The sequence below is a fragment of the Halobaculum sp. P14 genome (genome assembly GCF_051195155.1).
GTDB lineage: Archaea > Halobacteriota > Halobacteria > Halobacteriales > Haloferacaceae > JBNTKA01.
This window is the reverse complement of the sequence record NZ_JBNTKB010000001.1, coordinates 831319-941069: the sequence shown is the minus strand read 5'-3', so window position 1 is coordinate 941069 and position 109751 is coordinate 831319. Positions and strand designations below refer to the sequence as shown.

The window sequence follows — 109751 nt, the reverse complement described above, 5'->3', positions numbered from 1 at the left end:
GTCTCAGCCTGCACGAAGTCGGAGGTGAGAAGCGTCGCGTCGCGCTCGGCGGCGAGGTCGCGGATGAGCGCGTCGATGTCGCCCTCGCCGGCGCCCTCCTGCTCTGCGACGCTCGGCCGTCGGCCGACGAACTCGGCCGTGACGACCCCTTCGGCGTCGTACTCCGCGATTCGCTGCAGTTCTGCGAGGCCGTCCCAGCCGGTGTCTCTGCCCGCGTTCGCCTGTGCTTCCAGTTCGCTCACGACCGCCTCCGGGACGTACACCGTCGCGTCCTCGTAGGTACCCGCTTCGATCCGGTCGGAGACGCGGCCATCGATGACCGCGCTCGTGTCCGGTACGACGTTCATACACCCAGTCGGGGGCGGAGCCGTTTAAGGGTACTTCCGTCCGGCCGCGAAAACCGTGAGACGAAACCGGGCTCGGCGGCCGCGGCAGTCACGTCGGCCGCGTCGACTGCGTCAGCCGCGCGGGCCGCGCCGGCTGTCGACACTCCGCGGGCGTCGACGCGGTCGGCGTCGCCGCCGACAGCCGAAGTTAAGCCGCCGGCGGCCCGCCGTTCACGCATGACAGACGCTGCGGACGACGCTGCCGACGTCGATGACGCGGACGCCGACGCTGACGCCGACGCTGACGCCGACGCTGACCGGCGCGACGAGGTGACGGCGCTCACCCGTCGCCTCGTGGAGACGCCGAGCCACGAAGACGAGGCCGCCGCCGGCGACGAAATCGAGTCGTGGCTCCGCGAGCACACCGACGCCGACGTGACCCGCGACCGCCACGGCAACGTCGTCGCGCGGCGCGGCGACCCGGACGCGCAGTCGGTGGCGCTCGTCGGGCACCACGACGTCGTCCCGCCGGGCGACCCGCAGGTCACCGACGACGGCGAGTACGTCGTCGAGGAGCGCGACGGCCGGCTGTACGGCCGCGGCACCGCGGACATGAAAGGCGCCGTCGCCGCGTCGATGCTGGCGTTCCGCGACGCCGACCTCCCGGGCGGCACCGGCGACGACGGCGGCGGCGCCGGCGACCCGGCGGTCGAACTGGTGTTCGCGTCGTTCGTTGGCGAGGAGGTCGGCGGCGTCGGCGCCCGCGGCGCCATCGAGGACGGCTTCGCGCCCGAATTCGCGGTCGTCGGCGAAGGGTCGACGAACTACTCGGCGGACGGCGTCACCGACGTCGTCGTCGCCCACAAGGGGCGGCGGGCGTCGACGCTCGTCGCGTCCGGGGCGAACGCGCACGCCAGCGAGCCGGAGAACGGCGTCAACGCCGTGTACCGCGCCTGCGACGCCGTCGACGTCGTCCGCGACCTCGCGTTCCCGGCGACGGACGTGTTCGGCGAGTCGCTGCGCGGCAGCGTCGCGGTCACCGAAATCGACGGCGGGTCGGCGTGGAACGTCGTCCCCGACGAGTGCGAGGTGACGGTGGACGAGCGCACCGTTCCCGGCGAGCGCGCGGACCTCGGCCGCGTTGAGGACGTCGACGGCGTGGAGTGGCGCGTCGACCAGGACCTGCCGCCGATGGCGTGCGACGACGACGAGTTCGCGGAGGCGGTGCTCGCCGCGGCCCGCGACGCCCAGGCCGGCGACCCGGCGCACGTCGTGAAGCCGCACGCCACCGACGCCGGCTGGCTCGCGGACGCCGGGACGACCTGCGTCGTCTGCGGCGCCTCCGAGCCCGGCGAGGCGCACACCGACACCGAGAGCGTCAGCATCGACGTGCTGGCGCGCTGTTACCGCATCTACCGCGGCGTCGCCGAGACCGCCACGGCGTTCCTCGACTGAGCCGCCCAGCGGTCAGCGCCGTAGCCGCCGCGTCGGCGTCGCTTCGAAGTGCTTAACAGCGCGCCGCCGGTACGGTCGACAACTCGCTGGTACGTGGGCCGCCAGTGGGCACCCGGTTCGTCCGGGACGAAATGTGGCCGGCCGGGGTTCCCGGCGCGGCTGAATCGCAAGCGCCCGCGGAGACAACCAATGGCACGAAGCTTCTACTCCCACATCAAGGAGGCTTGGCGGAACCCGGACGACGGGAAGCTCGCCGAGCTGCAGTGGCAGCGAAAACAGGAGTGGCGCGACGAGGGCGCCATCGTCCGCATCGACCGGCCGACGCGGCTGGACAAGGCGCGCGAACTCGGCTACAAGGCGAAGCAGGGCGTCGTTATGACGCGCGTGTCCGTCCGGAAGGGCGGGGCGCGCAAGCAGCGCTTCAAGGCCGGTCGCCGGTCGAAGCGCCAGGGCGTGAACCGGCTCGGCCGCCGGAAGTCCATCCAGCGCATCGGCGAGGAGCGCGTCTCGCGGAAGTACCCGAACCTCCGCGTGCTCGCCTCCTACCCGGTCGGGCAGGACGGCTCGCAGAAGTGGTTCGAAGTGGTGCTCATCGACCCCGAGCACCCCGCGATTCAGAGCGACGACGAGCTGAACTGGATCTGCGACGACAGCCAGAAGGGCCGCGCGTTCCGCGGCCTCACGAACGCCGGCTCGGACAACCGCGGCCTCAACAACCGCGGTAAGGGCGCCGAGAAGACGCGGCCGTCCGTGTCCGCCGGCGACCGCGGCGGCAAGTAGCCGCGCGGGAGCCGCCTTCGCGACCCCGTTTCTTTCGTTTTTCACGTCGCCGGCCAGCGCCGGCTGCGTCTCAGCGCGTCCTGCGAGAAGTCGTCGTCGCCTCGCCCTCCCCAGCCGGTTCGCGCGGCGCTCGCGTCGCTCCCGCCGCGCTCACCCCTCGCGCGAGGCCGGCGCGGACGGAGCCGCGCCGGCGCGCGCCACGGACGTCGTCGAAGCTGACGCGAACAGCCGAACCGGTCAGTAGTCGCCGAGCCGGGACTGGCCGTCGCCGTCGTCGCCGGCGGCACCGACGCCGGCGAGCGCGGCGGCCTGCCGGATGGTTTCCTGGAACGTCTCCTCCTGGCTGCGGTCGTACAGCGTCGCCGCGGGGTGGACGCAGACCAGGAGCCGGTGGGTCGTGTCGCCGACGCGGGCGTCGAAGACGTCGCCGGCTTCGGAGGTGACGGCGACCGACCGGTCGAGCAGGTGCTCGGACGGGACTTTGCCGAGCGTCACCACCAGCTCCGGGTCGAGCCGGCGGAGCTCCTCGGCGAGGTAGCCGCGGCAGTTCGACAGCTCCTCGGTCGTCGGGTCGCGGTTCTCCGGCGGCCGGCACCGGACGCAGTTCGTGATGCGGACGTCGCGGCGGGCGAGGCCGGCGTCGCGGAGCGCGTCGTCGAGGACGGTGCCGGAGCGGCCGACGAACGGCTCGCCCTGTTCGTCCTCGTTCGCGCCCGGGGCTTCACCGACGAACACGAGGTCGGCGTCGACCGGGCCGGTGCCGTTGACGATGCGGCTCCGCGAGTCGACGAGCGCCGGGCAGCGCTCGCAGTCGGCGACGCAGAGCTCCGCGTCGAGCGAGTCGCTCATACCGGGGACGCGTCCCGGGGGGAGTTACCGCTTTCCGTCCCGGGCGGCCGCCCGGCGGGTCGCCGTCGCCGCGGCTCAGCCGAGCAGGTCCCGGCCGCCGCGGGCGGCGAGTCGCGCGACGCGGAGCGGTTCGGGTCGGCGCTGCCCGGCCGGCGTCAGTTCGGCGACGACCCGCCGCGCCTCGTCGTCGCCGCAGCCGACCGCCCGCACCCACAGCGCGGCCGAGCCCTCGTCGCCGCCGTCGACGTCGTCATCGACGCTGACCCGGACGCGGGGCGGAAGCGCCTCGTACACACCGAGTCGGCGGCGGAGCGCGTCGCCGGAGAAGTGCTCGCGGAGCGCGGGCGCGAGTCCGGCGCTCGCCTCGAACGACACCGACAGCACCGGCCGGTCGACGGCCTCGTGGACGGCGGCGAGGTCGACGACGTTGAACCACGCCGGCGCGGCGCCGGCGACGAGCACGAACTGGACGTCTTCGCGGCCCAGTCGCTCGAAGCAGTCGACGACTGCGGCGGTGGCGTCGGTGCCGCCGACGGTGCAGCGAGAAAACGAGAGTCCGTCGAGCACGCGGTCGGCCCGGACGAGCGCGCCCGCGACCGCGGCGTCAGCGCCGGAGCCGTCGGCGGTCTCGGCGGATTCGTCGGCGCCGCTCGGTGCGGAGACGGAGACGCCGAGCGTCCGTGCGCCGGGTTTCACGTCAGCGCAGGGTCAGCGGTCGTCCGCGCCCTTGATGTCCTCTAGCTTGTCCAGGAGTTCGTCGTTCGACGCTCCGATTTCGAACTCGACGTCGCCGTCGTGTTCGGCTTCGCTGGCGTTCAGCGTGTCGCCGTCTTCCAGGTCCGAGTCGAGTTCTTGGTTCTCCTGCTCGGATTCATCGTAACTCCCAAAGCCCATACACGAGATACTTACCGGTTCCAACTGAAAAACCTGGGGGTGAATTTCGCCGGAACCCCCGCCGAATCAGCCGTAGACCCGGACCGCGTCCGGTGCCCCGCCGGAATCGGCGGCGCCCGCGCGGCCACCGGAGACTGCCGTCTGGGGCGGCTTTTTCCGCCCGCGGCCCGACCCGCCGCACATGGACGTCGTCACGGTCACAGCGGACGCCGAGGAGTTCACCTGCAACGCCTACTTCGTCGACGGCGACAGCCCCGCGCTGGTCGACGCCGGCGCGATGCCGGGCGTCGAGGACGTCGTGGCGGAGCACACGTCGTCGCTCGACCGGGTCGCGCTCACCCATCAGCACCACGACCACGTCGACGAACTCGACGCGGTGCTCGACGCCTTCGACGACCCGGAGCTCGCCGCATACGCCGAACACGCCCGCCGCGACCGCGCGCTGTCGGACGGCGACGAGGTCGTCCTCGGCGACGAGACCTTCGAGGTCGTGTACACGCCGGGCCACGCGACGGACCACGTCGCGTTCGTCGGCGACACCGCGCTGTTCTCGGGCGACGTCGTCGTCTACAACGACGGCGCGTTCGACGACGGCTCGTTCGGCCGCACCGACATGCCTGGGCAGAGCCGCGAACGGCTCATCGAGAGCCTCCGGACCCTGCTCGACCGACTCCCCGAGTCGGTGACGTCGATGTACGCCGGCCACGGCGACCCGTTCCACGCCACCGACGACGAGTCCGTCCACGACGTCGTCGAGCGCGCGCTCGAACGCGCCGAGCGGCGGGAACCGAAATACCCGGAGGAGTAGCCGGCGGCGTCGAGCGCGAATGCTCGCCGTGATGCAGAACGGACTGAGTTCGCGGCGCGCGAGACGGCGCCGCCGCTCTCCGGTCGTCGTCGACTGAAAAAGCGGGAGGCGTTATGCCGTCCGCGGTTCTTTCGCTTTCGGCCGGAGGTTCCCGTAGCCGCACTTCCGGCAGCGGTCGGCTCGCTGCGGGTTGCGGGCGTTACACCGCATGCAGATGAGCTTTTCCAGGTTGCGGCGTTCGGCCGCGTCGAAGCTTGCCATGTGTGGATACAGCGGACGGCCCCGTGTTAACGGTTGCGAGTCGCCGTCCCGGTTCCGCGACCGACGGTTCACCCGGAGGTGACGGTTCTACGGCCCGCAGAATCCGTGGTGTCGCGGCGGCCGTCGGTTCAGGCGCTGGCCTGCGCGAGCGCGTCCTCGATGTCGTCGCGCTGGGTCACGCCGACGAACCGCTCGACGACGCCGTCGTCGTTCTCGACGATGAGCGTCGGGAGCGAGCGGACGGAGTACTGGTTCGCGACGTCCTGGTTCTCCTCGACGTCGACCTTCTCGAAGCTGACGTCCGGGTAGTCGGCTTCGAGCTCCTCGAGGATCGGGTCCTGGGTCTTACACGGGCCGCACCAGTCCGCGTAGAAGTCTTTGAGTCGGACGGTCATTCCGACCGCGAATAGCCGCGGCCCGCGCATAAGGGTTACTCACTCGGCGCTCTCCGCCGCCGCTGCCCGGAGCGAAAGGCTTAGGCGGCCGACTCACGACGACACGGACATGAGCAGCGGCCAGAACAGCGGCGGGCTGATGTCCAGCGCGGGACTCGTCCGCTACTTCGACGCCGAGGACCGGAACGCCATCCGTATCGACCCGAAGACCGTCGTCACCGCCGGCGTCCTGTTCGGAATCCTCGTTCTCATCCTGAACTTCGCCATCTAACTCGGCCGGCGTGCCGGCTCGCAGTTCTCGCGGAACGACAGCTTTTCACGACAGCGACGCCCAAACCGGACCATGAAAGCCGGCGTTATCGCCGTGCAGGGCGACGTCTCCGAGCACGCCGACGCGATTCGACGCGCCGCGGCGAGCCACGGCGTCGACGCCGACGTCGTCGAGATACGCGACTCCGGCGTCGTCCCGGACTGCGACGCGCTGCTGCTGCCGGGCGGCGAGTCGACCACCATCTCGCGGCTGCTCCACGAGGAGGGAATCGACGAGGAAATCGTCGCGCACGTCCGTGACGGGAACCCGGTGCTTGCGACCTGCGCCGGGCTCATCGTCGCCTCCCGCGACGCGAAAGACGACCGCGTCAGAACGCTCGACCTCGTCGACGTCACCGTCGACCGGAACGCGTTCGGGCGGCAGGCAGACAGCTTCGAGGCGCCGCTCGACGTCGACGGGCTGGACGAGCCGTTCCCGGCGGTGTTCATCCGCGCGCCCGTCATCGACGACGTCGGCGCCGACGTCGACGTGCTCGCGACCTGGGACGACGACCCGGTCGCGGTGCGGCAGGGCCCGGTCGTCGCGACGTCGTTCCACCCGGAGCTCACCGACGACGACCGGATTCACGACCTCGCGTTCTTCCGGCAGGAGTACGCCGACGCGGACGCTGACACCGACGCCAACGCCGACGGCGTCGACGGGGAGGTGTCGGCGTGACCGACGACGACGCCGCCGCGACCGACCCGGAGCGGCTCGTCCCGGACGACGCCGTTCTCGACGAGCTGTTCGCGACCATCGAACAGCGGAAAGCCGACCTCCCTGACGACTCGTACACCGCGTCGCTGTTCACCCACGAGAAGGGCGAGGACGCCGCGCTCGAGAAGCTCGGCGAAGAGGCGACGGAGACGATTCTCGCCGCGAAGAACGGCGACTCAGACGCGCTCGCCGCGGAGTCCGCCGACCTCGTCTATCACCTGCTGGTCGTCCTCGCGATGAACGACGTCGACGTCGCGGACCTCCGGGCGGAGCTGCGGTCGCGGTTCTGACCGACGGGCCGACGCTGGTGTGCCTCGTTCGGAGCAGCCGGTAGTGCCGGAATGGACGCCTACTTACCGGGCCGCGGCCTACGGTGCAGTATGACAGAGGCGGACGTCGTCGTCGTGGACTACGGGCTCGGGAACCTCCGCAGCGTCACGCGCGGGCTCGAGCGCGCAGGCGCGAACACGACCATCACCGACGACCCGTCGGCGTTCGCGGCCGCCGACGGCGTCGTGCTCCCGGGCGTCGGGGCGTTTCGCGAAGGGATGGAGAACGCCGGCCCGTACCGCGACGCGCTCGTCGAACACGCCGAGGCGGGGCGGCCGCTGTTCGGCATCTGTCTCGGCATGCAGATGCTTCTCACGTCCAGCGAGGAGGCGACGCGCGCCGGTCAGGGCGACGTCGACGGCCTGGACCTCATCCCGGGGACGAACGTCCGGTTCACCGACGCGCCGAAGGTGCCGCACATGGGCTGGAACGAACTCGATGTCGAGCGCGAGCACCCCCTCGTCGACGGCGTCGACGGCGAGTACGCCTACTTCGTCCACTCGTACTACGCGGTCCCGGACGACGACGACGCGGTGGTCGCGTCCACCGAGTACGGGGAACGGTTTCCGGCTATCGTCGCCAACGACGACGGGAACGTGTTCGGTACGCAGTTCCACCCCGAGAAGTCCGGCGAGACCGGGCTCCGAATCCTCCAGAACTTCGTCGACTACTGCGCCGACCGCTGAACGACCTGTTACACCCGAGGGCTTAACCGCGCCGGCGTCGCACCGCGGAGCATGCAGGCCGTCACACTCGGGCCCGCCGGAACGTATTCGCACCGCGCAGCCACGGCTGTCGCCGACGACGTTCAGTTCCGCGAGTCAGTCACGGCCATCGTCGACGCCGTCGCGGACGGCTCGTTCGCCCGCGGCGTCGTCCCGGTCGAAAACAGCATCGAGGGGAGCGTCACCGAGAGCCTCGACGCGCTGACGGACACGGACGTCGCGGTCGTCCGGGAGCTCGTGACGCCGATTCGGCACGCGCTGCTCGCCCAGTCACAGGACTTCTCCGTGGTCGCGTCGCACTCGCAGGCGCTGGCGCAGTGCCGCGAGTTCCTCGAACGGGAGTACCCGGACCTGCAGCGCGAGGCGGTCGCCTCGACGGCGCGCGGCGTCGAACGCGCCCGCGAGGACCCGTCGGTCGCCGGAATCGGCCACCCGGCGAACGCGGAACCGGTCACCGCGGGCGACGGCGAGCCCGCCGGAGCGGACGTGACGCTGCAAGTAATCGCCGAGGACATCCAGGCGCAGTCGTCGAACGCGACGCGGTTCCTCGTCGTCGCCCCGGTCGACGAGCGGTCCGAAAGCGGCGGGAAGACGTCGCTCGTCGTCTACCCGAGCGCGAACTACCCGGGGCTGCTGCTGGAGATTCTGGAGGCGTTCGCCGACCGCGACATCAACCTCACCCGGATCGAGTCGCGGCCGAGCGGCAACCGCCTCGGCGACTACCTGTTCCACCTCGACATCGAAGCGGGGCTGTTCGAAGACCGGACGAAGGCGGCCGTCGACGAGGTCGAACGGCTCGCCGACGACGGCTGGGTGAAGGTACTCGGGTCGTACGACACCGAACACGTCGTGAACTGAGGGCGAACAGGCGGCACGCCGAACGGCCGAATCTACCCCGTTCTTTCCGCTCCGCGGCGGCTGTGCCGCACAACCGCTGACCGCCGCGGCCGACTCGTCACATGCGCCGTCTGGCCGCGGCTCCCTATTTGAACGTTCGCCGCGGAGAAACAGTCGTCTGCCCGGCGACAAGATTCATGCTGTTCGACGACGGACGTCCGGATATGCCGCGGAAGAACCCGTTCGAGGACCTCGACGAGATGTTCGACCGGATGAACAGCGAACTGCAGGAACTGGGTCGACAGTTCGACGGCGAGTTCGGCGCCGGCGTCGACGTCGACGTCGCGGAAACGGACGACGACGTCGTCGTCACCGCGGACCTCCCCGGGTTCGACGCCGACGACATCGAGGTGAGCGTCGCCGACCGCGAACTCAGCCTCTCGGCGGAACACGAACAGCGCCGCGAGGAGGAGCGCGACGAGGAGACGCACTACCACCTCCGGGAACGGTCGACACAGAGCGTCACGCGCCGCCTCCGGCTTCCCGCCGAGGTGAACGAGACGGAGGCGACCGCGGAGTTCGAAAACGGCGTGCTGACGGTCACGCTCCCGAAAGTCAGCGACGGCGCCGGCGGAACCAGCATCGACGTCGAGTAGCGACGTCCCGGACAGCGAACCGCCATTTATCAGAAAGTCGGTTATTTAGTATGCGCGGTAGTGGTGCTGAAATACCCTCGAGCGTGCTATCGGCTACCAACTGTTCATCTATATTTAATATCTGAGGGCGCCTCTGTGGGTCTCGGTGATACTGATGACTCACATTACTCCCTTCGACGACGTGAACCGGATGTTCGACCGCATGTCCCGGCAGTTCGACGGCATGGACTGGGGCGACGGCTTCGAGTCGATGCGCCGCGGGCACATCGACGTGGACGTCGCCGACTACGACGACGAACTCGTGGTGGTCGCGGACCTCCCCGGGTTCGACAAGTCCGACGTCGACCTGACGGTCCGCGAGGACGTCCTCACCATCCGGGCGGACCGGACGCTTGACCGCAGCAGCGGCACGTCCGAGGGGGGCGACAGCGATGCGTACGTGCGCCGCGAGCGCCGCAGCGAGTCGCTCCGACGCAGCATCCGCCTCCCGGCGTCCATCGACGAGGACGCGACGACCGCGACGTACACGAACGGCGTGCTGACCGTCACGCTCCCCAAACTCGACGTCGACGGGGACGCCCACCACATCGACATCAACTGAGACGGCCGCGACCGGCCCGGCGCGCGTGAGAACGCTCGTCTCGTCTCTCGCCTCGTCTCCGGTACCGTATCAGTACCCGGTGCGGTGCCGGTGAATCCGTATCGCTCGGCCGACCTGACGTGACCGCACGCTCTCGCTTCCGTCCCCCTCATTCCTCCGTCTCCTCCAACTCTCGTCTATTCCTGGCGGAGTGCGCTCCGACCCAGTCGGCGACCCCCGGCTAAATCGGTGCCTCGTGACCTACTCGGATGACACGATTGCGTCGACGACGCGGTCGACCGCCGCTCGCCACCCGTCGGGGAGCGCACCGCCGCGTTTCGGCGGGTCGACGTCGAGCGTCACGGCGTCGTACGTCACGGCCGGGAACGTCCGTGCGACGCGGTCCCCGACGAACGTCGCGTTCCGCCGCTTCGTGCTCACGCCGCCGCGCTGAAGGTCGTAGTACCGCGTGAACACCTGGACGATTCGGACATCGTCGCCGCCCCCGAGGTCGCCGTCGGCGAGGTTCCGGAACAGTTTCACCGTGTTGTTCGCCGGGTCGGCGCGCCGCCACTCCAGTTCGACGAGCACCAGCGACGAGTCCCCGCCTTCGTCCTCGTCCCCGTCTCCGCCTCGATTCCCGTCTCCGTGGACGCCGGCGACGTCGACCGGGGTTCCGCCGACGTCGTACTCGGTCCGCCAGTCGACGGCGGGCCGCGCGTCTGCGAGTCGCTCGCGGATCCGCGTCTGCACGCGCACCGCGGCGTCGCCCATGAGCTGCGGCTCGCGGCCGACCCCGAAAAACGCGTCGCTCCCGGCGGTCGCGCCGCCGCCCGAACCGGGTGAGCGTCCGCGGCGGACGCGGCCGGCTTACTCCTCGATGTCGATGGCCGGTCGCCCCGGCTCCGCTTTTCGCGCGACGTCGTCGTCGGCGTTCTCGGCGCGGAGCACCCGGACCGGCGCGTCGAACTCGCGTTCGACCAGCCACGCGGCCTCCTCCAGCGCCTCGTGTTCGCGTTCGGGCGGCAGCGCCGGCTGCAGCGCCTCACGTTCCGCCTGCAGGTCCTGGCCGTAGGAGGCGGCGTCGTCGCCCTGCTCGCGGATTTCCGGCTCCTGCATCAGCTCGGAGATGAGGTTGTCGGCGTCGCTCTCCATCGCGAGCTCCAGCGCGCGGTGCTTCCACTCGGGCGCGACGACGACGTCGATGCGTTCGGGGTCGTCGATGCCGGCGACGTCGATGATCTGCCGGACGTCCTCGCGGGTGTTCTCGACGAGGCGGCGGCGCTCGTCCGCCCCGGAGACGTCGGTCTGCGGTTCGGGCCACGCCGCGTCGACGACGAGGCCGTCGCCGCCGAGTTCGTCGTACAGCTCCTCGGAGAGATGCGGCGTCACCGGCGCCAGCAGCTTCACGGCCGTCTCCAGGCCGCGCTGCATCGTTTCGGCGTGGACGCCGTCGGCTCCGTCCGCCTCGCCGCCGGCGTACTCGCGGTAGTTCCGGAGCGTGTTCACCAGCCCCTGCGCCTCCCGCAGCGCCGTGTTGAACGTCAGGTCGTCGTAGTGCGACGTGGCGACGTCGACCGCGGCGTCCGTCTCGCTGCTGACGTAGTCGGCGACCGCGTCGGCGTCGCCGTCGGCCGCGTCCGGGTCGAACGACTCCACGGTCTCTTTCAGCCGAGCGAGGAACCGGTTCGTCGACCGGACGCCCTCCTCGGACCAGTCGAACGCCCGCTCCGGCTGGGCGGCCTCCATGATGAACAGCCGCGCCGTGTCCGCGCCGTACTCCTCGACGATGCGCTGGGGGGAGACGACGTTCCCTTTCGACTTCGACATCTTCTCGCCCTCCAACTGCACCATCCCCTGCGCGAGCAGGTTCGTGAACGGCTCGCGGTGCTCGAGCATGTCCATGTCGGCGACGACCTTCGTGATGAACCGGCTGTACAGCAGGTGCATCACGGCGTGTTCGATGCCGCCGACGTACTGGTCGACCGGCATCCAGTCGTTCGCGCGCTCGACGTCGAACGGCGCGTCCGCCAGGTCCGGCGAGACGTACCGCAGGAAGTACCACGACGAGTCGACGAACGTGTCCATCGTGTCCGTGTCGCGGACCGCGTCGCCGCCGCAGTCCGGGCACGTCGTCTGCTTCCACTCCTCGGCGGCGTCCAGCGGGTTCCCGGTCGTGTTGATGAACTCCGGCAGCTCCACCGGCAGGTCCTCGTCGGGCACCATCACGGGGCCGCAGTCGTCACAGTGCACCACCGGAATCGGGGTGCCCCAGTAGCGCTGCCGCGAGATGCCCCAGTCGCGGAGCCGGTACTGCGTGTGGAACTCGGCGGAGTCGATGTCGGCGGTCAGCGCTTCGCGGGCCGCCGCGGAGTCGAGGCCGTCGTACTCGCCGCTGTTGACGAGGACGCCGTCCTCCGTGTACGCCGCATCGCTCACGTCCGGCGCCTCGGGTTCCTCGTCGCCGTCGGACGGTTCCGGCGCGACGACCGGCCGGATGTCGACGCCCATCTTCTCGGCGAAGTCGTGGTCGCGGGTGTCGTGTGCGGGGACGCCCATCAGCGCGCCCGTCCCGACGTCCGACAGCACGAAGTCCGCGACGAACACCGGGACCTCCTCGCCGGTCGCCGGGTTCGTCGCGGTCAGCCCCGTCTCGACGCCGTTCGGCTCGTCGCCGTCCGGATCCGCTTCCTCCTCGACGAACTCCCGCACCGCGTCGTCCTCGTCGGCGAGCTCCTGCGAGATGGGGTGGTCCGGCGCCAGCGCGAAGAACGTCGCGCCGTAGATGGTGTCGAGCCGCGTCGTGAACGCCGTCACCGACCCGTAGCTCCGCTGCTCCTCACTCGCCTCCGAGGCGTCGGCCGCGTGGACCTCGAAGTCGACGTGCGAGCCCTCCTGCCGGCCGATCCAGTTGCGCTGCATCTGCCGGACGCTGTCGGGCCAGCCGTCCAGGTCGTCGATGTCGTCGAGCAGCTCGTCGGCGTACTCCGTGATCTTCAGGAACCACTGCTCCAGTTCGCGCTCCTCGACGGGCGTGTCACACCGCCAGCACAGCTCGTCGTCGCCTTCGACCTGCTCGTCCGCCAGCACCGTCTCGCAGGAGGGACACCAGTTCACGTCGGCGGACTCGCGCTCCACCAGCCCCTCGTCGTGGAAGCGGCTGAACAGCCACTGGTTCCACCGGTAGTACTCCGGGGTGCAGGTGGTGACTTCGCGGTCCCAGTCGTAGCCGAACCCCATCGACTCCATCTGCCCGCGCATCGTGTCGATGCAGTCGAGCGTCCAGTCGCGCGGGTTCGTGTCGCGCTCCTTCGCGGCGTTCTCGGCGGGCAGGCCGAACGCGTCCCACCCCATCGGGTGGAGCACGTCGTCGCCGGCCATCCGGCGGAACCGGGCGTACGCGTCGGTGATGGTGTAGTTCCGGACGTGGCCCATGTGGAGCTGGCCGGACGGGTACGGGTACATCCCAAGGACGTACGTCGGGTCCGACACGTCGTCCGGCGTGCGGTACGCGTCCGCGTCGTCCCACGCGGCCTGCCAGCGTCGCTCGACCGCCGCGTGGTCGTATCCCTCCTCGGACATTCTCTTGTGGACACGTCGTCCGCTTCGGCCCATATCCCTTTCCATCCGACTGAGCCGCCGCGTGCGGCGAGCGGCCCGGCCGGCTCAGTCGTGGAGGCCCAGCAGGTCGAACTCGTAGCCGTTGCCGCGCTCGTCGGCGTGCTCGTAGACGACGTGGGCCGCGGCGACGTCCTGAATCGCGAGGCCGGTCGAGTCGAACACGGTGATGCCGTCGTCGCTGGTGCGGCCGACGCGGTCGCCGACCACGATTTCGCCGATGGCGCCGTGGATGTCGTCGTCGGTCAGGACGCCCTCGGCGTACGGGACGTTGATTTCGCCGCTGTGGGTTGTCTGCTCGTGGTCGTCGATGACGATTTTCGCGTCGAGCAGCACGTCGTTCGCGAGTTCGTGTTTCCCGGCGGCGTCGGCGCCCATCGCGTTGATGTGGGTGTGGTCGCCGACCATGTCGCGGAGCACGACCGGGTCTTCGACGGGCGTCACCGTCGACAGGACGTCACAGCCCGCTGCCTCCGCGACGCTCCCGGCGCGGACGTCGAAGCGGTCTTCGAACGCCTCGATGAAGTCGGCGACGCGCTCCTCGTCGAGGTCGGAGACGACGACCTGTTCGATGTCGCGGACGGTCGCGATGGCTTCCAGTTGCGTGTACGACTGGACGCCGGCGCCGACGATGCCGAGCGTGGAGGCGTCCTCGACGGCGAGGTGGTCGGTGGCGACGGCGGCGGCGGCGCCCGTCCGCTTCATCGTCAGTTCCGTCCCGTCGAGGATGGCGAGCGGGAACGCGTTCTCCGGCTCCGAGTAGATCATCGTCCCCATGACGGTCGGCAGGTCGAAGTCGCGCTTGTTGTCCGTGTGGACGTTCACCCACTTCACGCCCGCGGCGTCCCAGTCGCCGGCGTCGAGGTACGCCGGCATCGACCGGAAGTCGCCGTTGTACTGCGGCAGGTCGATGTAGCTCTTCGGCGGCATCTGGGCGTCGCCGCGTTCGTACGCCGCGAACGCCGCCTCGACGGCCGGCACGAGCTCGGACATCTCGGCGTTCTCGTGGACGTCCCCGCTGTTGAGCAGCAGCGTCTTCATGCTCGCAATTCTTGCGCGACGCGGTTAGAACCCTCCGATAGCGGGCCGGCCCGGACGCCGACTCCACGCCACCCGTCTCTCCCGGCACCCCCGGCTCGCCCCGATTAAGTCGGCTTAACGTCGCTTATCGCGGCCGAAAGCCGCCGAAATCCCGGTTCCACGTCTCCACCCCTCTTTGCCGCCGCGGTCCGACGGGGGGATGCAATGACGCCAACCAAGCTCGTCGTAGTCGCCCTCGCGGCGCTGCTCGTCAGCACAGGCGCGGCCGCCGCGCTGCCGGGGAACGCCCCGGCGGACGCCGGCCAGCACGGAACCGACGCCGACGGCGCGGCCGCACAGGGCCCGCCGAGCGACCTTCCCGGCCCCGTCCCCGACTTCGTCGGCGACATCCACGACGCCATCCGGTCGTTCCTCGACGGCGACCTCCCGTCGCTCGGTGACGCCGTCTCAGGCCTCGCGGGCGGCGACGCGAACGGTGACGCGAGCGGCGACGGTGCCGACGGCTCCGCCGAGAGCGGGTCCGGCGACGCCGCGGGCAACGCGACCGCCTGAACCGCCCGGAACGCCGGTCCGATTCGGCTCGGGTGACGCCGGCCAGTGACTCGCAACCACCGGCGCCGCAGACGCCTCGTTTTCGCCGGCTTCGCAGACAGGAGCGACTGCTCGGAGAATCGGTGTTCGGCGTCGGTCGGCTGCGAGAAAAATCGGGTCGAGTCGCGGTCGGACGACGGTGCAGCGACGGAGCGGGAGTCCGGTGAGGTGGGCTGTGGCAGACGTGGTTACATCGCGCCGCCCATGCCACCCATACCGCCCATGCCGCCCATGCCGCCGCCGGGGGCGCCGCCTTCCTCGTCGTCGCCGGCCGTCGACAGATCGCCGGCGGAGATGATGTCGTCGATTTTGAGGACGAGGTTCGCGGCCTCGGTGGCGCTCGCGAGCGCCTGCTCTTTGGAGTGAGCCGGCTCGACGACGCCCGCCTCGAAGGTGTCCTCGACGTCGCCGCTGAACACGTTCAGGCCGGCGTTCGTCCGGCCGCTCTCGTGTGCGGCGCGCAGGTCGACGAGCGTGTCGATGGCGTCGAGCCCGGCGTTCTCGGCGAGCGTCCGGGGGACGACTTCCAGCGCGTCGGCGAACGCCTCGACGGCGAGCTGTTCGCGGCCGGTGACGGAGTCGGCGTAGCTGCGGAGCCGCGAGGCGAGTTCGACCTCGATGGCGCCGCCGCCGGGGACGACGCGGCCGTCCGAGACCGTGGTGGCGACGACGTCGAGCGCGTCGGTGACGCCGCGTTCGAGTTCGTCGACGACGTGCTCGGTGGAGCCGCGGAGCAGCAGCGTCACGCCGTGAGCCTCGTCGCCGCCTTCGACGTAGAACAGGTCGTCCTCGGAGTCACGGGAGACGGAGCCGTGTGCGAGGTCGGCGGCGGTCGCGGAGTCGAGGTCCGAGACGATGGAGCCGCCGAGGATGTTCTGGAGGAACTGGAGGTCGGACTTCTTGACGCGGCGGGCCGCCAGGATGCCTTCCTTCGCGAGGAAGTGCTGGGCCATGTCGTCGATGCCCTTCTGACAGAACACGACGTTCGCGCCGGTGTCTTTGATCTGCTGGACCTTCTGTTTCAGCTGCTCTTCCTCCTGGTCGAGGAACTGCTGGAGCTGGTCCGGCGAGTCGATGCTGACCTGCGCGTCGGCGTCCGTCTCCTCGACCTCGATGGGGTCGTTCAGCAGCAGGACGTTCGCGTCCTCGACGCTGGACGGCATGTCGTCGTGCAGCGGGTCCTTGTCGATGACGGCGCCCTGCAGCAGTTCGGACTCGCCGGCGGAGCGCCCGGTCTGCGTCTCGATTTTGACGTTCTCGAGGTCGACGACCGTGGAGCCGTCGTCGGCGTCGACGCTGACCTGCTTCACCGCGCGGTAGATGAGGTCGGCGAGGACGTCCTTTTCGAGTTCGGCGCCCTTCCCGGTCATGGAGGTCTCGGCGACCTTCTTCACGCGGGCTTCGTCGTTGGGGTCGACGCGCTCTGCGATGTCGTCGACCTCGGCGCGAGCCTCCTCGGAGGCCAGCCGGAAGCCCTTGATGACGGCCGACGGATGGATGTCCTGTTCGAGGAGGTCCTCGGCGTTCTTCAGGAGTTCGCCGGCGATCGCGACGGCGGTCGTGGTGCCGTCGCCGGCCTCGTCCTCCTGGGTTTCCGCGACCTCGATGATCATCTCGGCCGTCGGGTTGTCGATGTCCATCGTCGTCAGGATGGTGACGCCGTCGTTCGTGATGGTGACGTCGCCCATCGTGTCGACGAGCATCTTGTCCATCCCTTTCGGTCCGAGCGTCGACCGGACCGCGTCAGCGACGGCGCGCGCGGCCGAGATGTTGTACTCCTGTGCGTCCTTGTCCTTTACGCGCTGGGCGTCTTCCCCCATGATGACCATGGGCTGGCCCTGCATCCGTCGTTGACTCATGCTCAACCGGGAGTGTGGTTGTGATTCTACATAAAGCCTCGGGTACCGGGCGCAGCGCCGACCGGCCGACCCGGACCCGGATACACCGGAAATAGCGGCGACAGCCTCCGCTCCCCGTGTTAACTGCTACCACACGGACGGCGGCTCTCACACCGACACGCTGCCCGCAGCTACGCTTTAAGTAGCCGCGTTCGTCGCTCGCCCCGCCCGAACCGTCTCTGTCGCCGCCTCGCGGCCACGGGCAGCGTCGCTCGCCGGCATCCGGTCAGCCACGGATCGCTGGCGTCCAGTCAGCCACGAGACGGCCATCGCTCGTCGACGCAGCGTCACCGCGAAAAAGGGTTCGTCGGTCGTCGACGCCGGCGTTACTCGTCCAGCGTCGACGGCTCCGTCAGCAGCTCCGACTCCGCGTCCGCGGGCGGATACTCGGGCTCGTCCGACTCGTCGGCGTTCAGCTCTCGGCGTGCGAGGTGGTGTTCGAGCTGTTCCCGCTTCTTCGCACCCTGCCGTTCGCGCCCGCGCTTCGTGTCTGGCATTGACAACCGTGATAACGTCACCCACGGTTATGAACCTTTCCACGCCGTGCGACTCCGTCGAGGACCGGTCCCGGCGCGCCCGCGTTACACGTGCGTGCCGGCGCCTGCCCCGGGTTGTCGGCAGGCGCCCCGGCCGGACGGGCCCGTTAAGTGGCTCGACGCCGTGCGTACCCGTAATGACCGAACGGCCGTTCTGCGTCGAAGTCGGATGTGTCGAGCGACGGGGTGGCGCGTAGATGCCGAAGGAGTTCATCGAGGTACGCGGCGCCGAAGAGCACAACCTGAAGGACCTCGACGTCGACGTCCCGCGCGAGGAGTTCACCGTCGTCACCGGGCTGTCCGGCTCGGGGAAGTCGTCGCTGGCGTTCGAAACCATCTACGCGGAGGGGCAGCGCCGCTACATCGAGTCGCTGTCCGCGTACGCGCGGAACTTCCTCGGACAGATGGACAAGCCGCAGGTCGAGTCCGTCGAGGGGCTCTCCCCGGCCATCTCCATCGACCAGAAGAACGCCGCCAACAACCCCCGGTCGACGGTCGGCACCGTCACCGAACTGCACGACTACCTCCGCCTGCTGTACGCCCGCGTCGGCCACCCGCACTGCCCCGAGTGCGGCCGTGAAGTCGGCGAGCAGTCCGCCCAGCAGATGGTGCGCCGCGTCTTCGACCTCCCCGAAGGCACGAAGGCGATGATCGCCGCGCCGGTCGTCCGCGACCAGAAGGGCGCCTTCGAGGAGCTGTTCGAGCAGCTCCGCGCCGACGGCTACGGCCGCGTCGAAGTCGACGGCGAACAGCACGACCTCACCGCCGGCGTCCCCGACCTCGACGAGAACTACGACCACACCGTCGACGTCATCGTCGACCGCGTCGTCGTCCGCGAGGCGGACCGGTCTCGCATCACCGACTCCGTCGAGACCGCGCTCGACGAGGCCGACGGCGTCCTGAAACTCATCGTCCCAGACCCGCCCGAGGACGCCGACATCGGCACCGAGACGCGCTCCACCGGCGACCTCGCCGGCGCCGGCGACGACCGGCTCGTCGTGGAGTTCAGCGAGGAGCTCGCCTGCACGCACTGCGGCATCGACTTCTCCGAAATCGAGACGCGGAGCTTCTCGTTCAACTCCCCGCACGGCGCCTGCCCGGAGTGTGAAGGCATCGGGTCGACGAAGGAGGTCGACGAGGACCTCGTCGTCGTCGACGAGTCGAAGCCCATCAAGTCGGTGTTCGAGCCGTGGAGCTACAACCGGTCGTACTACCGGACCCGCCTCGACAACGTCGCCGAGCACTTCGGCGTCGACGTCGACACGCCGTTCGCGGAGCTCGAAGCGGACGTCCAGCGGCAGTTCCTCTACGGCACCGACGAGGACGTCGTGTTCGAACAGCAGACGAAAAACGGCGTCCGGCGCAAGACGCAGCCGTTCGAGGGCGTCATCCCGAACCTCGAACGCCGCCACGTCGAGACGGACTCCGACCGCACGCGCGAACACATCGAGGAGTACATGGCGGTCACGACCTGCCCGGCGTGCGACGGGACGCGGCTGAAGCCGCAGAGCCGCTCCGTGCTCGTCGACGGCACCGCCATCACCGACGTGAACCGGATGAGCATCGGCGACGCCCTCGACCACTTCGAGGGGCTGGAGTCGACGCTCACCGACCGCGAACGCACCATCGCCGAGGAGATTCTGAAGGAGATTCGCGCGCGACTCGGCTTCATGGAGGAGGTCGGGCTGGAGTACCTGACGCTCGACCGCGAAGCCTCGACGCTGTCGGGCGGCGAGAGCCAGCGAATCAGGCTCGCCACCCAGGTCGGCTCCGGCCTCGTCGGCGTCCTGTACGTGCTCGACGAGCCGTCCATCGGGCTGCACCAGCGCGACAACGACCGGCTGTTGAACACGCTCGAAGGGCTCCGCGACCTCGGGAACACGCTCATCGTCGTCGAGCACGACGAGGCGACGATGCGCCGCGCCGACAACATCATCGACATGGGGCCCGGCCCCGGCAAGCGCGGCGGCGAAGTGGTCGCGCAGGGCGACTTCGACGACATCGTCGCCAGCGACGACTCCGTCACCGGCGACTACCTCGCCGGCCGCAAACGGGTGCCGGTGCCGGACGAGCGCCGCGACCCCGACGGGAAACTCACCGTCCGCGGCGCCCGCCAGCACAACCTCAAAGACCTCGACGTGGACGTACCGCTCGGCACCTTCACCGCCATCACCGGCGTCTCCGGCTCCGGGAAGTCGACGCTGATGCACGACGTCCTCTACAAGGGGCTGGCGCGCCGCATGAACGACAACACCGAAGTCGACCCCGGCGACCACGACGACATCGAGGGCGTCGACGGCATCGAGGGCGTCCGGCTCATCGACCAGTCGCCCATCGGCCGGACGCCGCGGTCGAACCCGGCGACGTACACCAACGTCTTCGACCACGTCCGCGAACTGTTCGCGGAGACCAAACTGGCGAAACAGCGCGGCTACGAGAAGGGCCGATTCTCGTTCAACGTCAAGGGCGGCCGCTGTGAGGAGTGCGGCGGCCAGGGCACCGTGAAAATCGAGATGAACTTCCTCTCGGACGTCCACGTCCCCTGCGAGGAGTGCGGCGGCGCCCGCTACAACGACGAGACGCTCGACGTCACCTACAAGGGCAAAACCATCGCGGACGTGCTCGACATGAGCGTCGAGGAGGCGTACGACTTCTTCGAGAGCCACTCCGGGCTGCGCCGACGACTCGGTCTGCTGAAGGACGTCGGCCTCGACTACATGCAGCTCGGCCAGCCGTCCACGACGCTGTCCGGCGGCGAAGCCCAGCGCGTGAAGTTGGCCGAGGAACTCGGCAAGAAGGACGGCGGCGACACGCTGTACCTGCTCGACGAGCCGACGACCGGCCTCCACAAGGAGGACGAACGGAAGCTCATCGAGGTGCTCCACCGGCTCACCGACAAGGGGAACACCGTCGTCGTCATCGAACACGAACTCGACCTCGTGAAGAACGCCGACCGCGTCGTCGACCTCGGTCCGGAAGGCGGCGAGAACGGCGGCGAACTCGTCGCCGCAGGCACCCCCGAGGAGGTCGCCCGCGTCGACGACTCCTACACCGGGACCTACCTCCGCGACCACCTCCCGAAGGTCGACCTCGACGGGCCGCGCAGCGACCGGCGACTCCCCGCACGCGACTCCGGCGGCGACGAAGACGGCGCTGACGACCCCGAAGACGAAGCGGAGCCGGCACCGGCGTCCGACGACTGACCACCGGAAGCCGACGCCGACGAACGAACCGGAGCCGGCGAACGTTTACATACGAGTCCGCGGCCAGACGCGCCGATGACGTAGCGAGTCACCGGCCGAGGTGAAGCGGCTGTGCGGCACGGTCTCGGCCGCCGGTTCGGGTGTCGCCTGTTCGCCAATCACTGAACCACGAGACATATCTTCGCTCGCGTCCATCGTCCGGCAATGTACGACTTCGTCGTCGTCGGCGTCGGACCGGCCGGGGCTCGGTTCGCGCGCCGCGCCGCCGAGGCGCGGTACGACGTGCTCGCACTCGAGAAAGGCGAGGTCGGGACGCCGCTCGCGTGTTCCGGGCACGTCTCCACCGACGTCTGGGACTACGTGCCGGCCGACGCGAAAGAGCGGCTGCTGCAGAACCGCGTGTACGGCGCTGACTTCCACGTCGGCGGCCCCGACACCGACGGCTACCGGTTCTACAAGCGCGAGGAGGTGTCGAACGTCATCGACCGCGTCGAGCTCGACCGGACGCTCGCCGGCGCCGCGGTCGACGCCGGCGCCGACGTCCGCGAGGGTCACACCGTCACGGGCGTCGAAGAGCGCGCCGGCCACGTTCGCGTCACGGCCACCGTCGCCGGCGAGGAACGCGAGTTCGAGGGCCGGATGGTCGTCGGCGCGGACGGCCCGGTGTCGCGGGTCCGCCGCCAGCTCGACCTCCCGGAGCCGGACGAGAAACTGCACGGCGTGTTGGCGTTCGACGACACCGCCGACCACGGCGACCACGTCGACGTCCACATGACGGCGCCGCGGTTCTTCGCGTGGCGCATCCCGCGCGGTGACGCCGGCGTCGAGTACGGCCTCGCGGCGCCGCCCGGCCACGAGGTCCGCGACCTGTTCGACCGGCTCACCGACGCCTACGACGTCGACACCGACCGGTTCTGCTCCGGCGCGATTCCCATCGGGCCGCCGGCGGCGACGACCGCGACCCGCGGCTTCCTGCTCGGCGACGCCGCGGCGCAGACGAAGCCGTTCACCGGCGGCGGCATCCTCTACGGGATGCGCGCCGCGGACGTGGCCGCGGACGTCGTCGACCCCGAGGACCCGACGACGCTGCCGGCGTACGAGTCGGCGTGGCGCGACGAACTGGAACGCGAAATCCGGTTCGGCCACTGGATTCGACGCGCCTACTCGCTCCCCGAGCCGGTGCAGCGCGCCGGACTGTGGGCGCTCTCCGGCGAAATCGGGGTCCACATGGACGAGCCGAGCTCGTTCTTCTCCCGCGACCACCTGAAGAAACTGTTCTCGTAGCGCCTGGCAGCGCTCGGCCGGACGGCCAGCGGCGTGGCCGACACGCCGTTACTCGGGGTACGTCGGGAGCCGCGCGGAGCGCGCACTGCCGTCGACGAACGGGAGTTCGACGCGCTCGGCCGGGACGTCGTCGCCGTCGACGCGGACCGCGAGGTCGTCGCCGTCACAGCCGAAGTCGACGTACGCCAGCGCGACGGCTCCGTCGAGCGTCGACGAGTCCACCGCGCGCGTCACGTCTCCGACGGCGGCGTCGCCGTCGAAGACGGCCGCGCCGGCGTCGGGGCGCTCCTCCGGTCGAAGCCCGACGAGCCGCTGGCTCGGCCGTCCCTGGTTTTCGACCTTCGAGACGACTTCCTGCCCGACGAAACAGCCCTTCTCGAAGTCGACGGCGTTGCGGACGCCGGCGACGTTCGGGAGCCGGCCGCGGAGCTCGGTGTCGAACAGCGGCGTCCCGGCCTCCGCGGTGAGCGTCTCCCAGGTGTCGTAGCCGAACGGCGCGGCGTTCAGCCCGCGGGTGAGCAGGGTGTCGAAGATGCGTTCGGCTTCGTCGGCGGCGCAGATGACCTCGTACCCCTCCTCGCCGGTCGGCGCGTCGCTCGCGACGACGGTGACGCCGACGTCGTTCATGCGGCCGCGGACGAACGACAGCGCCGGCTCCGGCGACCCGGCGCCGTTCAGCACCGACGCGATCTTCTCGGTCGACGTCGGGCCGTGGACGCCGAACACGCCGAAGTCGGCGGATGCGTCGCGGAGTTCCACGTCGTCGATGAACACCTTCTCGGACCAGTCCTCGACGAGCGGCTCGACGCGGCTCGGCGGCGTGAACAGCAGCAGGCGCTCGCCGGCGTTGTAGACGTACATGTCGGTGTCGATGCCGCCCTGCGGGTCGAGCAGCAGCGCGTACGTCCCTTCGCCGTCGTCGGCCGGGACGCTGTTCGTCACCGCGTCGTCGACGAAGTCGACGCGGTCGGCGCCCTCGACGGCGACGACGCCGTACCCCATCTCGATGACGCCGACGCCGTTCCGGACCGCACGCGCGGCGCTGCCCGGGCGGCCGTAGTGCGAGACGACTTCTCGGCCGCCACGGTCCTCGAAGACGGCGCCGTGGTCCTCGTGCAGCCCAGCGACGAGACTCATACGTACTGATACGTCGCTGCCGGCAAAAGCGGTGCGTTCTCCGGCGGTCAGAGCCGCGGACTGCCGGTCGGGGGTCGGCTTACAGCCCGAGCCGCTCCCGGATGGCGTCGAGCAGCGACGGCTCTTCGTCCGGCGCCTCGCCGGGGGCCGGCACGACCCGGTCCGCCGGATAGATTCGGAGGCCGCCGTTGTCGGATTCGACGGTGATGAGCTGCTCCGACTTCAGCGTCGACAGCGCCGCCTCGATGTCGTCGATGCTGGCGTCGACGTGCGACCTGAGTTCGAGCACGGTGATTCCGTCCTCCGCTCTGCCGACGAGCGCGTCGAGAACCGCCACCTCGACGTCGTCCCTGTCGCGGAACTCCGCCCGCGCCTTCATACGTCGCCCGTTGGTCGGCGGCGGCTTACGTGTACCGGCGACCGACCGGGCGGAGCCGGTTTCGCCCGTCCGTCGAGCGTCAGACGCGAACGAACCCTTTTAGGCGAGAAGGCGGTTTGAACGACCAATGGGTCTCAGGTGCCTGCTCGGTCACAACTTCACGGAGCCGCAGACCGAGCGTGAACGGGAGGAACGAGGGGACGAGGTCATCATCACCATCACGGAGGTGAAAGAGTGCAAGCGCTGCGGGGAGACGCGCGTCGTCTCCGAGAACAAGGAGGTGACGGCCGTCGAGGACCTCATCGACGGGCCGGCCGACCCGGCTTCGGACCGGCCCGCCGAGTCGACGACCGCGGAGTCGACGTCCGCGGAGTCGACGTCGCAGTCGGTGGACGCGGAGCCGGCGACCGGCGGTGACACGCCGTCGCCGAGCGCGTCGTCCCGGCCGACGGGAACCGGCGTCGGGGGCGACGCGGCCGGCGACGACGCGGAGTTCATCGACGCTGACGCCGGAGCCGGAACGCCGGACGACGGCTCGCCTCGACCGGTAGAAGGCTCGGCGGGCGACGACTCGGCAGCCGCCGGCGACGAGGACGCCGAAGCGGCCGCCGACCGGGAGGATTCGGTCATCACCGACGCCGAGAGCGGCGACGAGTTCGACCACCCGGAAGTCGACGACGAGGCCGACGTCGACACCGACGTCGACGACGACGCCGAAATCCTCGACGGGGAGTCCGGCGCCGCGGACGCGGCGGCCGGCGGCGACCCCGACGCGGGTGCGGCGCCGGGGGAGCGACAGCACGGCGAGTGGCCGGACGCCGACGCGAACCGGAAGCAGGCCGCTGCGGAGGAGAGCGAGTCCGGGCCGCGCGCGTGGCCGGACGCGGACGCAACCCACCCCGCGGAGGCGGCAGAGGAGACCGACCAGCCCTCCGCGGGCGAATCGGCCGACGTGGAGTTCCTCGACGACGGCTCCGACGACGAGGACGACGCGGCGACGGAGGCGCGCTCGGGCGTCGTCTCGGGCGCGGACCACCCGGCGGACGGCGCCGAGGGCGTCGACGGCGAGGACGCGGAGTTCATCGACGCGGACGACGACTCGGCAGCCTGGCCGCAGCAGCGCGGCGAGGACGAAGGGTTCGACGCCGAGGTCAGCGACGGCAAGCCCGACGAGGGCGTTTCGGTCGACGGGAACCTGACGCCGCAGGTGGACTCGGACGTCGTCGACGACGAGGACGCGGAGTTCATCGAGGCCGGGCCGAGCGACGACGCGGCGACGGGCGCCGGCGCCACGGAGCCTGCGAGCTCTCAGCCCGCTTCCGGCCCGTCCGGCTCGTCCGGCGCGGGAAGCGGGACGCAGCCGTCCGACTCGGGGCCGGCCGACGCTCCGAGCGACCCCGGCGCCGCGGGCGGAGCGACCGACCGAACCGACACCGACCCGGTTCGGAACGGCGCGTCCGCGTCGTCTTCGGCGTCGTCCGCCACGTCGGGGCCGCCGAACGTCGAACTGTCCACCACCGCCGGCGAACCGGACGTCGAGTACGTCTGCCCGGAGTGCGGCAAGACCGAGCCGGTCGGCGCCTCGTCGATGCGCGCCGGCGACATCTGCCCCGACTGCAAGCGCGGCTACATCCAGGAGCGCGAACTGTAGCGCGCCGACGCGAAACCGGGGTTCGCGGACTCGCGGTGCGGCACCACTCCGTCGCCGACGGCGACGGTCCTGTTCTCGGAGTCACTCGGCCGGTCGTTGGGTCCGTCCGGTCGTTTAGTCGTTCGGTCGCTCAGTCGCTTCGTTTGCCTCGTCCGAGTGCGTCGACGGAATCGAGCGACGCGGACGAGGCGCAGACCCCCGCGGTTAAGTCGTCGCCGCCGGAACCGTGAGGCGATGACGGAGTTTCGGGTGGCGCTCGCCGGCGACGACGGGACGGTTCGCGCGGCGATCGAATCCGCCGGCGGCGCAGTCGTCGGCGACGCCGCTTCGGCGGACGCGCTGGTGACGTTCGGCGAGGAGGCGCTGGTGGAGGCGGCGCTGGCCGAGCCCGACGCGCCGGTGTTACCGGTGGCTGCCGGCGACGGCGCGCACTCGGTGTCGAAACTCGGCGTCGACTCGGCGCTCGCCGCGCTCGCCGCCGGCGAGGCGTGGACCGTCGACCACCCCGTCCTCGGCGTCGCCGTCGACGGCGACCGGTTCCGGGCCGTACTCGACGTGACCCTGCTCACTGCGGAGCCGGCGCGCATCTCCGAGTACGCCGTGGAGACGCGCGAGGAGCCGCTCGCGCAGTTCCGGTCGGACGGCGTCGTGGTGGCGACGCCGGCCGGGTCGAGCGGCTACGCGCGCGCCGCCGGCGGCCCCGTGTTGACGCCGGGAACCGGGCTGTCGGTGGTACCCATCGCGCCGTTCACGACGAAAACCGAGACGTGGGTGGTCGACGAGCCGCCGACGCTCACCGTCGAGCGCGACGAGGCCGCGGTGCAACTGCTCGTCGACGACGACGCGGAACGCCGCGTTCCGGCGGGCGTCCCGGTCGAACTCCGCGTCGACGACGCCGTCGAACTCCTCAGGGTGCCCCGGCACCGGGAGGGGTAGCAGTCGCCCGCACGTCGCTCGGGATTGGAAACCTTCTAATGAGTCGTCGTCCGAGTACCCTGTATGCAACCGCTTCCGCTGGAGTTCCTCGTCCCGCTCGGGGCGCTGGAGTCCGTCGCGGACCTCATCCCGTTCGTCATCTTCGCGCTCGTGTTGGCGAACTTCGCGACGCGGTTCCTCGCACAGCGTAGCTACGAGCGGCTGGCCGCCGAAGGCGACGGAGACGACGCCATGTCGCGGTACCTGCCGCACGAGGCGACGAACGTCCTGCTGGTGCTGTCGTCGTTCGCGTACATGGTCGTCCACCCGCACGGCGGCATGGTGCTGTCGGTGCTCGTCGTCGGCCTGTTCATCTCGGACGTCTTCGAGTACGAGTCCCGCTGCGTCGAGGCGCGGAACGACCTCGAACTCGAAAAGCCGAAGGGCTCCATCGCCGCGTCCGCGCTGGTGTTCCTGTACGCCGGCTTCCAGGCGCTGTTCTTCGTCGTGCAGCCGCTCTGGAGCGCCGTCGTCTAACCGCGTCGTCTCCCCGGCTCCGCGGGCCGCGCTCGCCCGCCGACTTCGACGGTTCGTCGCACGAACCGGCAACGGCGCCGTGAACCGCCGGCTTTTCGACGGCGCCGCACCTCCGTGCCGCCATGACAGACTCGGCGCTCGTCGTCGGCGGCACCCGGTTCATCGGCCGCCACGTCGTCGACGACCTCCGCGAGAACGGCTACGACGTCTCCATTTTCAACCGCGGGAACCACGACAACCCGTTCGCCGACGCCGACGACGTGACCCACGTCGAAGGCGACCGCACCGACGACACCGACCTGCGCGCCGCGAAACTGGCGGTCGAACCGGACGTCGTCGTGGACTGCGTCGCGTACAAGCCCGGCGACGTCGAGGCCGCGGTCGACGTGTTCGCCGACGTCGACGGCTACGTCTACATCTCCTCGGGGTCGGCGTACGGCGCCGAGGAAATCCCGAAGCGCGAGGGCGAAACGGCGCTGTGCGAGTGCACCCCCGAGCAGGCCACCGACGACTCCGGCGCGACGTACGGCCCGCGGAAAGCCGAAGGCGACCGGGTCGTCGCCGCGGCCGCCGCCGACGGCGTGAACGCCACGTCGGTCCGCCCCTGCATCGTCTACGGGCCGCACGACTACACCGAACGGCTCGACTACTGGATCGACCGGGTCCTGAACCACGACCGCGTCGTCGTCCCCGGCGACGGCCAGAACCTCTGGCACCGCGCGTACGTCGAAGACGTCGCCGCCGCGCTCCGCATCGTCGCCGAGCGCGGCGAGCCGGGCGAGGCGTACAACGTCGGCGACCGGACGCTGCTCACGCTCGAAGACACCGTCGACCGCATCGCCGACGTCGCCGACACGGACTGCGAGGTCGTCCACGCCTCCGACCGCGAACTCTCCGCCGCCGGCCTCGCCGCGGACGACTTCGTGCTCTACCGCGACTACCCGCACGTCCTCGACACCGACAAGCTCGCCGCGCTCGGCTGGGACTCCACGCCGCTCGACGACGCCATGCGGCGAACCGTCGACGAGCACCGGGCCTCGGACCGCGACGGCAGCGAACACGACCCCGGCCGCGACGCCGAAGAGCGCGTCCTCGGCGTGCTCGACACCGTCTGAACCGAACCCCGGGGCGGCGCGGCGGGACCTCCGCGGCGGCGCGGCGGCGCGGCTCCGTCCGCGCCGGACGCGCGAGGGGCGAACGAGGAGCGAAGCGACGAGTGAGTCGGCTGGGGAGGGCGAGGCTGCGACTCCGCGCCCGACCGCCGCGGTCGCAGCCGCGGCTGCCGTCGCCGTCACAGCCACAGCCGCAGCCGCAACTGTTACAGTAATAGCGACCGCCTCAGCAACGACTGTCGCAGTAGCAACTGCCTCAGCAGCAACTGCCACAGCTGCACGCCACAGCTGCAGCCGCCGGTCACGAACTCGTGGCGGCGGCAGTAGCGGCGAACAGCAGCGGCCGACTCACCGGGGACCACTGGGGCGGCGGCCTACACCGGGTCGAGGTCGTCCGGGTCGCAGTCCATCTCGGCGACCTCCGCCTCCAGCCACTCGCGGAACCACCGGACGCGCTTCAGCCGCTCGTGCGCGATGGACTCGGCGGTGTCCGACTCGATGCGGGCCGCGTGGTCCTTCCCGCGCTCCAGGACGCGCTGGACCATCTGCGCCGCGTCCATGTGCGTCCGCGCCTCGTACCCCATCCGGAGCAGCATCAGCGCCGTGCCGTTCGCGCCGATCTTGTCCAGCAGGTCCGCCTCGATGAGACACTGCGCCTCCAGCGACAGGTCCGTCAGCGACCCCTGATACGAGTGGTCCTCGACGACGCCGCACACCTCCTCGACGAACGACTCCGGGTAGTCGCCGTGCGTCGTCAGGTACTTCCGGGCGACGCGCGCGCCCTCCTCGGCGTGGACGTCCTGGTCTGCCTCCAGTTTCGCGACGTCGTGGAACACGGCGCCGACCCGGACGACGTCCGCGTCCGCGCCCTCCTTCGCCGCGATGCGGTCCGCGAGCCGAACGACGTTCAGGATGTGGTTGAAGCGGTACTCCGCCGAGTGCCACGGGTACCACCGCATCCGCCCGCCGTCCTCCTCGGACTCCACCGACGCCGCGAGGTACTCGCGGACGAAGTGTTTCATGTCCTCGAACGACTCGTCGTCCACCCGAGACCCCTTTATTTCGACGCCCACGGCCTCCACCTCCGTTGGCCGGCTCGAACAGGAGAGACGTAAGTTCTCATTACGGTACACGAGGCGGTTTTCGTTCTTAGTCGTTACGACAGCACAACTGGGCGTCCGTCGAGCGGCCGCCACGCACCGGAAATCACCCCGGAAACCGCCCGCGAACTGCTCGACTCCGGCGGCAACCGTCGCCGCCCGCGGCAGCGCTACTCGCTCAGGAGTTCGCTGACCGCGTCGCGGTCCGGCGACGTCATCGCGCCCTCCGCCGTGCAGGCGAGCGCGCCGGCGGCGACGGCCCGCTCGACGGCCCGCTCGTAGCCGGTCCCGGCGCCGAGCTCGGCGGCGAAGTAGCCCGCGAAGGCGTCGCCGGCGCCGGTGGTGTCGACGACGTCGACCGTCGGCGACGGGACGTGGAACGACGTTCCGGGGAGCTCGACGGAGACGCCGTCCGCTCCCTCGGTTTTCACGACCGCGCCGTCGAAGTCGGCGAGCGCGTCCGCGAGCGCCGCGAACTCGGACTCGTTCGGCGTCACCGCGTCGACCGCGGGGTGGCTGACCAGCGGCGCGGCGCCCGCTGCCGGCGCCGGGTCGACGACGACGCACCGCTCGCCGCCGGCGGCGTCCAGCGCGTCCAGCAGCGCGACGGCGGCGTCCACGGGCACCTCGTTCTGGAGCAGCACCGCGTCCGCCGCGGCGACGCGGTCGACGTGGCTCGCGACGTACGACTCGTCGAGGTCGTCGTTCGCGCCGGCGACGATGGCGATACGGTTCTCGCCGTCCGGCTCCACCCAGATGTAGGCCGCGCCGGTGACGTCGCCGCGCGTCTGCACGGCCGAGGCGTCGACGCCCTCGCCGCGGAGCGTCTCGCGGACGCCGAACGCCGACGCGTCGGCGCCGACCGCGCCGAACATCGCGGTCTCCGCGCCGGCGTGCGCCGCGGCGACCGCCTGATTCGCCCCCTTCCCGCCGAGCCGCGTCGTCTCCGCGTCGAAATCCGTCGGCGGCGACTCGACCGGCGTCGTCTCGCCGCGCTCCGGGAACCAGTCGTGTTCGTCGGCGAGCCGCTCGGCCTCCTCGCGGGAGACGCGCCGCATCCGGTCGACGTTGATGCTGCCGAAGACGGCGACGCTGGCGTCGAGCGACCCCGGCGAGTCGGCGCCGTCGCGGGTCATTCTTCGAGGTGGCGTTCGGCGGCGGCGCGCAGGTCGTCGCCGAGCGGCGTCGGGTCCCCGGCTTCGTCCAGCGCCACCTGCGTGGACTCGCCGGTCGCGACGCGCTCGCCGTCGACGCTGAGTTCGTACCGCAGCGACAGGCTGGTGGTGCCGACGTCGGTGACGTCGACGGCGACCGTCACCGGGTCGAGCCGCTGAACCGGCCGTTCGAAGTCGAGCGACAGCGACGCGAGCGCCGCGTTCGACGTCTCGATGCGCTCGCCGACCTCCTCGCGGAAGAAGTCGACGCGGGCGTGTTCGAGGTACGACGCGTAGACCGCGTTGTTGACGTGGCCCATCGGGTCGAGGTCGCGGTACCGGGTCTGCACGGTCGTCTCGAAGGTCATACCGGCCCATCGAAGGCCTCCGGCTTGTCGGTATTGCTTCCGGCACCACCCGGGTCGTCCCCTGCCTCGCGCCGTCTCCCTCACCTCGCGCTACCTCCGCCGCCTCCCGCCTCGCACCGACCAGCCTGACGCGCTGTGCGCCGCGGCGGGAAGACGGCGCGAACCGGAGTTTTGAAGCGCGCGGCGTCTCGACCCTGACGTATGAGCCTGGAGATGACCCACGAGTGCCCGGAGTGCGGCGAGGAACAGGGGTTCTGGCGCGTCGCCGCGATGACGATGCACCTCGGCGAGAAGACCAAGTGGCGCTGCAACGAGTGCGACTACGGCTTCGTCCGCATCAACGAAGGCGCCGACATCGACTCCTCCCGCGCCGACCTCTGACGCCGGCTTACCGCTCCGGCGACGCGTTTCTTCCGTCACCGACGACTGCTTTTCACTCACCGACGACTGGCTCTCACGTCACGCGGTCGACCGCCAGCCGACCGGCGACCATCACCGCCACCGCGTACGCGACGTAGCCGGTCCACCACCACCGCGGCAGCGCCGCTGGCTGCCACACGTACACGAGCACGACCAGCGGCGCGAACACGAGCGCCGCCACGGCGGCCAACGCGGCGAACCGGAGCCGTACCGCCTCGGCGTCGACGGCCATCGCTGAGTCTCCGTCCACGCACCCCACTCGGACGGGCTCGCCCGTGAGTATTCGGGTCGGAAGCCGAAGCCCGGTGAAGCCAAGCTACTTTGCCGGCCTGGCCGTACACGCCGGTATGGCAATCACGCTGTACGCGCTGGACGGCTGCCCGTGGTGCGAGAAGGTGCACGACGCGCTCGCGGACAACGACGTCGCGTACGACACAGTCTGGGTGGACGCGCTCCACTCCGACCGGAACGAGGTGAAGCGGGTGAGCGGACAGCGCGGCGTCCCGGTGCTGGTCGACGACGACCGCGGCGTCACGATGAACGAGTCCGCGAACATCCTCGAATACGTCGAGCGGACGCTCGCCTGAGATGACCGTTTACACCGGCCGCGGCGACGAAGGCCAGACGGACCTCCGCGACATGACGCGCGTCCCGAAGACGTCGCCGCGCATCGAAGCGTACGGAACCGTCGACGAGGCGAACGCGCTCATCGGCGCCATCCGGCCGTCCGGCTACGACGACGTGGACGACCGGCTCCGGGAGATACAGAACCACCTGCACGTGCTGCAGGCTGACTTCGCGAACCCGGAGCCGTCCGACGACGATCCGGTCGTCCGCCCGGAGCACACCGAGGCGCTCGAAGACTGGATCGACGAGATGGACGAGGAGCTCGACCCGCTCACGAACTTCGTCCTCCCGTCGGGCAGCGAGGCGGGCGCGAAACTCCACCACGCCCGCGCCGTCGTGCGGCGCGCGGAGCGACGCGCCGTCGCGCTCGCCGACCAGGAGGACGTGAACGGCGACGCCGTCGCGTACCTGAATCGGCTGTCGGACGCGCTGTTCACGGCCGGCCGCCTCGTCAACAAGCGCGACGGCGTCCCCGAGGACGAACCCACGTACTGACGCCACCGAACCGGTCACAAGGACTTTATCTGTCCTTCGCGTACCGACAGGTATGTCGAAGCACTTCGAGGACGCACGGTACTACCTCGGCCGAGCCGCAGACCACGCCAAGGAGGGCGTCAAAGAGGAGGTCCAGCCCATCGAAGAGCGCGTCCGCGAACTCGTCGGGAAGGAGAAAGAGCCGGAGCCCGACCGGCTCGAGAAGCTCCAGGCCGACCTGAAAGAGCTGTCAGAGCGCGCCGAAGGCGAGACGAAAGAGGCCGTTCAGGACGCCCGCGACCGCATCAAGGAGTACCGCGCGAAGAGGTAAGCCTTAAGCCCGGCACCCGGTTACGACGCACTGCCGGGTTGGTGGTCTAGTCCGGTTATGACGGCTCCTTCACACGGAGCAGGTCGGCGGTTCGAATCCGCCCCAACCCACTCTCCGATTCTCACATCGCCGAGCGGCGCACACAGGATGTGGTGCGTCGCCGAAAGCGGAGCCCAGTTCGGCTCTCGCGACGGTCGGTTGGGAGTCCGCGCTCCGGTTTTCTTCCCGGCGTCGCGGGCGTTGTGAGTTCCGCGTTCTGCGGGCAAATTTCCGGCTTCGACCGCCGCGCAGCCTTGCGGTTATCGGCGCTGAAACTTTGACCCGGTGCGTTATGGTGGGCGCCGCGAACCGCCGGGTATGGAACGGCGCGAGGACTTTTCGAGCGGGAGTGACGACCGAAACCGAACCGACGGCGGCGTCGAGGCTGCGAGCGGCAGCGCGCGAGGCGACGGGACGCGGGACGACGCCACGCAGGACGGCGTCATCACGGCCGACGCGCGGCGCGCGGTCGACGGGAGCGAACTGACCGACGACATCGGCATCAACGAGTCGGAGATCGCGTGGCGGAAGAGCTTCGTCGGCTTCGACGACGCCGACGAGCGCCGGCTCGCCGACCTCTCGGACGTGTTCGACGACGTCGCGGACGAACTCGTCGACGACTTCTACGACACCATCGCGGCGCACGACGACGCGCAGTCGTTCATCGACGACGGCAGCGACAAGTCCGTCGCGGCGCTCGAACGGACGCAGGCGGAGTACCTCCGCGGGCTCGGCCGCGGCGACTACGGCCAGCAGTACTTCGACGGACGGGCGCGCATCGGCAAGATTCACGACATGCTGGACCTCGGGCCGAAGTACTACATCGGCGCCTACGAGGTGTACTACCGCGGCCTGTTCGACGCGTTCGTCTCGGAGGCCACCGACGAGTTCGACCTCGACGCCGACGGCGACGGCGCGGCGGCGCTGGAGTCGGTGCGCGACCGGATGCTGTCGACGCTCCGGCTGTTGCTGCTCGACCAGGGCGTCGCGATGGACACGTACATCCAGTCGTACGCCGACCGGCTCGAAGCGGAGACGGAGCGCCGACGACGGCTCGCGGCCGAGGTTTCGACGGACGTCCAGCACCCGCTCTCGGAACTGGAGGACGCGGCCGACGAGGCGGCCGGCGCGGCGGAGGACATCACCGAGGCGGCGGACGAGCAGGCGACCCGGATGCACGAGGTGGAGTCGGAGGTGTCGTCGCTGTCGGCGAGCGTCGAGGAGGTGGCGGCGACCGCAGAGCAGGTCGCGGCGACCTCGGAGAACGCCGGCGACCTCGCTGACGACGGCGTCGACGCCGCCGGCGACGCGCTGTCGACGATGGACGACATCGAGTCCGCGACCGGCGAGGTCGCCGCGGACGTCCGCGGCCTGCGCGAACAGGTCGACGAGATCGACGAGGTCGTCACGGTCATCGACGAAATCGCGGACCAGACGAACCTGCTCGCGCTGAACGCGAACATCGAGGCGGCGCGGGCCGGCGAGGCGGGCGACGGCTTCGCGGTGGTCGCCGAGGAGGTGAAGCGGCTCGCCGAGGAGTCACAGGAGCGCGCCGCCGAAATCGAGGGGCTGGTGACGTCGATTCAGTCGCAGACCGGCGAGACCGTCGAGAGCCTGAACCGCACCGAACAGCGCATCGACGAGGGCGTGAGCCGCGTGGAGGCGGCGATGGAGAACCTCGACGACATCGCCGACGCGGTCCAGGAGTCCGTCGACGGGATTCAGGAGGTCGCCCGCGCCACCGAGTCGCAGGCCGGGTCGACCGAGGAGGTCGCATCGCTCGTCGAGCAGGCGACCGAGGAGGCCGAGGCGGTTCGCGAGAGCGTCGCCGACATCGCCGCCGCCACCGAGCGGCAGACCGACCAGCTCGGCCAGGTGAACGAAACAGTCCGGCGGCTGACAGACTGACGCGTCTCACCGGAGGAGCCGGGCAAAACCGTTGTGGCCGAGCCCCCGGAAAACCGGGCGTACGGTCAACTGAGGGCATTACAGGCGGAAGATATCACGCGTAGACGCGGCTCGGTGGCCGTTCGTCGGGCGGCTCGGCGTCCGGCTCGACGGAACCAACCTTCAAGACGCGGGGGGCTGTATCTCCACGACAGCGTTATGGATATCTCAAACATCGCCGTGCCGGAGTTCGTCGAGGTCGACGCGGATGAACGACTCGGGAAGGTCCGGTCGCTGTTCGACCGCGAGAACCCGAAGGGGATCATCGTGATGGAGGACGGCGAGTACGGCGGCGTCATCGGCGAGCGCGAACTCATCCGGTCGCGCGTCGAAGACGACACGAAGGCGGCGGCGCTGATGAAGCCGGCGCCGGAGGTGTCGCGGACGGAGGACGTCCGGGAGGTCGCGCGGGTCCTCGTCGAGGGCGGCGTGAAGGTCGCGCCGGTGTACGAGGGCGACCAGCTGTACGGCATCGTCACCGTCGACGCCATCCTCGAAGCGGTGCTCGACAGCCTCGACGCGCTCACGGTCGACGACATCTACACGGACGGCGTGGTTTCTATCGAGGAAGACGCCGGCGCGGGGCAGGCCATCAACCGCCTGCGCGAACACGGCATCTCCCGGCTCCCGGTGCTGAACGACGCCGGGAAGCTCGTCGGGATTCTGACGACGCACGACATCGTCGACTTCGTCGTCCGCGAGAGCGACCGGCAGGGCCGCGGCGACCGCCGCGGCGACATCGACCGGATGCTCGACCTCCCGGTGTACGACATGATGTCGAGCCCGGTCTACACGGCGACGCCGGACGAGTCCGTCGAGGACGCCGTCGCGCAGATGCTCGAACAGGACGTCAACGGCCTGGTCGTGACGCCCGCTGACGACGACAGCCACGCCGCCGGCGTCATCACGAAGACGGACGTGCTCCGCGCGCTCACCTACACCGAAGAGGAGTCGATGGACGTCCAGATTACGAACGTCGAACTGCTCGACACCATCTCCCGGCAGGACATCATGGAGTCCATCACGAAGGTCGCCGACAAGTACCAGGAGATGCAGGTGCTGCACGCGCACGTCCGGCTCCACGAGCACAAAGAGAAGCTCCGCGGCACCCCGCTCATCCAGTGTCAGATTCGGCTCCGGACGACCCACGGCCAGGTCGCCGGCTCCGGCGAGGGCTACGGCGCCGAACACGCCTTCCACGTCGCGCTCGACAAGCTCGAACGCAACGTCCTCGAAGTGAAAGGCGTCACCGCCGACGAGCGCTACCGCGGCCAGCTGCTCCGCAAACTCGGCGAACTGTAATCCGCGACGGCGTCGTCCCCGGTCTCCGTTTTTCTTCAGCCGCCGTCCGTCCGCGCCGGTTCTCCGTCGCCCGCGGCGGCCGCCGGTTCGGTCGCCGCCCGTTCGACGCGCCGAACGTCCTCCGCCGTCGGGTCCGGCGCCGGCAGCCGAAGCGGGTCGTCACCGGCGCGGCCGACGACGACCTCGGTCGTCCGCGACCGCAGGTACAGCGCCAGCAGCGCCGCAGCGACGAGCAGACAGGCCGCGCCGGCGACGCGGAGCGCGTCGTCGAGCAGCGCCAGCAGGCCGACGACGCCGGACGCCGCGGACGCGAGCCCGCCGACGCCGGTGCTGGATGCGCCGGACGCGGCCGTCGACGTGGACGCCATCGAGTCGAGCGACACGACGGAGCCGAAGCCGACGAGAATCAGCCCGCAGAGCAGCGCGTACGTCGCCGGCCGGAGCAGCCAGCCGCGGCCGGCCGCCGACAGCGACACGTCCGTGACGTTCGCGCGGTGGAGCGCGCGGAGGTTCGGCGCGTCGTCGCCGCCGGGCGTGTACGCGAGCAGCCGGTGGCTCGTCGCGACGAGCGTCCCGCCGTCGAGCAGCAGCGACGCGCGCCGCGTCTCCCCGCCGTACAGCAGCGCGTCGACCGGGTCGTGGGCGGCGTCGCCGTCGGCCGAGTCGCCGCCGACCGCGCCGGGAACGTCGGAGAACGGGTCGTCGGTCCGCGGACCGCCGGTGTCGACGCCGGAGCCGGCGTCGCCGCTAGCGCCCGTTCCGGTGTCGCTGAAAAAGCCGCCCGTTCCGTCGGCGTCGCGGTCCGTCGGTTCCGAGTCCGGCGCCGCCGATTTCGGCGGCGTCGACTCCCGGGGCGTCGCGGCTGGGGCGTCGCCGTCGGCGAACTGGTCGCCGCCGGCCGGGTCGCCGTCGTCACCCCGGGTCATCGGCTCAGTTCCCGGCGAGGCGCTCGGCGATGCGGTGGGCGCCTTCGGCGGCGGCGAGGTCCGGGTCGTCCGGCGTCGCGACCTCGACGTCGCGGTCGAGCTCCGCGCTGAGCCGGCGCTCGAACTCGTCGGCGAGCCCCGGGATGCAGGCCATGCCGCCGGTGAGCGCGATGCGGTGTTCGAGCGCGAGCTGGTACGGCTTCATGTAGTCGTTCGCGAGCTCCGGCAGGAACTCGTTCGCGACCTGGTCGACCGCGGCGTCGACGTACCAGTCGAGCGCGTCCATCACGGAGTCCTCGATGGTGAACTCGTGGCTGCCGCCGCCCGGCTGCTGGATGACGTCCGTGAACGGCTCGAACGCGTCGAAGTCGCCGTGCTGCTCTTTGTACTCGCGGGCCGTCGTGAGGTCGACGTGGACGCGGCCCTGCGTCTCCTCTTCGACGTTCGCGACGATGCGGCGGTCGACGTCGTTGCCGGTGACCGAGCCGGTCGAGAACGGGACGAGCTGGTCGCCGCGGCGGTACGCGCACGCCTCGAGGTTCGTCGAGCCCATGTTGACGGAGATGAACACCTCGTCGATGGCCTCGACGCCGTCGCCGAGCGCCGGGATGGCGCCGCAGAGCGACTCGGGGTACGACCGCATCTCGGCGGCGCCGATGCTGGACGACTCGATGACGTCCGTGAGGTTCTCCAGCCCGTCGTCGTTCTCCATCGTCGGGATGGCGTAGACGACGGCGGAGTCGTCGGGCACCGAGTTCGCCTCGATGAGTTCGGTGAAGAACCGGTCGGCGAGCTCGGCGCGGTCGTCGTCCTCGGGGAGGCCGGACCGCAGCATGTACTCGACGCGGTCGGGGTACTCCGCGGCGGCCTGCTCGCCGAACAGCGCCTTCTCGTCGCCGGTGATGGCGTCCTCGTAGGTGGCGAGGCAGGTGAGCGTCCGGACGGTCTCGACGTCGCCGTCGCGTTCGCCGGGGTAGCGCAGCACGGTCCGCGTGGAGCCGAGCTTCACGCCGACCGGAGTCGGTTCGTTCGCTTCGAAGTCGTCGCCTGAGTTAGATTCAGCTGCCATGGTTATCGGAGCGCGGCGAGGCGGGCGACGAACAGGAGGCTCGTCCGGTGGTGTCCGGCGCCGAGTCGTCCGTCGTCGGAGTCGTCGAACGCTTCGAGGTGCGCCGCGAGGGCGTCCTCGGCGTCGGCGCCGAGCCATTCGACTCGCCGGTACAGCGCGAGCGCGTCGCGGGCGCGTTCGCGCCCGCCGACGCCGACGAGGTAGTGCAGCCAGTCCAGCGCGAGCCGGGTCGCCGCCACGGAGTCCGGGAGACTCCGCAGGTACGGCCGGTCCGCGCCGTCGGCTGCCGCCTGGAGGACGAACGCGTCCTCCACTTGCGCCGCCCGCACGCGCGCTTCCGCGCCGCCGAGGAAGTCGTGCGGGGTCGCCCACCGCTCGCCCTCCTCGGTCCCGTGCGTCGGCGCCGCCGCTCCCGCCAGCGCCCGCAACTCCTCCGGGTCGTAATCGCTCGGTTTGAGCATCGTGTTCGTCCGCACTCCCTGTGCCGCTGCTCTCCGGTATCCGTATCCAACATAAATCCCTTCGTGCCCGAGTATCACCGGTGAAAACCGCGGTGGCGACGGTGGCGGCGGCGACGATGGCGGCGACGACGGTGACGACGGCGACGCGTGTCGGTGACGCCCGGTCGGCAAGCCGGGTCAGCGACGCGGGTCAGCGTCTGCGGTTCGCTGCCGGTCAGTAGCCGCGGGGTCGTACCGGTCAGTCGTCGCGCAGCGTGAACGTCACGCGCTCCCTGTCGCTTCCCTGCGTGGTGCGGCCGGTGACGTCGACGCGGCCGAGTTCGGCGGTCGACGCGACGTGGGTGCCGGCGCAGGCGGTCCGGTCGAACGGGTCGGACTCGTCGCCGATTTCGACGATGCGGAGCTCCGTGATGGACTCGGGGAGCAGGTCGATTCGGGTGCGCTCGGTGTCGAGTTCCGCCTCGGCGGCGTCGCGGTCCATCGTGTAGTGCCGCACCGCCAGCGCGTCGTCGACGAGGTCGTTCATGCGGGCCTCGACGTCGTCGAGGTCGTCGGCCGAGAACTTCGGGTACTCGGCGTCCAGCCGGGCGCGGTCGTCGTACAGCTGGTTGCCGACGGTCGGCGCGTCGAACTCGTCGAGCAGCACCGCCGAGAGCAGGTGCTGGGCGGTGTGGTACCGCATGTGGGCGCGCCGCCGCTCCCAGTCCAGTTCCGCCTCGACGACGTCGCCCTCGGCGGGAACGTCGCCGTCGACGGTGTGGTATATCGTGTCCTTCTTCTGGACGTCCGTGACGGTCGCCTCGCCGCCGTCGAACCGGAGCGCCCCGGTGTCGTTCGGCTGGCCGCCGCCGGCCGGGTAGAAGTGGGTGCGGTCGAGGACGACGCGGTCGTCGAGGACGCGCTCGACGGTCGCCTCGAACGACGCGACGGAGCTGTCTGCGAGATACAGCTGTTCGGTCATACGCGACGGAAGCCGGCCGCGGCGGATAACGGTTCGGCTCGCGGAGACTCGGGCCGGCGGCCGGCGGCAGCCGGCTCTTGCGACGCCGGCTGCGACGTCAGCCGGGGAGGAGGTCGCCGAGCGCGGCGCCGACTGCCATCGGGACGAAGGCGGCGAGGACGCCGCCGGCGGCGAGCATCGGGTCGCTCCAGTCGACGCGGCCCCAGACGGTCATGCCGGCGAGCGCGGCGAGGAAGGCGACGCCGAGCACGCCGACGAGCCGCCGCGGGACGACGCCGAACAGCGGGTCGCGGACGCGGACCTCCTGGATGTCGGCGACGTAGATGATGCCGACGACGAGCGCGACGGTGAACAGCGCGGTGGCGACGAACGCGAGCGGGTGGGCCGCGAGGAACTCGCCGACCTCCAGGGTGCCGCCTTCGACGAGCATCGGGATGCCGAAGACGACGCTGCCGAGCAGCGCCTCGGCCAGGTCGCCGCGGTCGAAGCCGTGAATCACCTTCCCGAAGACGCTCGGCGTCGACATGTCGCGGGCGGTCCGCATCGCGTCGCGGACCTGCACCCGCTCGTCGTGGTCGTCGACGACGGTTTCGAGCGCCTCCAGCTGCTCGATGAGGTCCTCGACGGTCGGCTCCTCGCCGCCCCCGTCGGCGCCGTCGTCGCTCCCGGAACTCATGGCCGTTCCTGCCCGCGGCGACGATAAAAGCGTTCGCGTCCGGCGGCCGGCCGGCCCGAGCCGTCACCGGCGGCCGATTCTGTCGGCGACGAAACGGACAGAACGACCGGGGCAACAAGGGATTTAAACCGGGGAGGCGGTTATAGCGGCGAAATGAGTAGCGGGACGACCCGTCCGGGGACACCCCGGGGGCCGGGTCTGCGTCCGGCAGCCCGAGCAGGCCGCCGTTCGCGGTCGACGTTCACGAACCGTTCAGCGGCCGAGGGAAGCCGATGAGCAGCCCTCGCGACGCGGAGCCGATAGACATCCTGCTCGTCGAGGACAACCCCGGCGACGTCCGGCTGACGAAGGAGGCGTTCGCGGACGCCAAACTCGCGAACGACCTCCACGTCGTCACCGACGGCGAGGCCGCCCTGAAGTTCCTGTTCCAGCGCGGCGAGCACGCGGACGCGCCGCGACCGAACCTGACGCTGCTCGACTTGAACCTCCCGAAGGTCGACGGACTGGACGTCCTCGAGGAGATGAACGACGACCCGGCGCTCCAGCGCATCCCGGTCGTCGTCCTCACCGGGTCGGAGGCCGAAGAGGACATCGTACAGAGCTACGAACACCACTCGAACGCCTACCTGACCAAGCCCATCGACCCGGACGAGTTCGTCGACCTCGTCAGGTCGTTCGAGGAGTTCTGGCTGACGCTCGTCGAACTCCCGCCCAGCCCGGACTGACATGCCCGACCAGACGCTCCCCCGAATCCTGCTCGTCGAGGACAACCCCGGCGACGCCCGGTACATCGAGGAGTTGCTGGCGGACGCCGCCGAGTTCACGGAGCGGCCGTTCGACCACGACGACCTGCTCGACGCCCGGCCGGCCGGCGCCGGCGACGGCGAGATGTTCGTCCACGAGACGCGGCTCGAAGACGGCGTCGACCGCTTCCGGACCGAGCCGTTCGACGTCGTGCTGCTCGACTTGAACCTCCCGGACAGCACCGGCATCGAGACGCTGCGGACGCTGCACCGCCGGACCGGCCCGGTGCCGGTCGTCGTGCTCACCGGCGTCAGCGACCACGAGGTCGGCGTCGAGGCGCTCCGCGAGGGCGCCGAGGAGTACCTCGTGAAAGACGAAATCAATCCGAACCTCCTCGCGCGAACCGTCTACCACGCCATCGAGCGGAAGGCGCACGAGCGGACCCTGAAGCGGTACGAGACGCTCATCGAGGAGTCGACCGACGTCAACGCCGTCATCGACCTCGACGGCACGGTGAGCTACGTCACGCCGTCGGTCGAACACGTCCTCGGCTACCCGCAGGACGCCCTCGTCGGGGAGAACACGTTCGAGTACGTCCACCCCGACGACCGGGCGGTGCTGCGCGCGGAGTTCTCGTCGCTCACCGACGACAGCACGTACCGGGCCTCCGCGGAGTTCCGGTTCAGACACGCGGACGGCTCCTGGGTCGACCTGGAGGCGCGCGGCCGGAACCTCCTCGACGAGCCGGCAATCGGCGGGCTCGTCGTCTACACCCACGACGTCACCGAGCGGAAGGCGTACGAGCGCCGACTCGAACTCCAGCGCGAGCGGCTCGCCGCGCTGAACCAGCTGAACGGTGTCGTCCACGGCGTCACCGAGGCGGTCATCGACCGGTCGACGAGACAGGAGATCGAACAGATCGTCTGTGAGCGGCTCGCCGAGTCGGCCTCCTACGAGTTCGCCTGGATCGCCGAGCACGACCGGACGACGCGGTCGGTGACGGTGCGCGCCGAAGCCGGCACCGGCGACTACCTCGACGAGGTCTCGCTGTCGATGGACCCGGACGACGAGACGGGGCAGGGGCCGACGCCCCGGGCGCTGCGGACCGGCGAGCTGCAGACGGTCCGCGACGCCGCAAGCGACGAGTCGTACGCGCCGTGGCGCGAGGCCGCAGACGAGTACGGATTCCGGTCGTCCGCCGCGATTCCCATCAGCCACGAGGACACCGTCTACGGCGTCCTGAACGTGTACGCCGACCGGGAGGACGCGTTCCGCGACGAGGAGCGGACCGTCCTCGGACACCTCGGCGAAATCGTCGGGCACGCCATCGCCGCCGCCGAGCGCAAGCAGGCGCTGATGAGCGACAGCACCGTCGAACTCGAGGTCCGGGTCCCCGACGTGTTCGACGCGCTCGGCGTCGAGGCGTCGTCGGCGGAGACGCTGACGTTCGAGCGGGCGGTCCCGGTCGACGACGACGAGTTCCTCATCTACGGCGTCGCCCCGGAGCACGCGACGTCGGTGCTCGAATCGCTCACCGAGCAGTCGGCGTACTGGACCGACTTCGACGTGGTGAGCGAGACGCTCGACGACGTCCGGTTCGAGCTCCGAACCGCCGACGAACCGGTGATGTCGCGGGTCGCCGAACACGGCGGCTCCGTCGAGCAGATGGTCATCGAAGACGGGACGCTCCGGATGGTCGTCCACCTCCCGCCCGACGTCGCCGTCCGCGCGGTCATCGAGACGATTCGGGACCGGTACCCGGAAGCGGAGCCGGTGGCGCGCCGACAGCTCACCGACCGGTCAGGCGAGAACCAGCAGCTGAAGGAGGCGTGGTCGGAGGAGCTGACCGACCGGCAGCGCACCGTCCTGGAGACCGCGTACTTCGCGGGCTACTTCGAGTGGCCGCGGCAGGCGAACGGCGAGGAGGTCGCGGAGTCGCTCGGAATCTCGTCGGCGACGTTCTCACAGCACCTCCGCGCGGCGGAGAACACGATTTTCGGCGGGCTGCTCTCCGACGGAGACGACCGGAACGACCGGAACGGACGGAACGCCCAGAACGGGTAGCGTCGCCGCCCGCCCACGGCGGCGACCTCGTCCCAACACCACTCGTGCGCTCTCGACGACCCATCCCGGCTCGTCCTCGCCCGTTTCGTCCGGTCCCCACCCGCGTCCACGGTGGTCGTCGTGCGCGGTCGCCACGGCGACCCGGCTGTGCGCCCGGTCCGGGCCGCCGTCGGCGCGCCGCGTGGAGCGTCGGCCGGACGGCGTGCATCCACAGCGTGTGTTCGGCCGGCGCGTCGGTTCGCTCGAGTCCGCGTCCCAACCGAACTCAAGCGACCTGTATCGATGCGGCGGCGCCACGTCCCGGTTGTCCCTAACACGTTTGGTCGGCCCTGCGTCAGCGTCGTTCCGCCACCGAAACACCTGTGGGGCGGGCGGGCGACGCGGCCAGTGTGACTCGACGCGTCCTGGTTCCCATCGACAGCTCCGAACAGTCCACCGCCGCCCTCGAACACGCGCTCGACGTCCACGGCGACGCCGAGTACGTCCTGGTGCACGTCGTCGACCCGAACCGCTGGATTTCCACGGGCGACGCCGAAGGCGACGTCTACTACTCGAAGGAGCTCGAAGAGTCCGCGAAGAACGCCGCGAAGGAACTCCTCGCGGACGCAGAAGCCGTGGTCCGAGAGCGCGGCGCCGCCGCCGAAACCGAGACGCTGTACGGCCCGCCCGCCCGGACCATCGTCGACTACATCGACGAGCACGATTTCGACGCCGTCGTCATGGGGAGCCACGGCCGCACCGGCATCGACCGGCTCCTGCTCGGCAGCGTCGCCGAGAAAGTCGTCCGCCGCTCGCCCGTCCCCGTCACCATCGTCCACTGAGCCGCGCAGTTCTTCCAGCCGCTCAGCGGCCGCGTTCGTCGTCCGTCGCCGCCCGCAGCAGCAGCGTGATTCCGTCGGGGTCGTCGACCGCGACCGCGTCGCCGCGTTCCCGGACCGCGGCGACGTCCGCGGCTTCGAACCGATTGCGCGCCGCCGCCACGGCGTCGCCGTCGGGGAGCACGAACTCGAACCAGTCGAGCCCGCGGCCCGTCGCCGGCGCCGTCCGGCCGTTCCACGTGTTCAGGCCGACGTGGTGGTGGTAGCCGTCCGCCGCGAGAAACAGCGCCGACGGCCCGAACGCCTGCCGCACCCGGAGGCCGAGCGCGTCGGCGTAGAACGCACGGGAGGCGTCCATTGACGACACTTCGAGGTGGACGTGGCCGACCGTCGTTCCGGGCGGCGCGGCCGACTCGCCCGCCGCGTCGGTGCGGAGCGAATCGAGGTCGAGCGGCAGCGTGTCCATCTCGACGCGGCCGTCGTCGGTCTCGGGCCACTCGCGGCGCGGCCGGTCGCGGTACAGTTCGACGCCGTTCCCCTCCGGGTCGCGGAGGTACAGCGCCTCGCTCACGCGGTGGTCGGAGGCGCCGGTGAGTTTCCACTCCGCCTCGACGCGGCCGAGCGCGTCGGCGAGCGCGCCCCGCGACGGGAACAGGAACGCGGCGTGAAACAGCCCGGTTTCGTCGCGGCCGCGCTCCGGCGCGTCGGGCGCCGCGGTCAGGACGACGAGCGGGTCGCCGCCGGCGCCGAGCACCGCGCGGTCGTCGCGGCGCTCCAGCACCGCGAGGCCGACGACGGACTCGTAAAACGACACCTGCCGGTCGAGGTTCTCGACGCGGAGCGCGACGCGGCCGACGCGGGCCGCGTCCGGAACGGCCGCCGTGGACGATTCGGTCACGTCGACCCCTTCGCGCGGCGACCCAAAAGCGGTGGCGCTGGCGGCCGGCGGAACCGGGAGTTACCGGTGATCGTCGGCGTCGGCGGTGCCGTCGGCCGCGTCGTCGACGCCGGCGCCGAGCGCGTGCCAGCTCAGCCGCGGGTTCCGGGCGGCGCTCGCCTGGTCGATGCGGCGCGCGGCGGTGTGGGTCGGCGCGGACTGCAGCGTCTCGTCGCTGTCGGCGACGGCGCCGTTGAACGCGGCGGCGAGGTCGTCGAGCGACTCGCGGCTCTCGATTTCGGTCGGCTCGGTCAGCATCGCCTCCGGCACCATCTCCGGCCACTTCGTCGTCGGCGGGTGGACGCCGTAGTCCAGCATCCCCTTCGCGACGTCGGCGGCGTCGCGGTCGCCGGCCGTCGCGGCGAACTCGTGGTGGAACGGGCCGTACGGGACGTCGAGGTCGACCTGCTCGGCGAGGTAGTTCGCGTTCAGCACCGCCTTCGCGGAGGCGTCGAGCAGCCCCTCGTCGCCGAGCCGGTGGATGTAGGCGTACGCCTTCACCAGCACCAGCCAGTTCCCGCCGAATCCGTGGACCTTCCCGACGCTGTGCTCCGGGTCGAACAGTTCGAACGCCGGAGTCCCGTCGTCGCCGTCGCTGTGGCCTTCGGCCGCGTCGCTGCTGCCGCCGGATTCGGTGTCGTCGGCCGCGTCGCTGTCGCTGCCGCCGTCGACGCGGCGGACCTGCGGCCGCGGGAGGAACGGGGCGAGGTCGTCGGTGACGCCGACCGGGCCGGCGCCGGGGCCGCCGCCGCCGTGCGGCGTCGCGAACGTCTTGTGGACGTTGTAGTGCATGATGTCGAAGCCCATGTCGCCGGGGCGGGCGCGGCCGAGCAGCGCGTTCAGGTTCGCGCCGTCGTAGTACAGCAGGCCGCCGGCGTCGTGGACGAGGTCCGCGATGGTCTCGATGTCGCGCTCGAACAGCCCGACCGTGTTCGGGTTCGTCAGCATCAGCGCCGCGGTGTCCTCGGAGACGGCGGCCTCCAGCGCCTCGACGTCGACGCGGCCGTCGTCGTCCGAGGGCAGTTCGACGACGTCGTAGCCGGCGAGCGCGGCCGTCGCGAAGTTGGTGCCGTGCGCTGACGACGGGATGATGACCTCGCTGCGGTCGTCGCCGCGGTGTTCGTGGTACGCCTTCGCGACGGCGATGCCGGTGAACTCGCCGGCGGCGCCCGCGGGCGGCTGGAGGGTCACGGCGTCCATCCCGCCGATGTCGGCGAGGTACTCCTGCAGCCCGTACAGCAGTTCGAGGTTCCCCTGCACCGACTCGGGGTCGCGGTCCGGGTGGACCGCCGCGTTCGGGTCCGCGGCGACGTCCTCCGTGAACGACGGATTGTACTTCATCGTGCAGGAGCCGAGCGGGTACGGCCCGGACTCGACGCCCCAGTTCATCTGCGAGAGCCGCGTGTAGTGCCGCGCGAGCTCCGGTTCGGACAGCGACGGCATCGTCAGCGAGTCGCGCGTCAGGTCGTCCGGCAGCACCGACTCCGCGCCCGGGTCGACCTCGGTGTCGTCCTTCTCCGCGAGCAGCGGCTCGTTCCGGTCGTCGCTGCCGTAGCGCGCCTGGTCGTGCTGCATCAGGCGACCACCTCGGCGAACGCGGCGACCAGCCCGTCCGTCTCGTCGGCGGTGAGGTCCGTGACGCACACCTGCAGCGTCTCCTCGTCGAGCGTGTGCACCGCGTAGCCGCGGTCGCGGAGGCCGTCCGCGGCCGTCGGCGCGTCGACCGGCGCGTCCGCGACGCCGACGGCGAACTCGCGGAAGTGGTGGCGGTCGTGCAGCGGCGCGGTGACGCCGTCGACGCCGTCGAGGTCGGCCGCGAGCGACGACGCGTTGCGGACGCAGTCCTCGGCGAGGCCGGCGAGGCCGTCGGCGCCGAGCATCGCGGCGTGCATCGCGGTGCGGAGCGCGACCCACGCCTGGTTCGTGCAGATGTTGGAGGTGGCGCGCTCCTTCCGGATGTGCTGTTCGCGGGTCTGCAGCGTCAGCGTGTACGCGCGGCGGCCGGCGGCGTCCTCGCTGGCGCCGACGAGCCGCCCCGGCACCTGCCGGAGGTAGTCCTCGCGGCACGCGAACAGGCCCAGCCCCATCCCGTAGCTCGCCGGGAGGCCGAGCGCGCCCGCCTCGCCGACGACGACGTCGGCGCCGACCGCCGCCGGCTCCCGGAGCAGGCCGAGCGCGACGACGTCGGTGCCGACGCAGAACAGCGCGTCGCTGTCGGCGGCGACGTCGCCGACGGCTTCGAGTTCCGGCTCGATGGCGCCGGTGACCGCCGGGTTCTCGGCGTAGACGAACGCGGTGTCGTCGTCGACGCGGTCGCCGAGCGCGTCGAGGTCGACGGTGCCGTCCCGGTACGGGTAGGTCTCGACTGCGAGGTCCGCGCCGTCGACGTAGTTGTCGAGCGTCGCGCGCTTGCCGTCGCGGAGCGCCTCCGGCACGAGCACGGTGTCGCCGGTGGCGTCGCGGACGCGGTCCGAAAGCAGCGCCGCCTCGGCGAGCGCCGACGCGGCGTCGTACATCGAGCAGTTCGCGACCGACAACCCGGTGAGTTCCACCAGCATCGACTGGTACTCGAACAGCGCCTGCAGGAACCCCTGCGTGATTTCGGGCTGGTACTGCGTGTAGCTCGTCAGGAACTCCGAGCGCGCCGAGAGGTCGTCGACCAGCGACGGCACGTAGTGGCTGTAGTGGCCGCGGCCGAGGAACTCCGTGAGGTCGTCGTTGCGGGCGAACGTCTCGCGCAGGTCGGCGCGGACCTCGCGCTCGCCGCGCCGCGGAATCCCGAACTCGCCGTCGAACGCCACCGACTCGGGGATGTCGAACAGGTCCGCCTCGCTGTCGGCGCCGACCGCCTCGAGCATCGCCGCGGTGTCGGCCGGCGAGTGCGGCGCGTACGGCGACCCCGCGTCGCGTCCGCTCATCGGCGCACCGCTCCTCCGCGCACGTCACGTCCGTGTCGTCCGAGGACCGAAACCCGTCCACGTCTGTTCATAGGTGTGGCTACGACGCGGGAACCAAGAGTCGTTCGTTCCCGGTTCAGCCGGCCGGCACCGGCCGTCTCGCGGCGGGACGAGTCGTCAGCGCGCCGACTGCCGACGGCTCCGGCGGGCGGGCGGGCCGCCTCACTCGATCTGGCCGCGGTAGTCGTCGGCGCCGAGCAGGTCGTCGAACTCCGCCTCGTCGCTCGGGTCGACTTCGAGCAGCCAGCCGTCGCCGAACGGCGCCTCGTTCACCAGTTCGGGCGCGTCGAACAGCTCGTCGTTGACGGCGACGACCTCGCCGGACACCGGCGCGTACAGGTCCGAGACTGCCTTGATGGACTCGACGACGCCGAACTCCTCTCCGGCCTCGATTTCGTCGCCCTCCGCGGGCAGCTCGACGAACACGACGTCGCCGAGTTCGTCCTGCGCGAAGTCCGTGATGCCGACGCGGTGGGGCGGCTCGGTGCTGACCCACTCGTGCGATTCGCGGTACCGGTTGCCGTCGGGAACGTCGAAACTCATCGGCGTGGGAGGTGGGTACTCCGGTTCGGTGCTAAAGTCCTGCCCTTCGCGTCGGCGGTGCGGTGGCGGTGGCGTCGGCAGTGCGGTGGCGTCGGCAGTGCGGTGGCGTCGGCGGTGCGTCAGTTGAACGGCGGCTGAACGACCTTCGCGCGCTTCTCCTTGCCGCGGACGACGACGTTGACGGTCGTCCCGGGGTCGGTGAAGTCGACGGGGAGGTAGCCGAGCGCGATGGGGCGGTCGAGCGACGGGCTCATCGTACCGCTGGTGACGACGCCGACGACGTGGCCGTCCTCGTCCGTGACGTCGTAGCCGTGCCGCGGGACGCCGCGGTCGAGCAGTTCGATGCCGACGAACCGCTCTTCGACGCCGGCGGCCCGCTGTTCGGCGAGCGCGTCGCGGCCGACGAACGACGTGTCGAGGTCGACCGCGAACCCGATGCCGGCCTCGAACGGCGTCCGCGGCTCGTCCTCCGGGTCGAAGTCCTGCCCGGACAGCAGGAACCCCTGCTCGATGCGGAGCGTGTCGCGCGCGCCGAGCCCGCACGGCGTGCACTCGTCGACGAACGCGCTCCACACCGCCTCCGCGTCGCCCCACGGCGCCAGCACCTCGAAGCCGTCCTCGCCGGTGTAGCCGGTCCGGGACACCCAGCAGTCGGCGCCCGCCACCGTCGCCTCGGTCGCCTCGAACGAGTCGAGCGACAGCACGTCCGCGTCCGCCTCGTCGTCGACGACGCCGGGCGCGTCGGGCCCCTGCACCGCGAACATCGCCCAGTCCTCCGTGACGTTCCGGACCTCCGCGTCGAGGCCGTCGGCGTCGCGGGCGTCGACCCAGCGCTCGTGCATCTGCTCGTCGTGGCCGGCGTTCGGAATGAACAGGTACGCCGCGGCGTCGGCGTTCGCGTCGCCTGCGTCGTCTGCGTCGGCCGCGTCCCGCGCTCCGCCGGCGTCGTCCGGTACGCGGTCGTCCGGCAGCCGGTAGACGACGGTGTCGTCGAGCAGCACGCCGTCCTCCCGGCAGATGCCGGCGTACTGGGCGTCGCCGGGGTCGAGTTCGGCGACGTCGTTCGTCGTGAGCCGCTGCAGCAGCGCGGTCGCGTCCGGGCCGACGACCTCGATTTCGCCCATGTGGGAGACGTCGAAGACGCCGGCCGCCTCGCGGACCGCGGCGTGTTCGGTCCTGATGGAGTCGAACTCCACCGGCATGTCCCACCCGCCGAACTCGGTGAACTTCGCACCGCGGTCGGCGTGGACATCGCGCAGCGGCGGCTTCCGTAAGGCCATGTCGGACGGTCAGACGGCGGGGAGTAATGTCTTGTTATCCCGACGGACCGGCGTGCGGACGCCGCGTCCGCCGGCGCCGCCCGTCTCGGCCCGGGTCAGTCGTTGAGCAGCGTCCGCTCGAACCGGTCGGCGGGCAGCCGCAGGTCGTCCAGCCCCGGGAGGTGCTTGACGTTGTAGACGACCTTCAGTTCGTCCGTCAGCGGCGCGCCGATGCAGGACAGCCGGAAGCCGCGGTCGAGCATCTCCTCGGAGAGGACGTGGTTCGCCGGCATGTCCAGTTCGCCCTCCACCACCGCCACGGCGCAGTTCGCGCAGGCGCCGCCGCGGCAGGCGTACGGCCACGCGAACCCGCGGTTCTCGGCGGCCTCCAGCAGCGACTCGGGCGGCTCCACGAGGAACTGGCCGTAGTCGTCCGGGTCGAGGTCGGCGTCCGCGGCGGCGTCGAACAGGTCGTCGTCGTCGAGGCTCCAGCCGCGGTCCGCGACCACGTCGTAGTTCAGGTACTCGACGCGCGCCGTCGTCTGCCGAGACGGCGCCCCCTCGTCCCCCGACCCGCTCCCCGACCCGCTGCCGGACTGCTGCCGGGCGGCGCCGGGTGACCGACCGTTCTCTCCGCCGCTAGCCTCGTCGCCGTCGGCGTCGCCGTCGGCGCCGCGGCTGCTCGGCCGCACGTCGACGTCCGCCCAGTCGCCCGACTGGAGCTCCTCGTACGCCGCCCGGACCGCCTGGAACTCCTCGGCCGACCCGCCGTGGTCCGGATGCGTCTCGAGCACCCGACGCCGATACGCGCGCTCGATTTCCTCGTCGTCGGCGTCCGCGTCGAGCCCGAGCACCTCGAACGGAGAATCCACGATGTGGCGACGGTTGGTGTTCGCCGGAGTAAACGCTGTCGCGTCTCGCCGTTTCCGCGTCGAGGCCGCGCTCGGAGCGAGCGGACAACCGGGTCGGCGGAAATCAGGTCTGCGGGAACCGAGTCGGCGGAAAATCGGGTCGGCCGTGGCGTCGGTCGGTCTGCGGCCGGGTCAGTTGTCGTCGACGTAGGCCGCCACGTCGAGCATCCGGTTCGAGAAGCCGTACTCGTTGTCGTACCACGTCAGAATCTTCGCGAGGCCGTCCTCGCCGACCGTGTTCGTGGAGTTCAGGTCGACGTACGACGAGAACGGCAGGCCGTTGATGTCGCGGGAGACGACCTCGTCGTCGGTGTATCCGAGGACGCCGGCGAGCGGGCCGTCGTCGGCGGCTTCGCGGAACGCGGCGTTGATCTCCTCGGCGGACGGCGACGATTCGAGGTCGACGACCAGTTCGGTGATGGAGCCGTTCGGCACCGGGACGCGCATCGCCATCCCGTCGAGTTTGCCCTGCAGCTGCGGCAGAATCTCGGTGGCGGCCTGCGCGGCGCCGGTGGACGTCGGCACGATGTTCTCGGCGGCGGCGCGGCCGCGGCGCGTCTTCCCCTTCGGGCCGTCGACGAGGTTCTGCGACCCGGTGTAGGCGTGCACCGTCGTGAGGAGGCCGTGCCGGATACCGAACTCCTCGTCGAGCACCTTCGCGATGGGCGTCACGGAGTTCGTGGTGCAGGAGGCGTTCGAGACGACGCCCTCGCCGTCGTACTCGTCGTGGTTGACGCCGTAGACGAGCTGTTTCACGTCCTTCTCTCCTTTCGGCGGCGCGGAGATGACGACGGTGTCGGCGCCGGCGTCGAGGTGCCGGGAGGCGTCGTCGTGGGTGCGGAACACGCCGGTGCATTCGAGCGCGACGTCGACGTCCAGGTCGTCCCACGGCAGGTCCGCCGGGTCCTGCTCGTCGAGGACGGGGACGGCGGTGCCGCCGATGGAGAGTTCGGCGGCGTCGGCGTCGTACGTCAAGCCGTCGAGCCGACCCATCACGGAGTCGTAGCTGGCGAGGTAGCGCATGTCCTCGCCCTCCATCACGTCGTTGATGCCGACGAGTTCGATTCGCGGGTCTTCGAGCACCGCGCGGAAGACGTTCCGGCCGATGCGGCCGAAGCCGTTCAGGCCCACTCGGACCGGGCTGTCGACGTCGTCGCCGGCGGCGAGGTAGGATTTACTCATAACCGAATGACTACTGCGGCCGGACTTAACTCTTGTAGGTCTCGCGGAGGCGCAGCGCCGGGACGACCGCGCGATGCCGCGGGGAGAAGGCTTATCGGTGCGAGCGGGATACGTCGAGGTATGCGGGACGACCCCAACGACCCGTTCGGCGATATCTTCGACGAAATCGAACGGATGATGAACGAGATGGCCGGCGGCACCGGCCCGAACAGCAGCCGAGGCGACGCCGGCTTCGGCGAGGAGACGCACGTCTCCGTCTACGAGGACGACGGGGTCGTCCGACTCGTCGCCGACCTCCCCGGCGTCGACAAAGACGGCATCGACCTGCAGTGCGACGGCACGACGCTCACCATCTCCGCTCACGGCGACACCCGGCGGTTCGACGAGCGGATTCAACTGCCGGTCCGCGTCGACGAACACTCCGCGTCCGCGTCGTTCAACAACGGCGTCCTCGAAGTGACGTTCGACGCCGACGAGCAGTCCGCCGACATCGACGTCGAATAAGCCGACGCCGCCCGACCGCCGCCCCGTTCTACCGGTGAGCGACTGGCCGCCGCCGGCGAACTGCGCCCGCTACCCCTCCGACGGGCGGTGCGGTCGTCCGCGCCGCGGGGACAGAGCCTTTATTCGTCCACTCACGAAGGGACGACCGTGCCGAAAGTCGAAGTCACGCTGCCCGACCAGATCGAGGGCGAAATCAACCGGCTCGTCGAACAGGGCGAGTTCCTCAACCGCGACCAGGCGCTCGAAGACCTGCTGACCCGCGGGGTGTCCGCCTACCAGACCACCGACGACTCCACCCAGGAGATGGACGAAACCATGTTCAACCAGATGACCGAAGACCAGCAGGACCCCGCGATGCAGGAGGACGACCAGTCCGACGACTACACCTTCTAACTCCGGAACCGACGACTTCCGCGTTTTCTCCGCCTCGCAGCCCGAGGCTCAGCCGTCCGTCGCGGTGCCGTTACCGCCGCGGTCGACGACGCTGTCGCCGCCTGCGGCGTTCGACGCGGCTCGCTTGACCAGCGCGGCGACGCGGCCGTCGAAGCCGTCGTCGTACTTCGCCGCGTCGTCGACGGTCGGCCGCGCGTTCGTCTCCGAAACGACGAGCCTGCCGTCGGTTTCGAGCAGGTCCACGCCGAGCAGGCCGCCGCCGACCGCCGCCGCCGCGCGTTCGGCGAGCGCCCGGTGGCGGTCCGGCAGGTCGGCGGCGACGGCTTCGGCGCCGCGGTGAACGTTGTGCTTCCAGCGGCCCGTCGCGAGCGCGTCGTCGGGGAGTCGGCGTTCGACCGCGCCGACGCAGCGGCCGTCGACGACCATGGCGCGGTAGTCGCGCGCGCCCGGCAGGTACTCCTGGAGCAGGTACGACTTGTCGCCGGTCGCGCGGTAGTCGTGCACCAGGTCGAGGTAGTCGGTGACGCCGAGCAGCGAGTCCGGGTCCGCGACTTTCGCGATGCCGGTGCCGCGCGTCGCCGAGTTCGGCTTCACGACGAGCGGGTAGCCGACGCGCTCCGCCGCGGCGAGCACGTCGTCTTCGTCAGCCGGATTCGACACCAGCGCGGTGTCGGGCGTGTCGACGCCGGCGGCCGACAGCGTCGCCAACACGCCGGCTTTGTTGCGGGAGGCGACGACGACGTCGCGGCCGTTCACCCACGGCACGTCGAGGTGCGCGTCCAGCACCGCTCCCTCCATCAGCCGCGACGGGTACACCCAGCCGACGTCGACCGGCGGGAACGGCGAGTCGTCCGCGTCGACCGGCACGACCCGCGCCGTCGGGTCGACGTGGACGACGTCGATGTCGTGCGGTGCGAGCCGCGCCGTCAGCCGGTCGAACGTCTCCGAACTGGTCGTGACGGCCAGCCGAAGCCGCGGCGGGTCTGCGCGCGTCATCGGTTCTCGTCGTCGCTGACGGGCGGCCGCGGCATAACCGCGGTGGTCGGCGGTCGCCGCGCCGGTGACGTCTCCTGGCCGGCTGGTTTGCGGGCGGCTCTCCGCCGTGGCTCCTCCACGGGCGGCCGCGTCTGCGACGGGAGCCACGGAAACGAGAGGTTTTACGGCGTGACCCGCTACAGCGGGTATGAGCGACGCAGCGCCCGAGCAGGGTGCGCGCATCCCGGTCGACTGTCCGGGCTGCGGCACCGAGACAGTTCACGAGGTACTGAAGCCCGGCGGTCACGCGACGGTGCAGTGTACGGAGTGCGGGCACACGCACAAGGTGACGGTTGAGAAGGCGCCGACCACCGACGTCGACGTCGTCGTCTCTCAGGACGGCGAGTCGTACCCGACGTCGCTGAGCGGCGACCCCGAAGAGCACGTCGAGGTCGGCGACGAGTTCATCGTCGACACCGACGAGGCCATCCAGCAGGTCCGCGTCACGGCCGTCGAACTCGGCGGCGACCAGCGCGTCGAGGAGTCGACGCTCGAAGACGCCGAGACCGTCTGGACCCGCGTCGTCGACAACGTCGGCGTGAACGTCACGGTCCACCCGAAAGACGGCCGCCACGACGACAGCGAGAGCCGCAAACTGTACGTCCCCGGGGACTTCGAGTTCGTCGTCGGAGAAACCGAGTCGTTCGGCGACGACGAGTTCGAAATCGAGGGCATCCAGGTCCGCGACGACGCCGAGGGCTACCGCCGCGAGAAGTTCGACCACGAGGGCGACATGGTGTTCGCGAAGGACGTCAAGCGCGTCTACGCCCGCGACGAAACCACGACCGCCTGGTCCGCCTGGTAACCACGACCCACGCGGCCCTCCGCGTTCTCCCGTACTTTTCACCGCGTCCTTGGCTCCCACTACGACGGCTCTGTTGAAATCCTCAACCCGTGACAGAGTGGGGGCTGATCGGTGAGTACAGCGGAGCGGTGTGTCGGTCGGCTGTGACATGGAAGAATCGATTCTATTGGAGAGTTGAACGTGGGCTAGTACCGTCTGACGAGGAGTATGATGAGCGGTGTGCCGATCACCGTCGGCCACAACCAGCGGGCAACCGGTGGCAGAAAGACGAAATTCACGGACGAGAAGGCAGTAACCGTCGCAATGTACCCCGCTCCCATTCGGGACAGATGTTCGTAGAGCCACGCCCGTGACTCTGGCTGACCGTCTCGAAACAGGCGAATATCGCGGACGCCGAATCCAACGCTGATGCCACCGAAGACCGCCATCACCGTGCCGAACGACTCTCCCTCCACGAGTCGTAGTCCACCGAGCGTGAGGAGGCCGATGCCGACGGCAACGAGTGTGATGGACGCTCCCCAGTCGAGACCAGTTGGTGCGTCAGCTGGTCGCTTCCGCGAGAGGACGCGGTAGCCCGAGAAGACGAAGTAGAAGCTGAACACGGCGACGAGCGCGAGAAACTGCCGTGCCGGCGTGGCGTCGTAGACGAAGAGGGCGAGAGCGGACGCCGCCACGAACGCCATCGAATACACGTATGCGCGACCGAAGCGACGATGCGTGAGACCGCCTTTCTTCGTGAGAAACGCTCCCGCCCCACCGAACAATGCGACGAACCCGGCTAGAATGTGGAGGCTGAGCGTCAGTGAGTCGAGCGTCTCGATGGCAGTCACGAATTACTCCCTCGCTAACAGGGCGTACCCGATAGTCACTGGGAGCGCGTAGACGATGTGGCCGCCGACACTCCATGCCTTCTCGGGCATCGTCAGGTCGGGAAACGTTGGCGCGTGCGGATAGCCGACGGCTTGGAGCCACAGGGGCATCAGCAGGACCGAAAGCAGTGCGGTGGTCACGATGCCGACGAGAACGGCCCATCCGAGTGCGCCACGAACTGTCGTCGCTCGTGACCGGATCGGCGACCACTGAACGGCTGCAACGACTAGGACTGCAAGGGCAACCCCGTGGAATTGATGAATGACCCACCCGAGCAGGAGGTTCGGGCCAGCCAAGCCATACATATTTGGAAGCGCAAGCTCAATGAGGGGTTCTGGATTGCCGTACTGCATCATCAGACCAAGGGGGATACTGCCGAAAAACCCGGTGAGAATGGCAGCGATCCATTGTTTCGGCGGAACACCTCGGATACGTGTGGTAAAGCCCTTTCCTCGTGTTGGGGGCTCCCCGCCACCTGTCCGTGGAGAGGGCTGGGTTGACATCTACGGTACCGATAGCATATCTTGTATAAAGCTCTGTGGGGGTACTAGCCACAATCCGTTCTAGCCCGCGTTCTAACTGCGGTCGACCGCAATCCTCCATACCAGCTATTTCACAGCCGATCGTATCGAACTAATAGGGTTTCAACAGAGCCATGACAACCCCACCGAACCTCCGCATGCAGATCACCCTGCGGGTCAGACGGCTCCATTGCCGGCCACAGCGACTTTTCCGCGGCGGTCCGTAGCCGCGGTGAGCCGATGGATTTCGCCGAGGCGCGCGAAAACATGGTCGACAGGCTGGCGCGCGGGAGCAGCGTGGACGACGACGTCGCCGAGGCGCTGCGGACGGTACCGCGCCACGAGTTCGTCCCGGACGACCGCCGCGAGGACGCCTACAAGGACCGGCCGCTCCCCATCGGAGGCGGACAGACGGTGAGCGCGCCGCACATGGTCGCCGAGATGTGCGCCGTGCTCGACCCCGAAGCGGGCGACGAGGTGCTGGAGGTCGGCACCGGGTCGGGCTATCACGCCGCCATCACCGCCGAACTGGTTGGCGACGACGGCGCCGTGTACACCGTGGAGTACGACGAAACGCTCGCGGCGGAAGCCCGGGAGACGCTGGACCGGCTCGGCTACGACGACGTCGCGGTGCGCTGCGGCGACGGCCGGGACGGCTGGCCCGAGAAGGCGCCGTTCGACCGTGCGTACCTCACCTGCGCCGTCCCGGAGTTCCCGCCGCCGATTCTCGACCAGCTCCGGACCGGTGGAGTCGCGCTCGCGCCGGTGGGGACGCTGCGGCAACAACTGGTTTTCGCCCGCGTCGACGACACCGGCGAAATCGCCGACTGCGAACACCACGGACCGGTCCAGTTCGTCCGCGTCCGCGGCGCCGACGGAGCCGACGAAGACGACGGGGCCGGCTGACTGAGCCAGCGACCGAACACCGGAATCGGCCGTGGGGTTGTGGTTCCGGTGACGCGGCCGCGGAGGCAGACGTTTTTAGCCGCCGCCTCGGTAGGCCGAGTCGATGCCGATGCGAGACCGGACCGGCCTCGACACCGAGGCGCTGCTGCTCCTGTGGGCGGCCCGGGAGACGGGCGTCCTGGACGCGCTGCTGTCGAGCGCCGGGACCGCAGCGGAGGTCGCCGCGGAGACAGACGTGACTCGTGAGGCGGCCGAGACCGCCGTGCAGGCGCTCGCGGATCTCGGATTCGTCGAACGAGTCCGCGACGGATACGAGCCGACGAACCGCGCAATCGGGCTGCTGGCGAAGCGGGACGTCCGCTCCGTCGGCGCGCTTCCGCACGCGCTCGACGAACTCGACCTGCTCGTCGACCTGCCCGAGACGATGGAGACCGGCGTCCCGCCGGAGCCCCCCGACGACTGGAGCGTGAACCGGCTCGGCGCGCACGCCGCCACCGACGACGCCGCGGTGCGGTCGGCGGTCACCGCCGCGGTCCACGCCGCCCCGGAGGCCGACCGGGTGCTCGACGTCTGCGGCGGCTCCGGCGTGTACGCGGCGGAGTTCGCCGACCGCGGCTACGACGTGACGATGCTCGACGACGCCGAAACCGTCGACCGGGTGGAGCCGATGCTTCGCAGCCGCGGCGTCCGGCTGCACCCGGGCCACCCGGCCGACCTCGACGGGCCGTACGGGCTCGCGTTCGCCGGCGGCATGCTCTCCCGCGTCGACCCCGCGGAAGCCAGGTCGGTCCTGTCCGGCGTCGCGGACGCGCTCGCGGACGACGGAACCGTCGTCCTCGTCGACACCGTCGCCGACGGCTCGGACGCGGCGGTCGCGGCGTCGGTCTGCGGACTCGCGGCCGGCCACGGCGGCGCCTCCGACTCCGACGAAATCCGGTCGTGGCTCCGCGACGCCGGATTCGCGGACGTCAGCGTCGACGCGGTACCGGGGACGGAGCGCCACGCCGCGGTCGGCCACAAACGCACGGTTGATTAGCGCGTAGCCCGGAGCCGACGTATGGACAGTCCCGACCCGGACGCGCTCCGGGAGGACATGCTCGACGCCGTCGAGCACTCGCTGGGCCGCGAACCGACCGACCGCGTCCGCGACGCGATGGCCGCCGTGCCGCGCGAGGCGTTCGTCGCGGAGACGCCGTACGTCAACAGCAGCGGCGAACAGCAGGGAACCCGGGTGCTCGCTCCGGAGACGGTCGTCCGGCTGTTCGAGGCGCTCGACGCCCGCGACGGCGACGACGCGCTGCTCGTCGGCGCCGGCGTCGGCTACACCGCGGCGCTGCTCGCCGAACTCGTCGGCGCCGAACACGTCCACGCCGTCGACATCTCGCGGGAACTCGTCTACGAGGCGCGCGAGAACCTCGGCGCCGCCGGCTACGACGCCGTCCTCGTCGACTGCCGCGACGGCGCCGACGGACTCCCCGCGTACGCGCCGTTCGACCGCGTCCTCGTCGAGGCCGCCGTCGTCGACCCGCCGCGGAGACTCCTCGGCCAGCTCGCCGACGGCGGCCGGCTCGTCGCCGCCCGCGGCCGCGGCGCCGAACAGGTCGTCACGGCGTTCGAACCGAGCGGAGACGGCGGCGCAGACGCCGTCTACGAGGGCGACGCCGTGTCGCTCCGCCCGCTGCTCGTCCCGGGCGAGGAGGTCGGCGCCGGCGTCCGAAACCGGACCGCCCGCGAGGACGCCGAGTTCGCACAGCAGGGCTACTTCGCGAAGACCGGCTGGGAGCACGAGTGGATCGACTGGGACGACCGGCTCACCGGCACCGACCGCTGACCGCGACGCGCGGACTCAGCCGGCGTCGTCGGCGACCACCAGGATTCGCGTGTTGCCGCGGCGGTCCGCGTACTGGCTCCCCGCGGGCGGCTTGATGCCGACCGCGAGCGTTCCTTCCTCCTGATTCGGGCCGAGCGTCGGCGCCACCTCCACGGTCGCCTCTCCGGCCGCGCCGGTCGTCGCGGTGGCGACGCCGTCGATGTCGGCGGTGCCGTCGCGAACGACGACCGTCGCCCCCTCGACCGGGTCGCCGTCGCTGCCGACGACGGTCAACGTCACCGACTGCTGGCCCGGCGTCGTGACGTCCGGCGACGGCCGCGCGTCCAGTTCGACGACGGCGAGCCCCTGAATCCCGGACACCATGTTCAGCATGACGCTCAGGCTCGCGACGCCGACGACCAGCGCGATGACCAGCCGCACCGGCAACCCCTCGATAGCGCGTTCGTCGCCGCGAAGCGATTCGAGCCACGTTGAGTCGAGCATGGCCCTGCTGGCCGCGGCTCCGCATTTGAACCTTCGCGCGAACGTTCAAGGCAGAAGCCGCGGGCACGGCCGCCGTGGACGTCATCGGACGAACCAGCCGGCGGGACGCACCGACCGCCAGCGGCGACGAACGCAGCGGCGGCGCCGCGGACGCCGTCTCCGGCCGCGACGAGCACGCGGGGCGGCTCGGCAGGCACGTGGCGCGCGACGGCAGCACCGGCGGCCGCGTCGGCATCGACCTCGACCGGACGCACGCCGCGCTCGTCGTCGGGAAACGCGGCGCCGGGAAGTCGTACACGCTCGGCGTCATCGCGGAGGAGGCCGCCGCCGCCCCCGGCGTCGCCCCGGTCGTCGTCGACCCGATGGGCGTGTTCGCCGGCCTCGCAGCCTGCGGCGGCGTCGTTCACCGGTCCCCGCGCGTCCGCGCCGACTCGGTGCCGCCGGCGTCGTGGCCGGAACTACTCGGATTCGAGCCGAGCCAGCCCGCGGGCAGCCTGGTCTGGCGGGCGTTCACCGAGGCGTCGACCGTGGCGTCGGCGCGGTCGTTCGTCGCGGACGCGGACGCGACACGTCCGACGCGGCGCGCGGCCGGGAACGCGCTCGAACTCGCGGCGTCGTGGGGCGCGTTCTCCCCGGACGGCCTCACGGCGAGCGACCTCGCGACCGGCGGCCCGACGGTGCTGGACTGCTCGGCGTTGCCGGCGGCGGCCGCGAACGCGGTGTGCCGCGGGGTCGCAGCGGGGCTGTACGAGGCGCGGGTGCGCGGCGCAGTCGACAGGCTTCCGTGGCTGTTCGTCGACGAGGCGCACGGCTTCTTCGACGCGGCCGCGGGGCCGGCGCTCCGGACGCTACTGACGCGCGGCCGCGCCCCCGGCGTGTCACTGGTGTGCGCGACCCAGCGCCCCGCGGCGCTCCCGGACGTCGCCGTCTCGCAGGCCGACCTGGTGTTCGCCCACCGGCTCACCTCGGCGGCCGACGTCGACGCCCTCGCCGCGGCGCGTCCGACGTACCTCGGCGGCGACGTCGCCGACCGACTCCCGCGCGGCGTCGGCGACGCGCTCGTCGTCGACGACGCCGACGAGTCCACCGCAGTCGTCCGGATTCGGGAGCGCCACACGCCCCACGGCGGCGCCGACGCGAGCGCGCGGACGGCGGCGGCGACGCTCCGCGAACGCACCGAGTCGCCGGCGACCGAAACCGAAACGGAGGAGTGGCCGCGCTCGGAGCGGTGAGTCATGGACGACCGCGTCACCGGCATCGGACTCGTCGCGGCGGGCGGCGCCGTCGGCGCGGCGCTCCGATACGGCGTCGGCCTCGCGGTCGCCGGCCCGGCCGGAACGCTCCTCGTGAACGTCGCCGGCAGCCTCCTGCTCGGCGTGCTCGTCTCGCGGACGCTCCCGAAGCGCGTCCAGCTGTTCGCGGCGACCGGGCTCTGCTCGTCGTTCACGACGTACAGCACGTTCGCCGTCGACGCCGTGTCGTTCGGCAGCGCCCCGGAGGCGGCGGCCTACGTGGCGGCGACGTACGTGTTCGGCGTCGCGGCCGCGACGGCGGGGCTCGCCGTCGGAGGCGGACGATGACGGTGGCGCCCGGCGGCGTCGCGGCGGCGCTCCTGGTTGCGGTCGGCGGCGCGGTCGGCGCGGCCGCCCGTCACCTCGTCGGTCTCGCGGTTCCGGGACGCCGAGCGACCGCCGCGGTCAACGTCGCCGGGAGCGTCCTCCTCGGCGCCGTCGGCGGCGCCGTCGCGGGCGGCGCGTCGCCGACGCTGTCGCTGCTCGTCGGAGCCGGGTTCTGCGGCGCCTTCACGACGTACTCGTCGTTCGCCGTGGAGCTTCAGCGCCTGCTCGCGGAGCGAAACTGGCGGAGCGCGGCCGCGTTCGGCGTCGGCGTCCTGGTCGCCGCCCTCCTCGGCGCAGCTGCCGGATACGCCGCGGTTTCCTGAGCCGGACCGCCGGATGGAAGAAGGCGAAATCGACAGCCTCGACCGCCGCGGTTCGGAGCGCGAGAATCGGCGGGGAACGCTTAATAGCAGTCGATATTGCCGGGACCGTATGAACGACGACGTCACGCGCTGGCCGACCGCGCTGCTCGCGGAGGTGTACGCCGAACTGACCGGCGCGACCGTTGAGGTGGACGACAGTGAAGCCGACGGCGTCATCCCGACCATCACGGGGGTCGACGACCGCGGCCAGTACGTGCTCGTCAAATTCCGGGTACCGCAGTCGCTTTCGACCGCCGACACGGACTCCGCGATGGTGCAGCGCACCGACCTCGTCAACGAGACCCGCGACCGTGCCCGCGTCCACATCGACGAGTCGTGAACCGACGGCCGCGACGAACGCCCGGCGCTGGCTATCGGCGACCGCTACTCCAAGTGGGCATCCAGCGACTCGTCCGACTCGTCTGAATCGTCCGGCTCGACCGAGTCGTCAGCCGGTTCGGGGCCGCGCGCCACCCACGCCTTCTCCAGCAGCGACTCCGCGTCCGCGTCGGCGTGCGGCAGGTACAGGACGCCGGTGAACTCGGCCGAGTCGACCGGGGCGCCCGTCTCGGCGTGGACGTGCCGGACCGCGTCGGCGCGGACGCTCAGCGTCGCCGCGGAGTAGGCGTCGTCGCCGGGGTGCGGATACGCGACCAGCCACTCGCCGTCGGTCGGTCGCGCGAGCGCGCGGAACGACTCCGTTTCCCCGTCGGTCCACGTGACTCTGACTTCGTGTTCTGTCATGTCCCTGTGGACGCCGCCGCTGGCCGAAAACACCGTTGGTCGACGCCGCTGTCCACGAACCACCGGTCGTGGACGGCGGTCAAAATCAGCGTCACCGCTGGGGAACGTTGGTCCGTGAGAAAGTCTCTGACCGGAGACACAGGTCGCTACGCTCTCTGTCGGCGAGGTCCGTGAGAAAGCGCCCGGAGCGGGATTTGAACCCGCGTCACGACCGTGACAGGGTCGTATGATGGGCCACTACACCATCCGGGCTCCGTCTTGCTGCACTCATTCGTACTGGAGGGTCGTAATTAAGGCTTGTTATCCATCCCGCCCGTGTCCCGCGATACCGTGCGGCCAGTGGCTGAGAAATTGGCCGGAAGTGAACCGGCGGGGCGCTGCGGAGACCGTCGTTCAACTTCGCGGCTGCGCCCTCGGCTCTCGACGACGAACGGATTGGGTCACTCAGCGGGTCAGTGGAGCGGGAAACGCGGCTCTGCGGCGTTCAGCCGATAGCTCCGGCCGTTCGTGCGCCCGTAACATTGAAGCGGACCGGCTGAGTATGCACGGGTGTCTCACTCGTGGGGATGACTAGCCATGTCTCTCCGGCCCGCTTAACAAGGGTTAAGTGTCGGGGTCAGGTATAGCGCCGTAGTATCTCGTGAAGACTTCTCTCCAGCGGCCACGGCCGAACGACAGCACTACTCAGCCATGGTAAACGTAAGTGAACACGACCTTGTTCCGGACCACACGCTCCTCGACGACCCGTCGGACGTCGAGGAGGTGCTCGAGGAGTACAACGTCAAGAAAACGGACCTCCCGAAGATCAAGCGGAAGGACCCCGCGCTCCCGAAGGAGGCGGAACCGGGCGACGTCGTCCGAATCGAGCGTGACTCGCGCACCACCGACCGAGCGACCGTGTATCGGCTGGTGGTAGAATGAATCGGGAACGACGCCGCTCCGTCTCGCGGGAGTACTTCTCGGAGGAACGGCTCGCAGAACACCACTTCCGGTCGTTCAACAACTTCCTCGACCGGGGGATGCAGCAGGTCGTCGACGAGAAGGAGCGCATCGAGACCGACATCGGCGACAAGGAGGGCCAGGAGCCGGTGTACGTCGAACTCGGCGACGTCCGCATCACGACGCCGCGCGTCCGCGAGGCGGACGGCTCCGAGGAGCTGCTGTACCCGCAGGAGGCGCGGCTCCGCAACATCACGTACGCGGCTCCGGTCTTCATGGAGATGAAGATCATCCGCGGCGGCGAGGAGGAGCCCGAAACGGTCGTCGACCAGACCGAGACGAAGGTCGGCCGGATGCCGATCATGGTCGGCTCGAACCGCTGTAACATCTCGGAGTTCTCCGACGAGGACCTCGTCGAAATCGGTGAGGACCCGGTCGACCCCGGCGGCTACTTCATCGTCAACGGCTCCGAGCGCGTCCTGATGACCTCGGAGGACCTGGCGCCGAACAAGATTCTCGCCGAGTACGACTCGAAGTACGGCGACGAGATCCAGGTCGCCAAGACGTTCAGTCAGCGCCGCGGCTACCGCGCGCTCGTGCTGTGTGAACGGAACCGCGAAGGGCTGCTCGAAGTGAGCTTCCCGTCCGTCTCCGGCTCCGTGAACTTCGTGACGCTCGTCCGCGCGCTCGGCCTCGAATCCGACGAGGAGATCGTCCACCGCGTCTCCGACGACCCGGAGATCGTGAAGTTCATGCTCGAAAACCTGGAGGAGGCCGACGTCCAGACCGAAGAGGAGGCCATCGAGACGCTCGGCGAGCGCGTCGCCTCCGGGCAGGGGAAGAACTACCAGCTGAAGCGGGCGAACTACGTCATCGACCGGTACCTGCTGCCGCACCTCCACGAGGAGGGCGTCGAAGACGAGGAGACCCGTATCAACAAGGCGTACTACCTCTGCCGGATGGCGGAGGCGTGCTTCGAACTCGCGCTCGGGCGGCGCGACTCCGACGACAAGGACCACTACGCCAACAAGCGCCTGAAGGTGTCCGGCGACCTCATGAAGGACCTGTTCCGGACGGCGCTCAACAAGCTGTCGCGCGACGTGAAGTACCAGCTCGAACGCGCGAACATGCGGAACCGGCAGCTCACCGTCAGCACCGTCGTCCGCTCGGACGTGCTGACCGAGCGGCTCGAACACCCCATCGCCACCGGGAACTGGGTCGGCGGCCGCTCGGGCGTCTCCCAGCTCGTCGACCGGACGGACTACATGGGCGTGCTGTCGCACCTGCGGCGGCTCCGGTCGCCGCTCAGCCGGTCGCAGCCGCACTTCGAGGCGCGTGACCTGCACGCGACCCAGTGGGGCCGCATCTGCCCGTCCGAGACGCCGGAGGGGCCGAACTGCGGGCTCGTGAAGAACTTCGCGCAGGCGATGGAGCTGTCGCAGAACGTCGAGGACGAACAGGGACTGAAACGAGAACTCGCGTCCATGGGTGTCGAGGGCATCCCCGGCATCGAGGGCGTAGACCGCGCATCCGCGGACGACTGACATGGCAAGCCAACAGCGAGAAGCGAAAGTGTACGTCAACGGGAGCCTGGTCGGGACCCACCCGGACCCGAACCAGCTCGCAGCACAGATTCGGGAGGCGCGCCGCCGCGGCGACGTCTCCGACATGGTGAACGTCTCGGTGAAAGAGCGCACCGGCGAAGTCATCGTGAACGCCGACGCCGGCCGCGCGCGCCGGCCGCTCATCGTGGTCGAGGACGGCGAGCCGCTGCTCGACGACGAGACCATCGACGCGCTCGAACGCGACGAAATCGAGTTCGAGGACCTCGTCGACCACGGCCTCGTCGAGTTCATCGACGCCGAAGAGGAGGAGGACATCCTCGTCGCGACCGACGAGGAGGACATCACGGAGAACACGACCCACCTCGAAATCGACCCGCAGCTCATCTTCGGCATCGGCGCCGGGATGATTCCGTACCCGGAGCACAACGCGTCGCCGCGGATTACGATGGGTGCGGGGATGATGAAGCAGTCGCTCGGGCTGCCGGCGGCGAACTACCGGATTCGGCCGGACACCCGCCAGCACCTGATGCACTACCCGCAGCTGTCGATGGTGAAAACCCAGACGACCGAGCAGATCGGGTTCGACGAGCGGCCGGCGGCGCAGAACTTCGTCGTCGCCGTCATGTCCTACGAGGGGTTCAACATCGAGGACGCGCTCGTCATGAACGAGGGCAGCGTCGACCGCGCGATGGCGCGCTCGCACTTCTTCCGGACGTACGAGGGCGAAGAGCGGCGCTACCCCGGCGGCCAGGAGGACCGGTTCGAGACGCCGAGCCAGGACGTCCGGGGCGCCCGCGGCGAGGACGCGTACACGCACCTCGACGAGGACGGCCTCGTGAACCCGGAGACGCAGGTCGACGAGAACTCGGTGCTGCTCGGGAAGACCAGTCCGCCGCGGTTCCTCGAAGAGCAGGACGACATGGGCGGGCTGTCCCCGCAGAAGCGCCGTGAGACGTCCGTGACGATGCGGTCCGGTGAGGACGGCGTCGTCGACACCGTGACGCTGATGGAGGGCGAGGACGGCTCGAAGCTCTCGAAGGTGTCCGTGCGCGACGAACGCATCCCGGAGCTCGGCGACAAGTTCGCGTCGCGGCACGGCCAGAAGGGCGTCGTCGGCCACCTCGCGCCGCAGGAGGACATGCCGTTCACGGAGGACGGCGTCGTCCCCGACCTGGTCATCAATCCGCACGCGCTGCCGTCGCGGATGACGGTCGGCCACGTCCTGGAGATGCTCGGCGGCAAGGTCGGCTCGCTGGAGGGCCGCCGCGTCGACGGCACCGCGTTCCAGGGCGAAGACGAAGAGGAGCTCCGGTCGTCGCTGGAGGAGCACGGCTACAAATCCTCCGGGAAGGAGGTCATGTACTCCGGCGTCACCGGCGAACGCATCGAGGCGGAGATCTTCGTCGGCACCATCTTCTACCACAAGCTGTACCACATGGTGTCGAACAAGCTCCACGCCCGCTCGCGCGGCCCCGTGCAGGTGCTGACGCGGCAGCCGACCGAGGGGCGCGCCCGTGAGGGCGGCCTGCGCGTCGGCGAGATGGAGCGCGAAGTGCTCATCGGACACGGCGCCGCGATGGCGCTGAAAGAACGGCTGCTCGACAGCTCCGACAAGGAGAGCGTCTACATCTCGGAGGACACCGGGATGGTCGCCGTCGAGGACGTCGAGCAGCGCCGCGTCTACGACCCCATCACCGGGGACGAGGACAACATCCACGAGATCGAGATCAGTTACGCCTTCAAGCTCCTGCTGGACGAGATGAAGGCGCTCGGGATTCGACCCACGCTCCAGCTGGAGGACGCAGTCTAACAATGTCAGGTTCACCGAAGGAGATCGGCGGCATCAGTTTCGGGCTGATGGACCCGGAGACGTACCGCGACATGTCCGCGACGAAAGTCATCACGGCGGACACGTACGACGACGACGGCTACCCGATAGACATGGGGCTGATGGACCCGCGGCTCGGCGTCATCGACCCGGGACTGGAGTGTCGCACCTGCGGCAAACACTCCGGGTCGTGTAACGGCCACTTCGGCCACATCGAGCTCGCGGCGCCCGTCATCCACGTCGGCTTCACGAAGCTCATCCGGCGGCTGCTCCGGTCGACGTGCCGGGAGTGCGGCCGGCTCGCGCTCACCGACGAGGAGAAAGACGAGTACCGCGAGAAGATGCAGCGCACCAAGGACCTCGGCGGGGACCCGACCGACGTCCTGAAAGCCGCCGTCCGGGAGGCCCGGAAGGCGTCGACGTGCCCGTACTGCGGCGAGCCGCAGGCGGACATCAAACACGAGAAGCCGACGACGTACTACGAGGTCCAGGACGTCCTGTCGGGCGACTACTCCGAACGCATCGCGTCGGCGATGCAGCCCGACGAGGACGAGGAGGACGACGAGGGCATGTCGCCGCAGGAGCTCGCCGACGAGACCGGCATCGAGCTGTCGCGCATCAACAACATCCTCTCCGGCGAGTTCCGGCCGCGCAAGGAGAGCCGGAAGGCGCTCGAGAAGGCGCTCGGCGTCGACCTCACCGAGGAGGACATGAACAAGCTGATGCCGTCGGACATCCGCGACTGGTTCGAGGACATCCCGGACGAGGACCTCGACGCGCTCGGCATCGACCCGGAGGGGTCGCGGCCAGAGTGGATGATTCTGACCGTGCTGCCGGTGCCGCCGGTGACGACGCGGCCGTCGATCACGCTCGACAACGGTCAGCGCAGCGAGGACGACCTGACGCACAAGCTGGTCGACATCATCCGCATCAACCAGCGGTTCATGGAGAACCGCGAGGCCGGCGCGCCGCAGCTCATCATCGAGGACCTGTGGGAGCTGCTGCAGTACCACGTCACGACGTTCGTCGACAACGAGATCTCCGGGACGCCGCCGGCTCGCCACCGCTCCGGCCGGCCGCTCAAGACGCTCAGCCAGCGCCTGAAAGGCAAGGAGGGGCGGTTCCGCGGCTCGCTGTCCGGGAAGCGCGTGAACTTCTCCGCGCGGACCGTCATCAGCCCGGACCCGACGCTGTCGCTCAACGAGGTCGGCGTCCCCGACCGGGTCGCAAAGGAGATGACGCAGACGATGAACGTCTCCGAGCGCAACCTGGACGAGGCGCGGCGGTACGTCTCGAACGGCCCCGAGGGCCACCCGGGCGCGAACTACGTGAAGCGACCCGACGGCCGCCGCCTGAAGGTCACCGAGAAGAACTGCGAGGAGCTCGCCGAGAAAGTCGAGGCCGGCTGGGAAGTGAACCGCCACCTCGTCGACGGCGACATCGTGATCTTCAACCGGCAGCCGTCGCTCCACCGGATGTCCATCATGGCCCACGAAGTGGTCGTGATGCCGTACAAGACGTTCCGGCTGAACACCGTCGTCTGCCCGCCGTACAACGCCGACTTCGACGGCGACGAGATGAACATGCACGCGCTGCAGAACGAGGAGGCCCGCGCGGAAGCGCGCGTCCTCATGCGCGTCCAAGAGCAGATTCTCAGCCCGCGGTTCGGCGAGAACATCATCGGCGCGATCCAAGACCACATCTCCGGGACGTACCTGCTCACCCACCAGAACCCCGAGTTCACGGAGACGCAGGCGCTCGACCTGCTGCGCGCGACGTCCGTCGACGAGCTTCCGGAGCCGGACGGCACCAACGAGGCCGGCGACGAGGTCTGGACGGGCCGCACAGTGTTCTCCGAGCTGCTGCCAGACGACCTGAGCCTCGAGTTCACGTCGTCCACCGGCGACGAAGTCGTCATCGAGGAGGGGCAGCTCGTCGAGGGCACGGTCGACGAGGACGCCGTCGGCGCGTTCGGCGGCGAGGTCGTCGACACGCTGACGAAGGTGTACTCGGAGACCCGCGCCCGCGTGTTCATCAACGAGGTGGCGTCGCTGGCGATGCGCGCCATCATGCACTTCGGGTTCAGCCTCGGCATCGACGACGAGTCGATTCCGCCGGAGGCGAACGAGCAGGTGGACGAGGCCATCGGCTCCGCGTACGAGCGCGTCCAGGAGCTCATCGAGACGTACGAGGCCGGCGACCTGGAGTCGCTGCCGGGCCGCACCGTCGACGAGACCCTGGAGATGAAGATCATGCAGACGCTCGGGAAGGCGCGTGACTCCGCCGGCGAAATCGCGGAGGACCACTTCGCCGACGACAACCCGGCGGTCATCATGGCGCGTTCGGGCGCCCGCGGCTCGATGCTGAACCTCACGCAGATGGCCGGCTGCGTCGGTCAGCAGGCGGTTCGGGGCGAACGCATCAACCGCGGCTACGAGGACCGGACGCTCGCGCACTACGAGCCCGACGACCTCTCCGCGGAGGCGCACGGCTTCGTCGAGAACTCCTACCGGAGCGGCCTGACGCCCGAGGAGTTCTTCTTCCACGCGATGGGCGGCCGCGAAGGCCTGGTCGACACTGCGGTCCGGACGTCGAAGTCCGGCTACCTGCAGCGCCGTCTCATCAACGCGCTCTCCGAACTGGAAGCGCAGTACGACGGCACCGTCCGGGACACCTCCGGCAACATCGTCCAGTTCGAGTTCGGTGAGGACGGCACGTCGCCCGTGAAGGTGTCCTCCACGGAGGACGACCCCATCGACGTCGAACAGATCACCGACCGCATCGTCGAGTCCGAGTTCGGCTCCGAGGAGGAGAAACAGCGGTTCCTCGGCCGGAAGGAGCCGCCGACGAACCTCTCGGAGTACGCCGGGCCGGGGCTCGACAAGGCCGGCGGCGTGGGGGTGGAGTCCGATGACTGACTCCGTCGACGAGTTCGTCGAGTCGCACACGCACGTCACCGAAGACATCGCGCTGGTCGTCGAGGACACGGAGCTGCCGCGGCGACTGAAAGACCGCGTGTACGACACCATCGACGAGCGCGGCGGCGTGACCGCCGAGCAGGCGAACGAGATCGCGCAGGCGGTCGAGTCGCGCTACCTCGACACCCGCGTCGACCCGCTGGAGCCGGTCGGAACCGTCTCCGCACAGAGCATCGGTGAGCCGGGGACGCAGATGACGATGAACACGTTCCACTACGCGGGCGTCGCGGAGATGGACGTGACCCAGGGGCTGCCGCGGCTCATCGAGCTCGTGGACGCCCGGAAGACGCCGGACACCCCGATCATGATCGTCCGGCTGGACGACGAGTACGCGACCGACCGCGAGAAGGCCCACCAGGTCGTCTGGAAGCTGGAGGCGACGAAGATTCTGGCGCTCGGCGACGTGTCGACGAACGTCGCCGACATGGTGGTCTCCGTCGACCTGAACGAGGAGACGCTGCTGGAGCGGTGGCCGACGCACGACAGCGCCACCGAGGTCGCCGGCATCGTCGCCGACACTATCGAGGACGCCCTCGGCGTCAAGACGCGGCAGTCCGGCACCGACATCGAGTTCGGGCCGGAGGAGCCGAGCTACCGCGAGCTGCTCCAGCTCGTCGAGCAGCTCCGCGAAATCGTGTTCAAGGGCATCGAGGAGGTCACGCGCGTCGTCATCCGGAAGGAGGAGGTCGACGGCGGCGACGAGGAGTTCGTCCTGTACACCGAAGGGTCGGCGTTCTCCGACGCGCTCGAAATCGAGGGCGTCGACGCCTCCCGGACGACGTGTAACAACATCCACGAGATTCACCGGACGCTCGGCATCGAGGCCGCCCGGGAAACCATCATCAACGAGACGATGGAGACGCTCGAAGAGCAGGGGCTCGACGACGTCAACATTCGGCACCTGATGCTGGTGTCGGACATCATGACGAACCGCGGCACCGTCGAGTCCATCGGTCGGCACGGCATCTCCGGGTCGAAGGAGTCCGTGCTGGCGCGCGCCGCCTTCGAGGTGACGGTGAACCACCTGCTCGACGCCGCCATCCACGGCGAGGAGGACGACCTGAACGGGGTCATCGAGAACGTCATCGTCGGGAAGCCCGTCTCCATCGGGACCGGCGACGTCAACCTCCGGATGGGGTCGAAACCCGACTCCTCGAAGCCGGCCGACGACTAGATGCGCGTCGAGATCTCCGACGAGGCGCGCCGCTACATCGGCGTCTTCGACGAACTGACGGACGTGACGCCGCTGGACTGTCTCGTCCAGGACGACCACGACCGCGTCGTCTTCCTCGTCCCGGCGGGCGAGATGAGCGACGCGGTCGGCCCCGGCGGCCGCACGGTCGACCGCGTCGAGTCGGAGCTCGGCGTCGACGTCGACCTGGTGGAGGACGCGCCGACGCCGGAGGCGTTCGTCGCGAACGCGCTGTCGCCAGCGGCGGTCCGCGGCGTCACGATATCGGAGCAGAACGACACCGTGGCGTACGTCGAGGTCGCCGAGGCCGACCGCGGCGTCGCCATCGGGACCGGCGGCCGCAACATCGAGGCGGCGCGCGAACTGGCGCGGCGGCACTTCGACATCGACGACGTCCAGCTCGCCTGAGCCGCGACGCGGCCATCGATTCCGGTTCCGCCGGCGTCCCGGCGCTCGGGGCACGGACGCTTCTCCGCCGCTCTCTGATTCTCCGCCGAACAGCCGCGTTTGCGGCGCCGACGGCTCCGCCGGCAACGACGGCTTCTGCGCGCCGCATTCGGACCGAAACCGGTTCTGCCGCCGTGACTCGAACCGCGAGACGCGACGAGAACGCGGTAGAGCCACCGCTAACCGAATCTGAGCGCGTCTCGCCGTGAGCGAAAGGGAACCCTTACGTACCTCCGTCGTGAACGTCGGTTCACTATGGCGAACGGCAAGTACGCCGCGCGGAAGCTCAAGAAGGACCGCCAGAAACGCCGGTGGTCCGACTCGGAGTACGCGCGACGCGAACGCGGTCTCGGCGAGAAGTCCGACCCGCTCGAGGGCGCCCCGCAGGGGCGCGGCATCGTCCTCGAGAAGGTCGGTATCGAAGCGAAGCAGCCGAACTCGGCGATTCGGAAGTGCGTCCGGGTTCAGCTCATCAAGAACGGGAAGCAGGTCACGGCGTTCTGTCCCGGTGACGGCGCCATCTCGTTCATCGACGAACACGACGAGGTCACCATCGCCGGTATCGGCGGCGCGAAGGGCCGCGCGATGGGCGACCTGTCCGGCGTGAACTACAAGGTCGAGAAGGTGAACGGCGTCTCGATGATCGAACTCGTCCGCGGGAACGCGGAGAAACCCGTCCGATAATGAGCGAGGAAGACGCACCCGAGCCTGACGCGCCCGCCGACTCCGAGCAGGCCGAGGACAACGCCCAGCTGTTCGGGACGTGGGACGTCACGGACATCGAGTACGACGACCCGTCGACGCGCCGCTACATGAACGTGACACCCATCGCGCACACGATGGGTCGGCACGCATCCAAGCAGTTCAAGAAGTCCGAAATCTCGCTCGTCGAGCGGCTCATCAACCGCCTGATGCAGACCGACGAGAACACCGGGAAGAAACAGCAGGCGACCCGCATCGTCCGGGACGCCCTCGACATCATCCACGAACGCACCGACGAGAACCCGGTGCAGACGCTCGTGACCGCCGTCGAGAACGCGGCGCCGCGCGAGGAGACCGTCCGCCTGAAGTACGGCGGCATCTCGGTCCCGAAGGCGGTCGACGTCGCGCCCCAGCGCCGCGTCGACCAGGGCCTGAAGTTCATCGCCGACGGCGTGCAGGGCGCCACGTACAAGACGAAGAACGCGGCCGCCGACGCGCTCGCCGACCAGCTCATCGGCGCCGCCAACTACGACGTCCAGACGTACGCCATCTCCCAGAAAGAGGAGAAGGAGCGCGTCGCCGCCGCGGCCCGCTAACGCCGCGAACCAGCCGCTCTGCGGTTCTCCCACTTCTCGTTTTCTCTCCGTTCCACGGCTCGCGAGCCGCGGCTACAGCCGTCAGCGAGGACCGCTCGAAAGTACCGTCGTCCTCGCTGTCGGCGTCCTCCCGGGCACCGTGCGGTGACGAGTCCTGCTCACCGTAGATATTTGCCGGTTCGAAAGAACGGCCCGTTCGATGCCCTCCAGATTCGAAGACGCCCTGTGGAGCGAGCCGTCCGGTCGGCTCCACGGACTGGTACTGTTCGCTGGCTCGGCCGTCTTCACGAGCATCTACGTGTACTACGACGTGCTTCACGGCGTTCCGTCCAGTAGCTCGCTCGTGATGGCTATCGGGTTCGCGCTGTCCGGGACCGCCGAGTCACTCCAGGTAGCGGACCGACGCGTCACGGTCGGACTGCGTCTCGCTGCGATGCTGGTGGTGCTCGGGCTGCTCGCCGTGAGCGCCTTCGCTCCCGAGGCCGTTCTCGGCGCTCGGTAGCGTCGCGTCTGACCCGCGCGGCTGCTCGCCGACGGGTTCAGGTCGACAGCGCCGAGAAAACGGGGCCCCGAACGGAGACGGACGCACGTGGGTCCCGGAAAACACTTACCGCGACGACGCACAGCGAACCGCGTGAACGCCCGCGCCCTCCTCGCGCTCTGCGCGCTCGCCCTCCTCGTCTCGCTCGGCGGCTGTTCGGCGGCCGGGTCGCTGGACATGACCGCCGTGAACGACACGCAGTTGGCCGAGCAGGCCAGCCGCGACCTGCCGCGCGTCGACGACGAATCCGGCGAAGACCCCGGCGCCGACTACCGCGCCGTCGTGCAGGGAGCCGTCAGGAACGGCTCCGCCACCCAGAACGGGACGTCCCCGATGGTCGACACCGAGGGGCTGCCGTTCGCCGTCGACGGCGCGTACTACGACCTCTCCGTGGAGCCGGTCGGGAACCACTCCGAGCTGCTGGTGGACGTGAAAATCGACTACAACGGCACGACCGACGGCCCCGCGGTCGCCTACGAGGACCTGTCGCCGGCGGACAAGGCGCTGCTGGACACGCTGTTGCAAGCGGAGCACGAAGACCAGGGCGAGGGGTACGACTTCGGCGCCGGCGCGCGCTACACCGACGCCGAGGCGAACGCGTCCGTGCTGCTCGCCGGCGACTACGCGGCGGTCCGCTACCGCGGCGAACGCTACCCCATCGCGGTCGACTCCCGGCCGGTGACGGTGACGACGTACCGCTACACCGCCGAGCAGGTCGCGCCGAACGCCGAGGCGTACGCCCAGTCGCTCCGGGAGACCTACCAGTTCACGCTCTCCGGACTCTCTACCGAGGAGCGGAAGGTCGTCGACGAGGCGATACGAGGCACGTACTACGCGGAGTCGACCGACGACTCGGCGTTCCAGTCGGTGCTCCAGCGGTTCCGGAGCCACGACGCCGTCCGGAGCGACGAGTACAGCGGCTCGTGGGTGGTGCGGTACGACGGCGACCTGTACTGGGCGGAGCTGCACTACGGCGGCTTCACGCAGACCTGACGGGGACGAACGGTTCGGCCCGGAATGCGGACCGGGTCGATGCCGGCCGTGCGGGCCGGGATGGACCGATGCGGACCGGCTCGGCTCTTACTGCCCGTACCCTTCGAACTGCTCGATGGCCGTTTCCAGTTCCTCGTCCGGGAGTTCGACCGGGTCGCCGCCGGCGGCCTTCGACTGCAGGTAGAGCTGCGCGAGGCTCTCGACGTGCTCGGTGTGTTCCACCGCGGTTTCGATGTCGTCGGCGACGACGACGAGCCCGTGGTTCTCGATGAAACACGCCGTCGCGTCGGCCGCCTCCATCGCGGCGACGACGTTCGCGGCGAGCTCCTCGGTGCCGTACGGCGCGTACTCGGCGACCGGGACGCGCTTGCCGACGGCGACGATCATGTAGTGAATCGGCGGCAGCGGCTCGTGCAGCACCGCCATCGTCGTCGACCACTGCGAGTGGGTGTGGACGATTGCGCCAGGGTCGTCGGCGTGGCCGCGGTAGATGTGGCGGTGCATCGGCACCTCGCTGGACGGCTTCATGCGCCCGGCGACGCGCTCGCCGTCGAGGTCGACGACCGGGACGTCCTCGGCGTCGAAGGCGTCGTAGGCGACGCCGGTCGGCGTCACGGCGAACCGGTCGCCGCGGCGGATGCTGAGGTTCCCGGTGCGGCCGGGCGTGAGGCCGGCGAGTTCTGGGGCGTGCGCGACCACCGCGTCGCGTTCGGCGTCGAGTGTCACAGTACCAGCTCCGTTAGCTCCCCGAACCCCTGAATGATGTGGTCCGGCCGCTCGCGCCCTGTCAGGTCGTCGGCGTCGTCCGGGCCGTTGAACAGCGCCGTCGTCAGCCCGACCGCGTTGCCGCCGACGACGTCGGACTCGACGGAGTCGCCGACCATCAGCGTCTCGCTGGCGCGCCGGTCGAGCCGCGCGAGCGGCAGCGTGAACATCGCCGAACTCGGCTTCTCCCGCCCGGTCTCCTCGGACGTGAGCAGCAGGTCGACGTGTGCTTCGATGCCGAGCCGGTGGAGCTTCTTCAGCTGGATGCGGGTCGTGAGGTTGCTGACGACGGCGACGTCGACGCCGGCGTCCGAGAGCGCGGCGAGCGCGTCGACGACGCCGTCGAACAGCGTCATCTCGTCGACGTACGCCTCCCAGTACGCCTCGCCGAGTTCGAGGGCGTGCTTCGACCGGTGAGTGCCGGCGTGGATGTCGATGGCGCGCTTGAAGTAGAGGAACCGCTCGTGGGCGGACGCGGTGCCGGCGAGCTCCCGCTTCACTTCGCTGCGCCCCTCCTGGTACAGCGACTCGAACTCGTCGCGGGTCAGGTCGTACCCCTGGTCGCGAATCGTCTCGAAGGCCGCCTCCTTCCCCGCCGCGTTGCACGGGGCGTACGGGTAGAGCGTGTCGTCGAGGTCGACGAACACGGCGTCGAACGTCATGGGCGTCGTATCCCGCCGCCCCGGTAAACCGCTGTCGGCGTCGCGGCACTGAAACCAGTTTCAGGGAACGCCTTTCCGGCAGTCGACTCCACGGCCACCATGGTCGAGGACGGCGACGGCGACGGCGACGGGGACAGCGGCGGCGGCGCGGCAGGCCGACGGCTCGTCCGGCGGTTCTACCTGTTTCAGGCGACCCGGTCGGTCGGCTTTGTCTCGCCGGTGTTCGCGCTGTTCGTGCTGCGCGACCTCACGTTCGTCCAGTACGGCGCGCTGTCGTCGCTGTACGCCGCGCTCGTCGTGGCGAGCGAGGTGCCGACGGGCTACGTCGGGGACCGCTGGGGGCGACGCGCGAGCATGGCCGGCGGCGTCGGCTGCACCGCGCTGTCGCTCGCCGGGTTCGTCGTCGCCGACTCGTTCGCGGGCTACGCCGCGCTGTACGCCGTCTGGGCGTTCGCGGCGACGTTCAACTCCGGGAGCAGCGACGCGTGGCTGTACGAGACGCTCGACGAGCACCTCGACGGCTCAGAGTTCACCCGGGTTCGCGGCCGCGCCGGCGCCGTGGAGCGCTGGACGTCGGTGGCGACGATGCTCGTCGGCGGCGTCCTGTACGGCGTCGACCCGCGGCTCCCGTTCGCGGCGTCCGTCGCGCTGTCGCTGCCCGGATTCGCCGTGCTGTGGACGCTTCCCGACAGCCGCGGCGACGCGGCGGCCGCGTCGGGCGACCGTCCGTCCGCGTTGGAGGCGCTCGGCGTCGCCCGGAGCTCGTTCGCTGAACCGGGGCTGCGCGGCGCCGTGCCGTACGTCGCGCTGCTGCTCGCCGCTGTCGCCGCCGCCGGGAGCTACGTGCAGCCCATCGGCGTCGACCTGTTCCGCGAACTGCTGCCGGCGTCGCTGTCGGCGGTGCCGGAGCCGTCGCTGCTCGGCGCCATGTACGCGGCGTTCACCGGCGTCGCGGCCGTCGCCGCCGGGTCCGCCGGCGCCGTCGAGCGTCGACTCGGGGTGCGCGGCGCCCTGCTCGTCGTCCCCGCCGTGCCGGCCGTCCTGATGCTGCTGCCGCCTGTCGCGCTCGCCGCGGCGCTCCCGATGTTCGTCGCGCGGACCGCCGCCAGCCCGGTCGTCGTCCCCATCGCGTACGGCTACGTGAACGACCGGGTCGCCGCCGGCGACGCCCGCGACGGCGACAGCACCGGGTCGGCCGGCGCCGACGCGGCGCGGGCGACGACGCTGTCGGCCGTGTCGATGGTGCAGGGCGCGGTGCGGACGCCGCTCGCGTTCGTCGCCGGCGTCGTCGCGGGCGCGTACGGGCCGACGGCTGCCCCGGCGCTGCTCGGCGGCGTGGTGCTCGTCGCCGTCGCGGCCGCCGCCATGTGGAACCCTGTCGCCGGCGACGGGGCCGCGTCGTAGCGACTGATAATCGGAGGCGAGCCACTAAGAGGGTACGCCGGCCGGAGTCGGCTATCATGAACTCGGTCACGGGCCTGCTCGGTCTCGTCGTCGCGGTCGCGGCGCTCGGCGCGCCGTTCCTCAGAACCGACGCCGGCCGCCGGGCGTTCGGACTGCTCGCCGGCACCGTCGACGCCGCCGAGGACCGCGACGTCCACCCGGACCGCGCGATGGTCGCCGCGACGTACGCCGGATTCACGGCGGGCTACGTCGGCCTGGTCGTGCTCGCGAGCGACCTCGCCGGCGACTCCGGGCTGTACGGCCGGACGCTGATGCTGCTGTTGCCGTTCGCGTTCTGCGTCGCCGCGGCGACGACCTGGCTGCCCTCCCTCGGCGTCGACTGGCGACCCGTCGGGCGACGCACCGAGGCGACGGTCGCGTGGACCGGGTTCGTCGCCGTCGTCACGGTCGCCACCACCGGCGGCTGGCTGCTCGTCGGCTGAACCGGCTGTCCGCCGTCCCTCGGCGAGACTTTCAGTCGGGTGCTGCCGAACTCCTCCTCGTTCGACACCTGTGCTGAAATAGCGAGAAAATATTCGTGCTTATTGTTTCACGGGTCTGCTACTCAGTGACCGATTCGAGCAAATGACGGTCGATTCTCCAAGCTACTCCTGCACTTAGTGCAGCCATAGCTGCCCCGAGTGTTGCGAGCGCAGAGTAGCCGCTCAGTGCAAGTGGAACTCCGAAACCGAGGAGGCTGTACTGAACCGCCATCCGTTTGTTCCCATCACGATAGGCGGATTGGCTCGTCCAGAGGGAGAGGACGCCAGCGAGTATACCGAATAGGAAACTCGTCTGAACACCGACACCTCCGACTACGGTTAGCGGAATCTGAGAAATTATCGCAGCCCCAACCAAGCTACCAATGACGATGATCCCAAAACGCTGAATTGGTAGCCTCCCTATCACCATCTTCCTGTTATCTCTACCCCCATTTCAATAAGCTTCCCGGAGAGGAACGGAAGGACGTTGCGTAGTTCCGCCGCACACGCCCATTCACACCAGAATATGTCGCGGATACGGACCTTCAACAGAGCCCCGACAGCCACGCGTTCGGCTGGCGACGGTGTGCCGCCTAGTCCGCCGCGGGCGCGCTTCCCGAGTCGACGGCGTACAGCCGCGTCACGTCGACGAGCGCCTTCCGGTAGTCGGACTCCGACGGGTCGGCGGCGAGCGACCGGAACTGCCGTTTGAACGCGGCGAGGTCGACCGCGGGGGCGTCGTCTGCGGCGGCGTGTGCGAGGTCGTACAGCCGGTGGTCGCGGCCGACGAGGTCGTGCCGTTCACACATCGCGAGCGCGAACGCCGCGTTCACGGCCGTGATGTCCGGGTCGGCGGCGCCGGTGAGCAGCCGCGACTCCGGGTGCGGGTGGTCGCGCGGCCGGTCGGCGACGGCGGCGGCGAGCTGCGACTCGAAGAACGTCACGAGCTTCTCCGCGGGCGCGACCGAGAGCGTGATGTCGTCGGCGTAGATGTCCTTGCAGTGGTTCGCGATCTGGTAGCACTGCGCGATTTTCCGGCGCTCCACCGACGTCCCCGAGAGCGCGAGGAACAGCGCCTCCTCCGTCGGCTGGGTGTGTGACGGGTGGGACTCCTCGTGGCGCGCCATGTGCGCGAGTTCGTGCAGCGCGAGTTCGCGCGCCATCGCCGACGTGGCGGCCTTCCGGGAGATGTTGAGGACGTGCCGGTCGTCGTAGTGGCCCGCCCAGGTCCGCTCGTCGGGGTCGTCGCGCACGCGGACGGTGACGGGTCGAGAGAGGTCGTACTCCGTTTCCAGCAGCGACGCCGCCCCGAGGAACGGGTCCGGGGGGACGCCGCCGCGAACGCGGACATCCATGCGTACCGTTACCACGGCGTCGGCGGGCTTGACTCTTGTGCCGAAGTGGCACGCGTGGGTCGGTGTCACAGTGTGCGAACTCCGCGAATCCGGCGCTTTCGGCGGCGGCAAAGCACTACCCTTTTGACCGGTCGTCCAGTAGCGGCCGGTAATGGGTCGACGCAAGAAAATCGTACAGGAATGTGAGAAGCTGATGGACAATCCGGAGCAGATCCGGAACATCGCCATCGCGGCTCACGTGGACCACGGGAAGACGACGCTGTCCGACAACCTGCTCGCAGGCGCCGGCATGATCTCCGAGGAGACCGCCGGGGAGCAGCTCGCCATGGACACCGAAGAAGACGAGCAGGAGCGCGGGATCACCATCGACGCGGCGAACGTGTCGATGACTCACGAGTACGAGGACACCAACCACCTCATTAACCTCATCGACACGCCGGGCCACGTCGACTTCGGCGGCGACGTGACGCGGGCGATGCGCGCCGTCGACGGTGCGCTCGTCGTCGTCGACGCCGTCGAGGGCGCGATGCCGCAGACGGAGACGGTGCTCCGGCAGGCGCTCCGCGAGGGCGTGAAGCCGGCGCTGTTCATCAACAAGGTCGACCGGCTCATCAACGAGCTGCAGGAAGGCCCCCAGGAGATGCAGCAGCGGCTCATGGACGTCATCGGCGACGTCAACGAGCTCATCCGCGGGATGACCGAGGAGATGGAGGACATCGACGAGGACTGGACGGTGTCCGTCGAGGACGGCACCGTCGCGTTCGGCTCCGCGCTGTACAAGTGGGGCGTCTCGATGCCGTCGATGGAGGCCACCGGCATCTCCTTCGGCGACATCATCGACATGGAGCAGAACGACGAGCGGCAGGAGCTCCACGAGCGGACGCCGCTGTCGGACGTCGTGCTCGACATGGTCGCCGAGCACTTCCCGAACCCGCTGAAGGCGCAGCCGTTCCGCGTCCCGCGCATCTGGCGCGGCGACGACGAATCCGAGGTCGCAGAGGACATGCGGACCGTCAACCGCGAGGGCGACGTCGTCTTCATGTGCACCGACATCGGGATGGACCCGCACGCCGGCGAAATCGCGACCGGCCGCGTCTTCTCCGGCACCCTCGAGAAGGGCCAGGAGCTGTACGTCTCCGGCACCGCCGGCAAGAACCGGCTGCAGTCCGTCGGGATCTTCATGGGCGGCGAACGCGAGGAGGTGGACCGCGGCGTCCCCGCCGGCAACATCGCCGCCGTCACCGGCCTGAAGGACGCGATCGCCGGCTCCACGGTCTCCGACGTCGAGATGACGCCGTTCGAGTCCATCGAGCACATCTCCGAGCCGGTCATCACGAAGTCCGTCGAGGCGCAGAACATGGACGACCTGCCGAAGCTCATCCAGACGCTCCAGCAGGTCGCCAAGGAGGACCCGACGATACGCGTCGAGATTAACGAGGACACCGGCGAGCACCTCATCTCCGGGCAGGGCGAACTGCACCTCGAAGTCATCACGCAGCGCATCCAGAAGAACCAGGGCATCCCGGTCAACACCGGTGAGCCCATCGTCGTGTTCCGCGAGCAGCCCCAGGAGTCCAGCCGCGAGGTCGAAGGGGTCTCGCCGAACCGCCACAACAAGTTCTACATCACCGTCGAGCCGCTCGCGCAGGACATCGTCGACGACATCCAGCTCGGCGAAATCTCGATGGACATGCCCGAACTGGAGCGCCGCGAGGCGCTGCAGGACGCCGGCATGGACAAGGACACCTCCCAGAACGTCGAGCACATCCACGGCACCAACATCCTCATCGACGACACGAAGGGGATTCAGCACCTGAACGAGACGATGGAGCTCGTCATCGAGGGGCTGGACGAGGCGCTCGACGACGGCCCGCTCGCCGCCGAGCCGGTGCAGGGAGCGCTGCTTCGCCTGCACGACGCGCGGCTGCACGAGGACACCATCCACCGCGGCCCGGCGCAGGTCATCCCCGCCGTCCGCGACGCGGTCCACCGCGCGCTCATCGACGGGAAGGTGCGGCTGCTCGAACCGATTCAGAACGTCCGCATCGACGTCCCGAACGAGTACATGGGCGACGCCTCCGGCGAGATTCAGGGCCGCCGCGGCCGCGTCGACGACATGTACCAGGAGGGCGACCTCATGGTCATCGAGGGCATCGCGCCCGTCGAGGAGATGATCGGCTTCTCCAGCGACATCCGCTCGGCCACCGAGGGCCGCGCCTCCTGGAACACGGAGAACGCCGGCTTCCGCGTCATGGCCGACAACCTCCAGCGCGAGCAGATCATGGAGATCCGCGAGCGGAAAGGAATGAAGCTCGAACTCCCGCAGTCCATCGACTACATCTAAACGCTCGCCGCTGCCGCCCGACACGGCCGTCGCGTCGGGCGACGCCGCGTCGTCGCTCTCTTCTTCTTCTTTCCTTATTCCCGGTTCGACCGCACCGGTCACCGGTCGACAGCCCGGCCGCCGGCTCTCCGTGGCGGACGGAACCGGCCGGCTGCCCGCGGTCGCACGCCGCCGAGTATCGGCAATCGTCGCCATGGTGGAAGGCTTATCACGCCCCCCGACCCACTGAGAAGACATGCCAGGTGGCACGACTTTCGGTCGACGCGACGGCTGCGAACGACGGCGTCAGCCCCGCTCGTCGACAACAGCGACACTGTCGGCCACCACGACGCGCGGACCGCCGACTCGGTCTGGGACCGACGCCCCGTCAACTGCGGCGGCAACCGAGGTGAGCCGGTAGATGCCGTCGGGGTCCGGGGACGCCGGCGAGGACCGGCAGGACGCGCCGACGGAGACGGCGGTTACCGAGTCTGCTGCGGCTGAGTCGGAGGCTGAGTCGGCGGCTGAGTCGGCGGCTGAGTCGGCGGCTGAGTCGGCGGCTGCGGAGGCGCAGACCGACGGCGGCGCGACGACGCAGACGCACACGATTCGGCTGGAACTGGTCGACGAGCCGGGCGAGTTGCTGGCGGCGCTCCAGCCCATCGCGGAGAACGGCGGGAATCTGCTGTCGGTGTTCCACGAACGCGGCAACCTGACGCCGCGCGGCCACATCCCGGTGGAGGTGGACCTGAAGTGTCCGCCGGAGCAGTTCGAGTCGATTCTGGCGGGGCTCCGCGACCGCGGCGTCAACGTCACCCGCGCGGGCGCCGAGGAGTACGGCGCGGAGGTGACGGTGGTGCTCGTCGGCCACCTCATCGACACGGACCTGTCCGACACGCTCCAGCGGCTCACGGACTGCACGGACGCGACCGTGGCTGACCTCGAACTGTCAGCGCCCGCGGGCGCGAACTCGGAGGAGCCGTCGAGCGCGCTCATCCGGCTGCGCGCCCGCGAGAACCGGACCGCTGAGGTGCTCGAATCCGTCCGGTCGGTCGCCGACGACAAGGCGCTGAACGTCATCGAGCCGATGGAGGGGGAAGCGTGAAACTCTCGATTCTCGGCGCCGGCGCGGTCGGCCGGTCGGTCGCCGACCTCGCGTCGTCGTACGGCCACGAGGTGACGGCGCTCGCGGACTCGTCGGCGGCGGCGGTCGACGCCGCCGGCGTCGACGTCGACGCGGCGCTCACCCGGAAACGGGACGGCGACGCGCTCGGCGACGCCGACCCGGCCGACGCGCTCACCGCCGACTACGACGTGCTCGTGGAGGCGACGCCGACGACGCTCGGCGACGCCGAACCGGGCTTTTCGCACCTCCGGACGGCGCTCGAACGGGACCGCGACGTCGTGCTCGCGAACAAGGGGCCGGTCGCCGAGCGGTACGCCGACGTCCGGGCACTCGAAGCCGACTCGGCCGGCGACGTCCTGTTCGAGGCGACGGTCGGCGGCGCCATCCCGGTGTGCGCGACCGTCTCCGACCTCGGGCCGTCGCGGGTGTCCGCGGTCCGCGGCGTCCTCAACGGCACCGCGAACTTCGTGCTCTCGCGGATGGCGGCCGAAGGGCTCGACTACGACCACGTGCTCGCGGAGGCGCAGGACCTCGGCGTCGCCGAGGCGGACCCGTCGTTCGACGTCGAGGGCACCGACGCCGCGCTGAAGTGCGTCATCCTCGCGAACGTCCTCCGTGAGGCGGACTGCGGAACCGTCGACGAACTCCGCGACCGGGCGGTGTCGCTCGCGGACGCCGCGGTCCGCGGCATCCGCGACATCCCGGGGACGGCGCTCGACCTCGCGGCCGACGACGGCCGGACGGTCCGGCTCATCGGCGAAGCCACCCGCGACGGCGTCCGCGTCGGCCCGCGGCTCGTCCCGGAGAACGGGACGCTCGCGGTGTCCGGCACCCGGAACATCGTGGAGGTCGAGTCGGAGCACGCCGGCAAACTGGCGATTTCGGGCCGCGGCGCCGGCGGCGAGGAGACGGCGAGCGCCGTGCTGGCGGACGTCGGCCGACTCGAATAGGTCGGCGGGGGCCACGGGAAGGGCGTGACGGCGACGGTGCGACCCCGGCGTGCCACTCCGAATCACGTGACGGTGACGCACGAAAACCGCCGTACGAGGCCGTGGGGCCCGTACAGCGTATCGAAATGGTTTTAGGGCGTTCGGACGAAACAATCCTCACAGAGCGCCTCAGCGCGTGATTCCACAATGAGCGACAAACCCCACCAGAACCTGGCCATCATCGGCCACGTCGACCACGGGAAATCCACGCTCGTGGGCCGCCTCCTCTTCGAGACAGGGAGCGTCCCCGAGCACGTAATCGAGCAGTACCGAGAGGAAGCCGAAGAGAAGGGCAAGGGCGGCTTCGAGTTCGCCTACGTCATGGACAACCTCGCCGAGGAGCGCGAGCGCGGCGTCACCATCGACATCGCCCACCAGGAGTTCGACACCGACGACTACTACTTCACCATCGTCGACTGCCCGGGCCACCGTGACTTCGTGAAGAACATGATCACGGGCGCCTCGCAGGCCGACAACGCGGTGCTCGTCGTCGCGGCAGACGACGGCGTCGCGCCGCAGACCCGCGAGCACGTGTTCCTCGCGCGGACGCTGGGCATCAACGAGCTCATCGTCGCCATCAACAAGATGGACGTCGTCGACTACTCGGAGGACACCTACAAGGAGGTCGTCTCCGAGGTCAAAGACCTGCTCAAGCAGGTCCGCTTCGGGACCGAGGACGCCTCGTTCATCCCGATCTCCGCCTTCGAGGGCGACAACATCGCCGACCGCTCGGACAACACGTCCTGGTACGACGGCGACATCCTCCTCGATGCGCTGAACAACCTGCCGGAGTCGGAGCCGCCGACGGACGCCCCGCTGCGGCTCCCGATTCAGGACGTCTACACCATCTCGGGCATCGGGACCGTCCCGGTCGGCCGCATCGAGACCGGCGAGATGTCCCCCGGTGACAACGTCTCCTTCCAGCCGTCCGACGTCGGCGGCGAAGTGAAGACCATCGAGATGCACCACGAGGAAGTCGACTACGCGGGCCCCGGCGACAACGTCGGGTTCAACGTCCGCGGCGTCGGCAAAGACGACATCCGCCGCGGCGACGTCTGCGGCCCGGCCGACGACCCGCCGACGGTCGCCGAGACGTTCCAGGCGCAGGTCGTCGTCATGCAGCACCCGTCGGTCATCACGGCCGGCTACACCCCGGTGTTCCACGCGCACACGGCGCAGGTCGCGTGTACCATCGAGTCCCTCGACCAGAAACTCGACCCGTCCTCGGGCGAGGTCGACGAGGAGAACCCGGACTTCATCAAGTCCGGCGACGCCGCCATCGTGACGGTGCGGCCGCAGAAGCCGCTCAGCATCGAGCCGTCCAGCGAAATCCCGGAACTCGGCTCCTTCGCCATCCGCGACATGGGTCAGACCATCGCCGCCGGCAAGGTGCTGTCCGTGGACGAACGGTAAATGCCCGGGCAGCAAGCGCGCGTCCGACTCGCGGGCACGAGCCCCGACGACCTGGACGACATCTGCGACGACGTCCGCGAAATCGCGGACAAGACCGGCGTCGCGCTGTCGGGTCCGATTCCGCTCCCCACGAAGACGCTGGAAGTCCCGGCCCGAAAGTCGCCTGACGGCGAAGGGACGGCGACCTGGGAGCACTGGGAGATGCGCGTCCACAAGCGGCTCATCGACATCGACGCCGACGAACGCGCGCTCCGCCAGCTCATGCGCATCCAGGTGCCGAACGACGTCAGCATCGAAATCGTCCTCGAGGACTGAGGCGCTGCGGCGCACCTCGCGCCACACACCGTTTTCTCCTATCTTCACGCCGCCCAGCGACCGCGCCAAACCGTGCGACGGAGTCCCGACCGACGCGGCGAAACGGAACCCTCAAGTGTCGCCCCCGGCTTCTCAACAACGCGGGCTCGTAGATCAGCGGTAGATCGCTTCCTTCGCAAGGAAGAGGCCCTGGGTTCAAATCCCAGCGAGTCCACTCCGATTCTTCGTCATTCCGAAGGAACAGGACCAGGCTTGGCTCTGTCTGCCTGAGCCGTCACTAGCGGGCTGATTTCGAGCCGACCCCGGTTCAGGCGTCGCCGTTCCGGGGTATGTTTTCTGTTGACAGAGTCTTTGCCGGCACCGTCCGCACCCCGCGAGATTTTTCGCTGCGGATGCCGTTCGGGAGCTGTCTCGTCCATCCACGGGCTCCGAGAATGGCGACACCACCGAAGGATTAGCCGGTGGTATACCCTAGTTATTAGTCGCTGGCTCGGTCAGTGTCCTCCGGACATGCCGTTCAGCGACCACCTGCTCGACACCGCCGAGGACTGCTGGGACGCACAGAAACGCCACCCGTTCGTCCGGGAACTCGCGGACGGCAGCCTCGACGAGGCGGCGTTCCGGACGTGGCTCGAACAGGACTACCGCTACCTCCTCGATTACGCCCGGACGTTCGGCGTGCTGGGCGCGAAGGCGGACGACGAGGGGACGATGGCGCACTGCTTCGACGTGGCGCGGTCCATCGTCGAGGAGGAACTGGACCTGCACCGGTCGTTCGCCGCGGACTTCGGGCTCACCGAGGCGGACCTCGCGGCGGTGGAGAAGTCGCCGACGTGCGTCGCCTACACGAACTTCCTGCTCCGCACGGCGCGGGAGCGCCCGCTCGCCGTCGGCGCCGCCGCAATCTACCCGTGCGGGCAGGGGTATCTCGACGTCGCCGAACACATGGCGGAACTGGCCGGGGGCGACGTCGACAGCGCGGTCGGCGCCGGAGACGTCGACCACCGGTACGCGCCGTTCATCGAGAAGTACACGAGCGACGAGTTCCGCGACGCCGTCGCGTGGATGCGCGAGCTCGTCGACCGGTGCGCCGAGGACGCGCCGGGGCTGCGCGACGAGATGGAGGCGGCGTTCCGGCGGAGCGCCCGGCTCGAACACGCCTTCTGGGAGATGGCGTACGCGTCGGAGTCGTGGCCCGTCGACGAGGCGGTCGGCGGCGCGGACGAGGCGGCGACCGAGGTGGCCTGAATGGTCGGGGGCGCGTTCGCGCTCGGCGTCACTGTGCTGACGCTCGCTGCGGTCACCGCGGCCGGTCTGCTGTACTCGCGCGGCCGAATCGGGTCGGTCGAGGACTACGTGTCCGCGCGGAACTCCGCCGGAGCGGGATCGACGGCGGCGACGCTCGTCGCCTCCGGAATGGGTGCGTGGATCCTGTTCAGCCCAGCCGAGGCGGGCGCGGCGTTCGGCGGACTGGCCGCCGTCGTCGGCTACGCCGTCGGCAGCGCCGTCCCGTTGCTGCTGTTCGTCTCCGTCGGCCCGCGGCTCCGTGAACACCTGCCCGGCGGACACTCGCTCACCGAGTACGTCTACGCGCGCTACGGCGCACGGATGTACGGATACGTCCTCGTGATTACCGCGTTCTACCTGTTCGTGTTCCTCGCCGCCGAGATGACCGCGGTGGTGAACGCGCTCTCGGTGGTCGCCGACGTGCCAGCCTGGCTCACCGCCGGCATCGTCGGCGCGTTCGTCCTGGTGTACACGGGCTACGGGGGGCTCGTCGCCAGCATCTTCACCGACACCCTCCAGACGCTCGTCGTCCTGCCGCTGCTCGCGGTGAGCGTCGCGGCGGTCGTCGTCGGTCTGGGTGGCGCCACCGGCCTTCACGGCGCCGTCGTCGCGACGAACCCGGACCTGCTCGACCCGACGTTCCTGCCGGGTGTCGCCTTCGGCGCGTACGTCGTCATCGCGGTCGCTGGCGCGAACGTGTTCAATCAGGGGCAGTGGCAACGCGTGTTCGCCGCCGAGAGCGACGCGGCGGTCCGCCGCGGATTCGTGCTCGCCGCCGTCGCCGTGGTGCCGATGGTGCTGCTCGCCGGCCTGTTCGGCGTCGTGGCCGCCGGCCTCGGCCTGCTGGACGCTGCCGCCCCGAGCGTCGCGTTCTTCGTCGTCGTCGCCGCCGCACTCCCCGAGTGGGCTACGCTCGGCGTCGTGGTGCTGGTCGTGCTGCTCGTCACCAGCACCGCGGACACGCTGTGTAACGCGCTCGCCAGCGTCGTCACCGTCGACCTCTCGCGGCTGCTCGACGACCCGAGCGCCGGGACGCTCCAGCGCGCCGCGCGCGGCCTCACCGTCGTCGTCGCGGTCGGCGCGGTTGCGGTTAGTGCGCGCGGCTACAGCGTCCTCGAACTGTTCCTCCTCGCCGACCTGCTCGGCGCCGCGACGTTCATTCCGTTCCTCCACGGGCTCTACTCGGGGCGCGCCACCGAGTCCGGGGCGCTGTCCGGCAGCGTCGCCGGCCTCGCCGTCGGCCTGGCGTACTTCCCGACGCTCCACGGCGTCGCGACCTCGGTTCCGGTCGTCGGCCCGCTGCTCCCCGGCGCCTCGTTCGTCCACGCCTTCGGCGGCGCCGCCGGGGTTTCCGCCGCCGTATCGCTGGTAGCCGCGCTGACCGCCGACGACCGCTTCGACCTCGAAACGCTCGAGGCCGACGTCCGGTCCCTCGACGATCCGGTCACCGACGGCGGGTCGGTCCGCGTCGCAGCCGGCGACCCTGGCCGTCGAGCGGACGGCGGTTCGGAGGTGGACCGATGACCCTCGGCGCTGCGGCGTTCGCGCTGCTCGTCTGGGGGAGCCTCGGGGCCGTCGTCGCGGTGTTCGCGCTCCTGCTCCGGGCGGTGGGCCGCGAGCGACGCGGCGGCGGGGAGACCGGAGACGAGTCCGAGGTGACTGCAGCGGCAGACGTCGACGCGGGGGCGGAGCCGTGACCGACCGACCCTCGGCGAGCGACCGGGCTGCAGCGGCCGACCCGGAGGCGCGGGACGTTGCGCTCACGGTCGCGGGGTCCGACAGCGGCGGCGGCGCCGGCGTCCAGGCGGACCTGAAGACGATGGCGGCGCTCGGCGTGTTCGGCACCTCGGCGGTGACGAGCGTCACGGCCCAGAACACGTGCGGCGTCGACGCCGTCGACGACGTCTCGACGGACGTGGTCGCGGCGCAGATTCGCGCCGTCACCGACGACTTCGCCGTCGGCGCCGCGAAAACCGGGATGCTGAGTTCGGCCGACATCATCGAGACGGTCGCGTCGGCGCTCGACGGCGCCGCGTTCCCGCTGGTGGTCGACACGGTGATGGTCGCCCAGAGCGGCGACCGACTGCTCGCCGCCGACGCGGAAGCGAGTCTCCGCGACGACCTGCTGCCGCTCGCGGCGCTCGCCACGCCGAACCTCCCCGAGGCGGCGGCGCTCGCCGAAATGACGGTCGACGACGAGGACGACATGCGCGCCGCCGCGGCGCGCATCGCCGGCGACGACGGGGAGACCGGTCCGGCCGCCGTGCTCGTCACCGGCGGGCACCTCGGGGACGGCGACGCGGTGGACGTGCTGTACGCCGACGGCGACACCCGCGTCTTCCGGAACCGTCGATTCGACACGGACGCGACCCACGGGAGCGGCTGTACGCTCTCGTCGGCCATCACCGCCGGCCTCGCCCGCGGCGACGACCTGCCGGCGGCCGTCGCGCGCGCCGAGGCGTTCGTCGCCCGCGCCGTCCGCTACGGCCTCGACGTCGGCGACGGCCCCGGCCCGGTTCACCACCTCGCAGCGGCCCGTAACGACGCCGCCGGGACCGACGCGGTCCGCGCGGTCGACGAGGTCGTGCGCGCGCTCGAGGACGCCGGCGTCGACGCGCTCGTTCCCGAGGTCGGGCTGAACGTCGCCGTCGCGACGCCGTACGCGGTGGGGACCGACGACGTCGCGGCGGTCGACGGCCGCATCCACCGGACCGTCGACGGCGTCGCCGCCGCGGGGCCGGCGCGGCTCGGCGCGTCGAGCCACGTCGCCCGGCTGCTGCTCGCCGTCCGCGAGTACGACCCGGCCGTCACGGCGGCGGCCAACGTCCGCCTCGACGACGACGTCGCGGCCGCGGTCACGGAGCGGTTCGACGCGGTCGAGGTCGACCGGACCGCCGAGCCGGACGCGTCGCCGACGGAGCGGCGCGACGGCGGGACGATGTCGTGGACGGTCGACCGGGCGATGACCGGCCGCGACGACGCGCCGGACGCCGTCTTCGACCGCGGCGCCGTCGGGAAAGAGCCGATGTGCCGCGTGTTCGCCGAGACCCCGGCGGCGCTCCACGACCGACTCGTCGACCTCGGCGGCCGGCTGTGAGTCCGCCGGCGGCGACGCCGGCATCTGAACACTTTTGTCAGTGTCCGTCAATGGTCCGCTGAAATGGTAGGGCAGGCGCTCATCGTGGACGACTCGGCGTTTCAGCGGACGCTGCTCCGCGACATTCTCTCGGCGGAGTTCGAGGTGGTCGGAGAGGCGGAGAACGGCGCGGAGGCGGTCGAACTGTTCGAGGCGGAGCAGCCCGGGCTCGTCACGATGGACATCGTGATGCCGGAGATGACGGGCATCGAGGCGACCGCGGAGATCAAATCGCAAGACCCCGAGGCGACGGTCGTGATGTGCACCAGCGTCGACCAGGAGGAGAAGATGAAACGCGCGGTGCGCGCCGGCGCCGACGGCTACGTCACCAAGCCGCTCGACGAAGCGAAGGTCACCGCCGAACTGGAGTCGGTGCTGGACTCGTACTGAGCCGACCCGGAGCGTTCGAGCCGGTTCTCGTTCGGCCGCCGCGTTCACCGAGTGTCCCGCCGTCCGTCACTTTCACTTTCACTCCGCTAGGCCGACGTACAAGTCACTGCACGGGAACGTAGAGGTATGAGCGCGACCGTCACTCCCGACCGCGTGGCCGTTGAGAGCCCGACCCGAGCGAGCATCGACGTCACCGACGCGAGCGCCGGCGAAATCCGGGCGTTCGCGCGGCGTAACGACTGCGCGGTGCACTTCGAGCGCCGCGCCGGCCGGACGTTCCTCGTCGCCGTCGCGGAACCGTAACGAACCCGGGTGGACCGGCCGCCGGCTGCCGATTCGGTCCGGGTACTCCGATTCGGGTACTCGGCTTGGTTACTCCGGCCCGGCTACTCCTCCCCGGCTACTCCGGGATGGTTTCCGGCGCTTCGTGGGTCGCGTCCTCGGGGTCTTCGACGACCTCCATGCCGCGGTTGTTCACCGCGTACGGGTCCAGTCCGACCTCCTCCATGAACTGCTTGTAGAGCCGCTCGGCCGTCTCGCCGTCCTTCTGCTTGTCCGACGCGCGGTCACAGAGCTTCACGAGGTCCTCCGGGACGTCGTTGGTGTGGACGATCCAGTGGTTGATGAGGTCCGACAGCCGCCGGATGGGCGACGTGAAGTGGCCGTAGATGTCGAAGTTCAGCGCGTGGTGGCCGCCGAACGGGTCGTTCATGTACTTCGCGCGCGGCATCACCTTCAGCACGGCCCGCTGAATCTTGTTGAGCGCGCGCCCCGGCGCCTCCTCCAGCGCGGCGTTGACGGCCTTCCGCGGGTCGTCCCACGACGACCCCGGGATGGAGACGCCTTCGGTCTCCTGGATTTCGCGGAGCGCGTCGTTCCACTGGTCCGGCGTCGGCTGCGGGTGGACGCGGTACATCGCCTCGACGCCGCGGTTCCACATCAGTTCGTGCGTCACGGCCTTGTTCGCCTTCAGCATGCACTCCTCGATGATGGTGTGCGCGCGGTCCCGGCTCGGATTCAACACGAGCGAACCGTCCGCCTTGCGCTGTTCGTGCATCTGGTCGGCGAGGTCGTACGCCAGCGACGCCTCCTCGTGCAGCGGCAGCGACTCGTCGTCGAGCCGGTTTTCGCACTCGGAGTAGGTGAGCCGCTCGTCGGAGTTGATGACGGACTTGTAGATGTCGAGCTCCTCGAACCCGAGGTTCTCCTTGTCGAGCCGCATCTCGACGGTGTGCGCCAGCCGGTCCTCGTTCGGGACGAGCGAACACACCGTCTCGGCGAGCGTCGGCGGCAGCATGTGGATGGTGTACCCCGGCAGGTACACCGTGTTGCCGCGCTGTACCGCCTCCGCCCACATCTCCGAGTCCGGGTGGACGTAGTGGGACACGTCGGCGATGTGGACCCAGAGGTGGTACTCGTCATCGGTCTCCCGGATGGAGATGGCGTCGTCGAAGTCCTGTGCGTCCGCCGGGTCGGTCGTCCACGTCGTCAGGTCGCGGAGGTCTTCGCGCTCGTCGACCTCGTCTCGAATCTCCTGCTGGACGTCCTCGGTGCGGGCCTCCGCCTCCCGCCGAACCGCCGGCGGGAACTCGTCTCGAATCTCGAACTCCTCGAACAGCTCCTCGCGTTTGTCCTCGAGGTGCCGGGCGAGTTCCTCGGTGATCTTCACGGGACCCTGCGCTTCCGCGGTTCCCGCCTCGGCTTGATCGCTCATACCGGGTACTAGCGGGAGAGACAAAAAGGCGTATCGGGGCGGCGGCGCCGAAACGGCGGAATCCCGCGCTCGTTCGGGCGTCGCTCCGGCGTCAGTCGTCGCTCTCGTGTTGCTCCGGCGTCAGTTTGGGTCCGGCGTCGGTCGGGGGTCAGTTCCGCCGCCGGTCTCCGGCGTCCGAGTCGTCGTCGGCGGAGCCGTCGCGGGCGGCGGCCGCGTCGAGATACGCGTCCACGAACTCCGCCTGGGAGGCCGCGTCGCCGGCGGCGTCGGCGGCGTCGACCAGCAGCGCCTCCAGGTCGCCGCGCGGCTGGTGGCACAGCTCGCGGTGGCACGCCTTGCAGAGATACTCGAACTCCTTGCCGGCACGCTCCCACCGGTCGCCCTCCTTGTCGTACTCGCGGGCGTCGTCGCGGGCGACAGACTCCCCGCAGGCGATGCAGACCACCGACTCCCCGTCCTGTCCGCGGGAGCCAAGCATGCGCGACGCTGCGGCGGCCGACGACTTAGCAGTTTCCGTGACCAGCCTCCACCACCCTCCCGCCCAATCGCCCCCACCGCCGGCGCCGGGCGACCCCCGTGGCTACGCCGTAGCCAACTGTCGCGGTCGACGGCTGAGTCAGCCGTCTTCGCGGAGCCCGGGCGTCGGCGGGACGCCGCGTTTGTGCTCGGAGGAGCGGTGGAGTTCGGCGAGTCGCTCGACGGTGTCGCGGTCGGCGTCACAGCGGTCGGCGGCCGCCGCCGGCGTGCAGCCGTCGTCGACGAGCGCGCGCAACACCGGGTCGATGACGTCGTACGTCGCGCCGAGTTCGTCCGCGTCGGTCTGCCCCTCCCAGAGCTCCGCGCTCGGCGTCTTCTCGGCGAACCGGTCGAGCCCGAGGTGGCGCGCGAGGTCGAACACCTCGGTCTTGTACAGGTCGCCGAGCGGCCGGACGTCGACGCCGCCGTCGCCGTACTTCGTGAAGTAGCCGAGCAGCCACTCCGAGCGGTTGTCGGGGCCGCAGACCAGCAGGTCGCGCTCGTTCGCGACGGCGTACTCCAGCACCATCCGGATGCGCGCCCGGACGTTACCGACGGTCAGCGTGTCGAGGTCGCCGGGGAGCGCCGCCGTCACCGACTCGACGCTGTCGGCGATGTGCGCGTCCACGTGGTCGACGCCGTAGTCCGCACAGAGGTCGCGGGCGTCGCGGGTGTTCTCGGGGTCGCTCGGCTCGCCGGGGAGCGTCGCGCCGACGACGCGGTCGGCGCCGACGGCCTCGACTGCGAGGTGGAGCGCGACGGCGGAGTCGAGCCCGCCGCTGACGCCGACGACGTAGCCGTCCGCGCCGGCGTCGCCGAGCCGCGCTTCGAGAAACGCCTCGACTCGCGGCGCCGCGTCCGCAGGGTCGATTCGAGTCACGGTCGACGGTTCGGCCGCCGCCGAGAAAACCGTCGGGGTGCGCGGCGACCCCGGCGTTCAGCCGGGGTCGGTGCCGGCGGAGCCGTCGGCGTCGCCGGCGGACGCGCTGTCGGCTGCGCCGTCATCGGCGTGGCTTTCGGCCGTGTCGTCGCCAGCGTGGTTGTCGACCGCGTCGTTTTCGGCGTCGCGGTCCGGTTCGCCGTCCGGGGCGGTGCGGCGGATGACGTCGACGTGCTCTGCGACGAGCGCCCGGCAGCACTCCGGGACCAGGTCGCGCCACGGCTCGCCGGCGCGGATGCGTCGCCGAATCTCGGTGCCGGAGTAGCGGTCGGGCGCGTGCATCGCCTGCTCGACGACCCGCACGTCGGTGTGCGCCCGGACGATGCGCCGAACCGCGGGGTTGCCGGAGACGACGACGTCGGCCTCCGTCAGGTCGCGCAGCCGAGTCGCCCACGACCGGTGCCCCGGCGCGCCCCGCGCTTCGTCCGGCACCGCGACCACCGGGAGTTCCGGGTGGCACGACCGGAGGAGGTCGCGTCGCTCCCGCTCGGACAGCGGATTCTGCGGCGTCCGGGACCGCTCCGGGCTCCCGAGCGCGACGACGACGTCGTCGTAGCGGTCCGCCGTCCACTGGACGGCGCGGTGATGCCCCTCGTGGAACGGCTGGAACCGCCCGAGGAACGCGGCGCGAGTCACGGCTCCGGGGTCGGACGGCTGCGACAAGTGTGTTCGGTTCCCGACGGAGTCCGGGGCCAGTTCGGACCGCTCGTACTCGGCCCGGGTCGAGTGGCGGCTCCGGGCGGTGTCGCGGCGGAGCGGACGATTTATCCTTCGGACGCGCGGAGCGTGCGTATGGAAGTGAAGTCCCGTCACCACCTTCGCAGCGACGCCGTCTCGGAGATCCGCGAGACGCTCGCGGACCGACTCGGCGTCGACCTGGACGGCGACAGCTTCGAGCTGGTCGAACTCGCCGACTCGCCGTTCGACCTCGTGCTCGTCGACGGCGACCCGGACGTCCTCTACTACGAGGACGAGCCGTTCGTCACGGTCCGCGGCGCGAACGCCCACCCGCCCGAGCGCGGCGTCGTCACCGTCGACGCCGGCGCGGTGTCGTTCGTCTCCGACGGCGCCGACGTCATGCGGCCCGGCATCACCGAAGCCGACGACTCCATCGACGAAGGCGACCTCGTCGTCGTCGCCGAGGAGACGCACGGGAAAGCGCTCGGCGTCGGCCGCGCGCTCGTCGACGGCGAGGAGATGACCGGCGACTCCGGGAAGGTCGTGACGTCGCTCCACCACGTCGGCGACGACCTCTACGAGTTCTCCGTCTGACCGGCGCTACTCCGCGCCGGCCCCGTTCTCGCCGGCTTCACCTGCGCCGGATTCGTCGGCGTCGCCGTCGTCGCGGCCGTCGCGGTCGGCGCTGTCGTCGCCGTCGTCGCCGTCCTCGTCGTACTGCTCCACCACGATTTCCTGGCCGCGTTTCGCCTCCTCGTACGTCTCCCGGAGGTCCGCGACCGGCGTCTCGGTGGCGTCGACGCGGAGGTCGTCGTAGTACGGGTCGAACTCGCGGTCCTCGGTGGTCCTGACTTTGAGCGCGGCGGACTGCACCGGGAGTTCCTCGCGTTTGTCTCCGCCCTCCTCGTGGCCGGCTTCGAGCGCGTCGACGAGCCGTTCGGCGAGCGGGGCGTCGCCGAAGGCGTCCGACTCGTAGGCGTTCGCGACGGCGTCGACGACGGCTTCGCCGGTGAGCAGGTTCCCGGCGACCGTGTAGTTCTCGCCGCTGACGTGCCCGAACCAGCCCTGACACTCCTCGCCGGAGAACGTGAACGTTCCGTCGGCGTCGACGCCGTGTAACTGGCGCTGCTCGGCGCCGTCGTCGGCGTGCAACAGCGCCTCCAGCGCGTCCTCGACGGCCAGCCCGTCGTCGATGTACTCGATGCCCTTCCGCCCGAGGTCGACGTTGACGAGCGACTGCGTCGCCACCGCCCCGTTCTCCGACGCGAACGGGCACAGCGTCCCGACCCCCGGCAGCCGCGTCGTGACCGCCACGCCGAACCGCGTGTGCCGGTCCCCGTCGTCGTCGGTGTACTCCTCGCGGACACAGATGCTGAACGTCACGCCCCGAACGAGGGGCGGCGACCCGCAAAAACTCGGGGGTCCCGGCACGACGGCGCCGCGACTCGCTCGGCTGTCCGCCGACGGTCGCCGGGGTCCGCGCGCGGTGCGTCGCCGGACGCCGTCGGTGCGTCCGCGGCGAACACTGAACACTGAAGAACGGGGGCGCGCAAGTGTTGCCCGTAGATGATTCCGCCTATCGCGAGCCGGTTCGTCGCGGGGGAGACGTCGGCGTCGGCGTTCGAACACGCCCGCGCGGCGAACGACGACGGGGTGTCCGTCATCTTGAATCTGCTCGGTGAGCACTACGACGACCGCGCGGACGCCGACGCCGACGCGGCCGCCTACGAGCAGCTCGTCGCCGACATCGCCGACACGGACCTCGACGCCTGCGTCTCCGTGAAGCCCTCCCAGCTCGGCCTCGACGTCGGCGACGACGCGTTCAGGGCGAACTTCCGCCGGGTCGTCGAGGCGGGCCGGGAGCACGGCGTGTTCGTCTGGTGTGACATGGAGGACGCGACGACGACCGACGTGACGCTCGACGCCTTCGAGACGCTCGTCCGGGAGTTCGACGGCGGCGTCGGCCAGTGCGTCCAGGCGAACCTCCGGCGCACCCGCGACGACCTCGACCGGCTCGTCGACGTCCCCGGGAAAATCCGGCTGGTGAAGGGCGCCTACGAGGAGGACAGCGACGTCGCCTACACCGACAAGGCCGACGTGAACGAGGCGTTCCGGGACGACCTCGAACTCCTGTTCCGCGAGCGCGACGGCGGCGTCGCGGTCGGCAGCCACGACCCGGCGATGATCAGCTACGCGAAGGAGCTGCACGACGAGTACGGCACCGGCTTCGAGGTGCAGATGCTGATGGGCGTCCGCCCGGACGCCCAGCGCGAACTCGCCGCCGAGGGCTACGACGTCTGGCAGTACGCGCCGTACGGCGACAAGTGGCTGTCGTACTTCTACCGCCGCGTCCGCGAACGCAAGGAGAACGCGCTGTTCGCGCTCCGCGCCATCGCCGGCGTCTGAGCGGCCGACTCCGCGTCGCCGTCCTCGGCATCGTCGCCGTCGCTGTCAGCGTCGCTGTCGCCGTCGTCGATGCCGCTGCCCCATCCTCATCGGCTGTTCAGTTCCGCGCCGGTCCGTTGCGTGTGGAAGCGCTGATAACCCCTGGGGTCTCATATGTACTGAGAACCGAATGTCCACCTGGAAGCGCGATTTCGCGAGCGGGCTGGTGGTGGTGGTCCCGATACTCGTCATCCTCTTCGTCGCGAACTGGCTGTACGAGCAGCTCCTGAAGATTCCGTTCATCCCCCGCATCACCTACGAAAATCCGCCGTGGTGGCTCGCGCCGTGGATGGAGTTCCTGCAGGTGTTCCTCGCGGTCATCGTGTTCGTCCTGCTGGTGCTGTCCGTCGGCTACCTGATGCGGACGACGTCCGGCCGGTTCCTGGAGAGCTTCGTCGACGACACGGTGAACCGCGTCCCGGGGCTGCGCGTCGTCTACAACGCCTCGAAGCTCGCCGTCGAGACGGCGCTCACCGGCACCGGCGAACTCCAGAAGCCCGTGAAACTGGAGACGTGGCCGGGGATGCGGATGACGGCGTTCAAGACCGGGAAGACGACCGACGACGGCCGCGTCGTCGTGTTCATGCCGACCGCGCCGAACATCACCACCGGGTTCGTCATCGAGGTCGACCCGGAGAACGTCACCGAGACCGACGAACGCGTCGAGGAGGCGCTCACCCGCATCCTCTCGGCCGGCTTCGGCGAGGGCAGCGACAACGGCCCGGTCGACGTCTCCGACATCGCCGACTCCGCGGGCGCCGAGCGCGGCACCGCCGACGGCGACGCCGCAGACGGCGACGGTGTCGGCGGCGATGGCGACGCCGACGCGGACCGGTAGCCGGGCCGGAACGAATCGGTGAAGTGGGGCGGCCGCGCCGAAGGAGGTATGGCCGACGACGAGTTCGACCCGCTGGACGAGCGGGCGATGGAACTGCTCGAAGCGTTCATCGACCGGCACGGCTTCCTCTCGTGGCTGAATCTCGAAGTGGTCGAGGTGGACAGCGGCCGCGTCGTCCTGACGGTGCCGTACGACGACAAGCTCGTGAACCCCGGGTCGCCCATCGGCTCGATTCACGGCGGCATCGCGGCGACGCTCATCGACACCGCGTCCGGGTTCGCGCTCCGGTCGACGTTCGACGACCCGTCGACCGGGTCGCTCGCGACCACCGACCTGAACGTCACGTATCTCCGGCCGGCCACCGCCGACCTCCGCGTCGAGGCCGAGGTGCTCCGCACCGGCGGCACGATGGGCTACACCGACACCATCGTCTCCAGCGTCGCGCCGGACGGCGAGGAGAAAACCGTCGCCACCGGCCGCACGTCGTTCCGGCTGTTCCCCGACCGGTAGGCCGGCCGCCGCTCGGCGCTCGACTGGCTGGTGCGCCGGGGCGGGCGGCCCTTTTTTGCCGGCGCGCGTCGAACCGCCGGTCGAATGAGTCGAGAGGAGCGTGTCGCGTACGAGCCGGTGAGCGTGAAGGCGGTGCTGTCGGAGATGAAAGACACCGCGGAGCTGCTCATCGACCTGTCGTACTCGGCGGTGCTCCACGGCAGCGACGACCTCGCCGCGGAGGTGCTCGAACTCGAATCCCGGATGGACGTGCTGCAGCTGCAGGCGCGGATGAGCGTCATGATGGCGGCGCGGAGCCCCGAGGACGCCGAGGAGCTCGCGCCGGTGCTCGGCGTCATCGGCGCCGCAGAGAAGATTTCGAACGCCGCCGGCGACATCGCGAAGATCGTCCTGGAGGACATCGGCCTGCCGAACGCGATGCGGGCGGCGCTCCCGGAGGCGGTGGAGACGCTGGTCCGCGCGACGCTCGACGGCGACTCGCCGTACGTCGGCGAGACGCTGCAGGAGATCAACATGGAGACCGAGACGGGCGTCCGCGTCATCGCGGTGCGACGCGACCGCGCGTCCGGCAAGGAGTCGTGGATCACGAACCCGGGGCCGGACACGACGCTGCGGGCCGGCGACTCGCTGCTGCTGCGCGGCGTCGAAGACGGCCTTCGGACGGTGTACGAGGCGGCGACCGGCGAGCCGTACGAGCCGCCGTCGCCGCCGGAGGCCGCCATCGACGACCTCGAACGCGCCGTCGACTCCATCGTCCTCATGAAGAACATGAGCGAACTCGCCGTCGACCTCGCGTACGGCGCCGTCCTGTTCAACAGCGAGGGCGTCGCCGAGGAGGTCGTCGAACTGGAGGCCGAGGTCGACGCGCTGCAGTCGCGGTTCGAGGCGTGGACGCTGCGCGCCGCGGGCCGCGTCGACGACCCGGTGCAGCTCCGCGGGCTCGTCCACCTCGCCTCCGCGACCGAAGTCATCAGCGACGCGGCGCTCGAAATCAGCGAGGGCGTGCTGCGCGGCCTCGACGCCCACCCGGTGGTCGCGGAGGCCGTCGAGGAGTCCGACGAAATCATCGTCCGGCTCACCGTCCGGCCCGGGTCGCGGCTCGCGGACGCGACGCTCGCCGAGCGGACCGTGAAAACCGAGACCGGGATGCGCGTCATCGCGGTGCGCCGCCCGGGCGACGACGAGCGGGAGGGCGAGTGGGTCGTCTCGCCGAGCGCGGAGACCGAGCTGCACGCCGGCGACGTCATCATCGCGAAGGGGACGCGCGCCGGCGCCGAGCGGCTGGCGACGCTCGCCGGCACCGATCGGGAGTTCGAACAGTAGCGACGCGGCGCCGAGGCGCGCTGCTGCCGGCGGCTTACTGCGTGCGGCGGTCCTCCCGGACGAGGCCGACGGCCGAGCGGAGCGCGAGCAGCGTCGTCACGAGCAGCGCCGTCGTCGCGGCGAGCACGAACGCGAGCAGCAGGAAGTAGCCCTCCGCGCCGAGTACCGGGTAGTCGCGGGTGCCGACGAACGGGCCGAGCAGTTCGAACACCCGGACGAGGTACGTCGCCGCGGCGAGCAGGACGCCGGTGGCGACGCCGACGGCGACGTTCCGGCGGAGCGACAGGGCGTCGGCGAGGCCGTCTGCGGGCGGACGCTCCGGGCGCTCGTCGGTCGCCGCGCGGTCGGCGCCGTGGTCGTCTCGGCTCACGGGCCCTCTTGCCGGCGCACCGTGAAATCCCCGTCGAAGCGACCCTCGTGACAGCGAACCTACTAGTACTGCGAAATTAACCGGTTCCGCGGCAGAAATATCCGGTTCAGTTATGTGTTCGCGGCCGAACCAGCGCACCCGGCCATGCCAGCAAGTGACACGGACGGTGTCGACGACCGAGACAGCGAGGAGCCGCCCCGGAGCCCCGAGTCGTCCGTTCGGCTCCTCTACGTGGAGAGCGACGACGAGTTCGCCGCGCTCGTCGCCACGTACCTCGGTCGGTACCGGCCGCGCGTCACGGTCGACCGGGTGAGGACCCCCGAAGCGGCGATGGCTGCGCTCCGCGACGACGGCGACAGCGACAACGGCGACGTCGACGACGACGGCGGAGACGACGCCGACGGCGGCGTCGACTGCGTGGTGACGGACCACCGGCCGCCGGCGCTCGACGGCGTCGCGCTCTGCCGGCGCGTCCACCGCGTCGACGAGTCGCTGCCGGTCCTGCTCCTCACCGGGGAGCCGACCGGCTCCGTCGACGAGCCGGCCGCTCAGGCCGGTGCGTCGGCCGTCCTCTACAAGCGCGCCGGGCTGGGAACGCTGGACCGACTCGCGGACCGCGTCGTCGACGCGGCGGCCGCCGATAGCGACGCGGCGCCGGTCACCGGCGAGCAGGTCACCGGCGACGACGCGACCGTCGGCAGGCGCGACAGCGATGAACGCGGCGACTCCGGCGGAGCGGACGCGGGCGCCGTGGACCCGACGCACGTCACGGAGGCCGACAGCGACGCCGCCCCGGGGAGCGAGTAGCGCGCCGAGAACCGCGCACGCGGGAGCCGGCGGCGGAGCGGCGACCGCGACCGCGGGTTAGCCCGTCGGCTCGAACTCCTTCCCGCGGAGCAGGAAGTAGCCGACGCCGACGAGTCCGACGGCGGACGCGACGCCGAAGGCGAGCGCCGGCCGGACGCCGTACAGCCACCCGCCGATGACGCCGCTCGGGATGACGACGACGTTTCTGAGCAGGTAGTACGCGCCGGTGACGCGGCCGCCGCTCCCCGCCTCGGCGGGGCCGACGATGAGCGCCTTGTGCGCCGGCAGCCCGGCGAACCGGAGCCCGGAGAACGCGAACAGCACCGTGAGCACCGCCGGCGCCGACAACTTGACCGCGCCGACCAGCGGGAGCGCGGCGTCGACGCCGTCGGTCGGCGCGGAGATGAGCAGCGCCGGGAAGACGGCGTAGACGGCGAAGCCGAACGCGACGACCGGCTTCAGGCCGACGCGCTCGCTGAGCCGCGCGACCGGCGCCATCGTGACCAGCGCCACCGCCATCTCCACGGCGAGCAGCACGCCGAGGAACGACGCCGGCGGGAGCCGCCCGACCACGGGCAGCGTGACGCCGACGCCGAAGTAGTTGACGACGACGAGCGAGAAGAACGCGTAGACGGCGCCGTTGGCGAACCGGACGAGCGTGTCGGCGACGAGCAGCGGCCGGAGCGGCTCGGGCAGCCGACGGAGGTCCTCGCGGAGCGTCTCGACGCCGGCGAAGGACTTCCCGATGCTGTCGCCGCTGGCGTCGTACAGGACGTGCTGGGCGACGGTGCCGACGAGTCCGGCGCCGGCCGCCACGAGCAGCAGCACGCGGAAGCCCGCCTCGAAGGCGTAGGCGGCCAGCACCGCGGCGGCGAGCAGCGGGCCGAGCAGGAACGCCGTCCGACGGAACGTCTCCGTGGCGGCGAACCCGGCGGCGAGCCGCGACGGCTCCACGGACTGTTTCACGACCGCGAACGTCGCGCCGAGCCCGAACGACTTCCACGCCTGCGAGAGAAACAGGCCGGCGAACAGCAGCACAACGGCGAGCGACGTCGGGCCGACGGCGACGCCCTGCAGGTCGCCGGCGGCGTACCAGACGAGGAAGCCGAGCGTCGACGCCAGCCCGAACAGCGTGAGCGCCGACCGCGAGCCGATGCGGTCGGAGACGGCGCCGCCCGGATACGGAAACACCGCGGAGATGAGGTCGCCGACGCTCTTGAACAGGCCGACGGCGAGGCTGCCGGCGCCGAGCGCCTCCAGGTACACCGGCATGTACCGGCCGGTCGTCTGGAAGCCGAGGCTGAACGCGAACATCGCGAGCGACAACACCAGCACGTCGCCGGGGAGCGCGGCGAACCGACGGAACGGTTCGAGCGGCGACGGCCGGCCGCTGCTCGAAGAGTCGTCGCCGCCGGTCGCCGCGCCGTCCGTCATCGTCGTCTCGGTTCGTCGGCACCTACAAAAGGCCTCGGGTGGCCCGGGCAGTCGCGGCCGCGGAGGCGGTCCGGCTGCTCGACGGCCACGGTCGATGACTCGTCCCGCAGTCCTGGGCCGCCGCGGCCAGCCAGGACGGCGCGCTCCAACCGCGGCGGACGGCCGGCGACGCAAGAATCACCGGCGTCTCGGAGCCGCTGCGGAAGGCGGCGGAACCTGAAGGACTTTATCTTCGGCGTCGTATCCGGTCGTATGGGTCTGTTCGACCGGCTGCGCGGAGACGACAATCCGCGGGTCGCGTTCGTCGGTATCGACGGCGTGCCGTATTCGTTGCTCTCGGAGCACCCCGAGGAGTTCCCGAACTTCGCCGCGCTCGCCGAGGAGGGGGCGAGCGGCGAAATCGACTCCATCGTCCCCCCGGAGTCGTCGGCGTGCTGGCCGGCGCTCACCACCGGCGTCAACCCCGGCGAAACCGGGGTGTACGGCTTTCAGGACCGCGAAGTCGGGTCGTACGACACGTACGTCCCGATGGGTCGGGACGTGCAGGCGACGCGGGTCTGGGACCGGGTCACCGAAGAGGGGCTGGACGCCACCGTCCTGAACGTCCCGGTGACGTTCCCGCCGCAGCGGAACGTCCAGCGGATGGTGTCCGGGTTCCTCTCGCCGAGCGTGGAGAAGGCGGCGTACCCCGACGAGCTCCGCGAGTACCTCGAATCCATCGACTACCTGCTCGACGCGAACCCGAAACTCGGCCACAAAGACGACAAGTCCGAGTTCCTCGAACACGCGCACAAGACGCTCGACCGGCGGTACGAGGCGTTCAGCCACTACGTCGAGGAGGACGACTGGGACCTGTTCTTCGGCGTGTTCATGACGACCGACCGCGTCAACCACTTCCTGTACAAAGACTACGCCGAAGACGGCGAGTACCGCGAGGAGTTCATCGACTTCTACCGCTCGGTCGACGAGTACATCGGGAAGCTCCGCGAGCAGCTCGCCGACGACGTGACGCTCGTCGTCGCCTCCGACCACGGCTTCACGTCGCTCGACTACGAGGTCGAGTTCAACGCGTGGCTGCAGGAGGAAGGCTGGCTGTCGTTCGAGGACGACGACCACGAGAAGCTCGACGACATCGCCGAGGAGACGCGGGCGTACTCGCTGATTCCGGGCCGCTTCTACCTCAACCTCGAGGGCCGCGAGCCGCGCGGAAGCGTCCCGCAGGAGGAGTACGAGTCGACGCGGGACGAACTGAAGGCGGCGCTCGAACGGCTCGAAGGGCCGAACGGCGAACCAGTCGCCGACCGCGTCGTCGAAAAGGAGGAGGCGTTCCGCGGCGAACACGACGACATCGCGCCCGACCTCGTCGTCATCCCGAACGACGGCTTCGACCTGAAATCGAAGTTCAAGCCGCACGACGACGGCGTCTTCTCCGCCGGGCCGCGCAACGGGATGCACAGCTTCGACGACGCGACGCTGTACGTCGACGACCCCGAGGCGACCGTCACCGACGCGGACCTGCTTGACATCTCGCCGACCATCCTCGAACTCATGGGCATCGACTACGCCCGCACCGAGTTCGACGGCGCGTCGCTGCTGTAACCGCCGGGTCGTCGACCGGCGCCGTTCTCTCGGCTCCGTCGCCGTCCGACGGGGCTACCCGAAGTTCTCGACTTTCGTCTCGCCGTCGAAGCCGGCGTCCGTCAGCGCCGCGGTCGCGTCGTCGACGAACTCGGCGAAGCCGTAGACGAACGCGGTTTCGCCGTCGACCCCGGTGACCGCGTCGGTGACGGCGTCGTCGACGTCGTCGGCGGTGACGACCACCGAGCCGCCGCGGTCGCGGACACGGTCGAGCCGGTCGGTGTGAGCGGGCGCGTCCGACTGGTACACCACGGCGGCTTCGTTGCCGGCGTCGAGCGCGGCCTCCGCGATCGCGACCGCCGGCCCGATGCCTGGGCCGCCGGCGAGCACCACGGCGCGCGGTTCGCCCTCGTAGTAGTCCTCGCCGAACGGCCCCGAGACGTCGACGGTGTCGCCGGGTTCGAGGTCGGCGAGGGAGGCCGCGAACTCCCCGCCGTCCAGCCCGACGGTCGTCTCGAACGAGCCGTCCGTGTCCGGCGACGACACCGTGTAGAAGCGCGACTCCGATTCGCCGCCGACGTCGGCGGTGAGCCGGACGAACTGCCCGGGCTTGGCGTCGAACTCGTCGGGCGAGTCGAACGTCACTGCGACCGTGTCGGGGCCGACCGATTCGACCGACTGAACCGTGACCGTAGCGTCCATGCCGCGTCGTTGGCGGGGCGGGTACGGGAAGGTGTCGGAACCGGCCGGTCCATCGGCCAGCGACTCGGGGCCGGTTGACCCGTCTCGGCTCGGCCCGGCGAACCAGCGTCGCTGCGTCTCTCCACGTCGGCGCGTGCCTCGCCCGCCCGCGCTTTGGACAACAGTCGTCCCGGACGTCGACAGCCGTCGTTATCTCCGTTCCGAACGGCCGAAACACCGACTTTCGACTACGAACGGTCACTTATACTCCGAAGCAACTGTCTTTATTTGTCATTTATCGACATTCTTGCGGTATTTTCGTTCAAACAGTAACACTGCGGTGGCTCCCCCTTTCAGAAGGCTTTTCCTCCGACCGTGGAAAGAGCCGACTAGTATGCCAGCGGACTTCAACTGGGCCATCGGCGGGGAAGCCGGCGATGGCATCGACTCGACCGGGAAGATCTTCGCGCAGGCGCTCTCCCGAGCGGGTCGACACGTGTTCACCTCGAAGGACTTCGCGTCTCGGATCCGCGGCGGCTACACAGCCTACAAGGTCCGGACGGCCGTGGACCGTGTCGACTCGGTCGTCGACCGCCTCGACGTGCTGATCGCACTGACGCCGCGGACCATCGAGGAGAACCTCGACGAGCTCCACGACGACTCCGTCATCATCTACGACGGCGAACGTACCACGATGCAGGACGTGGAGATTCCGGGCGAAATCACGGGGCTCAACGTCCCGCTGAAGCGGCTCGCCGAGGACGCCGGCGGCGCCATCATGGCGAACGTCGTCGCGCTCGGCGCGGCCTGCGAGGTGTCGGACTTCCCCGTGGAGAACCTCGACTCCGCGCTGAAAAAGCGGTTCGGCGACAAGGGGCAGGCGCTCGTCGACAACAACAAGGAGGCCGCACGGAACGGCATCGAGTACGTCCAAGAGGAGTACGCCGACGAGGAGTTCCCGTACGAACTGGAGACGACCGACGCCGACTACGTCCTGTTGAACGGCGACGAAGCCATCGGGATGGGCGCCATCGCCGCCGGCTGTAAGTTCTACGCCGGCTACCCGATCACGCCCGCGACCGACGTGATGACGTACCTGAAGGGCCGCATCGAGGAGTTCGGCGGCCACGTCGTGCAGGCGGAGGACGAACTCGCCGCTATCAACCTCGCGCTCGGCGGCGCCCGCGCCGGCGCCCGCGCGATGACCGCGACGTCCGGCCCCGGCATCGACCTGATGACGGAGACGTTCGGGCTGGTCGCGACCTCGGAGACGCCGCTGGTCATCTGCGACGTGATGCGCTCGGGGCCGTCCACCGGGATGCCGACGAAACAGGAGCAGGGCGACCTCAACATGCTGCTGTACGGCGGCCACGGCGAGATTCCGCGGTTCGTGCTCGCGCCGACCACGGTCGCGGAGTGCTTCTGGAAGACCGTCGAGGCGTTCAACCTCGCCGAGAAGTACCAGACGCCGGTGTTCCTGGCGTCCGACCTCGCGATGGCGGTCACCGAACAGACGTTCGAGCCGGACGCGTTCGACATGGACGACGTCGAAATCGACCGCGGGAACGTCGTCGACGCGGAGGGCGTCGCCGAACACCAGACCGACAAGGGGCAGTTCAAGCCGCACGAGCTCACCGACGACGGCGTCAGTCCGCGGGCGTTCCCGGGGACGACCGGCGGCGCGCACATGTCCACCGGTCTCGAACACGACGAGCTCGGCCGCCGCACCGAGGACACCGACATGCGCATCGAGCAGGTCGACAAGCGGAACCGGAAGGTCGAGACGGCGAAGGAGCGCGAGGACTTCTCGCCGCGCGAGTTCGGGAACCCGGACTCCGACACGCTCGTCGTCACGTGGGGGTCGAACGAGGGGACGCTCGTCGAGGCGCTCGACTTCCTCGAGGAGGACGGCATCGACGTCCGCGTGCTGTCGTGTCCGTACATCTTCCCGCGGCCCGACCTCACCGAGGAGTTCGAGGCCGCAGACGACGTCATCGTCGTGGAGTGTAACGCGAACGGGCAGTTCGCGGACGTGCTCGAACACGACACGCTCCAGCGCGTGAAGCGGGTGAACAAGTACAACGGCGTGCAGTTCAAGGCGGACGAGCTCGCAGCCGACATCAAGGAGACTCTGGAGGCGTAACAATGAGTTCACAGGTCAAATTCACGGACTTCAAGTCCGACAAGCAGCCGACGTGGTGCCCCGGATGTGGGGACTTCGGGACGATGAACGGGATGATGAAGGCGCTCGCCGAAACCGGGAACGACCCGGACAACACGTTCGTCGTCGCCGGCATCGGCTGCTCCGGCAAGATTGGGACGTACATGCACAGCTACGCCATCCACGGCGTCCACGGCCGCGCGCTGCCGGTCGGCGCGGGCGTCAAGATGGCGAACCCGGACCTCGAAGTGATGGTCGCCGGCGGCGACGGCGACGGCTACTCCATCGGCGCGGGCCACTTCGTCCACGCCGTCCGGCGGAACGTCGACATGAGCTACGTCGTCATGGACAACCGCATCTACGGGCTCACGAAGGGGCAGGCGTCCCCGACGAGCCGCGAGGACTTCGAGACGGCGACGACGCCGGAAGGCCCGAAGCAGCCGCCGGTCAATCCGCTGGCGCTGGCGCTCGCGTCCGGCGCGACGTTCATCGCGCAGTCGTTCAGCAGCGACGCGCTCCGCCACCAGGAGATCGTGCAGAAAGCCATCGAACACGACGGCTTCGGCTTCGTGAACGTGTTCTCGCCGTGCGTCACGTTCAACGACGTCGACACCTACGACTACTTCCGCGACTCGCTGGTCGACCTGAAGGAGACGGACTACGACCCGACCGACCGCGACGCCGCGAAGGACAAAGTGATGGACGCCGACAAGGAGTACATGGGCGTCCTCTACCAGGACGAAGAGTCCGTGCCGTACGAGGAGAGCCACGGCCTCGACGACGACATGAGCGACATCGACGAGGACGGCGCCCCCGAGGGCGCCATGGACCTGGTCCGCGAGTTCTACTGACGACCGCTCCCGACCCGGCTCTTCTCCTCCCCTCTTTCTCCTTCCTTCTCCGCTCTCTTCCGGCCGACCCGCGGTCTCTCGCTTCGGAGCCGCGAGCGGCGGCGTCGACGCCGCGTCTCTCCGGGCCGACTGCTCACCGCTCTCTGACGACGACGAACTCGGCGAGGTCGCGGAGGTAGCCGCGGGCGTCGGAGTCGTCGAGCCCGGTGGTTTCGAGCGCTTCGAGCGCCATGTCCGCCTGGTCGTGCGCGCGCTGGTTCGCCTCCTCGGGCGTCAGGTCGGTCACCTGTAGCAGCGACGGCCGGTCGACGGCTTCGTCCTGCCCGGTCGGCTTCCCCAGTTCGGCGGGGTCGGCGACGGCGTCGAGGACGTCGTCGCGAATCTGGAAGGCGACGCCGACGCGCTCGGCGTACTCGCCGAACGACTCGACGGCGAACGGGTCGGCGTCGGCCGCCACCGCGCCGAGTTCGGCGGCCGCCCGGAACAGCGCCCCGGTCTTCCGGCGCGCCAGCTCCATGTACTCGGCTTCGTTCGTCGGCCGCGCCACCAGCTCCGTGGCTTCGCCTTCGCCGAGCTCCACCATCGATTCGGCGACGACCTGCATGGCGCGTTCGTCCGACGAGAACAGCGCGAACGCCTCGCCGAGCAGGCCGTCGGAGGCGATGATGGCGGGGCCGTAGCCGAACTCGGCCCAGGCGCTCGGGGTGCCGCGGCGGACCGCCGAGCGGTCGATGATGTCGTCGACGACGAGCGACGCGTTGTGGACGAGTTCGACGCCGACGGCGAAGTCGACCGCGTCCTCCGTGTCGCCGCCCGCGGCTTCGCAGGTGAGCAGCGTCACGGTCGGGCGGACGCGCTTCCCGCCGGCGAGTGCGACGTGGCCGAGCTCCTCGGCGAGCCGGTCCGGCTCGACCGCCTCGGTCACCTCCGTCAGGCGGTCGTTCACCATCGCAACCCGGCGCTCCAGGTACTCCATTACACCCGCGTCGGGCCGGGGGACGCAAGAGCGTACCGGATGCGAGTTACGCGCCGGCGCGTCCGCTCACTCGAACTGCTCGATGAGCGCCGGCACGACGTCGAACAGGTCGCCGACGACGCCGTAGTCCGCGATGTCGAAAATCGGGGCGTTCGGGTCGGTGTTGATGGCGATGATGGTGTCGGCGCCCTTCATGCCGGCGACGTGCTGGACGGCGCCGGAGATGCCGATGGCGAGGTAGACGTCGGGCGTCACCTGCTTGCCGGACTGGCCGACCTGCCGGTTCTTCGGGAGCCAGCCGTTGTCGACGATGGGGCGGGACGAGGACAGCGTCGCGCCGGTGACGTCGACGAGTTCGCGGATGAGGTCGAGGTTCTCCTCCTCTTCGATGCCGCGGCCGATGGAGACGAGGAACTCCGCGTCGGCGATGTCGACGTCGCCGGCGCCGACCTCCTCGAAGCCGGTGACGGTCGTCCGGACCGCGTCGTCGTCGACGGCGACGTCGAACGGCTCGACGTCGACGTCGGCGGCGGTCTCGGCTGCGCCCCACTCGCCGCCACGGACCGTGACGGCGAACTGGTCGGCGTCGACTTCGACCGTCGTCTCGACTTTCGAGCCGTACATCTCGCGGGTGGCTTCCAGCCGGTCGCCGTACGCGAGGTCGACGGCGTCGGTGACGAGCGGTAGGTCGAGCGCGTTCGCGACCGCCGGCGCGTAGTCGAGGCCGTTCACGGAGTTCGGCAGCAGCAGCGCCGCCGGGTCGAGTTCCTCGTGCAGCGCCTCGACGACCTGCGCGTAGACGTCGTGGTTGAACTCCTCGCCCTCCGCGACCGTGTGGACCGTGTCGACGCCGTCGAGCCGGAGCATCTCCGCGAAGCCGTCGACGTCGCCGGAGATGACGGCGACGTGGAGGTCGCCGCCCAGGCCGTCCGCGAGTTCGCGGCCGGCGGTCACCAGCTCGAAGCTGACGTCGCGGAGGTCGCCGCGTCGGTGTTCGGCGACCGCGAGCACGTCGCTCATTCGGACACCACCCCCGTCTGCCGCAGCACGTCAGCGAGCTGTGCTGCTTGCTCGTCGGCGTCCCCGTCGAAGAACGTCGCCTCCGACTCGGTCTCCGGTTCGTACATCGCGGTCCGAGTGATGGGGGAGTCGACCGTGGCGGCGTCGAGGCCGAGGTCCGCCAGCGTCTTCGTCGCGATTTCCTTCGACTGCGCCTGCCGGATGCCGCGGAGGCTCGCGTACCGCGGCTCGTTCAGCCCGGTCTGAATCGTCAGCACCGCCGGCAGCTCCACGTCGGTGAGCTCCTCGACGCCGCCCTCCAGTTCGCGGTGGACGTGCGCGACCGAGAAGTCGGATTCGACGTCGAGTTGGTTGACGACGGCGGCCCACGCGTCGCCGACCTCCTCGGCGAGCGAGACGCCGGTCGCGCCGAACCCGTCGTCGTTCGCCTGCACGCCGGTGAGCACGAGGTCGGGGTCCTCCTCGTCGACGACGGCGGCGAGCAGCCGCGTCTTGGCGGCGACGTCGAGGTCGGCGCCGGCGACGTCGTCGTCCCAGATTCGGATCGCGCGGTCGACGCCCTTCGCGAGCGCCATCCGGATGGTCTCCTCCGACCGCTCCGGGCCGATGGTGGCGGAGACGACTTCGACGTCGTCGTTCGCCTCCCCGAGCTGGACGGCCGCCTCGATGGCGTAGTCGTCCCACTCGTTCAGGTCGTACTCGAGGTACTGCTCTCCGACGTCGAGCCCGTCGATTTCGAAGTCGTCGGCCGCCTCCGCGACCTCCTTCACCGTGACGAGGATTTTCATCGGGCAGAACTTGCCGCCGTCCGGGGTAAATAGTTTCGGAACCGCGGGGACGCGGCCGGTTCGCGCCGCGGGCGGGTCACTCCTCGTCGTCGCCGCCGGCGCCGTCGTCCCCACCGTCGCCGCCGGCGTCGAACTCCGGCAGCGAAATCAGGTTCTCGCGGCCGAGCCGGAGCTTCTCGACGCGGTCTTCGTCGGCCATCGACGAGAGCAACTGGGACACCTTCGCGTCCGACCAGCCGGTCTCGCTGACGATGGCCGCCTGCCGCATCCGACCGCCGTTCCGTTCGAGGAGCCGTTCGACGCGCTCCTCGTCCGAGAGCAGCTCCAGGTCCTCGACCGATTCGTCGCCGTCGGCCGCCGCCCCCGGCTCGGTTTCGGCCTCCTCGGCGCCGCGCGATTCGGGAGCCGTCTCCGGCGGCGGAGCGGTCGCTCCGTCAGCCGACTCCGACGTCGCGCTCGCGGGTACCGACCGCTCCGGCGCGGCGTCGCGCTCGCGGGTACCGACCGCTCCGGCGCGGCGTCGCGCTCCCCGTCGCGCGACCGGCGGACGAGCAGGTAGATGACGGCGCCGAGCAGCAGCAGCGTCACCGCCCCGAGGCCGTACTCGACGAGCGAGAAGCCGGGCGGTCCGACGGACGCCGCCTCGAACGTCACGGGGAACTCGTCGCGGCTGAACGTCTCCGGCCCCTCCACGACGACGCGCTGATTCGAGAGCCGCCACACCGACGTGTCGGGGACGTAGCCGTCGGGCGGAACGATGACGAGCCGCTGGTCCGCCGTCAGCGACGGCATCCACGTCCCGTTCTCCGGGGTGGTGAAGGCGTCACCGACGACGAGCGTCCCGTTCCCCCGGGTCGTCGCGAAGTTCGTCCACGTGAACCGGAGCCGCAGGACGCCGAGCGACGCCGGCGCGCCGGTCGCGTTCTGCGTCACCGTCGCGTTGTACTGGACGTTCCGCACCGTCATCTGGCGGCCGGTGGCGTTCTCGGCGAGCGCCGCCGCGTTCCGGAAGACCTCGACCGACGGCCCTGAGGGCGCGCCGCCGGACGCGTAGTCGTCGGCGTACGCCCGGAACGCCGCGCGGGAGGCGCTGTCGGTCAGATTGAACCTGGCGGTGACGGTCCAGCGCGCGTCGTGGTTCGACCGAACCGACACCGTGAACGTCGTCTTCGGGTCCGCGAACGCCGCGATATCCGCGGGCGCCGCCCCGATGTCCGCGACTCCGGCCGACGGACCGACGTCGGCGGTCGCCGGTGCGGCGGCCGGGGACGAACCCGCCGCGACGCCGACGCTGGCGGCCGGAGCCAAGAGGGAGAGGGCGGCGAGGAGGAGGGCCACGTGCCGCATCGTCAAACGAGTGACCGCGACCCGGCAAAACGCTTTCCATCGGCCTGTCCGCTGTCCGACGTGAATTCCGGGCCGCCGTGAGCGCGTCGGCGAACCGTCCGCCGCCGGACGGCCCGGCGTGTCGGCCGGTTTTTTATGC

The 109751-nt window shown here is 70.1% G+C and carries 118 protein-coding genes, 3 tRNA genes and 2 pseudogenes (1 of these 123 running past the window's edge); 72 read left to right on the top strand and 51 right to left on the bottom strand.

Annotated elements, in window-relative coordinates:
• On the bottom strand, positions 1–347 hold the 5' portion of the coding sequence (locus ACQUS7_RS04880; protein ID WP_435145114.1) for a PINc/VapC family ATPase. It extends 1555 nt beyond the left edge of the window; the window shows 347 of its 1902 coding nt (coding positions 1–347); the start codon lies at positions 345–347; the stop codon falls past the left edge of the window.
• Between the two features lie 216 nt (positions 348–563).
• Between ACQUS7_RS04880 and ACQUS7_RS04875 the strand changes: the two genes are divergently transcribed.
• Both ACQUS7_RS04875 and ACQUS7_RS04870 read left to right on the top strand, forming a co-directional pair.
• Entirely contained in the window at positions 564–1781 is a 1218-nt protein-coding gene (locus ACQUS7_RS04875; protein WP_435145112.1) for a M20 family metallopeptidase, read from the top strand.
• A 189-nt stretch (positions 1782–1970) separates the two neighbouring features.
• A complete protein-coding gene (locus ACQUS7_RS04870) occupies positions 1971–2561 on the top strand; it encodes a 50S ribosomal protein L15e (RefSeq protein ID WP_435127165.1) in 591 nt (196 codons plus the stop codon).
• 237 nt (positions 2562–2798) lie between these two features.
• Here the strand turns inward: ACQUS7_RS04870 and ACQUS7_RS04865 are convergent, their stop codons facing one another.
• The 3 genes from ACQUS7_RS04865 to ACQUS7_RS04855 form a co-directional block, all read right to left on the bottom strand.
• Positions 2799–3410: a uracil-DNA glycosylase gene (locus ACQUS7_RS04865; protein WP_435145108.1), complete on the bottom strand. Its 612-nt coding sequence runs from the start codon at positions 3408–3410 to the stop codon at positions 2799–2801.
• A 75-nt stretch (positions 3411–3485) separates the two neighbouring features.
• Complete coding sequence (locus ACQUS7_RS04860) at positions 3486–4106, bottom strand: DUF99 family protein (protein ID WP_435145106.1); 621 nt, start codon at positions 4104–4106, stop codon at positions 3486–3488.
• Between the two features lie 12 nt (positions 4107–4118).
• Positions 4119–4304 carry a DUF5786 family protein gene (locus tag ACQUS7_RS04855; protein WP_435145103.1) on the bottom strand — a complete coding sequence of 62 codons (186 nt, stop codon included), beginning with the start codon at positions 4302–4304 and terminating at the stop codon, positions 4119–4121.
• A 181-nt stretch (positions 4305–4485) separates the two neighbouring features.
• On the opposite strand from ACQUS7_RS04855, the gene ACQUS7_RS04850 reads away from it, so the two are divergent.
• Positions 4486–5112 (top strand): MBL fold metallo-hydrolase, encoded by a 627-nt coding sequence (locus ACQUS7_RS04850; protein WP_435145100.1) that lies wholly within the window; start codon positions 4486–4488, stop codon positions 5110–5112.
• Between the two features lie 111 nt (positions 5113–5223).
• Here ACQUS7_RS04850 and ACQUS7_RS04845 read toward each other — a convergent pair whose 3' ends face one another.
• Both ACQUS7_RS04845 and ACQUS7_RS04840 read right to left on the bottom strand, forming a co-directional pair.
• On the bottom strand, positions 5224–5373 hold the full coding sequence (locus ACQUS7_RS04845) for a 50S ribosomal protein L40e (RefSeq protein WP_435127175.1): 150 nt from the start codon (positions 5371–5373) through the stop codon (positions 5224–5226).
• A gap of 128 nt (positions 5374–5501) precedes the next feature.
• The gene (locus tag ACQUS7_RS04840) at positions 5502–5768 is read right to left on the bottom strand and encodes a thioredoxin family protein (protein WP_435127177.1); all 267 of its coding nucleotides are present in this window, start codon (positions 5766–5768) and stop codon (positions 5502–5504) included.
• 109 nt (positions 5769–5877) lie between these two features.
• Between ACQUS7_RS04840 and ACQUS7_RS04835 the strand changes: the two genes are divergently transcribed.
• The 7 genes from ACQUS7_RS04835 to ACQUS7_RS04805 all read left to right on the top strand — a co-directional run bounded on the left by ACQUS7_RS04835 (position 5878) and on the right by ACQUS7_RS04805 (position 9944).
• Complete coding sequence (locus tag ACQUS7_RS04835) at positions 5878–6039, top strand: preprotein translocase subunit Sec61beta (RefSeq protein ID WP_435127179.1); 162 nt, start codon at positions 5878–5880, stop codon at positions 6037–6039.
• A gap of 72 nt (positions 6040–6111) precedes the next feature.
• Positions 6112–6756, top strand: a complete 645-nt coding sequence (pdxT, locus tag ACQUS7_RS04830; RefSeq protein ID WP_435145097.1) for a pyridoxal 5'-phosphate synthase glutaminase subunit PdxT — start codon at positions 6112–6114, stop codon at positions 6754–6756.
• Positions 6753–7085, top strand: coding sequence for a phosphoribosyl-ATP diphosphatase (hisE, locus tag ACQUS7_RS04825; RefSeq protein WP_435145095.1), 333 nt, complete (start codon positions 6753–6755; stop codon positions 7083–7085). The genes pdxT and hisE overlap by 4 nt, the downstream gene beginning before the upstream one ends.
• A gap of 90 nt (positions 7086–7175) precedes the next feature.
• Positions 7176–7811 (top strand): imidazole glycerol phosphate synthase subunit HisH, encoded by a 636-nt coding sequence (gene hisH, locus ACQUS7_RS04820; protein ID WP_435127185.1) that lies wholly within the window; start codon positions 7176–7178, stop codon positions 7809–7811.
• 51 nt (positions 7812–7862) lie between these two features.
• Positions 7863–8708 (top strand): prephenate dehydratase, encoded by an 846-nt coding sequence (gene pheA, locus ACQUS7_RS04815; protein ID WP_435127187.1) that lies wholly within the window; start codon positions 7863–7865, stop codon positions 8706–8708.
• Between the two features lie 203 nt (positions 8709–8911).
• On the top strand, positions 8912–9343 hold the full coding sequence (locus ACQUS7_RS04810; RefSeq protein ID WP_435127189.1) for an Hsp20/alpha crystallin family protein: 432 nt from the start codon (positions 8912–8914) through the stop codon (positions 9341–9343).
• Between the two features lie 151 nt (positions 9344–9494).
• Complete coding sequence (locus tag ACQUS7_RS04805; RefSeq protein WP_435145254.1) at positions 9495–9944, top strand: Hsp20/alpha crystallin family protein; 450 nt, start codon at positions 9495–9497, stop codon at positions 9942–9944.
• A gap of 240 nt (positions 9945–10184) precedes the next feature.
• Here the strand turns inward: ACQUS7_RS04805 and ACQUS7_RS04800 are convergent, their stop codons facing one another.
• The 3 genes from ACQUS7_RS04800 to ACQUS7_RS04790 form a co-directional block, all read right to left on the bottom strand.
• Positions 10185–10697: a hypothetical protein gene (locus tag ACQUS7_RS04800; RefSeq protein ID WP_435145090.1), complete on the bottom strand. Its 513-nt coding sequence runs from the start codon at positions 10695–10697 to the stop codon at positions 10185–10187.
• A gap of 96 nt (positions 10698–10793) precedes the next feature.
• Positions 10794–13505 (bottom strand): leucine--tRNA ligase, encoded by a 2712-nt coding sequence (leuS, locus tag ACQUS7_RS04795; RefSeq protein WP_435145088.1) that lies wholly within the window; start codon positions 13503–13505, stop codon positions 10794–10796.
• Between the two features lie 84 nt (positions 13506–13589).
• On the bottom strand, positions 13590–14582 hold the full coding sequence (locus ACQUS7_RS04790; protein WP_435127195.1) for an ornithine cyclodeaminase family protein: 993 nt from the start codon (positions 14580–14582) through the stop codon (positions 13590–13592).
• Positions 14583–14786: 204 nt separating this feature from the next.
• Here ACQUS7_RS04790 and ACQUS7_RS04785 point away from each other — a divergent pair, with 204 nt between their 5' ends.
• Complete coding sequence (locus ACQUS7_RS04785; RefSeq protein ID WP_435127197.1) at positions 14787–15134, top strand: hypothetical protein; 348 nt, start codon at positions 14787–14789, stop codon at positions 15132–15134.
• Positions 15135–15361: 227 nt separating this feature from the next.
• Here ACQUS7_RS04785 and thsB read toward each other — a convergent pair whose 3' ends face one another.
• Together thsB and ACQUS7_RS04775 are read right to left on the bottom strand one after the other, a co-directional pair.
• The gene (thsB, locus tag ACQUS7_RS04780; RefSeq protein ID WP_435128155.1) at positions 15362–17002 is read right to left on the bottom strand and encodes a thermosome subunit beta; all 1641 of its coding nucleotides are present in this window, start codon (positions 17000–17002) and stop codon (positions 15362–15364) included.
• A gap of 395 nt (positions 17003–17397) precedes the next feature.
• Positions 17398–17568, bottom strand: a complete 171-nt coding sequence (locus ACQUS7_RS04775; protein ID WP_435127199.1) for a hypothetical protein — start codon at positions 17566–17568, stop codon at positions 17398–17400.
• 236 nt (positions 17569–17804) lie between these two features.
• On the opposite strand from ACQUS7_RS04775, the gene uvrA reads away from it, so the two are divergent.
• The gene (gene uvrA / locus ACQUS7_RS04770; protein ID WP_435127201.1) at positions 17805–20810 is read left to right on the top strand and encodes an excinuclease ABC subunit UvrA; all 3006 of its coding nucleotides are present in this window, start codon (positions 17805–17807) and stop codon (positions 20808–20810) included.
• A 204-nt stretch (positions 20811–21014) separates the two neighbouring features.
• The gene (locus tag ACQUS7_RS04765) at positions 21015–22094 is read left to right on the top strand and encodes a geranylgeranyl reductase family protein (protein WP_435127203.1); all 1080 of its coding nucleotides are present in this window, start codon (positions 21015–21017) and stop codon (positions 22092–22094) included.
• Positions 22095–22142: 48 nt separating this feature from the next.
• Here ACQUS7_RS04765 and ACQUS7_RS04760 read toward each other — a convergent pair whose 3' ends face one another.
• Positions 22143–23231 (bottom strand): aminomethyltransferase family protein, encoded by a 1089-nt coding sequence (locus ACQUS7_RS04760; protein ID WP_435145083.1) that lies wholly within the window; start codon positions 23229–23231, stop codon positions 22143–22145.
• A gap of 79 nt (positions 23232–23310) precedes the next feature.
• A complete protein-coding gene (locus ACQUS7_RS04755; RefSeq protein ID WP_435127207.1) occupies positions 23311–23610 on the bottom strand; it encodes a DUF6432 family protein in 300 nt (99 codons plus the stop codon).
• A gap of 127 nt (positions 23611–23737) precedes the next feature.
• Between ACQUS7_RS04755 and ACQUS7_RS04750 the strand changes: the two genes are divergently transcribed.
• The 4 genes from ACQUS7_RS04750 to ACQUS7_RS04735 all read left to right on the top strand — a co-directional run bounded on the left by ACQUS7_RS04750 (position 23738) and on the right by ACQUS7_RS04735 (position 27828).
• Positions 23738–25261: a DUF7093 family protein gene (locus ACQUS7_RS04750; RefSeq protein WP_435145079.1), complete on the top strand. Its 1524-nt coding sequence runs from the start codon at positions 23738–23740 to the stop codon at positions 25259–25261.
• Positions 25262–25495: 234 nt separating this feature from the next.
• Entirely contained in the window at positions 25496–26197 is a 702-nt protein-coding gene (locus ACQUS7_RS04745; RefSeq protein WP_435145076.1) for an NAD(+)/NADH kinase, read from the top strand.
• A 63-nt stretch (positions 26198–26260) separates the two neighbouring features.
• Positions 26261–26713 (top strand): DUF7313 family protein, encoded by a 453-nt coding sequence (locus ACQUS7_RS04740; protein ID WP_435127212.1) that lies wholly within the window; start codon positions 26261–26263, stop codon positions 26711–26713.
• A gap of 122 nt (positions 26714–26835) precedes the next feature.
• Entirely contained in the window at positions 26836–27828 is a 993-nt protein-coding gene (locus ACQUS7_RS04735) for an NAD-dependent epimerase/dehydratase family protein (protein WP_435145074.1), read from the top strand.
• A gap of 371 nt (positions 27829–28199) precedes the next feature.
• On the opposite strand, the gene ACQUS7_RS04730 is transcribed toward ACQUS7_RS04735, so the two are convergent.
• The 3 genes from ACQUS7_RS04730 to ACQUS7_RS04720 all read right to left on the bottom strand — a co-directional run bounded on the left by ACQUS7_RS04730 (position 28200) and on the right by ACQUS7_RS04720 (position 30447).
• On the bottom strand, positions 28200–28898 hold the full coding sequence (locus tag ACQUS7_RS04730) for an HD domain-containing protein (RefSeq protein ID WP_435127216.1): 699 nt from the start codon (positions 28896–28898) through the stop codon (positions 28200–28202).
• A gap of 197 nt (positions 28899–29095) precedes the next feature.
• Positions 29096–30061: a PfkB family carbohydrate kinase gene (locus tag ACQUS7_RS04725; RefSeq protein WP_435145071.1), complete on the bottom strand. Its 966-nt coding sequence runs from the start codon at positions 30059–30061 to the stop codon at positions 29096–29098.
• The gene (locus ACQUS7_RS04720; protein WP_435127220.1) at positions 30058–30447 is read right to left on the bottom strand and encodes an acyl-CoA thioesterase; all 390 of its coding nucleotides are present in this window, start codon (positions 30445–30447) and stop codon (positions 30058–30060) included. Before ACQUS7_RS04720 ends, ACQUS7_RS04725 begins: the two co-directional genes overlap by 4 nt.
• A 201-nt stretch (positions 30448–30648) precedes the next feature.
• On the opposite strand from ACQUS7_RS04720, the gene ACQUS7_RS04715 reads away from it, so the two are divergent.
• Positions 30649–30828: a hypothetical protein gene (locus ACQUS7_RS04715; RefSeq protein ID WP_435127221.1), complete on the top strand. Its 180-nt coding sequence runs from the start codon at positions 30649–30651 to the stop codon at positions 30826–30828.
• Positions 30829–30901: 73 nt separating this feature from the next.
• Here the strand turns inward: ACQUS7_RS04715 and ACQUS7_RS04710 are convergent, their stop codons facing one another.
• The gene (locus ACQUS7_RS04710; protein ID WP_435145068.1) at positions 30902–31117 is read right to left on the bottom strand and encodes a hypothetical protein; all 216 of its coding nucleotides are present in this window, start codon (positions 31115–31117) and stop codon (positions 30902–30904) included.
• Positions 31118–31214: 97 nt separating this feature from the next.
• On the opposite strand from ACQUS7_RS04710, the gene ACQUS7_RS04705 reads away from it, so the two are divergent.
• The 6 genes from ACQUS7_RS04705 (at position 31215) to ACQUS7_RS04680 (ending at position 35587) form a co-directional block, all read left to right on the top strand.
• Positions 31215–31454, top strand: coding sequence for a glutaredoxin family protein (locus ACQUS7_RS04705; protein ID WP_435127225.1), 240 nt, complete (start codon positions 31215–31217; stop codon positions 31452–31454).
• A 1-nt stretch (position 31455) separates the two neighbouring features.
• Positions 31456–31989, top strand: coding sequence for a cob(I)yrinic acid a,c-diamide adenosyltransferase (locus tag ACQUS7_RS04700; protein ID WP_435127227.1), 534 nt, complete (start codon positions 31456–31458; stop codon positions 31987–31989).
• A 52-nt stretch (positions 31990–32041) separates the two neighbouring features.
• Entirely contained in the window at positions 32042–32299 is a 258-nt protein-coding gene (locus ACQUS7_RS04695; protein WP_435145064.1) for a DUF7553 family protein, read from the top strand.
• 35 nt (positions 32300–32334) lie between these two features.
• Positions 32335–32409: transfer RNA gene (locus ACQUS7_RS04690), tRNA-Val, on the top strand.
• 247 nt (positions 32410–32656) lie between these two features.
• Positions 32657–34246: a globin-coupled sensor protein gene (locus ACQUS7_RS04685; RefSeq protein ID WP_435145062.1), complete on the top strand. Its 1590-nt coding sequence runs from the start codon at positions 32657–32659 to the stop codon at positions 34244–34246.
• Positions 34247–34444: 198 nt separating this feature from the next.
• Positions 34445–35587, top strand: a complete 1143-nt coding sequence (locus ACQUS7_RS04680; RefSeq protein ID WP_435127233.1) for a CBS domain-containing protein — start codon at positions 34445–34447, stop codon at positions 35585–35587.
• Positions 35588–35622: 35 nt separating this feature from the next.
• Here the strand turns inward: ACQUS7_RS04680 and ACQUS7_RS04675 are convergent, their stop codons facing one another.
• From ACQUS7_RS04675 to ACQUS7_RS04655, 5 genes are all read right to left on the bottom strand, one after another.
• Positions 35623–36513: a hypothetical protein gene (locus ACQUS7_RS04675; protein WP_435145059.1), complete on the bottom strand. Its 891-nt coding sequence runs from the start codon at positions 36511–36513 to the stop codon at positions 35623–35625.
• A gap of 4 nt (positions 36514–36517) precedes the next feature.
• Positions 36518–37582 (bottom strand): hypothetical protein, encoded by a 1065-nt coding sequence (locus ACQUS7_RS04670; protein ID WP_435127237.1) that lies wholly within the window; start codon positions 37580–37582, stop codon positions 36518–36520.
• Between the two features lie 2 nt (positions 37583–37584).
• A complete protein-coding gene (locus tag ACQUS7_RS04665; protein ID WP_435127239.1) occupies positions 37585–38043 on the bottom strand; it encodes a FlaD/FlaE family flagellar protein in 459 nt (152 codons plus the stop codon).
• 238 nt (positions 38044–38281) lie between these two features.
• Positions 38282–39004 carry an alanyl-tRNA editing protein gene (locus ACQUS7_RS04660; protein WP_435145055.1) on the bottom strand — a complete coding sequence of 241 codons (723 nt, stop codon included), beginning with the start codon at positions 39002–39004 and terminating at the stop codon, positions 38282–38284.
• 97 nt (positions 39005–39101) lie between these two features.
• Positions 39102–39680, bottom strand: coding sequence for a DUF2391 domain-containing protein (locus tag ACQUS7_RS04655; RefSeq protein WP_435145052.1), 579 nt, complete (start codon positions 39678–39680; stop codon positions 39102–39104).
• Between the two features lie 272 nt (positions 39681–39952).
• Here ACQUS7_RS04655 and ACQUS7_RS04650 point away from each other — a divergent pair, with 272 nt between their 5' ends.
• From ACQUS7_RS04650 to ACQUS7_RS04640, 3 genes are all read left to right on the top strand, one after another.
• Positions 39953–40405, top strand: a complete 453-nt coding sequence (locus tag ACQUS7_RS04650) for a response regulator (RefSeq protein WP_435145049.1) — start codon at positions 39953–39955, stop codon at positions 40403–40405.
• Between the two features lies 1 nt (position 40406).
• Positions 40407–42488: a bacterio-opsin activator domain-containing protein gene (locus ACQUS7_RS04645; RefSeq protein ID WP_435145046.1), complete on the top strand. Its 2082-nt coding sequence runs from the start codon at positions 40407–40409 to the stop codon at positions 42486–42488.
• Positions 42489–42877: 389 nt separating this feature from the next.
• Positions 42878–43309, top strand: coding sequence for a universal stress protein (locus ACQUS7_RS04640; RefSeq protein ID WP_435145043.1), 432 nt, complete (start codon positions 42878–42880; stop codon positions 43307–43309).
• Positions 43310–43331: 22 nt separating this feature from the next.
• Here the strand turns inward: ACQUS7_RS04640 and ACQUS7_RS04635 are convergent, their stop codons facing one another.
• The 7 genes from ACQUS7_RS04635 to gap form a co-directional block, all read right to left on the bottom strand.
• Positions 43332–44204, bottom strand: a complete 873-nt coding sequence (locus ACQUS7_RS04635) for a VOC family protein (protein WP_435145040.1) — start codon at positions 44202–44204, stop codon at positions 43332–43334.
• A gap of 60 nt (positions 44205–44264) precedes the next feature.
• Positions 44265–45818 carry an aminomethyl-transferring glycine dehydrogenase subunit GcvPB gene (gene gcvPB / locus ACQUS7_RS04630; protein ID WP_435145038.1) on the bottom strand — a complete coding sequence of 518 codons (1554 nt, stop codon included), beginning with the start codon at positions 45816–45818 and terminating at the stop codon, positions 44265–44267.
• Entirely contained in the window at positions 45818–47161 is a 1344-nt protein-coding gene (gene gcvPA, locus ACQUS7_RS04625; protein WP_435145036.1) for an aminomethyl-transferring glycine dehydrogenase subunit GcvPA, read from the bottom strand. Before gcvPA ends, gcvPB begins: the two co-directional genes overlap by 1 nt.
• 201 nt (positions 47162–47362) lie before the next feature.
• Positions 47363–47743: a glycine cleavage system protein GcvH gene (gene gcvH / locus ACQUS7_RS04620; protein ID WP_435127257.1), complete on the bottom strand. Its 381-nt coding sequence runs from the start codon at positions 47741–47743 to the stop codon at positions 47363–47365.
• A gap of 119 nt (positions 47744–47862) precedes the next feature.
• The gene (gcvT, locus tag ACQUS7_RS04615) at positions 47863–49023 is read right to left on the bottom strand and encodes a glycine cleavage system aminomethyltransferase GcvT (RefSeq protein ID WP_435145033.1); all 1161 of its coding nucleotides are present in this window, start codon (positions 49021–49023) and stop codon (positions 47863–47865) included.
• 95 nt (positions 49024–49118) lie between these two features.
• The gene (fer, locus tag ACQUS7_RS04610) at positions 49119–49874 is read right to left on the bottom strand and encodes a ferredoxin Fer (RefSeq protein ID WP_435145030.1); all 756 of its coding nucleotides are present in this window, start codon (positions 49872–49874) and stop codon (positions 49119–49121) included.
• Between the two features lie 171 nt (positions 49875–50045).
• On the bottom strand, positions 50046–51095 hold the full coding sequence (gene gap, locus ACQUS7_RS04605) for a type I glyceraldehyde-3-phosphate dehydrogenase (RefSeq protein ID WP_435145027.1): 1050 nt from the start codon (positions 51093–51095) through the stop codon (positions 50046–50048).
• 120 nt (positions 51096–51215) lie between these two features.
• Between gap and ACQUS7_RS04600 the strand changes: the two genes are divergently transcribed.
• Together ACQUS7_RS04600 and ACQUS7_RS04595 are read left to right on the top strand one after the other, a co-directional pair.
• Positions 51216–51599, top strand: a complete 384-nt coding sequence (locus tag ACQUS7_RS04600) for an Hsp20/alpha crystallin family protein (protein WP_435127265.1) — start codon at positions 51216–51218, stop codon at positions 51597–51599.
• Positions 51600–51746: 147 nt separating this feature from the next.
• A complete protein-coding gene (locus tag ACQUS7_RS04595; RefSeq protein WP_435127267.1) occupies positions 51747–51992 on the top strand; it encodes a DUF7120 family protein in 246 nt (81 codons plus the stop codon).
• Between the two features lie 48 nt (positions 51993–52040).
• Here ACQUS7_RS04595 and ACQUS7_RS04590 read toward each other — a convergent pair whose 3' ends face one another.
• The gene (locus tag ACQUS7_RS04590) at positions 52041–52988 is read right to left on the bottom strand and encodes an ATP-grasp domain-containing protein (protein ID WP_435145023.1); all 948 of its coding nucleotides are present in this window, start codon (positions 52986–52988) and stop codon (positions 52041–52043) included.
• A 187-nt stretch (positions 52989–53175) separates the two neighbouring features.
• Between ACQUS7_RS04590 and ACQUS7_RS04585 the strand changes: the two genes are divergently transcribed.
• Positions 53176–53832 (top strand): HVO_0476 family zinc finger protein, encoded by a 657-nt coding sequence (locus tag ACQUS7_RS04585; protein ID WP_435127271.1) that lies wholly within the window; start codon positions 53176–53178, stop codon positions 53830–53832.
• 185 nt (positions 53833–54017) lie between these two features.
• Here the strand turns inward: ACQUS7_RS04585 and ACQUS7_RS04580 are convergent, their stop codons facing one another.
• Positions 54018–54653 carry a DUF2306 domain-containing protein gene (locus tag ACQUS7_RS04580; protein ID WP_435145251.1) on the bottom strand — a complete coding sequence of 212 codons (636 nt, stop codon included), beginning with the start codon at positions 54651–54653 and terminating at the stop codon, positions 54018–54020.
• A 12-nt stretch (positions 54654–54665) separates the two neighbouring features.
• The gene (locus ACQUS7_RS04575) at positions 54666–55055 is read right to left on the bottom strand and encodes a hypothetical protein (RefSeq protein WP_435127273.1); all 390 of its coding nucleotides are present in this window, start codon (positions 55053–55055) and stop codon (positions 54666–54668) included.
• 408 nt (positions 55056–55463) lie between these two features.
• On the opposite strand from ACQUS7_RS04575, the gene ACQUS7_RS04570 reads away from it, so the two are divergent.
• The 3 genes from ACQUS7_RS04570 to ACQUS7_RS04560 all read left to right on the top strand — a co-directional run bounded on the left by ACQUS7_RS04570 (position 55464) and on the right by ACQUS7_RS04560 (position 57960).
• Positions 55464–56129, top strand: coding sequence for a protein-L-isoaspartate(D-aspartate) O-methyltransferase (locus ACQUS7_RS04570; RefSeq protein WP_435145018.1), 666 nt, complete (start codon positions 55464–55466; stop codon positions 56127–56129).
• A 103-nt stretch (positions 56130–56232) separates the two neighbouring features.
• Positions 56233–57165, top strand: coding sequence for a methyltransferase domain-containing protein (locus ACQUS7_RS04565; protein WP_435145015.1), 933 nt, complete (start codon positions 56233–56235; stop codon positions 57163–57165).
• Positions 57166–57186: 21 nt separating this feature from the next.
• Positions 57187–57960: a protein-L-isoaspartate O-methyltransferase family protein gene (locus ACQUS7_RS04560; RefSeq protein WP_435127279.1), complete on the top strand. Its 774-nt coding sequence runs from the start codon at positions 57187–57189 to the stop codon at positions 57958–57960.
• A gap of 15 nt (positions 57961–57975) precedes the next feature.
• On the opposite strand, the gene ACQUS7_RS04555 is transcribed toward ACQUS7_RS04560, so the two are convergent.
• Positions 57976–58443: a DUF7382 domain-containing protein gene (locus ACQUS7_RS04555; protein ID WP_435127281.1), complete on the bottom strand. Its 468-nt coding sequence runs from the start codon at positions 58441–58443 to the stop codon at positions 57976–57978.
• Positions 58444–58517: 74 nt separating this feature from the next.
• Here ACQUS7_RS04555 and ACQUS7_RS04550 point away from each other — a divergent pair, with 74 nt between their 5' ends.
• The 4 genes from ACQUS7_RS04550 (at position 58518) to ACQUS7_RS04535 (ending at position 60764) form a co-directional block, all read left to right on the top strand.
• The gene (locus ACQUS7_RS04550) at positions 58518–59675 is read left to right on the top strand and encodes an ATP-binding protein (RefSeq protein ID WP_435145010.1); all 1158 of its coding nucleotides are present in this window, start codon (positions 58518–58520) and stop codon (positions 59673–59675) included.
• Between the two features lie 3 nt (positions 59676–59678).
• A complete protein-coding gene (locus ACQUS7_RS04545) occupies positions 59679–60023 on the top strand; it encodes a fluoride efflux transporter FluC (RefSeq protein WP_435127285.1) in 345 nt (114 codons plus the stop codon).
• A complete protein-coding gene (locus tag ACQUS7_RS04540) occupies positions 60020–60385 on the top strand; it encodes a fluoride efflux transporter FluC (protein WP_435145006.1) in 366 nt (121 codons plus the stop codon). The genes ACQUS7_RS04545 and ACQUS7_RS04540 overlap by 4 nt, the downstream gene beginning before the upstream one ends.
• Before the next feature lie 109 nt (positions 60386–60494).
• Complete coding sequence (locus ACQUS7_RS04535) at positions 60495–60764, top strand: hypothetical protein (protein WP_435127289.1); 270 nt, start codon at positions 60495–60497, stop codon at positions 60762–60764.
• A 44-nt stretch (positions 60765–60808) separates the two neighbouring features.
• Here the strand turns inward: ACQUS7_RS04535 and ACQUS7_RS04530 are convergent, their stop codons facing one another.
• The gene (locus tag ACQUS7_RS04530) at positions 60809–61168 is read right to left on the bottom strand and encodes a hypothetical protein (protein ID WP_435127291.1); all 360 of its coding nucleotides are present in this window, start codon (positions 61166–61168) and stop codon (positions 60809–60811) included.
• Positions 61169–61347: 179 nt separating this feature from the next.
• Positions 61348–61420: transfer RNA gene (locus ACQUS7_RS04525), tRNA-Asp, on the bottom strand.
• Between the two features lie 438 nt (positions 61421–61858).
• On the opposite strand from ACQUS7_RS04525, the gene ACQUS7_RS04520 reads away from it, so the two are divergent.
• From ACQUS7_RS04520 to ACQUS7_RS04475, 10 genes are all read left to right on the top strand, one after another.
• A complete protein-coding gene (locus ACQUS7_RS04520) occupies positions 61859–62089 on the top strand; it encodes a DNA-directed RNA polymerase subunit H (protein WP_435127293.1) in 231 nt (76 codons plus the stop codon).
• Positions 62086–63651, top strand: a complete 1566-nt coding sequence (locus ACQUS7_RS04515; protein WP_435127295.1) for a DNA-directed RNA polymerase subunit B'' — start codon at positions 62086–62088, stop codon at positions 63649–63651. Before ACQUS7_RS04520 ends, ACQUS7_RS04515 begins: the two co-directional genes overlap by 4 nt.
• 1 nt (position 63652) lies before the next feature.
• Positions 63653–65482 carry a DNA-directed RNA polymerase subunit B gene (gene rpoB, locus ACQUS7_RS04510; RefSeq protein WP_435127297.1) on the top strand — a complete coding sequence of 610 codons (1830 nt, stop codon included), beginning with the start codon at positions 63653–63655 and terminating at the stop codon, positions 65480–65482.
• A 2-nt stretch (positions 65483–65484) separates the two neighbouring features.
• Positions 65485–68418 carry a DNA-directed RNA polymerase subunit A' gene (locus tag ACQUS7_RS04505; protein ID WP_435127299.1) on the top strand — a complete coding sequence of 978 codons (2934 nt, stop codon included), beginning with the start codon at positions 65485–65487 and terminating at the stop codon, positions 68416–68418.
• Positions 68411–69652 (top strand): DNA-directed RNA polymerase subunit A'', encoded by a 1242-nt coding sequence (rpoA2, locus tag ACQUS7_RS04500; protein ID WP_435127301.1) that lies wholly within the window; start codon positions 68411–68413, stop codon positions 69650–69652. Before ACQUS7_RS04505 ends, rpoA2 begins: the two co-directional genes overlap by 8 nt.
• Positions 69653–70078, top strand: a complete 426-nt coding sequence (locus tag ACQUS7_RS04495; protein WP_435127303.1) for a NusA-like transcription termination signal-binding factor — start codon at positions 69653–69655, stop codon at positions 70076–70078.
• A 294-nt stretch (positions 70079–70372) separates the two neighbouring features.
• Positions 70373–70801 carry a 30S ribosomal protein S12 gene (locus ACQUS7_RS04490; protein ID WP_159898793.1) on the top strand — a complete coding sequence of 143 codons (429 nt, stop codon included), beginning with the start codon at positions 70373–70375 and terminating at the stop codon, positions 70799–70801.
• Positions 70801–71415, top strand: a complete 615-nt coding sequence (locus tag ACQUS7_RS04485) for a 30S ribosomal protein S7 (RefSeq protein WP_435127305.1) — start codon at positions 70801–70803, stop codon at positions 71413–71415. Before ACQUS7_RS04490 ends, ACQUS7_RS04485 begins: the two co-directional genes overlap by 1 nt.
• Positions 71416–71614: 199 nt before the next feature.
• A complete protein-coding gene (locus ACQUS7_RS04480) occupies positions 71615–71917 on the top strand; it encodes a hypothetical protein (protein WP_435144997.1) in 303 nt (100 codons plus the stop codon).
• 132 nt (positions 71918–72049) lie between these two features.
• Complete coding sequence (locus ACQUS7_RS04475) at positions 72050–72949, top strand: hypothetical protein (protein ID WP_435144994.1); 900 nt, start codon at positions 72050–72052, stop codon at positions 72947–72949.
• 87 nt (positions 72950–73036) lie between these two features.
• Here the strand turns inward: ACQUS7_RS04475 and ACQUS7_RS04470 are convergent, their stop codons facing one another.
• Complete coding sequence (locus ACQUS7_RS04470; RefSeq protein ID WP_435144991.1) at positions 73037–73675, bottom strand: class II aldolase/adducin family protein; 639 nt, start codon at positions 73673–73675, stop codon at positions 73037–73039.
• Complete coding sequence (locus ACQUS7_RS04465; protein WP_435144988.1) at positions 73672–74376, bottom strand: HAD family hydrolase; 705 nt, start codon at positions 74374–74376, stop codon at positions 73672–73674. The genes ACQUS7_RS04470 and ACQUS7_RS04465 overlap by 4 nt, the downstream gene beginning before the upstream one ends.
• 99 nt (positions 74377–74475) lie before the next feature.
• Here ACQUS7_RS04465 and ACQUS7_RS04460 point away from each other — a divergent pair, with 99 nt between their 5' ends.
• Both ACQUS7_RS04460 and ACQUS7_RS04455 read left to right on the top strand, forming a co-directional pair.
• Complete coding sequence (locus ACQUS7_RS04460) at positions 74476–75780, top strand: MFS transporter (protein WP_435144985.1); 1305 nt, start codon at positions 74476–74478, stop codon at positions 75778–75780.
• Between the two features lie 56 nt (positions 75781–75836).
• A complete protein-coding gene (locus ACQUS7_RS04455) occupies positions 75837–76262 on the top strand; it encodes a hypothetical protein (protein WP_435127317.1) in 426 nt (141 codons plus the stop codon).
• 632 nt (positions 76263–76894) lie between these two features.
• Here ACQUS7_RS04455 and ACQUS7_RS04450 read toward each other — a convergent pair.
• Entirely contained in the window at positions 76895–77656 is a 762-nt protein-coding gene (locus ACQUS7_RS04450) for a DUF5781 family protein (protein ID WP_435127319.1), read from the bottom strand.
• A 151-nt stretch (positions 77657–77807) separates the two neighbouring features.
• On the opposite strand from ACQUS7_RS04450, the gene ACQUS7_RS04445 reads away from it, so the two are divergent.
• From ACQUS7_RS04445 to ACQUS7_RS04390, 12 genes are all read left to right on the top strand, one after another.
• Complete coding sequence (locus tag ACQUS7_RS04445; protein WP_435127321.1) at positions 77808–80000, top strand: elongation factor EF-2; 2193 nt, start codon at positions 77808–77810, stop codon at positions 79998–80000.
• 400 nt (positions 80001–80400) lie between these two features.
• On the top strand, positions 80401–81084 hold the full coding sequence (locus ACQUS7_RS04440; RefSeq protein WP_435144982.1) for an amino acid-binding protein: 684 nt from the start codon (positions 80401–80403) through the stop codon (positions 81082–81084).
• Positions 81081–82055: a homoserine dehydrogenase gene (locus ACQUS7_RS04435; RefSeq protein ID WP_435144980.1), complete on the top strand. Its 975-nt coding sequence runs from the start codon at positions 81081–81083 to the stop codon at positions 82053–82055. Before ACQUS7_RS04440 ends, ACQUS7_RS04435 begins: the two co-directional genes overlap by 4 nt.
• Before the next feature lie 186 nt (positions 82056–82241).
• Positions 82242–83507 (top strand): translation elongation factor EF-1 subunit alpha, encoded by a 1266-nt coding sequence (gene tuf, locus ACQUS7_RS04430; protein ID WP_435144977.1) that lies wholly within the window; start codon positions 82242–82244, stop codon positions 83505–83507.
• Positions 83508–83822, top strand: coding sequence for a 30S ribosomal protein S10 (gene rpsJ / locus ACQUS7_RS04425; protein ID WP_435127329.1), 315 nt, complete (start codon positions 83508–83510; stop codon positions 83820–83822).
• 142 nt (positions 83823–83964) lie between these two features.
• Positions 83965–84036: transfer RNA gene (locus ACQUS7_RS04420), tRNA-Ala, on the top strand.
• 296 nt (positions 84037–84332) lie between these two features.
• The gene (locus ACQUS7_RS04415; protein ID WP_435144974.1) at positions 84333–85070 is read left to right on the top strand and encodes a TenA family protein; all 738 of its coding nucleotides are present in this window, start codon (positions 84333–84335) and stop codon (positions 85068–85070) included.
• Positions 85071–86633, top strand: coding sequence for a sodium:solute symporter family transporter (locus tag ACQUS7_RS04410; protein WP_435144971.1), 1563 nt, complete (start codon positions 85071–85073; stop codon positions 86631–86633).
• Complete coding sequence (locus ACQUS7_RS04405) at positions 86630–86806, top strand: hypothetical protein (protein ID WP_435127335.1); 177 nt, start codon at positions 86630–86632, stop codon at positions 86804–86806. The genes ACQUS7_RS04410 and ACQUS7_RS04405 overlap by 4 nt, the downstream gene beginning before the upstream one ends.
• Positions 86803–88206 (top strand): bifunctional hydroxymethylpyrimidine kinase/phosphomethylpyrimidine kinase, encoded by a 1404-nt coding sequence (gene thiD / locus ACQUS7_RS04400; RefSeq protein WP_435144967.1) that lies wholly within the window; start codon positions 86803–86805, stop codon positions 88204–88206. The genes ACQUS7_RS04405 and thiD overlap by 4 nt, the downstream gene beginning before the upstream one ends.
• A 63-nt stretch (positions 88207–88269) precedes the next feature.
• Positions 88270–88635 (top strand): response regulator, encoded by a 366-nt coding sequence (locus ACQUS7_RS04395; protein ID WP_435144964.1) that lies wholly within the window; start codon positions 88270–88272, stop codon positions 88633–88635.
• A gap of 126 nt (positions 88636–88761) precedes the next feature.
• Entirely contained in the window at positions 88762–88938 is a 177-nt protein-coding gene (locus tag ACQUS7_RS04390; protein WP_435127341.1) for a hypothetical protein, read from the top strand.
• Positions 88939–89035: 97 nt separating this feature from the next.
• Here the strand turns inward: ACQUS7_RS04390 and ACQUS7_RS04385 are convergent, their stop codons facing one another.
• The 4 genes from ACQUS7_RS04385 to ACQUS7_RS04370 all read right to left on the bottom strand — a co-directional run bounded on the left by ACQUS7_RS04385 (position 89036) and on the right by ACQUS7_RS04370 (position 92441).
• Entirely contained in the window at positions 89036–90349 is a 1314-nt protein-coding gene (locus ACQUS7_RS04385; protein WP_435127343.1) for a ribonuclease catalytic domain-containing protein, read from the bottom strand.
• Positions 90350–90497: 148 nt separating this feature from the next.
• Positions 90498–90827 (bottom strand): DUF7562 family protein, encoded by a 330-nt coding sequence (locus tag ACQUS7_RS04380; protein ID WP_435127345.1) that lies wholly within the window; start codon positions 90825–90827, stop codon positions 90498–90500.
• A gap of 138 nt (positions 90828–90965) precedes the next feature.
• Positions 90966–91745: an NAD+ synthase gene (locus ACQUS7_RS04375; RefSeq protein WP_435144961.1), complete on the bottom strand. Its 780-nt coding sequence runs from the start codon at positions 91743–91745 to the stop codon at positions 90966–90968.
• A gap of 57 nt (positions 91746–91802) precedes the next feature.
• Entirely contained in the window at positions 91803–92441 is a 639-nt protein-coding gene (locus tag ACQUS7_RS04370) for an adenylyltransferase/cytidyltransferase family protein (protein ID WP_435144960.1), read from the bottom strand.
• A gap of 156 nt (positions 92442–92597) precedes the next feature.
• On the opposite strand from ACQUS7_RS04370, the gene ACQUS7_RS04365 reads away from it, so the two are divergent.
• A complete protein-coding gene (locus ACQUS7_RS04365) occupies positions 92598–93077 on the top strand; it encodes an RNA-binding protein (RefSeq protein WP_435127351.1) in 480 nt (159 codons plus the stop codon).
• A 6-nt stretch (positions 93078–93083) separates the two neighbouring features.
• Here ACQUS7_RS04365 and ACQUS7_RS04360 read toward each other — a convergent pair whose 3' ends face one another.
• Positions 93084–93866: a DUF1028 domain-containing protein gene (locus tag ACQUS7_RS04360; RefSeq protein WP_435144957.1), complete on the bottom strand. Its 783-nt coding sequence runs from the start codon at positions 93864–93866 to the stop codon at positions 93084–93086.
• Positions 93867–94049: 183 nt separating this feature from the next.
• Here ACQUS7_RS04360 and ACQUS7_RS04355 point away from each other — a divergent pair, with 183 nt between their 5' ends.
• The 4 genes from ACQUS7_RS04355 to ACQUS7_RS04340 all read left to right on the top strand — a co-directional run bounded on the left by ACQUS7_RS04355 (position 94050) and on the right by ACQUS7_RS04340 (position 97599).
• Positions 94050–94889 carry a proline dehydrogenase family protein gene (locus tag ACQUS7_RS04355; protein ID WP_435144955.1) on the top strand — a complete coding sequence of 280 codons (840 nt, stop codon included), beginning with the start codon at positions 94050–94052 and terminating at the stop codon, positions 94887–94889.
• A gap of 169 nt (positions 94890–95058) precedes the next feature.
• Positions 95059–95766 (top strand): DUF502 domain-containing protein, encoded by a 708-nt coding sequence (locus ACQUS7_RS04350; protein ID WP_435144952.1) that lies wholly within the window; start codon positions 95059–95061, stop codon positions 95764–95766.
• Positions 95767–95814: 48 nt separating this feature from the next.
• Complete coding sequence (locus ACQUS7_RS04345; protein WP_435144949.1) at positions 95815–96276, top strand: PaaI family thioesterase; 462 nt, start codon at positions 95815–95817, stop codon at positions 96274–96276.
• Positions 96277–96360: 84 nt separating this feature from the next.
• On the top strand, positions 96361–97599 hold the full coding sequence (locus ACQUS7_RS04340; RefSeq protein ID WP_435144947.1) for a potassium channel family protein: 1239 nt from the start codon (positions 96361–96363) through the stop codon (positions 97597–97599).
• A 34-nt stretch (positions 97600–97633) separates the two neighbouring features.
• Here the strand turns inward: ACQUS7_RS04340 and ACQUS7_RS04335 are convergent, their stop codons facing one another.
• Positions 97634–97969, bottom strand: coding sequence for a DUF7536 family protein (locus ACQUS7_RS04335; RefSeq protein ID WP_435144944.1), 336 nt, complete (start codon positions 97967–97969; stop codon positions 97634–97636).
• A gap of 144 nt (positions 97970–98113) precedes the next feature.
• On the opposite strand from ACQUS7_RS04335, the gene ACQUS7_RS04330 reads away from it, so the two are divergent.
• Entirely contained in the window at positions 98114–98776 is a 663-nt protein-coding gene (locus tag ACQUS7_RS04330) for a response regulator (RefSeq protein ID WP_435144942.1), read from the top strand.
• A 57-nt stretch (positions 98777–98833) separates the two neighbouring features.
• On the opposite strand, the gene ACQUS7_RS04325 is transcribed toward ACQUS7_RS04330, so the two are convergent.
• Positions 98834–100210: an MFS transporter gene (locus ACQUS7_RS04325; RefSeq protein WP_435144940.1), complete on the bottom strand. Its 1377-nt coding sequence runs from the start codon at positions 100208–100210 to the stop codon at positions 98834–98836.
• Between the two features lie 252 nt (positions 100211–100462).
• On the opposite strand from ACQUS7_RS04325, the gene ACQUS7_RS04320 reads away from it, so the two are divergent.
• Complete coding sequence (locus ACQUS7_RS04320) at positions 100463–101809, top strand: alkaline phosphatase family protein (RefSeq protein ID WP_435127368.1); 1347 nt, start codon at positions 100463–100465, stop codon at positions 101807–101809.
• A gap of 54 nt (positions 101810–101863) precedes the next feature.
• Here ACQUS7_RS04320 and ACQUS7_RS04315 read toward each other — a convergent pair whose 3' ends face one another.
• Positions 101864–102490, bottom strand: a complete 627-nt coding sequence (locus ACQUS7_RS04315; protein ID WP_435144936.1) for an FAD-dependent oxidoreductase — start codon at positions 102488–102490, stop codon at positions 101864–101866.
• 373 nt (positions 102491–102863) lie between these two features.
• On the opposite strand from ACQUS7_RS04315, the gene ACQUS7_RS04310 reads away from it, so the two are divergent.
• Positions 102864–104612: a 2-oxoacid:acceptor oxidoreductase subunit alpha gene (locus tag ACQUS7_RS04310; RefSeq protein ID WP_435144934.1), complete on the top strand. Its 1749-nt coding sequence runs from the start codon at positions 102864–102866 to the stop codon at positions 104610–104612.
• Positions 104613–104614: 2 nt separating this feature from the next.
• On the top strand, positions 104615–105481 hold the full coding sequence (locus ACQUS7_RS04305; protein ID WP_435127374.1) for a 2-oxoacid:ferredoxin oxidoreductase subunit beta: 867 nt from the start codon (positions 104615–104617) through the stop codon (positions 105479–105481).
• A 133-nt stretch (positions 105482–105614) separates the two neighbouring features.
• On the opposite strand, the gene ACQUS7_RS04300 is transcribed toward ACQUS7_RS04305, so the two are convergent.
• The 4 genes and pseudogenes from ACQUS7_RS04300 to ACQUS7_RS04285 form a co-directional block, all read right to left on the bottom strand.
• Positions 105615–106457, bottom strand: a complete 843-nt coding sequence (locus ACQUS7_RS04300; RefSeq protein ID WP_435144931.1) for a polyprenyl synthetase family protein — start codon at positions 106455–106457, stop codon at positions 105615–105617.
• 66 nt (positions 106458–106523) lie between these two features.
• On the bottom strand, positions 106524–107477 hold the full coding sequence (locus ACQUS7_RS04295) for an electron transfer flavoprotein subunit alpha/FixB family protein (RefSeq protein WP_435144928.1): 954 nt from the start codon (positions 107475–107477) through the stop codon (positions 106524–106526).
• Positions 107474–108265 carry an electron transfer flavoprotein subunit beta/FixA family protein gene (locus ACQUS7_RS04290; protein WP_435127379.1) on the bottom strand — a complete coding sequence of 264 codons (792 nt, stop codon included), beginning with the start codon at positions 108263–108265 and terminating at the stop codon, positions 107474–107476. The genes ACQUS7_RS04295 and ACQUS7_RS04290 overlap by 4 nt, the downstream gene beginning before the upstream one ends.
• Before the next feature lie 76 nt (positions 108266–108341).
• Positions 108342–108605 (bottom strand): annotated as a pseudogene (locus ACQUS7_RS04285) (helix-turn-helix transcriptional regulator); the annotation flags it as partial.
• A 219-nt stretch (positions 108606–108824) separates the two neighbouring features.
• Between ACQUS7_RS04285 and ACQUS7_RS04280 the strand changes: the two are divergent.
• Positions 108825–108971 (top strand): hypothetical protein, encoded by a 147-nt coding sequence (locus ACQUS7_RS04280; RefSeq protein ID WP_435145260.1) that lies wholly within the window; start codon positions 108825–108827, stop codon positions 108969–108971.
• Between the two features lie 92 nt (positions 108972–109063).
• On the opposite strand, the pseudogene ACQUS7_RS04275 reads toward ACQUS7_RS04280, so the two are convergent.
• A pseudogene (locus ACQUS7_RS04275) lies at positions 109064–109420 on the bottom strand (DUF7345 domain-containing protein); the annotation flags it as partial.
• On the opposite strand from ACQUS7_RS04275, the gene ACQUS7_RS04270 reads away from it, so the two are divergent.
• A complete protein-coding gene (locus ACQUS7_RS04270) occupies positions 109368–109676 on the top strand; it encodes a hypothetical protein (protein ID WP_435145257.1) in 309 nt (102 codons plus the stop codon). The pseudogene ACQUS7_RS04275 and the gene ACQUS7_RS04270 sit on opposite strands and share 53 nt — an antisense overlap.
• Positions 109677–109751: the final 75 nt, after the last annotated feature.

Coding starts and splice junctions, on each gene's coding strand:
- ACQUS7_RS04315 (WP_435144936.1), bottom strand. CDS start 102,490: ATGGACGCTACGGTCACGGTTCAGTCGGTCGAATCGGTCGGCCCCGAC.
- ACQUS7_RS04725 (WP_435145071.1), bottom strand. CDS start 30,061: ATGACCCGCGACGGCGCCGACTCGCCGGGGTCGCTCGACGCCAGCGTC.
- ACQUS7_RS04715 (WP_435127221.1), top strand. CDS start 30,649: ATGAGCCTGGAGATGACCCACGAGTGCCCGGAGTGCGGCGAGGAACAG.
- ACQUS7_RS04450 (WP_435127319.1), bottom strand. CDS start 77,656: ATGGATGTCCGCGTTCGCGGCGGCGTCCCCCCGGACCCGTTCCTCGGG.
- ACQUS7_RS04415 (WP_435144974.1), top strand. CDS start 84,333: ATGCCGTTCAGCGACCACCTGCTCGACACCGCCGAGGACTGCTGGGAC.
- ACQUS7_RS04875 (WP_435145112.1), top strand. CDS start 564: ATGACAGACGCTGCGGACGACGCTGCCGACGTCGATGACGCGGACGCC.
- ACQUS7_RS04570 (WP_435145018.1), top strand. CDS start 55,464: ATGGATTTCGCCGAGGCGCGCGAAAACATGGTCGACAGGCTGGCGCGC.
- ACQUS7_RS04505 (WP_435127299.1), top strand. CDS start 65,485: ATGTCAGGTTCACCGAAGGAGATCGGCGGCATCAGTTTCGGGCTGATG.
- ACQUS7_RS04645 (WP_435145046.1), top strand. CDS start 40,407: ATGCCCGACCAGACGCTCCCCCGAATCCTGCTCGTCGAGGACAACCCC.
- ACQUS7_RS04810 (WP_435127189.1), top strand. CDS start 8,912: ATGCCGCGGAAGAACCCGTTCGAGGACCTCGACGAGATGTTCGACCGG.
- ACQUS7_RS04790 (WP_435127195.1), bottom strand. CDS start 14,582: ATGAAGACGCTGCTGCTCAACAGCGGGGACGTCCACGAGAACGCCGAG.
- ACQUS7_RS04785 (WP_435127197.1), top strand. CDS start 14,787: ATGACGCCAACCAAGCTCGTCGTAGTCGCCCTCGCGGCGCTGCTCGTC.
- ACQUS7_RS04650 (WP_435145049.1), top strand. CDS start 39,953: ATGAGCAGCCCTCGCGACGCGGAGCCGATAGACATCCTGCTCGTCGAG.
- ACQUS7_RS04305 (WP_435127374.1), top strand. CDS start 104,615: ATGAGTTCACAGGTCAAATTCACGGACTTCAAGTCCGACAAGCAGCCG.
- ACQUS7_RS04355 (WP_435144955.1), top strand. CDS start 94,050: ATGATTCCGCCTATCGCGAGCCGGTTCGTCGCGGGGGAGACGTCGGCG.
- ACQUS7_RS04575 (WP_435127273.1), bottom strand. CDS start 55,055: ATGCAGTACGGCAATCCAGAACCCCTCATTGAGCTTGCGCTTCCAAAT.
- ACQUS7_RS04565 (WP_435145015.1), top strand. CDS start 56,233: ATGCCGATGCGAGACCGGACCGGCCTCGACACCGAGGCGCTGCTGCTC.
- gcvPA (WP_435145036.1), bottom strand. CDS start 47,161: ATGAGCGGACGCGACGCGGGGTCGCCGTACGCGCCGCACTCGCCGGCC.
- ACQUS7_RS04560 (WP_435127279.1), top strand. CDS start 57,187: ATGGACAGTCCCGACCCGGACGCGCTCCGGGAGGACATGCTCGACGCC.
- ACQUS7_RS04485 (WP_435127305.1), top strand. CDS start 70,801: ATGAGCGAGGAAGACGCACCCGAGCCTGACGCGCCCGCCGACTCCGAG.
- ACQUS7_RS04530 (WP_435127291.1), bottom strand. CDS start 61,168: ATGACAGAACACGAAGTCAGAGTCACGTGGACCGACGGGGAAACGGAG.
- ACQUS7_RS04495 (WP_435127303.1), top strand. CDS start 69,653: ATGCGCGTCGAGATCTCCGACGAGGCGCGCCGCTACATCGGCGTCTTC.
- rpsJ (WP_435127329.1), top strand. CDS start 83,508: ATGCCCGGGCAGCAAGCGCGCGTCCGACTCGCGGGCACGAGCCCCGAC.
- ACQUS7_RS04310 (WP_435144934.1), top strand. CDS start 102,864: ATGCCAGCGGACTTCAACTGGGCCATCGGCGGGGAAGCCGGCGATGGC.
- ACQUS7_RS04590 (WP_435145023.1), bottom strand. CDS start 52,988: ATGACGCGCGCAGACCCGCCGCGGCTTCGGCTGGCCGTCACGACCAGT.
- ACQUS7_RS04290 (WP_435127379.1), bottom strand. CDS start 108,265: ATGAAAATCCTCGTCACGGTGAAGGAGGTCGCGGAGGCGGCCGACGAC.
- ACQUS7_RS04465 (WP_435144988.1), bottom strand. CDS start 74,376: ATGACGTTCGACGCCGTGTTCGTCGACCTCGACGACACGCTCTACCCG.
- ACQUS7_RS04330 (WP_435144942.1), top strand. CDS start 98,114: ATGCCAGCAAGTGACACGGACGGTGTCGACGACCGAGACAGCGAGGAG.
- ACQUS7_RS04345 (WP_435144949.1), top strand. CDS start 95,815: ATGGCCGACGACGAGTTCGACCCGCTGGACGAGCGGGCGATGGAACTG.
- ACQUS7_RS04850 (WP_435145100.1), top strand. CDS start 4,486: ATGGACGTCGTCACGGTCACAGCGGACGCCGAGGAGTTCACCTGCAAC.
- ACQUS7_RS04490 (WP_159898793.1), top strand. CDS start 70,373: ATGGCGAACGGCAAGTACGCCGCGCGGAAGCTCAAGAAGGACCGCCAG.
- ACQUS7_RS04735 (WP_435145074.1), top strand. CDS start 26,836: ATGACAGACTCGGCGCTCGTCGTCGGCGGCACCCGGTTCATCGGCCGC.
- ACQUS7_RS04350 (WP_435144952.1), top strand. CDS start 95,059: ATGTCCACCTGGAAGCGCGATTTCGCGAGCGGGCTGGTGGTGGTGGTC.
- uvrA (WP_435127201.1), top strand. CDS start 17,805: ATGCCGAAGGAGTTCATCGAGGTACGCGGCGCCGAAGAGCACAACCTG.
- ACQUS7_RS04380 (WP_435127345.1), bottom strand. CDS start 90,827: ATGCTTGGCTCCCGCGGACAGGACGGGGAGTCGGTGGTCTGCATCGCC.
- ACQUS7_RS04700 (WP_435127227.1), top strand. CDS start 31,456: ATGACCGTTTACACCGGCCGCGGCGACGAAGGCCAGACGGACCTCCGC.
- ACQUS7_RS04695 (WP_435145064.1), top strand. CDS start 32,042: ATGTCGAAGCACTTCGAGGACGCACGGTACTACCTCGGCCGAGCCGCA.
- ACQUS7_RS04300 (WP_435144931.1), bottom strand. CDS start 106,457: ATGGAGTACCTGGAGCGCCGGGTTGCGATGGTGAACGACCGCCTGACG.
- ACQUS7_RS04395 (WP_435144964.1), top strand. CDS start 88,270: ATGGTAGGGCAGGCGCTCATCGTGGACGACTCGGCGTTTCAGCGGACG.
- gcvH (WP_435127257.1), bottom strand. CDS start 47,743: ATGAGTTTCGACGTTCCCGACGGCAACCGGTACCGCGAATCGCACGAG.
- ACQUS7_RS04455 (WP_435127317.1), top strand. CDS start 75,837: ATGAACTCGGTCACGGGCCTGCTCGGTCTCGTCGTCGCGGTCGCGGCG.
- ACQUS7_RS04670 (WP_435127237.1), bottom strand. CDS start 37,582: ATGGCAGCTGAATCTAACTCAGGCGACGACTTCGAAGCGAACGAACCG.
- ACQUS7_RS04705 (WP_435127225.1), top strand. CDS start 31,215: ATGGCAATCACGCTGTACGCGCTGGACGGCTGCCCGTGGTGCGAGAAG.
- ACQUS7_RS04800 (WP_435145090.1), bottom strand. CDS start 10,697: ATGGGCGACGCCGCGGTGCGCGTGCAGACGCGGATCCGCGAGCGACTC.
- ACQUS7_RS04665 (WP_435127239.1), bottom strand. CDS start 38,043: ATGCTCAAACCGAGCGATTACGACCCGGAGGAGTTGCGGGCGCTGGCG.
- ACQUS7_RS04545 (WP_435127285.1), top strand. CDS start 59,679: ATGGACGACCGCGTCACCGGCATCGGACTCGTCGCGGCGGGCGGCGCC.
- ACQUS7_RS04760 (WP_435145083.1), bottom strand. CDS start 23,231: ATGAGTCTCGTCGCTGGGCTGCACGAGGACCACGGCGCCGTCTTCGAG.
- rpoB (WP_435127297.1), top strand. CDS start 63,653: ATGGCAAGCCAACAGCGAGAAGCGAAAGTGTACGTCAACGGGAGCCTG.
- ACQUS7_RS04840 (WP_435127177.1), bottom strand. CDS start 5,768: ATGACCGTCCGACTCAAAGACTTCTACGCGGACTGGTGCGGCCCGTGT.
- ACQUS7_RS04745 (WP_435145076.1), top strand. CDS start 25,496: ATGACGGAGTTTCGGGTGGCGCTCGCCGGCGACGACGGGACGGTTCGC.
- ACQUS7_RS04775 (WP_435127199.1), bottom strand. CDS start 17,568: ATGCCAGACACGAAGCGCGGGCGCGAACGGCAGGGTGCGAAGAAGCGG.
- ACQUS7_RS04520 (WP_435127293.1), top strand. CDS start 61,859: ATGGTAAACGTAAGTGAACACGACCTTGTTCCGGACCACACGCTCCTC.
- ACQUS7_RS04340 (WP_435144947.1), top strand. CDS start 96,361: ATGAGTCGAGAGGAGCGTGTCGCGTACGAGCCGGTGAGCGTGAAGGCG.
- gap (WP_435145027.1), bottom strand. CDS start 51,095: ATGAGTAAATCCTACCTCGCCGCCGGCGACGACGTCGACAGCCCGGTC.
- ACQUS7_RS04600 (WP_435127265.1), top strand. CDS start 51,216: ATGCGGGACGACCCCAACGACCCGTTCGGCGATATCTTCGACGAAATC.
- ACQUS7_RS04535 (WP_435127289.1), top strand. CDS start 60,495: ATGAACGACGACGTCACGCGCTGGCCGACCGCGCTGCTCGCGGAGGTG.
- pheA (WP_435127187.1), top strand. CDS start 7,863: ATGCAGGCCGTCACACTCGGGCCCGCCGGAACGTATTCGCACCGCGCA.
- ACQUS7_RS04320 (WP_435127368.1), top strand. CDS start 100,463: ATGGGTCTGTTCGACCGGCTGCGCGGAGACGACAATCCGCGGGTCGCG.
- pdxT (WP_435145097.1), top strand. CDS start 6,112: ATGAAAGCCGGCGTTATCGCCGTGCAGGGCGACGTCTCCGAGCACGCC.
- ACQUS7_RS04585 (WP_435127271.1), top strand. CDS start 53,176: ATGAGCGACGCAGCGCCCGAGCAGGGTGCGCGCATCCCGGTCGACTGT.
- ACQUS7_RS04675 (WP_435145059.1), bottom strand. CDS start 36,513: ATGACCCGGGGTGACGACGGCGACCCGGCCGGCGGCGACCAGTTCGCC.
- ACQUS7_RS04680 (WP_435127233.1), top strand. CDS start 34,445: ATGGATATCTCAAACATCGCCGTGCCGGAGTTCGTCGAGGTCGACGCG.
- ACQUS7_RS04325 (WP_435144940.1), bottom strand. CDS start 100,210: ATGACGGACGGCGCGGCGACCGGCGGCGACGACTCTTCGAGCAGCGGC.
- ACQUS7_RS04555 (WP_435127281.1), bottom strand. CDS start 58,443: ATGCTCGACTCAACGTGGCTCGAATCGCTTCGCGGCGACGAACGCGCT.
- ACQUS7_RS04515 (WP_435127295.1), top strand. CDS start 62,086: ATGAATCGGGAACGACGCCGCTCCGTCTCGCGGGAGTACTTCTCGGAG.
- ACQUS7_RS04855 (WP_435145103.1), bottom strand. CDS start 4,304: ATGGGCTTTGGGAGTTACGATGAATCCGAGCAGGAGAACCAAGAACTC.
- ACQUS7_RS04410 (WP_435144971.1), top strand. CDS start 85,071: ATGGTCGGGGGCGCGTTCGCGCTCGGCGTCACTGTGCTGACGCTCGCT.
- ACQUS7_RS04865 (WP_435145108.1), bottom strand. CDS start 3,410: ATGAGCGACTCGCTCGACGCGGAGCTCTGCGTCGCCGACTGCGAGCGC.
- ACQUS7_RS04385 (WP_435127343.1), bottom strand. CDS start 90,349: ATGAGCGATCAAGCCGAGGCGGGAACCGCGGAAGCGCAGGGTCCCGTG.
- gcvT (WP_435145033.1), bottom strand. CDS start 49,023: ATGGCCTTACGGAAGCCGCCGCTGCGCGATGTCCACGCCGACCGCGGT.
- ACQUS7_RS04295 (WP_435144928.1), bottom strand. CDS start 107,477: ATGAGCGACGTGCTCGCGGTCGCCGAACACCGACGCGGCGACCTCCGC.
- ACQUS7_RS04280 (WP_435145260.1), top strand. CDS start 108,825: ATGACGGCGCCGAGCAGCAGCAGCGTCACCGCCCCGAGGCCGTACTCG.
- ACQUS7_RS04870 (WP_435127165.1), top strand. CDS start 1,971: ATGGCACGAAGCTTCTACTCCCACATCAAGGAGGCTTGGCGGAACCCG.
- ACQUS7_RS04405 (WP_435127335.1), top strand. CDS start 86,630: ATGACCCTCGGCGCTGCGGCGTTCGCGCTGCTCGTCTGGGGGAGCCTC.
- gcvPB (WP_435145038.1), bottom strand. CDS start 45,818: ATGCAGCACGACCAGGCGCGCTACGGCAGCGACGACCGGAACGAGCCG.
- ACQUS7_RS04480 (WP_435144997.1), top strand. CDS start 71,615: ATGCCCTCCAGATTCGAAGACGCCCTGTGGAGCGAGCCGTCCGGTCGG.
- ACQUS7_RS04845 (WP_435127175.1), bottom strand. CDS start 5,373: ATGGCAAGCTTCGACGCGGCCGAACGCCGCAACCTGGAAAAGCTCATC.
- rpoA2 (WP_435127301.1), top strand. CDS start 68,411: ATGACTGACTCCGTCGACGAGTTCGTCGAGTCGCACACGCACGTCACC.
- leuS (WP_435145088.1), bottom strand. CDS start 13,505: ATGTCCGAGGAGGGATACGACCACGCGGCGGTCGAGCGACGCTGGCAG.
- tuf (WP_435144977.1), top strand. CDS start 82,242: ATGAGCGACAAACCCCACCAGAACCTGGCCATCATCGGCCACGTCGAC.
- ACQUS7_RS04765 (WP_435127203.1), top strand. CDS start 21,015: ATGTACGACTTCGTCGTCGTCGGCGTCGGACCGGCCGGGGCTCGGTTC.
- ACQUS7_RS04445 (WP_435127321.1), top strand. CDS start 77,808: ATGGGTCGACGCAAGAAAATCGTACAGGAATGTGAGAAGCTGATGGAC.
- ACQUS7_RS04740 (WP_435127212.1), top strand. CDS start 26,261: ATGCAACCGCTTCCGCTGGAGTTCCTCGTCCCGCTCGGGGCGCTGGAG.
- ACQUS7_RS04720 (WP_435127220.1), bottom strand. CDS start 30,447: ATGACCTTCGAGACGACCGTGCAGACCCGGTACCGCGACCTCGACCCG.
- ACQUS7_RS04685 (WP_435145062.1), top strand. CDS start 32,657: ATGGAACGGCGCGAGGACTTTTCGAGCGGGAGTGACGACCGAAACCGA.
- ACQUS7_RS04835 (WP_435127179.1), top strand. CDS start 5,878: ATGAGCAGCGGCCAGAACAGCGGCGGGCTGATGTCCAGCGCGGGACTC.
- ACQUS7_RS04660 (WP_435145055.1), bottom strand. CDS start 39,004: ATGACCGAACAGCTGTATCTCGCAGACAGCTCCGTCGCGTCGTTCGAG.
- ACQUS7_RS04655 (WP_435145052.1), bottom strand. CDS start 39,680: ATGAGTTCCGGGAGCGACGACGGCGCCGACGGGGGCGGCGAGGAGCCG.
- ACQUS7_RS04365 (WP_435127351.1), top strand. CDS start 92,598: ATGGAAGTGAAGTCCCGTCACCACCTTCGCAGCGACGCCGTCTCGGAG.
- ACQUS7_RS04750 (WP_435145079.1), top strand. CDS start 23,738: ATGGGTCTCAGGTGCCTGCTCGGTCACAACTTCACGGAGCCGCAGACC.
- ACQUS7_RS04755 (WP_435127207.1), bottom strand. CDS start 23,610: ATGAAGGCGCGGGCGGAGTTCCGCGACAGGGACGACGTCGAGGTGGCG.
- thsB (WP_435128155.1), bottom strand. CDS start 17,002: ATGGTCATCATGGGGGAAGACGCCCAGCGCGTAAAGGACAAGGACGCA.
- ACQUS7_RS04540 (WP_435145006.1), top strand. CDS start 60,020: ATGACGGTGGCGCCCGGCGGCGTCGCGGCGGCGCTCCTGGTTGCGGTC.
- ACQUS7_RS04460 (WP_435144985.1), top strand. CDS start 74,476: ATGGTCGAGGACGGCGACGGCGACGGCGACGGGGACAGCGGCGGCGGC.
- ACQUS7_RS04390 (WP_435127341.1), top strand. CDS start 88,762: ATGAGCGCGACCGTCACTCCCGACCGCGTGGCCGTTGAGAGCCCGACC.
- ACQUS7_RS04440 (WP_435144982.1), top strand. CDS start 80,401: ATGCCGTCGGGGTCCGGGGACGCCGGCGAGGACCGGCAGGACGCGCCG.
- hisH (WP_435127185.1), top strand. CDS start 7,176: ATGACAGAGGCGGACGTCGTCGTCGTGGACTACGGGCTCGGGAACCTC.